This is a genomic window from Novosphingopyxis sp. YJ-S2-01, from assembly GCF_016093175.1.
Classification (GTDB): Bacteria; Pseudomonadota; Alphaproteobacteria; order Sphingomonadales; family Sphingomonadaceae; genus Novosphingopyxis; species Novosphingopyxis iocasae.
Genome location: NZ_JAEDAI010000001.1, coordinates 1453295 through 1562233 on the forward strand (window position 1 = coordinate 1453295; position 108939 = coordinate 1562233).

The window sequence follows — 108939 nt, forward strand, 5'->3', positions numbered from 1 at the left end:
CGGGTTTCTGGACGCGGTTCGAGACGATTATCAGGCGGCTCATCGATATTCGCTCCAGGGTTTGCTGAGCAGGACGGCGCAGTTGATGATGCCGACGAGCGAATAGGTTTGCGGGTAATTGCCCCAGAGCTCGCCCGACACCGGATCGATATCCTCCGATAGCAGACCGGCCGGCGTGCGACGACCCAGCATGTCGGCAAACAAATGTTTGGCCTCTTCCTCGCGGCCCGACTGGGCGAGCGCTTCGATCAGCCAGAAAGTGCACACGGTGAAGGCGGTTTCGGGCATGCCGAAATCATCCTCGCTGTCGTAACGCAGCATATGATCGCCGCGCCGCAGCGCCTTTTCCAGTGCCGTCAGCGTACTCTGGAACCGCTCGTCACTGCCGTCCAGAAAGCGCAGGTCCAGAAGCTGCAGCAGGCTGGCATCGCGCATGTCGCCCTGGAAGGTCGCGGAGAGGGCGCGGCTATCTTCACGCCAGGCAGCCTCCAGAATATGCGCCTTCATGCTATCGGCCCGCTCACGCCAATGGTCGGCGCGGTCGGGCAGACCCAGTTCGCGCGCGGCATTCGCCAGCCGGTCGCACGCCGCCCAGCACATCACAGCGCTATAGGTGTGGACGTGCGATTTGGTGCGCAGCTCCCACAGCCCGGCATCCGGCTGGTCATAAAGCTCGAACGCGCGATCGCCCACCTTTTCGAGGGATTCGAAATCCTCGATGCCTGACATGCGCATCAGCCGCCGGTCGATGAACGCCTGGACAGAGCTGAGCACGATCTGGCCATAGGCGTCATGCTGGTTCTGGCTGTAAGCGGCGTTGCCCACGCGCACCGGACCCATGCCGCGATAGCCGGACAGGCCGTCCGCCTCGCCCTCCTCCAGCCGGGCATTGCCGCGCACGTCGTAGAGCGGCTGGACGTTGCCGCCCTCGCTCGCGTCCACGATATTACGCAGATATTCGAGATAGGATTCCAGCACGTCCAGCGCGCCGATCCGGTTCAGCGCCTCGACCGTGTAATAGGCGTCGCGAACCCAGCAATAGCGATAGTCCCAGTTGCGGCCACTGTCCGCATGTTCGGGGATCGAGGTGGTGAGCGCGGCCACGATCGCCCCGGTATCTTCATGCTGGCAGAGCTTCAGCGTGATGGCGGCGCGGATCACCGCCTCCTGATATTCGGGCGGGGTGGCCAGGCCGCGCACCCAGCCGCGCCATTCGTTCAGTGTGTCATCGAGCATCTTCTCCAGCTCTGGCTCGATCGCGGTGGAAAAGCTCTCGTCCGGCCCCAGGAAGAAATAAAGGTCGCGCTCCACGCGGAACGGGTTTTCCTGATTGACGAGGCCGATCGGCGCGTTGGTGGACAGGCGCATCGGCATCGCCTCGATGTCGTAGCTGATATGGTTGGAACCGTAGCTGCGGGCCACCTTGTCGAGCGTCCAGCCCGATGCGGGGCGCAGGCGCACGCGGATGCGCGGGCTTCCGGTCACCGCGCGCACGATGCGCACGAAAGCGTTGGGACGATAGGTCCGGCCCGATCGGCGATAGCGCGGTGCAAAATCGATAATGTCGATCGCGCTGCCCGACGCATCGATCTTGCGCGTGATCAGCACCGGCGCGTTGCGCATGTAGCGCTGCGATATGCTCGTGCAGTTTTCCAGGTCGATCGCCCAGAAACCGCCCGCCTTTTGCTCGTCATCGAAGGGGGTATTGTCCACCAGCGCAGGAAAGATGGGATCGCCGTCGACGCGCGGAATACACGCCCAGACGAAGCGGGCATTGTCGTCCACCAGCGCGCTGGCCTGGCAATTGCCGATCGGCCAGAGGTTCAGGTTGCGCTTGTCGCCGGATGCGTTGCTCACTGCGGAATTCCTTGTTCGAGCCAGTGGTGAACGGCGGCAACGTCCGCCAGACGATATTGTGCCGCGGTTTCGCGTTCCTCGCCGATCAGGATGCCGTGGCCTCCCAGATCGCGGACCGCTTCGAACCCATCCTCGTCGGTCACGTCGTCGCCCAGGAAGACGGGCGTGCCGCCGCCGAAAGGATCGCGCTGCATCAACGCGCGGATGGCGCTGCCCTTGTGGTCGTCGCCCGCGCGCAGCTCCGCCATCATCTTGCCGTCCTGCAAGTGGAGGCCGTGCATCTGCGCCAGCTCGCCCGCCAGCCGGCGGCAATCGGCCTCGCGTTCCGGCGCGCGGCGATAATGTAGGCACACGCCCAGCGGCTTGCGCTCGACCAGCAGGCCATCGTCGGTTGCGGCAAGCGCGTCGAACGCGCGGCCCGCGACGATGAGAGTTTCCGGCGCTTCGGGCCGGCCGATGGTGCCGGGCTCCAGGCTGACTTCGCTGCCGTGGCTGCCCGCGATCGGCACCGTGGCCAACCCGAAGCGCCCGCGCAGCGTATCGACATCGCGCCCGCTGACGATCGCCAGCCGCCCGTCCAGCATGTCGCCGAGCCGTTCCAGCAACGGATGCAGTCCATCGGGCACCTCCACCGCCTCCGGCCGGTCGGCCAGCGTCACCAAGGTGCCGTCGAAATCCAGAAACAGGCTCGCGCCGACCAACAGGTCGCGCGGCGGGGCGGGCAGGGGGGAAGAGCCGGTCACACCGACACTCTATGGCTTTTGCTGCACTGCGCAAGGACAGCCGGTCCGGCGGGTGCGATCGGGCAGTCTGGGTAGGTCCGTTTCCGAGTAAACACGGAGCGGGTTGTCACTGTGAGCCTCGCATTCTTCTGCCACAGTGATGCCGCCGTTTTCTGGATAGCGGCCAAAGGAGGACGAGATCATGAAGTTGAAGTCGAAGTTTGCGAAGCTTGTGCTGGCAGCGGTCGGTATTACGGCAGCCAGCGCCGTCTACGCCGCAGGTCCATACACGGACTATTACAAGAAAACGACCTACTATTCCGACGCCAGTTACCAGACTGTGGTCGGCGAGCGGGTTTTGACTTGCATGTCGATCTGGGAAGAATGGGGCGAGGTGACAGATTTCAGGAAAGGCAAAATCGGTAATTGCCCACCGCTCTAAAGACTGGTTGCGCGGTCCGGCCTGCTCTGCCGGACCGCGTTTTTCCACTGCGCTACTGTGTCACCTGAGCCAGAAACGCCATCACCTTGGCGCGGTTCGCTTCGGCGCCCTGCGGGTTTTTGGCAGCGATCAGGGTTGAGGAGCCGTGGGCGCCATGTTGCGGTACGATCGGTTCGTTCGTCTCCCGCGGGACGGCGGAGAGAATCGCCATGGCGGCATTGGCCTCGTTCCGGTCGGCGGCCATGGTGAAGATGGGAACGGAGACTTTGCTAGCGGCTTGGCGCACTGCCTGCTTATCCTTCAGATATTCGCCCGGTGAAAAGGCGAGCAGCGCGGCGATCTCGCCGGGATGCTGCGCGGTGAGGAGGAAGGCGAGGGCGGCGGAATAGCTGCTGCCCCAGACGATCACCGGCTCCCCCTTGGTACGCGCCCAGGCCAGCGCGGCGTCCATGTCCGCCAGCGCCGCCTCGTAATCGGGCGCGCTGCCGCCGATCCCCGCCACCGTCTCGTTCGTTCTGCCGAACATGTCGCCGCCCGAGCGCTGATCGATCGCCAGCGCATTATATCCCGCCTTGGCGAGCATGGGTGCGATAGTGGCATATTCCGCCTTGTTGGCCCCGGCCTGATGAAACAACAGGATGGTCGCCGCTGGCTCCTTGGCTGGATACCAGGCGCCATGAACGGTGACGCCATCGGACGCTTCGAACTGCACGGGCTGCGCTTCGCCTGGTGCGAGAGCGGCGACGGTCGGATCGCCGCTGGCGGGGGTGGCGTTGGCATTCTCGCCCACGGGCCCGCCGTCGGAGCCGCAGGCGGCAAGGATCAACGGGAACGCCAGCAGCGCGGACGAGGTGCGAACGAAGGGAAACGGCATCGGGTATCCTCGGCTTGTGTTTCCGCCATCGGGTGCGCGGGCGGCATTACAGCAGGAACGTCTGGGCCGAGGCTATGGCTTCGCCTGTGCTTTTCGGGCGGACGGAGGGACCGGGGAAACGGGCCATGCGAGGATATGGGGTGTAGGAAAGGGCGCGGACGGCAAGCGTCCTGACAGGGGCGTGGCGGTGTTGCGAGCAATGTCGAGAAGCGTTCGCAATTCGGAATTGCTAGTGATTATCACTTTTAAGTAACTGAATTTATTTGACTTTTTTAAGTTCGCCAGCTACAAGCCCATCATATCGACGAGACCGACGGACAAGGAGCACGAACCATGAATTGCCAGAACTGCAAATTCTTCCAGACCAACCAGAGCGAATGCCGCCGCTATGCCCCGTCGCCCGAGGGTGACAAGAAGGCGCATTGGCCGACCGTGTCGTCCGACGATTGGTGCGGCGAGTTCGTGAAGAGCGAAGGCGAGCGTAAGGCCGCCTGATCGAACCGGGCCGCGCGGATCGCAGCGGCCGGATCGAACATACAATCGCGTGAGGGCCTGGCCCCATGCGAACAACTAGGAAAGCGGCTTCGGCCGCTTTCTTTTTGCCTGGAGTTTGCGGCTTCTCGGGCTGGCCATCGGCAGTGCCCCCAAGCTCTAGAGCAAAGAACCGCGATTGCCTCTTGACGAAGCTTCTCTTGCGTATCATTCTCAATAGCAGAGACGCAATCGAGGAGCCGTCATGATCGATCATTTCCGCGCCCGCTGGTTCGGTGAAGACGAACGCGCGCTGGGCCGCTCGGCCGATGCCCTGATGAACAGTCCCGGCCGTGCGCAAGGGCGCGTTGCCGACTGGTCGCTCTGCCGCATGGCTGCCGTTCTCCAGCGCGGCGCGCGCCGCCCGCTCGACATCGCCCCCGTCGGCACAGCGCAGCTGACCGCGAACGAGCGTTCGCTGCTTGCCATTCTGGATGCGCTGTCCGAAGGCGACGATTCGCTGGCTGCCCGCCATGCCGAATGGCTGGTCGCGCCGTCCGCGCTGCGCGCGTTCCTCAGCGCCACGGCGCCGCTGGCCGACATCTATCCCAAGCTGTCCCGCGCCGCCTGAAGCGCGGCTATTCCCGCTCCGCAATCTCCATCGCCTCTGCGGGGAATGGCTGGGCGAGGGCTTGCGCCTCGCCGCCCTCCATCCACGCCGCATAGCGGTCCGGCCCAAGGATCACCGGCATGGATTTGGGATGGACGGGCCGCACCAGATCGTTCGGCTCGGTCGTCAGAAAGGCGAAACGCGGGCCTTCCGTGCCGCCGCACATCAGCCCGGCAAAGGCGAACAAAGGGGTGTCCTTCAGCCCGAACCAGACCTTGCGCTTCGATCCCGCCTCGCCCTCCCATTCGCAAAAGGCGGTGACGGGCACGAGGCAGCGGTTGCCCGGACCCGCCAGCAGATTGCGCCAATATCCGCTGTCCAGATTGCGCACATTGGTGATCGGCCGCATCCCTTCGCGCCAGCCGGACAGGCCCCATTGCGCCTCGATCAGCGCGGCGCGATTGTCCTGCGAGACGATCAGCGGTGCGGTCTGCGCGGGATAGATCGCATCGAACGCGGGCAGGTTCGCGCGCGCCTCGGCCAGGTCGAACAGCGCCGCCATCTCGCTGATCCCGCTGCGCATGCGATAGAGATTGCACATAGCGGAGAGATTAGAGCGCGCAGACCAGGGCGGCAAGGCGGGTGCGGATTGCATTAACCTCAGCCCCGAAGATTGTCCGCGCGCTCAGCCCGCGCTGAAAACGAGTTCGCCGTCCGCGCCCGCCGTCACCTCGCCGCCTACGCCGATGGCATTGCGTTCCATCGACGTCAGCAGCGGCATCGTCACGCCGTCCTCCGCCGGAACGCGCGCCATCAGGCGCTTGCCCTCCGGCGTGCGCGCAATGACGACGCCCTGTAACGGCGCGCCGTCCCGCGCAAAGGGCACGGTGTAGGTTTCGATGACGGCGGGCCCGCGATAGTCCTCGATCAATTCGGGCACCGGGCCGCGCGCTGCCTCCGCCGCGGCCTGCACGCTATAATCCGCGTCCAGCGTGGTGCCGGGCGGCGCAGAGCCCAGGATCAGCGCATGATGCTTGGTGAGATATCCGCCCTGACCGTAGAGCAGGCCCAACCCCCCGGCATCGCCGTCGCGCAGGCGGCGGACCATCGCGGCGGCGGCATGGGTCATATAATTGTTCAGCGGGCCGCCGAAAAAGGTGAGTCCGCCGGTCACCGTGGGGCTGGTGCTATCGGGATCGAGCCCCAGCGTGCGCAGCGCCATCTTCGGCACGACGGGGAAGCAGCTGTAAAGCTCCAGATGGTCGAAACGCTCCACGCCGCCTGCGATCGCGCAGATTCGGTCCAGCACGGCGGTCTGCGCGGTGGCATGGGCATAGCTGTCGCGGGCGAGATAATCCTCGCTCTCCTCGGCGCTGGCCCCGCCGTGCAGATAAATCATCCGGTCCGCCGGAATGCCGCATTCTTTCGCCTTTCGCTCGCTCATCACGATCACGGCGGCGGCCTGATTGACGATCGGATTGGCCGTCATCAGCTTAGGGTAGGGCCAGCAGATCATGCGATTGCCGGGCGCTATCTGCCCGATCTCCTCGCTGTTCGGCGCGCTGTCGATCCAGGCATGGGGATTGTGCGCGGCGGCCGCGGCATAAGCGGCCCACAGATCGGCCGAGCGCCGATGCGCCTGTGCAGGGCTTTGCCCCCAGGCGGCTTGCGTCGCCATTTCGTAGAAGGGATAGATCCGCGCCGGGTCCAGCATGTCCAGCGCGCGGGCGGGGCGGGCGGTCCGGTAACTGCTGCCGGGAAAGCGCACCGTCTCTTCGCGGGAGGGCGGCGGGGTCCAATCCAGCTCCACGCCTTCCTTCTGCGCCCGCCGCCGGCTGCTCATCGCCTCGCCGCCCAGGATCAGCGCGGCCTCGATCCGGCCGCTTTCGATGGCGATGGCGGCATCGTGGATCAATCGCAGCGGCGTTTCGCCGCCCATGCTGGCATTTGTGGCGCGCCCCGGCGCGATGCCGAGCCGCGCGCACAGCTCCCGCGCAGGATCGCGATAGCGCCAGCTGATCAGCCCGATCAGATCGAGCGTATCGACCTGGCCGAGCACGCCCGGCGCCCCCGCATCCTCCGCCGCCGCCTGCGCCGCCCGCGCCATCAATTCCAAAGGCTCCAACGCGTCGGCTGCCGTCCGCGGCCGATCGGACCATTCGCCAACCCCCACGATCACCGCCTGATCCACCATCCGCCCGCGCTCCTCTCCGCCGATGAGGGCAAGATTGGCGGGGGTGCAGGGGCAAGTCCAGCGTTCAGCATGACGCGACGTGGTCTTCGACCAGCCATCTCCTAATTGGCAAGGCAACGCTTTCGCCGGGTATGGCGATCCGTTTCCAGAAGGCGTTCGGTATTCCGGCGGCAACCTTGCTGCGCATGCAGCCGGCCTATGATCTGGCGAAAGCCGAGGCGATGGCGGACGCGATCGACGTGGAGCGCGTGCCGGAACCGATGTAGGTGTGTTTACTCCGCAAGCATCGATTGCAGGCGTTCGATGATGGCCGTCCTGTGCTTGTAGATTTCGACGACATTCTGGACGGGATGCTTGGTTTCCACCTTGTCCTCATCGAATGTGCCGACATAGCGCGCGGTTTCGGAATTGAACCACATGCGGGCGAGCGGCTTGCGGTTGTTGTCGTCCAGCAGAATTGCACAATAGGATTTTGCATCGCGCATGTGGATGCGTGATGGGTCCACGATGTCCGAACAGATGGCGCGAACCAGCTGAAAGCCTTCCAGTTCGTCGGGCGTCGTTTCGATTTCGGAGCTGCTGGCCGGTTCTTCGTCGCCCCCTTCGTCGATTGCGGATGAGAGGCGGTCGTTCAGCCGATCCCGCAGGATTGCGCGAAACGCATTGGGAATGTGCCGCGAAATGGCCGACTTGGAACCTGGTGTCAGGCGTCCATCGACGACTTTCGAAGCAATCAGCCTTACGAAATCGGCGGACGGTTCGGTCAATTCCGCTTCGAGAGCTTTGATGACCGCGCCTTCCATCTGGAGGGATTCCGCTGTCTCGACGATCGCATCGACGTCGAACCCGACCTTCTGGAATTTCGCCAGATTGCGGTAATCGGTCTTGCGCAGTTTGCAGAGATCGAACTCGTAAAACGGCTTCTGATCCATCCGGTTGGAGGCTTCCAGATCGGAATAGAATTTGAACTGCGCGCCGTTGGTCAGGATGGCGAACTTCGCGTCGGTTACGCTGAAATATCGATAGAGCTGCGACGCGTGCTTAAGGGACAGCTCCTGATTGACCGGCTTGCACTCGATCAGCATGGCGATCTCGCCTTCCACGCAGATCGCGTAATCGACCTTTTCGCCCTTTTTGGTGCCGACATCGGCCGTAAATTCCGGAATCACTTCGGCGGGATTGAATACATCGTAACCCAGTGCCTGCAAAAACGGCATGACCAGTGCGTTCTTGGCGGCCTCTTCGGTCGCAAGCGCTTCGCGATGCGTCCGTGCTTTCTCGGACAGTGCTTCCAGCCGCGATTCCAGTTCCATATCTGATCTCCCCCCTTCGATTTGCTTTGGATAAGAGACGGTCGCGTCGAAGGCAATCACATCCATGCAGGTACTTGAGAGCAGAGCATCAATTAACGCTGTCCTACACTGTGCCCTTTCCAGTATAGAAAAGCCTGCTCTTTCTACTGTCGATCCAGCGTCTTTGTGCGCCGCTTTTCGCCCCCGCGGGTTTTCCGCTCTGGACAGTGTGAAGCGGTGTGAACCTGGCCCCTCGCGGGCGCTTTCCACAGCTTTCGCCGTTCGCGGTCTGTCCCTTCGGCTCCCACGCTGCTATCGCGCGGCGCCATGAGCGAGGACAGCACGACCGATAGCCCCATGGACGAGTTCGACCAGATCGTCGACGCGCCGTTCGATGCCGCGCTGTCGGAGCGCTATCTGGTCTATGCCATGTCCACCATCACCGCGCGCTCGCTGCCCGATCTGCGCGATGGGCTGAAGCCGGTGCACCGCCGCCTCCTTTGGGCGATGCGGCTGCTGCGGCTCGATCCGGCGCAGGGGTACAAGAAGTGCGCGCGCGTGGTGGGCGATGTCATCGGCAAGTACCACCCGCATGGCGACCAGTCGGTCTACGACGCGATGGTGCGCCTCGCGCAGACCTTCTCGCTGCGCTATCCGCTCGTCGACGGGCAGGGCAATTTCGGCAATATCGACGGCGATAACGCCGCGGCGTACCGGTACACCGAGGCGCGGCTGACCAAGACGGCCATGCAGCTGATGGCGGGCCTGAACGAGAACGGCACCGACTTCCGCCCGACCTATAACGGGGAGGATGAGGAGCCGGAGGTGATGCCCGGCCTGTTCCCCAACCTGCTGGCGAACGGCGCGGCGGGCATCGCGGTGGGCATGGCGACGTCCATCCCCAGCCACAACGTCCACGAGATCATCGACGCCGCGACGCTGCTGATCGATCAGCCGGACGCGGGCCATGACCAGCTGATGGAGATTGTGAAGGGCCCCGACTTCGCGACCGGCGGTGTGCTTGTCGACAGCGCGGCGAGCATCGCGGCGGCATACGAGACGGGCCGCGGCTCCTTCCGGGTGCGGGCGCGCTTCGAGATCGAGAAGCTGGAGCGCGGCGCCTGGCAGGCGGTGGTGACCGAGATCCCCTATCAGGTGCAGAAGGGCAAGCTGATCGAGGGGGTCGCGAACCTGATCGCGGACCGCAAGCTGCCGATCCTGGCCGATGTGCGCGACGAGAGCGACGAGGCAATCCGCATCGTGCTGGAGCCCAAGAACCGCACGGTCGATCCCGATCAGCTGATGAACGCGCTCTTCCGCCTGACCGATCTGGAGAACCGCTTTTCGCTCAACATGAACGTGCTGGATGCCAACCACACGCCGATGGTGATGGGGCTGGGCGAGGTGCTGCGGCACTGGCTGGCGCATCAGATCGAGGTGCTGGTGCGCCGATCGCGCCACCGGCTGGAGCAGATCGACGCGCGGCTGGAACTGCTGGAAGGCTACATCATCGCCTTCCTGAACCTCGATCGGGTGATCGAAATCATCCGCACCGAGGATGAGCCCAAGGCGGTGATGATGGAGGAGTTCCAGCTCTCCGACCGGCAGGCCGAGGCGATCCTGAACATGCGCCTGCGATCTCTGCGCAAGCTGGAGGAGATGGAGCTGAAGCGGGAGCGGGACCAGCTCGCCAAGGAGCGCGAGGGGCTGGTGAAGCTGATCGACAGCCCGGCCCGCCAGCGCACGCGGCTGAAGAAGGACCTGGCCGAACTGCGCAAGGACTATGCCGAGGACACCGCGCTGGGTGCGCGGCGGACGGGACTGGAAGAGGCGGCGGCGACAGTCGAAGTGCCGCTCGAAGCGATGATCGAGCGCGAGCCGCTGACGGTGATCGTCTCCCGGCGGGGCTGGATCCGGGCGATGAAGGGCCATGGCAACGACGTGTCCGGCGTCAAGTTCAAGGAAGGCGACGAACTCGCCTTCGCCTTCGAGGCGCAGACGACGGACAAGCTGCTCGTCGCCACCGCCAGCGGGCGCTTCTACACGCTTGGCGCGGACAAGCTGCCCGGCGCGCGCGGGTTCGGCGAGCCGATCGGATCGATGGTCGACATCGACGGTGGCAACGCGATTGTGAAGGTGCTGGCGGCGCGTGAGAGCGGGCGGCTGCTGCTCGCCGCATCTGGCGGACGTGGCTTCGTCGCCAATATGGACGATCTGATCGCAGAGACCCGCAAGGGCCGCCAGGTGGTGAACCCCAAGGGCAAGGCGGTGCTGAGCGTGGTGCGCGAGATCGATGCGAGCCACGATCAGGTCGCCGCGGTGGGCGAGAACCGCAAGCTCGTCGTCTTCGCGCTGTCCGAGATGCCGGAGATGACGCGGGGGCAGGGCGTTATGCTGCAGCGCTACAAGGATGGCGGCCTGTCCGATGCCACCACCTTCCGGCTGGAGGACGGCCTCAGCTGGACGATGGGCGGCGAGACCGAACGCACGCGCACCGTGGACAAGGACGATCTGCTGCCGTGGCGTGTGGCGCGGGGGGCCGCCGGCCGGCTGCCGCCCAACGGCTTCCCCAAGGACAACCGCTTCGATTGAACGGAGCGGCCAACGATGGAAGGGCTCAGAGCTGCTCCGCCACCAGCGCATCGAGGCGGTCCGCATCGGGGAAGCCTTCCTCAATCCAGCGGGCTTCGATCGCGCGGAGCCGCTGCCCCAGCTCGGGGCCGGGGTTGAGGCCGCGGGCGATGAGATCGGCTCCCTTCAGCGGGAAGCGTGGCGGGGTCCAGCCCTCCAGCGCTGCCAGCCGCTCGCCAAGCTCGTCATCGCCGGCATAAAGCAGCGCCGCGTCGCGGGCGGCATCGAGGCCGTGATCATAGGCGGCGCGGCGCGGATCGGCGACGCCGCGCACCGCAATCGCGCTCTGTAGCGCAGCGCGCTGGCGCTTCGACAGCTTGAGTCGAGCCGCGACCGTGGCTGCGACCTCCGGATCGGCGGGTAGCAGCGCGAGCAGGCGGCGCATCGGATCCGGGGCAATGCCGTGCTCATGCTCGCGCGCCACCAGACGATCGAACGGCGCGGGACCCTCTACCTCCGGCAGGATCGGCGCGAAGATGCCGCCCTGCGCCATCGCGTTCACTGCGAAGCGGGGATCGTCCAGCGATAGCAGCTTGGTGAGCTCGTCCGCAATGCGTTCGCGCGACAGGCCCTTCAGGCTGTTCGCACCGGCTTTGCATGCCGCATAGGCCTCTGCGTCCAGTTCGCTGCGGCCGAAGCGCGCGAGAAAGCGGAAGTAGCGCAGGATGCGCAGATGATCCTCCGCGATCCGCCGGTCCGCATCGCCGATAAAGCGCAGACGCTGCGCATCGAGATCGTCCAGTCCGCCGAAATAGTCGCTAATCGTGCCGTTTTGCGGATCGGCATAGAGCGCGTTGATTGTGAAGTCCCGGCGCGCTGCGTCCTCGCGCCAGTAGGTCGAGAAGGCGACGGTCGCGCGGCGGCCATCGGTGGAAACATCGCGCCGCAAGGTGGTCACTTCGAACGGACGACCATCGGCCACCGCTGTGACGGTGCCGTGGTCGATCCCGGTCGGCACCGCCTTCAGGCCAGCCGCTTTCAACCGCTGCATTACGTCTTCGGGCAGCAGCGGCGTGGCGAGATCGATGTCCTTTACTTCGCGGCCCAACAGGCTGTCGCGCACGGCGCCGCCGACGATGCGCGGACGCCCGCCGCCATCGCTCAGCGCTTCGACAACCGCCAGCAGAGCAGGATCGCGGCGCCAAGGCGCGTCGGGAAGGGTGCGCTCCGTCATCGCAGGCTGCGCGCGATATTGGCGATGATGCCGGCGGTGACGCCCCAAATGCGGCGGCCCTGCCAATCCATGTCGTAATAGGTACGCGGGACCCCGCGCCAGATCCCGGTCTTGCGTTCAGCATTCGCTGGGTCCAGCAGCCAGGCGAGCGGCACCTCGAACCAGTCCGCCACCTCGTCAGCGCAGGGCACGAGATCGAGATCAGGGGGGACGAGGCCGATCACGGGCACGATGCGAAAGCCGCTGCCCGAATGATAGGCCGGGGCGGTGCCGATCACGTCGACTTGGCGAGCCGGAATGGCAAGCTCTTCCTCAGCCTCGCGCAAGGCAGCGACAATCGGATCGCCGCCATCTTCGGGCTCCAGCTTGCCGCCGGGAAAGGCGACCTGTCCGGCGTGGCTGCGCAGCCATTTGGGCCGCTGGGTCAGGATCACGCCGGGCTCCTCCCGCCGCGTCACCGGCACGAGCACCGCGGCTTCGCGGTAGCCGCCGTCCGGTGCGCCGAACTCAGCCTCATCTTCATGCGCCGTTTCAGTCCCGAGCGCGCGTTTCAGCATTGCTGCAAGGCTCATGCGGCAGCCGTCAACGGGAAGAACTCACCCTTACTCCATATGCCGGGGCGGTCCGGGTTCTGGGCCAGCGCCATTTCGGCCAGTTCGTAATAGACCGAGCGGCCGATGCGCGCTTCCAGCCCGTGGCGTACGTGAAGGTATAGCCGCGGATCGTCCGCGCTGCCACCCGCGCGGATCCCGTGATCCGGCCCCGCCACCACGATGTCGTCGGTGTTCAGGCGGAAGCCAAGGCTCGCTGCTTCGCCTTCGCCGTCAGCGCGCAGCTCGACTGCCTGGAAGGGCGCATCCTCCACCTCGATCCACTGCTTTTCATAAGGCAGTATCAACGCGAACCGCCCGTCAGCTTCCTTGCGCAACAGGCGTGAGAAAGCGCGAACCATCGCCGGTCTGCCGATCAGCCCGCCGTCATGATGCCAGCGTCCTTCGGCATCGATCCGCATCAGGCTGTCGGACGTGGCATCGGGATGCCAGTCCTGCACGGGCGGCAGGCCTTCGCCGTCGGCAAGCCGGGCGATATCCTGCGGGCTCAGGCTGGCAAGGTCGGGCGCTTCATAGGGCATGGCGTCCAGATAGAGCTCCACAAGCCGCTTGCCAATGCAGCGGCGGTGGCGGACAAGCGCGCGGGCCGGTGCAACCGCTGCCCCGTAAGCGGCGTTTAGTGTTGGAACAGGGACGAACAGAGGGGACAGGGCCGATGGCCGACGATTTCAACGATCCGAAAACGACGGAGCATGTGGCGACCGCCACCGCTGACACGAGTCCAGGCGACACGGGCACAGCCGGCCATGACAAGCCGATGCTGATCAAGCGCGATCCTTTCGGTCTGATCGTGCTGATCCTGGGCGCGGGCGCGGGGTTTTGGGGTCTGCTCGCCTCATTCGGTTCGGGTTGGGGCTTTTGGGATTACACTGTCGGTCTCACCTGGATTCGCTACGCCTTCTTCCTGGCGCTGTTTACGCTGGTGCTCGCCATCGGCGTCTTCATCTGGAGACGCCGAAAGGGAATGCGCACCAAGATGCCGCGCCTGCTGATCGGTGCGGTGAGTGCCGCGATCTTTGCAGGCTATATCGGCTATCAGCTTAGCGTGGCGATGTCGGTGCCGGCGATCCACGACATCTCCACCGATCTCGCCGATCCGCCGCAGTTCACCACGCTGACGCTGCGCGCCGACAATTGGGACGCCATTCCCGGCGCGGACGACAAGGATATGCGCGGGCTTTCGCCCCGTCAGCGCTGGGCACTGCTTCATCAAAAAGCCTATCCCGATATCCGTTCGGTCCGCATCGATATGCCGGTGCCGCAGGTAATCGAGGCAGCAGAACGGCTCGCCACGGATCGCGGCTGGGACATCGTGGCCGCCGATCCCGCGCGCGGTCATATGGAAGCCGTCGCGACGGTATCCGCCTTCCGTTTCAAGGACGATGTCGTGCTTCGCGTGCGGCCCGCCGGGGCGGGGCAGGGATCGATTATCGACATGCGCTCGGTCAGCGAGGTCGGTCAGAGCGATCTGGGTGTGAATGCCGAGCGCGTGCGCAGTTTCCTGTCGGATCTTTCGGGCACCACGACCGCTGCCAGCCGCTGAACCGATGCTGCGGACCGCGAAAGCCATCGTCCGCAGTCTCGTCGTTCTGGCCATTTTGGCGGCGCTCGCCGTGGCCGGTTTCGTTTTCGTGCGGGATCGGCCGCAGGATGTTCCGTGGACACCGCTTGATCTCGGGCAGCCGATCGGTGCCTTTACCCGCCAGAAACTCGTGGCTCTCGGCGATGATTTTCCGCGATGCCGTGCGCTGCTTGACCGTGCGGGGGTAGATTATGCGGTCAAGCCGCCGCGCGGAGAGGGGCAGTGCGTTCAGGAGGACGGCCTGATCCCGGAACCCGGCGGCGCCACCACGGTGCGGTTGCGCCCGGCCTCTGTCGCGCCGAGCTGCCCTGTGGTGAGTGCGCTCGCCATGTGGGAATGGCAGGTGGTGCAGCCTGCCGCGCGCAAATATCTCGGATCGCCGATCGCAGACATCGGGCACTACGGTTCCTATAGCTGCCGCCGGATGTATGGTGCGTCAGAGGGCAAATGGAGCGAGCACGCCACCGGCAACGCGATCGATATCGCCAGCTTCACTACCGAGGATGGGAAGACGGTGAGCGTCCTAGATGACTGGAACGGCGGCACGGAGGATCAGCAGGCTTTCCTGCGCGCCGTACGTGATAGCGCGTGCGATCTGTTCGCCACGGTACTTTCGCCCGATTACAACAGCGCGCACGCGAACCATTTCCATTTCGATCAAGCGAACCGCGGCGGCATGGGGTGGGGTGCCTGCCGTTGAGAGGCCGAACAATACCGCGCGCTATTGCTTGTCACCGCGCAGGTGCGCGGCTATTGGAAGCGGCGTTGCGGGCGTGATGTAGTGGTAGCCTGTCAGCTTCCCATGCTGATCGTGCGGGTTCGATTCCCGCCGCCCGCTCCAGCTTTTTCCGCCAGTTTCACACGCTCCTCAGCTCTCGCCATGCCCGTGATCGATCGGCGTCAGCTTGATCAGCCGTCCGTTCGATCCGTCTTCGAGCACCCAGACCGCACCCTGCGGCCCCTGTGCGAGCGCGCGGACGCGGAATCCCATGTCCCACTGGTCCGCCTTCGACACATCCTGATCGTCCACCTTCAGCCGGATCAGCGTTTCGCCCGATAGCCCGCCCAGCAACAACGAGTCCTGCCATTCCGGAAACAGGCTGCCGGTATAGTAGATCAGGTTTGCGGGCGAGATGGACGGCGTCCAGAATGCTTCCGGCGGTTCATAGCCATCGCCGGGCTTGTGATCTGGGATGTTCGATCCATCATAGTTGACGCCGTTCGACGCATTCGGCCAGCCGTAATTCTTGCCGCGCTTGATGAGGTTGACCTCGTCGCCGCCCTTGGGACCCATCTCGCTTTCCCAGAGGTTGCCGTTGGGCGCAAAGGCCAGGCCTAGGATATTGCGGTGGCCGTAGGACCATATCTGTGCGGACACGCCGCCACGTTCGGCGAAAGGATTGTCTTCCGGAACGGTGCCGTCGGGGTTCAGGCGAAGCACCGAACCAAGATTGTTGGACAGGTCCTGTGCCGGATCCTTCTTCTGGCGCTCACCGGACGAGACGAACATATATTGGCCGTCGGGTGAAAAGGCGATGCGGTGCGAATAATGGCCGCGGCCCGTAACCTTCGGGTCCTGCCGCCAGATCACGCTCAGCCCGTCCAGCGAGCAGGCAAGCGGCTGTGTGCAATTCAGCCTGCCGCGACCGACAACCGCACCGCGGGTATCTCCTTTGCCGGCCTCGATCCAGCTGAGATAGATCATCTTGTCGGCCCGGAAGTTCGGCCCGGTCACGACATCGCCAAGGCCGCCCTGGCCGCCATAATCCACGGTTGGCGCGCCGCTGACGGTCCCGATTTTGCCGGTAAGCACGTCGACGATTTTCAATACGCCCCGTTTCTCGGTCACCAGCAGACGATCATCGGGCAAAAAGCTCATCGCCCAGGGTTCATCGAACTTTGCGACCCCGGTTTCCTCGAACGGGCGTCCCATGCTCTGGCTATTCAGCGGGTCTGCGCTTTGCGTGGCGCTATCGTTCGCCACCGCCTTGTCGTTCGATCCGTTGCAGCCGGCGAGCGACAGGGCGAGCGTGAAGGGAAGGGCGGCGCCAATCATGGAAGCTTTCATCGGAATACCCTGGTCTATTCGAAGGCTTGTAAAAAGCCCGTGGAGTTGGAGACACTAACGCCCCGCGCGCTTTCGCGGTTGCATCGCGCCCGGCACCGATCTATATCCTTGTCCGTTCCCGACATTGCGAAGACGATTGCGGGGCCGCCTCTCCCGGAGAGCGCGGCGGCGACCGGCTTTGCCTGTTCGAACGGAACCATGGAATTATTAGGAGCCGCATGCCCGATCTCGAAGCCCTGACTGCCCTCATCGCCCCCGAAGCCGAAGCTCTGGGATTCGATCTGGTCCGCGTTGCCTGGCTCGGCGGTGACGAGCGCACGCTGCAGGTGATGGCCGAACGGCCCGATACGCGCCAACTCGGCATCGACGATTGCGCCGATCTTTCGCGCCGCCTGTCAGAAAAGTTCGACGCGCTGGAAGAGCAGGGCAAGGACCCGATCGACGGGGCTTACCGGCTCGAGGTCAGCTCGCCCGGGATCGACCGGCCGCTCACCCGCCTCAAGGATTTTTCCGACTGGGCCGGGCATGAGGCGCGGGTGAATCTCACTGTCGGCGTCGATGGCCGCAAGCAGCTGCGCGGCGATCTGATCGGCGTGGAAGACGGCATGGTGGCGATCGAGGACCGCAAGTCCGGAAAGCTGCTGTTCGATCCCGCGCATCTGCACTCGGCCAAGCTAATCCTGACGGACCGGCTGATCGATGCGACGCAGCCGATCGAAACGGACGGCGCGGATGAGATCGTCGAGATCGAGGGCGAGAGCGAAAACTGAGTTTATAATCCGTGCGCCGATGCGCGCGGGATGATAGAACGAAAAGAAAGTCGAAGAGAGAAGACCATGGCCAGCCCGATTTCCGCCAACAAGGCAGAACTGCTCGCGATCGCCAATTCGGTGGCGCAGGAGAAGATGATCGACAAGGCGATCGTCGTCGAAGCGCTCGAGGAAGCGATTCAGCGCGCCGCGCGCTCGCGTTACGGCGCTGAAAACGACATCCGTGCCAAGCTGGATACTAACACCGGCGATCTGCAGCTGTGGCGCGTCGTTGAGGTGGTCGAGGATGTCGAGGACTATTTCAAGGAAGTCGACCTGAAGCAGGCCCAGAAGCTGCAGAAGGATGCTAGCGTCGGCGATTTCATCGTCGATCCGCTGCCGCCGGTCGATCTCGGCCGTATCGATGCGCAGTCGGCCAAGCAGGTGATCTTCCAGAAGGTCCGCGATGCCGAGCGCGAGCGGCAGTATGAAGAGTTCAAGGACCGTGCGGGCGAGATCATTACCGGCGTCGTGAAGTCCGTGGAGTTCGGCCATATCGTGGTCGATCTCGGCCGCGCCGAGGGCGTCATCCGCCGCGATCAGCAGATCCCGCGCGAAATGGTGCGCACCGGCGATCGCATCCGTTCGCTGATCCTGAAGGTGCAGCGCGAAAATCGCGGGCCGCAGATCCTGCTCAGCCGCGCGCATCCCGACTTCATGAAGAAGCTGTTCGCGCAGGAAGTGCCCGAAATCTACGACGGCATCATCGAGATCAAGGCCGCCGCACGCGATCCGGGCAGCCGCGCCAAGATCGGCGTGATCAGCTATGACGGATCGATCGATCCGGTCGGTGCCTGCGTGGGCATGAAGGGCAGCCGCGTGCAGGCTGTCGTGCAGGAAATGCAGGGCGAAAAGATCGACATCATCCCCTGGTCCGAAGACACCGCGACCTTCGTAGTCAATGCGCTGCAGCCGGCCACGGTCAGCCGCGTGGTGATCGACGAAGAAGAGACTCGTATCGAGGTCGTCGTGCCTGACGATCAGCTGTCGCTCGCCATCGGTCGTCGCGGCCAGAATGTGCGCCTTGCCAGCCAGCTGACCGGCCACGGCATCGACATCATGACCGAAGAGGAAAGCTCGGAGAAGCGGCAGAAGGAATTCGCCGAACGCACCGAGATGTTCCAGGAAGAGCTGGACGTCGACGAGACCCTTTCGCAGCTGCTGGTGGCCGAAGGCTTCAGCGAGCTGGAAGAAGTGGCCTATGTCGCGCTGGAAGAAATCTCCGGCATCGGAGGCTTCGACGAAGAGCTGGCCGAGGAGCTGCAAAGCCGCGCGCTGGAAGCGCTGGAGCGCCGCGAGGAAACCGCGCGCGCCGAACGCCGCGAACTGGGCGTCGAGGACGATCTGGCCGAACTGCCGATCCTGACCGAAGGCATGCTGGTGACGCTGGGCAAGGCGGGCATCAAGACGCTCGACGATCTGGCGGACCTCGCCACCGATGAGCTGATCTTCAAGCCGCGCCAGGAACCGCGCCGTTCCAACAGCGATCGCCGCCGCACTGAGGTGAAGCCGGGCATCCTCGCCAGCTACAGCCTCACCGAAGAGCAGGGCAATGAGATCATCATGGCCGCCCGTGCCCATTGGTTCGAGGATGAAGATGAGGGTGTGGCCGCAAACGCCGCGCCCGCAGAAGAAGCGGAGGCCGCCGATGCGGAAGCCTCCCAATGATACGGGCGATGAACGCCTAGATACCGAAGGCACGGGGAAAGGGCGGGGCGCGCATGTTCCCGTCCGCCGCTGCATCCTTTCGGGTGATCGCGCGCCGCAGCATCTGCTGATCCGGCTCGCGGTTTCGCCCGACGGGGAGCTGGCGCCCGATATTCACGCCAAGGCCCCCGGTCGCGGCGCGTGGATCGGCGTGTCCCGCGCCGAGTTGGAGCAAGCGATCGAAAAGGGCCGCATGAAGGGTGCGCTCGCCCGCGCCTTCAAGACCGGCGGTATTACAGTGCCGGACAATCTGCCCGAGTGGATCGATACGCAGCTGCGCCAGGCGACGCTCGATCGGCTCGGCCTGGAGGCGCGTGCGTCCAACCTGCTGACGGGCTCCGAAAAGATTGCCGAGCGCGCGCGCGGCGGCCTTGTCTCTTTGTTGCTCCACAGCTCGGACGCGAAGCCCGATGGAAAGCGCAAGCTGGACCAGGCCTGGCGCGTGGGAATGGACCGTGAGGGAAGCGGTGAAGGCGGAATCGCCTTGCCGGTGGACCGAGAGGCCCTATCTATGGCATTGGGGCGTGAAAATGCGGTCCATGCCGCGATTTTGGGGGAGAAGGCCGCAGCACGCGTCCTGCAACATCTCGCCCGCTGGCTAAATTATACCGGATGCAGTATCGGTGCCGGCCCCGTTGCCGGGACGGACGATGCTGTGACAGATGACGAAGACCTTAGGAAGACTGCTGTTCGATGAGTGAAGAAACCCAAGACAAGCCGAAACTGAGCCGCAAGCCGCTGACCCTGAAGAGGTCGGTCGATGCGGGCCAGGTCGAGCAGCGCTTCAGCCATGGCCGCACGCACAAGGTCGAGGTGGAGGTCAAGCGCAAGAAGCTGGTTGGCAAGCCCGGCCAGGCTGCCGCTGCCGACAAGGCGAAGGAAGAGGCGCTTAATCCGCCGCCCCCGCCGCCGCCCGCCCCCGCTGCGCCCAAGGCTGCTCCGAAGCCCGCGCCGACTCCGGCCCCTGCGCCGCGTCCGGCTCCGATGGACAATCTGACCCGTCAGGAGCGGCAGGCAAAGCTGCTGCGCGAGGCCGAGGAAGCCCGCCTTGCGCAGGCTGAAGAAGCACGCCGCCGTGAGGAAGAGGCCAAGGCCAAGGCGCTGGAAGAAGAACGCCGCCGCGCCGAGGAAAACCGCCTCGCCGAGGAAAAGGCTGCCGCCGAGCCGGCGCCTGCTCCCGAACCGGAGCAGAAAGCGCCGGAAGCCGCTGCGCAGCCTGAGGCCGCGCAGGCCGAAGAAGCGCCCGCCGCCGAAGCGAAGCCCGCTGTGGTTAAAACCACCAGCGACGCCCCGCCGCCGCGCCGGTTCACCCCGGTCGAACGGCCCGAGCGCGCGCCGCGTGTCGAGAAGGAAAAGAAGCCTGCGCGCGGTGCCAAGACCCCGCAGGACGATCGTCGCCGTTCGGGCAAGCTATCGGTCAAGACCGCGCTGAACGAGGACGATGGTGCCCGTGCCCGCTCGCTCGCCGCGCTGAAGCGTGCCCGCGAGAAGGAAAAGCGTGCCCAGATGACGGGCCGCAAGCGCGAGGCTCAGCCCAAGCAGAGCCGTGAAGTCGTGGTGCCGGAAGCGATCACCGTGCAGGAACTCGCCAACCGCATGGCCGAGAAGGGCGCGGATCTGGTGAAGGCGCTGTTCACGATGGACCTGATGGTGACGGTCAATCAGACCATCGATCAGGACACCGCCGAGCTGCTGGTCGAAGAGTTCGGCCACAAGATCAAGCGCGTGTCCGAATCCGATGTCGAGATCGACACCGAGACCGATATCGATCCGGAAGAGACGCTGAAGCCGCGTTCGCCGGTCGTCACGGTCATGGGCCATGTCGATCACGGCAAGACCAGTCTGCTCGACGCCATCCGCGGCGCAAGTGTCGCATCCGGCGAGGCCGGTGGCATTACGCAGCACATCGGCGCCTATCAGGTGAAGACCAAGGGTGGTGACGTGATCACCTTCCTCGATACGCCGGGCCATGAAGCGTTCACCGAAATGCGTGCCCGCGGCGCGAACGTCACCGACATCGTGATCCTGGTGGTCGCGGCGGATGACGGGCTGATGCCGCAGACGATCGAGGCGATCAATCACGCCAAATCGGCCGAAGTGCCGATGATCGTGGCGATCAACAAGGTCGATAAGGAAGGCGCCAACCCCCAGAAGGTGCGCGAGCGCCTGCTGGAGCACGAGGTAATCGTCGAAGATATGGGCGGCGAAGTGCAGGACGTCGAAGTGTCTGCGCTGAAGAAGACCGGTCTCGACGATCTGCTCGAAAAGCTGGCGCTGCAGGCCGAACTGCTCGAACTGAAGGCCCGTCCGGACCGCGATGCCGAGGGCGTCGTGGTGGAAGCCAAGCTCGACAAGGGTCGCGGTGCCGTTGCCACCGTGCTGGTGAAGCGCGGAACGCTGAAGCGTGGCGATACCTTCGTGGTCGGCGGCGAGAGCGGCAAAGTCCGTGCGCTGATCAACGATCAGGGCAAGCAGGTGAAGGAGGCCGGTCCGTCGGTGCCGGTCGAGGTGCTCGGCCTGTCCGGTGTGCCCAATGCAGGCGACATGCTTACCGTGGTCGAGAACGAGCAGCGTGCGCGTGAAGTCGCCACCTATCGTTCCGAACAGGCCCGCAAGCAGCGCACCACGCAGGCGCCGACCTCGCTGGAGAACATGTTCTCGGCCATGGGTGCTGACGCCGCGATCGAATATCCGGTGGTGGTGAAGGCGGACGTGCAGGGCACCGCGCAAGCGATCGTCCAGGCGCTCAACAAGATCTCCACCGACGACATCAAGGTGCGTATCCTGCATCAGGGCGTCGGCGGGATTACGGAGAGCGACGTGACGCTGGCGGCTGCATCGGGTGCGCCGATCATCGGCTTCCATGTCCGGCCAAACGCTAAGGCACGTCAGATTGCCGAACGCGAGAAGATCCGGTTCAAATATTTCGACGTGATCTACGATCTCACCGACGATATCCGCAAGGAAATGGCCGGCGAACTGGGTCCGGAGATCATCGAAACCGTGGTGGGCCGCGCCGAGGTGAAGGAAGTCTTCCCCGCGGGCAAGCGCGACAAGGCGGCGGGTCTGCTCGTCACCGACGGATTCCTGCGCAAGGGTCTGCGTTCGCGCCTTACCCGTCAGGACGTCATTGTATCGAAGACCGTCATCGCCTCGCTGCGCCGCTTCAAGGACGACGTCGCGGAGGTCCGTGCGGGTCTCGAATGCGGCGTGGTGCTGGAAGATACCAACGACATCAAGGCGGGCGACACGCTCGAGGTGTTCGAGGTCGAAGAGCGCGAACGCACGCTTTAAGCTACTCCCTCCCGCCCCGTGCGGGAGGGGGCAGGAGCTTGTTTCATGGCAAAATATAACGACACCAGTCCCGAAGGCCGCTCGATCCGCACGTTGCGGGTCGGTGAGCAGGTGCGTCACATTCTGAGCGAGCTGCTGCAGCGCGGCGATGTGCACGATCCCCGGCTGGACGGCCTCACCATCTCGATTACCGAGGTGCGCATGTCGCCCGATCTGCGCCACGCCACTGTGTTCTTCAAACCGCTGCTCGGCCAGCATGAGGAAGACGTGCACAAGGCGCTGCGCGAACATGCGGGCTATCTCAAGGGCGAAGTCGCCAAGCGTGTGCGCATGAAATATGCCGCAGACCTGAAATTCCTGCCGGACGAAAGCTTCGACGAGGGCGATCATATCGATTCGCTACTGCGCGATCCCAAGGTGGCGCAGGATCTGGACGAGGACGAACCTTCGGAAGATTGAAGGTCCCTTCGCGGACGGCGCAAATTGCGATAGGCCAGTACGCCATGGCCAAGCTTTATTTTTACTACGCCTCGATGAATGCGGGCAAATCCACCACGCTTCTGCAGACTGCGTTCAACTATCAGGAGCGCGGCATGGCGGTGATGCTGTGGACCGCCGCGATCGACGATCGGCCAGGCTTCGGCGCAATCAGCAGCCGGATCGGGCTTTCCAGCGATGCGCATCGCTTCCATGGGGGCACCAATATGTACGACGCGGTGATGCGTCAGCACGGAGAGGAGCGGATTGCCTGCCTCCTGATCGACGAGGCACAGTTCCTGACGGAAGATCAGGTATTTCAATGCGCGCGGCTGGCGGACGAGGAGAATATTCCCGTGCTTTGCTATGGCCTGCGCACTGATTTCCAGGCGCAGCTGTTTCCCGGCGCCGCCGCGCTTCTCGGCATTGCCGATGCGCTCATCGAACTAAAAGCGGTCTGCGAATGCGGGCGCAAGGCGACGATGAACCTGCGCGTGGATGCCGTGGGCAAGGCGGTTCGCGAGGGCGCGCAGACCGAAATCGGCGGTGAGGAGCGCTATGTCGCGCTTTGCCGCCGCCATTTTATGCAACGGCTGCGTGACCCCGTCAGCGCCGGTTCAGCGGTGGCGGGCTAAAGTTCTGTCATGTTCACCCGTTCGATCCCGCTTATCTTTCCCGCCGCGCTCGCCTTGGGCGCGCCGCTTGCCGCTCAATCGCTTCCAGGCGTTTCCGACGAGGAGACGGTGATCGACGTCGGTGCGCGCGGCCTTTCGCAAGTGCTGTTCGGCAAGGGCGACGTCATGTTCGTGCGAAACAACAATCGCTGGTTTCGCGTGGCGCTCAACCATGGGTGCACCAAAGGCAACTTCACCCGGCAGGACCCGGTATCGTTCGACACGTTGCCGAACAACCGCATCGACAAGCTGACGGTCATACGCTTTCCGCGTACGAGCCGCAGTTGCAGCATCGAAAGCATCCGCGCGAGCGAGGCACCGCCGATGATCGACAGCAAATCGCGCGTGCCGATCGATTGATCCGCCGCGCCCGCTGGCCTAGGCGGGCGGTGTGAATGGCTGGCTGATCCTCGACAAACCTTTGGGACTGGGTTCCACGCAAGGCGTGAGCGCGGTGAAACGCGCGCTGACGGCAGGGGGCTATGCCAAGTGCAAGGTGGGCCATGGAGGCACGCTCGATCCGCTGGCGACCGGCGTGCTGCCGATCGCGCTGGGCGAGGCGACCAAGCTGGCTGGACGTATGCTGGATGCCAGCAAGGTCTACGCCTTCACCATCGGTTTCGGCTCAGAGACCGAGACGCTGGATGCGGAAGGGGAGGTGAGCGCGACCAGTGACGTGCGCCCGACTTTTGCCGAGATCGAGGCGGTGCTGCCGCGGTTCACCGGGCCGATCGAGCAGATTCCACCGAAATATTCCGCGCTGAAGATCGACGGAAAACGCGCTTATGATCTGGCGCGCGCGGGTGTCGAGGTGGAGATGAAGACGCGGCGCGTGACCATCGAATCTTTGACCGTAAGTCCTGAGCCTGTCGATGGACGTCTTTCGGACGAGAACCGGGCTTCGACAAGCTCAGCCCTCACGGAGGATGGATCGAGCGAGGATAGGAGAGTGCTGGAATCGATCACCCTCCTCGCCCACGTTTCCAAGGGCACCTACATTCGCTCGCTCGCCCGCGATATCGCGCGCGCCCTTGATACGGTGGGCCACGTCACCATGTTAAGGAGGCTGCGCGCAGGTCCCTTCGCGCTGGATTCCGCGATTTCACTGGACAGGCTGGCCGAACTCGGCCAAGGGGCCGCGCTTGAGGAAGCACTCTTGCCGATCGAGGCGGGGCTGGACGACATCCCGGCTCTCACCCTCACCCCCGGAGAGGCAGAGGCGGTCCGCCAGGGCCGTTTTCTATCCGGGATCGCCGCAGACGACGGTTTGACATGGGCGCGGGGGCCGGATGGCATTCCCGTTGCGCTGGTACAGATCGAAGGCGGAGAGCTCCGCATCGTCCGCGGTTTCAATCTATGATGTTCGAAGGAAGAAAATACACATGTCGATCTCTGCAGAACGCAAGCAGGAAGTCATCAAGGACAACGCCCGCGAAAAGGGCGATACCGGTTCCCCCGAAGTGCAGATCGCGATCCTGACGGAGCGCATCAACAATCTGACCGATCACTTCAAGAGCAACCACAAGGACAACCATTCGCGTCGCGGCCTTCTGGCCATGGTCAACAAGCGTCGCAGCCTGCTGGACTATCTCCGCAAGAAGGACGACCAGCGCTACGCCGATCTGATCAAGAAGCTCGGTCTGCGTAAGTAAGACTACAAGACGGCTCCGCGATGCGGGGCCGTTTTCGTTTATTCCCGAACGAATGGGATGAACGGGGCTCTCCGCAATGAGGCGGATGGCCAAATAGGGGCGTATCAAGGCCCCGATCCGATCCGTACCGGACCCGTGCGGAACAAGAGGCCCCTTCGCGCAATAGGGCGGAAGGGTTCATAAGGAAAATTTATGTTCGATACGAAAAAAGTAGAGCTGGAATGGGGCGGAAAGACCCTCACTCTGGAAACCGGCCGCATCGCCCGTCAGGCAGACGGCGCCGTGCTGGCAACTTACGGCGATACCGTGGTGCTGTGCGCCGTGACCGCCGCCAAGTCGGTGCGCGAAGGGCAGGACTTCTTCCCGCTCACCGTCCACTATCAGGAAAAGTTCTCGGCAGCCGGTCGCATCCCGGGCGGCTTTTTCAAGCGCGAAGGCCGCGCCACGGAAAAGGAGACGCTGACCAGCCGTCTCATCGACCGTCCGGTGCGCCCGCTGTTCCCCGAAGGTTTCTACAACGAAATCAACGTGATCTGTCAGGTCCTGTCTTATGATGGCGAGACCGAGCCCGATATCCTGGCGATGATCGCTTCCTCGGCTGCGCTGACCATTTCCGGCGTGCCTTTCATGGGCCCGATCGGCGGCGCGCGCGTCGGCTATCAGGACGGCGAATATCAGCTGAACCCGAGCATCGCGTCCACCAAGGAAGAAGGCGAACTGGACCTCGTTGTTGCCGCCACCGGCGATGCCGTGATGATGGTGGAATCCGAAGCCAAGGAGCTTTCGGAAGACATCATGCTTGGCGCCGTCATGTTCGCGCATGAGAACATCAAACCGGTCATCAACGCGATCATCGACCTGGCCGAGAAGGCTGCGAAGGAGCCTTGGGAGCTGAAGAGCACCGATGGCAATGACGCGATCAAGGAAGAGCTGCGCGGCATCGTCGGCGACGATATCGCCGCTGCCTACAAGCTGACCGACAAGTCGGAGCGCTCCGCCGCCCTCAATACGGCGCGCGACAAGGCGAAGGCGCATTATGCGGAGGCCGACGGCCAGACGCAGATGACCGCCGGCAAGATGGTCAAGAAGCTGGAAGCCGAGATCGTTCGCGGCGCCATCCTGAAGGACGGCAGCCGTATCGACGGCCGCAAGACCACCGAGATCCGTCCGATCGAGGCGATGGTGCACTTCCTGCCCCGCGCGCATGGTTCGGCGCTGTTCACCCGCGGTGAAACGCAGGCGATCTGCACCACCACGCTGGGCACGAAGGATGCCGAGCAGATGATCGACGGTCTGGAAGGGCTCAGCTATGAGCGCTTCATGCTGCACTATAACTTCCCGCCCTATTCGGTCGGCGAAGTGGGCCGCTTCGGCTTCACCAGCCGCCGCGAGACCGGCCACGGCAAGCTTGCCTGGCGCGCGCTGCACCCGGTGCTGCCGAGCATGGACGAGTTCCCCTACACGATCCGCGTTCTCTCGGACATCACCGAGTCCAACGGTTCGTCCTCGATGGCGACCGTTTGCGGCGGCTCGCTGGCCATGATGGACGCGGGCGTGCCGCTGAAGCGCCCCGTTTCCGGCATCGCCATGGGCCTCATCCTGGAAGGCGAGGACTTCACTGTCCTGTCCGACATCCTGGGTGACGAGGACCATCTGGGTGACATGGACTTCAAGGTGGCCGGTACGGAAGAGGGCATCACCTCGCTCCAGATGGACATCAAGGTCGCCGGCATTACCGAGGAGATCATGAAAACCGCCCTCGCGCAGGCGAAGGACGGCCGTGCCCATATCCTCGGCAAGATGAACGAAGCACTTGGCGGCACCCGTCAGGAACTGTCAGATTACGCTCCGCGGATCGAGACGATGCAGATCGACAAGACCAAGATCCGCGACGTCATCGGCACCGGCGGTAAGGTGATCCGCGAAATCGTGGCGGAAACCGGCGCGAAGGTGGACATCGATGACGACGGCGTCATCAAGATCTCGTCCTCCGACATCAGCCAGATCGAAGCCGCGAAGAAGTGGATCGAAGGCATCGTAGAAGAAGCCGAAGTCGGCAAGATCTACACCGGCAAGGTCGTCAACCTCGTTGATTTCGGTGCGTTCGTGAACTTCATGGGCGGCAAGGACGGTCTCGTCCACGTCTCCGAGATCAAGAACGAGCGCGTGGAAAAGGTCTCCGACGAGCTGTCCGAAGGGCAGGAAGTCAAGGTCAAGGTGCTCGAGATCGATCAGCGCGGCAAGGTTCGCCTGTCGATGCGCGTCGTCGATCAGGAAACCGGCGAAGAGTTGGAAGATACCCGTCCGGCGCGCGAACCGCGCGGCGACCGGGGTGATCGCAAGCCGCGCGGAGACCGTGACGGCGGCGGACGCGGCGAAGGTGGTCGCGGCCGGGGCCGTGGACGCGGTCGCGGTGGACGCGACGGCGGCAAGGACGATGGCGACAAGGGTGATGCCGCTGGCCTTCCCGACTTCATCACCAACGACTGATCGTCGTCCGATCATGAAGTAACGAAGGGGTGCCGGAGCGATCCGGCGCCCTTTTCTTTTGGCCGCAAGCAAGCGCGTGGCGCTCTATCCGCCTTATACCCTTAATCCGCGATACAGGCGCGCGCGCTTACGGCTTGGCGCGGGAAGCTCGGCAGGCTAGGGAACAGCGCCATGACACGCATCATTCTTCGTACCGGCGCGATCGCGCTTTCGACCGTCCTTCTGGCTGGTTGCTCCACGCTGGGCATCGGCGGAAACAAGACGGGCGCGGACACCGCTTATGTCGCGCGCGATGTGGGCACGCTGTACAACGCCGCGAAGGACCGGCTCGACAAGCGCCAGTACAAGGTTGCCGCCGCCCTGTTCGATGAGGTGGAGCGCCAGCATCCCTATTCGCCCTGGGCCCGCCGCGCGCAGCTGATGAGCGCGTTCAGCTATTATATGGATGCCGACTATCCCAAAGCGATCGAGAGCGCGCAGCGCTTCCTTGCGATCCATCCGGGCAACAAAGACGCGGCCTATGCCTATTATCTGATCGGCGTCAGCCACTATGAGCAGATCGCCGATGTCCGCCGCGACCAGAGCACGACCGAGCAGGCTCTCGCCGCGCTGGGCGAAGTGCAGCGCCGCTATCCGAACACGCGCTATGCCGCCGATGCCGCGCTGAAGATCGATCTGGTGAACGATCACCTGGCCGGCAAGGAAATGGAGATCGGCCGCTTCTATGAGCGCCGCAACCAGTGGCTTGCTGCCACGCTGCGCTTCCGCGAAGTGGTCGACAATTATCAGACGACCACGCACGCGCCCGAAGCGCTGTACCGCCTAGTCGAATCCTATCTGTCGCTCGGTATTCCGGAGGAGGCGAAGAAGGCCGCCGCCGTGCTCGGCGCGAACTATCCGGGCAGCAAATGGTATAGCCGCGCCTATGATCTGATGCAGGACAAGGCGCCCAATTACGTCTGATCGGAACGGGAATGCGGACGGATCGCACGGCATTCGTTCGCCTTCTATTCCCCTTGCGCCGCTAAGCCGTTAGAGGCGGGCTTATGCTCACCGGGCTTTCCATCCGCGACGTCGTGCTGATCGAGGCACTCGACCTGGAGTTCGCAGGCGGCCTCAGCGTGCTCACCGGAGAGACCGGCGCAGGTAAGTCCATCCTGCTCGATTCGCTGGGCCTCGCGCTCGGTGCCCGTGCCGACAGCGGCTTGGTGCGCCAGGGGGCCGAACGCGCCAAGGTTACTGCCAGCTTCGCCGCCCCGGAAGCCGGATCGCCGCTCGCCCTGCTGCTGGCAGAGAACGAGATCGAGCATGAGCCGGGCGAACCGCTGGTCATCCGGCGCACGGTGAAGGCCGACGGCGGCAGCCGTGCGCATCTTGCCGATCAACCGGTGAGCGCCGCGCTGCTGCGCGAGGTCGGGCGCTATCTCGTCGAAATCCACGGCCAGCATGACGACCGCGGTTTGCTCAATCCAAAAGGCCACCGCGCGCTGCTCGACGCTTTTGGGCGGTGCGACGGCGGCGCGGTGGCTGCGGCTTGGCGGGACTGGCGCGTGGCGCGCGACCGGCTGGAACAGGCGCGCGCCGAACGCGACGAGGCCGAGCGGGACCGCGAATGGCTCGACCATGCGGTGAGCGAACTGGAAGCGCTCTCGCCCGAAGCGGGTGAGGAACAATCACTGGCCGAAGAACGCGCCTCGATGCAGGCGGGCGAACGCATTGCCGAGGATCTGGACGCAATCCGTGCCGTGTTCGAGGGATCTGACGGCGGCATGGCGCAGCTGCGCGGCGCGGCGCGGCGGCTCGACCGGGTGGCGGAGGGCCACGCGCTGCTCGGGGAAGCGCTGGAATCGCTCGACCGCGCGCTGGCCGAGGCTACCGAGGCGGAAGACAAGTTGAACGATGCGGCCGAAGCGCTGGCGTTCGATCCTGCCCGGCTGGACGCGGTGGAGACGCGGCTGTTCGATCTGCGCGCCATCGCCCGCAAGCATCAGGTGGAGCCGGATGCGCTCCCTGCGCTGCTCGAACAGCTTGCCGCCCGGCTCGATGCGCTGGAGGGCGGGGCGGACAGCATCGCGAAGCTGGAGGCGGCGGAGACGGCCGCGGCGGCTACCTATTCAGAAGCTGCCGACGCGCTGAGCACCCGTCGCTGCGAGGCGGGCGAGCGGCTCGATGCCGCGGTGGCGGGCGAGCTTGCGCCTCTGAAGCTGGATGCCGCGCGTTTTCGGACATCGGTCGAGGACCTGCCGGAAGAGCAATGGGGCGGGCGCGGCAAGGACCGCATCGAATTTCTCATCAGCACCAACCCCGGCGCGCCCTTCGCGCCGCTCGCCAAGATCGCTTCCGGCGGCGAGCTGTCGCGCTTCATTCTGGCGCTGAAGGTGGCGCTTGCCGAAGAGGGCGGGGCGGAGACGATCATTTTCGACGAAATCGACCGCGGCGTGGGCGGCGCGGTGGCCTCCGCGATCGGCGAGCGTCTGAGCCGCCTGTCCGCCAGCCGCCAACTCCTTGCCGTCACCCACAGCCCGCAGGTCGCCGCGACCGGCGCGCACCATTTCTTCATCGCCAAGTCCTCCGACGGCACCGTGACGCGCACGGGCGTGCACCAGCTGGACAGTTCTGAACGCCGCCAGGAAATCGCCCGCATGCTCTCCGGCGCCGAAGTGACGGACGAGGCGAGGGCGCAGGCGGATCGATTGCTGGAAGTCTAGTCCGACAGCGGCAATTTTCCTGTCCTATCGGCAACTGCATGGGCTAATCTTGGCGGCATGACCTTCGCTATTTTTTCGCGCGCCCCTACCCAGCATTCGCCATCGCTTGCGGAAGCCAAAGGGCCCCCCCCGTATGCGGACCCTTGCGACCTTTCAGCAAGATTGTTGCGCGATGGCGCCAAGTCGAATGGGGCGAAGGCATGAGCGATCTGCCCGAATCGGAAGCCGAGGCCGCCAACGAGCTGATGCGGCTGGCGAAGGAGATCGCGAAGCATAACCGGCTCTATCACGCCGAGGATTCGCCGGAGATTTCGGACGCGGACTATGATGCGCTGGTGAAGCGCAACAACGCCATTGAGGCGGCGTTTCCGAATCTGGTGCGGCCGGATAGCCCGAACAGGCAGGTCGGTGCCGCGGTGGCGGGATCTCCGCTGAGCAAGGTGCGGCACGAGGTGCGGCTCTATTCGCTGGACAACGGATTTTCCGATGAGGACATCGCGGACTTTGTAGCGCGGGTGCGTCGGTTTCTCAGCCTATCGGAAGACGAGCCGCTCTGCCTGACGGCGGAGGACAAGATCGACGGGCTGTCGCTCTCGATCCGTTATGAAGACCGCAAGCTCGTCCGCGCCGCCACGCGAGGGGACGGGCAGGTCGGCGAGGATGTGACGCCCAATGCGCTGACGATCGCGGACATTCCGCAGGCGCTCCCAAACGATGCGCCCGAATTGTTCGAGGTGCGCGGCGAAGTTTACATGTCCAAGGACGCCTTTGCCGATCTCAACGCCGCGCAGGAAGCGGCGGGCGAAAAGATCTTCGCCAACCCGCGCAACGCCGCCGCCGGATCGCTGCGGCAGAAGGATGCGCGCGTTACCGAGGCGCGGCCGCTGCGCTTTCTGGCCCATGGCTGGGGCGATCACAGCGCGGTGCCGGGCGACACGCAGACCGATGTGATGAATGCCATCGCCAGTTGGGGCTTTCCGCTTTCCGAACATCTCAAACGCTTCGCCGATGTCTCGGAGCTTCTCGAACATTATCGCAGCATCGAGGCGCAACGCGCTGATATGCCTTATGATATCGACGGCGTGGTCTACAAGGTGGACCGGCTGGACTGGCAGCAACGTCTGGGCTTCGTCGCCAAAGCGCCACGCTGGGCCATCGCGCACAAATTCCCCGCCGAGAAGGCGGAAACGACGCTGGAGGCGATCGACATCCAGGTCGGGCGCACCGGAAAGCTGACGCCGGTCGGGCGGTTGAAGCCAGTGACGGTCGGCGGTGTGGTCGTCTCCAACGTCACGCTGCATAATCGGGACGAGATCGAGCGGCTGGGCGTGCGCCCCGGCGACCGCGTGCGCATCCAGCGCGCGGGCGATGTCATCCCGCAGGTTGTCGAGAACCTGACGCGCGAGGAGCAGCGTCCCGTCTTTCACTTCCCCGAAACTTGCCCCGAATGCGGGTCCGAGGCGGTGGCCGAGGAAGGCGAGGTCGATGTGCGCTGCACGGGCGGGCTGATCTGCCCGGCGCAGCGCTATCAGCGGCTCATCCACTTCGTCTCGCGCGGCGCGCTCGACATCGACGGGCTGGGCGAAAAGAGCATCGCGGAATTTCTGGAAGCCGGGCTGATCCACAGCCCCGCCGATATCTTTCGCCTGAGCAAACACCGCGCTGACATATTGGCGCGCGAGGGCTGGCAGGAGAAGTCGGTCGACAATCTGGTCGCCGCGATCGAGGCGAAGAGGAAGCCCGATGCTGCGCGGCTGCTATTCGGACTCGGCATCCGCCATGTCGGCTCGGTCACCGCGCGCGACCTGCTGAAAGGTCTCGGGAAGCTCGAAAGACTGCCGGGTAAGGCGCTGGAAATATACGACTACCGTGAGGCCAACCCCCAGATGGAGGCCGAGAGCGACGGCAAATACAAGTCGCGCATGGACGAAAAAGTGAAAAGCATTCTTGAGGTGCAGACAGACGGGATCGGTGTCGCCGTCGGCTTCGCGCTGGCCGACTTCTTCCATGAGAAGCACAATCGCGACGCGTGGGACGATTTGATGCGAGAGGTCGATCCCGAACCCTTCGTGGTGGAAACCCGCGAAAGCGAGGTCGCAGGCAAAACGGTGGTGTTCACCGGCAAACTGGAGACGATGAGCCGCGACGAAGCCAAAGCGCAGGCTGAACGGCTGGGCGCCAAGGCGGCAGGTTCGGTCAGCGCCAAGACCGATCTGCTGGTGGCAGGGCCGGGCGCGGGATCGAAGATGAAGAAGGCGCAGGAGCTCGGAATCGAAGTGATCGACGAGGCCGGATGGGCGGCGATCGTCGAGCGGGCGGGGTGAGTCATAATCGACGTCATTGCGAGCGCAGCGAAGCAATCCAGGGCGGCTTCAGTGCTGCGGCCGCTCTGGATTGCCGCGTCGCCTCCGGCTCCTCGCAATGACGTAGGATTGTCCGTTCGGCCGGAGCCCGTCAAACGGTCGTCCTACCGCTGCAAAACCATTAAAAAACAATGCGGTGCTTCGAAAAGTTCTGCAAGGGCGGGCTTCAGTTCCTTGGTGGAAACCAGCGCATGACGCCGCCCGCGATCGGCGTCCAGATGCCCACCCGAACGCCCGCCTCTCGCAGCATGCGGCCAGTCCAGCTGTTGCAGCTATTGAGCGCGCTGTAGCGCCCGTGCGCGGCGTAGAAGGCGTCGGCGGGGCCATAACCGAAACTGGGGACCGCGCGGCCGTCCGGACCGGTTTCAAATTGCGCGCGGACCGCTGCGGCGAGACGAAAATATTGCTCGTCGGTTAGCGTCACGCGGCGGCGATAAGGCTGCGGACCCGGCCGATAGAGGAAATCGACATGCATCAGCGTCTCGTCCGATCCCGTGGCTGCGTTCCAGGCGATGGCGGGGGTCAAGTCCGCCCAGGTCTCGGTCTCCCGGTAGAAGCGCGCCTCGCCCCAGGCGATCAGGACATGGGTGCTGTAATAGCGCGGATCGCGAATGTCGGAGGGGCGCAGCAGATCGCGCCAGTCGGCGACGTCGTTTGCCATCGGCATGATGATGCCGGTGTGGACGCCGTTCGTCTCCACCCAGATGGTGATGCCGTTTTCGGGCTCCCGCCAGCCCGGATTGGCGGCGACGAGCGATCCGGCCAGCGCGGCAGCGAAATAGAGACCGATTGCCAGCAGCAGCCAGCCGATCAGGGCCCTGATCGCGCGCCCGGGAGCCGAACGCGTGCCTGTTTCGTTTTTCGGGCTCATCATGCTAGGATCGTCGCATGAACGCAGAAAGTCACGTCTTCGAAACGCCGCCCGAGGGCGCCGCGCCCGATTGGACCATTCCGCAGGGCTGGGATGCCTATACGGCGGAAGAGCATGCCACCTGGGACAAGCTGTTCGCTCGCCAGCGCGAAATGCTGCCGGGGCGCGCCTCGGCCGAGTTTCTGAAAGGGCTCGACGTGCTGCAGCTTTCGAAGCCTGGCATTCCCGATTTCGACGAGCTGAACGAGCGTCTGATGAACGCCACAGGCTGGAAAGTGGTGGCGGTGCCCGGCCTGGTGCCGGACGATGTGTTCTTCGATCATCTCGCCAACCGCCGCTTCGTTTCGGGCAATTTCATCCGCCGGCCGGATCAGCTCGATTATCTGCAAGAGCCAGATATTTTTCATGACGTGTTCGGGCATGTCCCGATGCTCGCCGATCCCACCTTTGCCGACTATATGGCGGCCTATGGCCGGGGCGGGAAGCGCGCGCTGGAACTGGGCGCGCTGGAGAAGCTGGCGCGGCTCTATTGGTATACGGTGGAGTTCGGGCTGGTGCGCGAAGATGACGGCCTGCGCATTTATGGCGCTGGCATCGTCTCCAGCTATGGCGAGAGCGAGTTCGCGCTGGACAGCGACAGCCCGAACCGCATCGGTTTCGATCTGGAGCGGGTGATGCGGACCAAATATCGCATTGACGATTATCAGCAGAATTATTTCGTGATCGATAGCTTCGAGAGTTTGCTGAAAACCACCGTCGAGACCGATTTCGCGCCGGTGTACGAACGGCTGGCGGACAAGCCGACGATCGAGGTGGCCGAGCTGGTGGAGGGCGACGACGTTCTCACCAACGGCACGCAGTCCTACGCCATGGCGAAGGAGCTGGAAGCCGCGCGCGACGCCTGATCTACCACTCGCCGGTGCCGGTAGGCGCCTCCCGCGCGCCGCGGGCCTTGCGGCGGAAACCGTGGCGACGGCGTTTTTTCAGAACGAGCGTGGGCCAGTTTTCACGCTCGCGTCGTTCCGCCAGCCTGTAGCCCTGACGGCGATAGGCGGCAGCCACGCGGTCCGCCTGATCGCTCATCAGTCCGGCGAGGACCAGCGTGCCGCCCTCCGCCTGGATCGCAGCGAGATCGGGGGCGAGCGCGATCAGCGGGCCGGCAAGGATGTTGGCAATCACGAGATCATAGGGCGCACGCCGCCGGATCAGCGGATGATCGGCGCCCGGCGCGGTAAGCAGCGTCATGTCGCCGGCAGCGCGGCCGGTGGCAATGCCGTTAAGTTCAGCGAATTCGGCAGCAAGTTCGACCGCGACCGGATCGATATCGCTCGCCACGATCCGCGCGCGCGGCCAGAGATGCGCGGCGGCGAAAGCGAGCAGGCCTGTGCCGGTTCCGATATCGGCGACGCGCGAAAAACGTGCGCCGGAGCTGCACAGATCGTCGAGTGCGGACAGGCAGCCGAAGGTGGTCGGGTGATGCCCGGTCCCGAACGCGCGGCTGGCGTCGATACGAAGGTCGATCAGCGAAGGATCGTCCGGCGGCGCCTCACCGCTCAAGCGCACATAGAAGCGCCCCACGGTGAACGGATCGAGGCCGGACTGGCTGGCGGTGACCCAGTCTTCATCGCCCAGTTGCTCGATCTCGGCCTCGGCATCTCCTGCGCTGGGGATCAGCGCGCGGATCGCATCGGCGGCGTGCGCGTCCGGCTCTTCCTCAAAATAGGCCTCCACGATCCACTCGCTGCTGTCTTCCGCGCGCTCGCGCGTCACCAGCACCGGCGAGGGATCGACATCGAGGAACGCCGCGACATCGCCCTCCAGCGCTTCCGCTTCGGCGCGGGTACAGGGCAGGGATAGCTTATAACTGGCCATGATCGGATCAGCGAACGAAGCTTGCGCCGTTCGCGTCGATGACCGCGCCGGTCATGGACGGCGGCGCGTCGACAGCGCAGAATTTCACGATTTCGGCAATTTCTGATGTTTCGGCGACGCGGCCGAGCGGGATGTCCTTCAGAAGCTCCGGCCCGCCACGACTGGCGAGATAGTCCTGGGCCATGCCGGTCATGGTGAAACCGGGGCAGATGGAAAAGGCAAGAATTCCATCGGTACCATAGCCCCGCGCGATCGATTTGGTCATCGCCACCATTCCGGCCTTAGACGCGGCATAATGCCAATGGGCCGGGCTGTCGCCGCGATAGGCCGCGCGGCTGGCGACATTGACGATGCGCCCGCCACGCCCGGTTTCCTGCCAATGGCGAACGGCATAGCGGCACAGCTCCGCGGAGGCGGTGAGGTTGATCCGCATTGTCTGCTCCCATCCGTCGAGCCATTCAATGTCAGAACGATCGATCGGATTGGGTTCAAAGATACCGGCGTTGTTGACGAGGACGTCGATGCGCCCGTCTAGCCTCTCCAGCGCAGCGTTCCAGAGAGCCTCGGCGGCGCCGGGCAGGGAAAGGTCCGCGCCGATCAGGTTGCCGCGCGCGCTGCTGGCGTGACCGACGATGCGCGTGCCTGCGATATCGAGGGTCTCGAAGATCGCTTTGCCGATGCCGCGGCTCGCGCCGGTGAGAAGGATGTGTGACTGCTTTTCCATGTCCGCCACTTAGGCGGGCCGGACGAGAAGGAAAAGGGCGCGGCGGATTTAGGCCACAGCACTGTCCCGCGCGGTTCAGCCCTGTGCGAAACGCATCACGAAATCGTCTGCGGCCCCATCGAGCTGCGAAAGGTGGCGATCCATTTCGGAGAAGGCCTGGCTCACCCGGTCAATCTCATCAGTCACATTTTCGCTGTCCCGGCGGATCGAAGCGATGGTGCTGGACATCGAATCGGCGGCCAGCGCGGTCTCGTCGACGGCGCTGGTGATCATAGTCACCGTCTGCGCCTGCATTTCCATGGCCTGACGGATGCGCTCTGCCGAGGATTTTACCTCGCCCACCGTTGAGCGGATCGAACCGTTCATTTCGACGGTGCGCGAGGTGGCGGTCTGGATAGCGCTGATTTTCTTGTCGATCTCATCGGTGGCCTTGGCGGTCTGGTTGGCCAGGCTCTTCACCTCTTGCGCTACCACCGCGAAACCGCGTCCAGCCTCGCCCGCACGTGCTGCCTCGATGGTGGCGTTGAGCGCAAGGAGATTGGTCTGCCCGGCAATATCGCGGATCAGGCCGAGGATCGATTCGATCGATTGTGTATGGGCCGAAAGCTCGGCACTGACATTCACAGCATCTTCGGATTGCTGGGCAGCGCGCGAGGTAATCTCCACGGATTGTTCCACCTCTTCGCGCGCCTCTTCGATCGCCCGGATCAGGCCGGCGGCGGTCTGTGCCGCTTCGCGCATCGCGACGGCAGACTGTTCGGACGCCGCAGCTACTTCGGACGATTTACCGAGCATGGAATGGGCCGAGTTCTTTGCTTGAGAAGCGGTGCCGATCACATTCTTGCTATAATCACCTGCCTGCCGCACGGTCGATTCGACCTGTTCCCGGAACAGGGACAGCATTCGGGCCTGTTCGTTGTTTTGTTCGATCGTCCGCGCGGCATGGCCGAAGCTGGCAACAACCTCAAACTCCATGCTGCTCAACAGATAAAGGGTATAAGCCGCCCGGGAAAAGCGGTCTATGTCTCCTCCGCAGCCATTTTTCACAACGTCGAGCACGCAGCGATGAGCTGCCGTCATTCCCGCAGAAATTCTGATCGGGTCGATGGAACTACTGACAGCGTGGACCACATATTGGCGCAGAAAGCCAACCCAACCGGGCTCAAACGGGCCACTATATTTTGACCTGATGTGGCCGATGATGAAAGAAATCAGCTCGTCCTTCCGCTCCTCGGAAAGCCCGGCTGCTACCGGATTGTCGAGCCGGAATTCTTCCCAGAACGCCGCGGCGGCGGCGCGTTCGTGCCCTTGGATCAGGCTCCAGATATCCTTCGCGTCCTCAGCAAGCCGGGCGTCCGATCCCAGCCTTACCAATCTGGAAACCAAAGAATTCTGCAGCTCGTCGAGATGAACATTACCAGTGTTTTTCAACAATTTTCAATCCTTCGGAGCAGCCGGCCGATCGCTCGGCATTCGCGTGATGCGGCCATATCTCTATATTGGTAAACATGCCGCTAACGGTGCCAAAACCGCGCGCGCCAGGTTGCATCGGCCTGCGGTTCGGCTAGAAGGCGGGCCAAATTACAGCTTGTCTCTTGAAGGAGCCTTTATGGCCGGGGCCAATCGTCCGCTCTCTCCGCATCTACAGATTTGGAAATGGGGACCGCACATGGCGGCCTCGATCGCGCATCGCGCGACGGGGACGATCCTCGCGCTCGTCGGCATTCCCACCCTGGTATGGTGGCTGCTGGCTGCCTCGTCCGGTCCGGAAGCCTATCAGACCTTCAGCACCTGGGTGATCGACGCGGGCGATGCCGGCGGCCTGGCCGCGGTCACCACTTTCCTGTTCAAGCTGGCGGCGATCCTGGTCGCCTGGGCGTTCTTTCAGCACATGCTTTCGGGCCTGCGCCATCTGGTGATGGATCTGGGCGCGGGATATGAGTTGAAGGCGAACCGCACCGCCGCGATCCTGACCTTTGTCGGATCGATCCTTCTGACATTGTTGCTCATCGTATTCGTTGCGATGCGCGGGCTGGGGAGCTGAACCATGGGAAATGGTACCGAACTTGGCCGGGTCCGCGGGCTCGGCTCCGCCAAAGAAGGCGCGCATCACTGGATCGGCCAGCGCCTTACCGCGCTTGCCAACCTGCTTCTTCTGCTCTGGTTCGTGGGATCGCTGCTGGCACTTCCTTCGCTCGGCTATCAGACGGTGGCGACATGGCTGTCCTCACCGCTGGTCGCGGTGCCGATGATCCTTCTGGTCATCAGCACCTGCTGGCACCTGCGCCTGGGCCTGCAGGTCTTCATCGAGGATTATGCGCATGAGCCGAGCGCCAAGCTGCCGCTCCTCATCATCCTCAACTTCTACGCGATCGCTGCCGCAGCGCTCGGCACCTTCGCCGTCCTGAAACTAGCCTTTACCGGAGCCGCCGCATAATGGCCGACGACCAGACGACCACCCAGCCTGCCTATCAGATCATCGACCACAGCTATGACGCGGTGGTGGTCGGCGCCGGCGGATCGGGCCTGCGCGCCACCATGGGCAGCGCCGAAGCGGGGCTTCGCACCGCCTGCATCACCAAGGTTTTTCCCACCCGCTCGCACACCGTGGCGGCGCAGGGCGGGATCGCCGCCAGCCTCGGCAATATGGGGCCGGACCACTGGACCTGGCACATGTACGATACCGTGAAGGGATCGGACTGGCTGGGCGATCAGGACGCGATCGAATATCTCTGCCGCGAGGCGCCGGCCGCCGTGTACGAGCTGGAACATGCCGGCGTGCCTTTCAGCCGCACCGACGAGGGCAAGATCTATCAGCGCCCCTTCGGCGGCCACATGCAGAATATGGGCGCGGGCCCGCCGGTGCAGCGCACCTGCGCGGCGGCGGACCGGACCGGCCACGCCATGCTTCATGCGCTCTACCAGCAGAGCCTGAAATATGATGCGGACTTCTTCATCGAATATTTCGCGATCGATCTGATCATGGAAAATGGCGAGTGCCGCGGCGTGATTGCGCTGTGCCTCGAGGATGGATCGATCCACCGTTTCCGCAGCCATGCCGTGGTGCTGGCGACAGGCGGCTGCGGCCGCGTGTTCCAGAGCGCGACGAGCGCGCACACCTGCACCGGCGATGGCGGCGGCATGGTAATGCGTGCCGGCCTGCCGCTGCAGGACATGGAGTTCGTGCAGTTCCATCCCACCGGCATTTACGGCGCGGGCGTGCTCATCACCGAGGGCGCGCGCGGCGAGGGCGGATACCTCACCAATTCCGAGGGCGAGCGCTTCATGGAGCGCTACGCGCCGAGCGCGAAGGACTTGGCCAGCCGCGATGTCGTGTCGCGTTCCATGGCGATGGAAATTCGCGAAGGCCGCGGCGTCGGCAAGGAAGCGGACCACATCTTCCTGCATCTCGACCATATCGATCCCGCCATCCTGGCCGAGCGTCTTCCTGGCATCACCGAAACCGGCAAGATCTTCGCCGGGGTGGACCTGACCAAGAAGCCGCTGCCGGTGGTGCCGACCGTGCACTATAATATGGGCGGCATCCCGACCAATTATCATGGCGAGGTGCTGAACCCGACGGCCGACAACCCCGATCAGATCGTGAAGGGCCTGTATGCGGCGGGCGAGGCGGGCTGCGTTTCGGTGCACGGCGCCAACCGCCTGGGTTCCAACAGCCTCATCGATCTCGTGGTGTTCGGCCGCGCGATCGGCAAGCGTCTTGCCGCGACGATCGAGCTGGGTTCCTCGCACAAACCGCTGCCCAAGGGTTCGGAAGAGTTCGCGTTGGAGCGTCTGGACCATTTCCGCCACGCCAAGGGCGGCTCGCCCACCGCCGATGTGCGCCGCGATATGCAGAAGACCATGCAGACGCATTGCGCCGTGTTCCGCGATACCGAGCTTCTGAACGAAGGGCTCGGCCAGATGGCCAAGGTCAACGCGCGGATGCAGGACATCCATGTGTCGGATCGCTCGCTCATCTGGAACACCGACCTCGTTGAGACGATGGAACTCGACAATCTGATGGCGCAGGCGATGGTGACCATCAAGAGCGCCGCGAACCGCAAGGAAAGCCGCGGCGCGCATAGCCATGAAGATTATCCGGATCGCAACGATGCGGAATGGATGAAGCACACCGTCAGCTGGTATGACGGCTGGGGCGGCAAGCCCAATGGCGCTAACGAAGGCGTCCGCCTCGATTACCGACCGGTCCACGAATATACGCTGACCGACGAGATCGATTATATCGAACCGAAAAAGCGGGTATATTGAGACAACAAGCTGCCGGGCCTGATGGTCCGGCAGTTTTTGTTTGCGCTAGTTCGATCCGCTGTCGTTCAGGCGGAGACACTCACTTGATCGGCGAAGGCGCTGGCAGCGATCGACAGGCTCTTCTTGCGCGCTTCATGATCGAAGATCGAGCTGGTGAGGATCAGTTCGTCCGCCTGCGTGCGATCGGTGAACTTCGCCATCTTTTCGCCCACCTGCTGCGCGGTGCCGGTTGCTGTGGCAGACAGAACCCCATCCAGCATTTGGCGATACTGCGGCGGCAGGCTGTCGCGATAGCCTGCGACCGGCGGCTTCAGGCGGCCTGGATTGCCGGAGCGTAGCGCCACGAAGCTTTGCTGCATGGAGCTTGCCAGCAGCTCCGCCTCAGCCTCACTATCGGCGGCGAAGACGTTGAAGCCGCACATCGCATAGGGCTTGTCGAGCACGGCGGAAGGCTCGAACCGGTGGCGATAGATCTCGAGTGCTTCGTCCAGCGCGGCCGGCGCGAAGTGACTGGCAAAGGCATAAGGCAGGCCGAGCGCGGCGGCGAGCTGCGCGCCGAAAAGGCTGGAGCCGAGAATGTAAATCTGCACATCGGCACCTGCGCCCGGCGTGGCGCGAATGCCGGTCTGGCCGTCATCGGCGAAATAGCTTTGAAGCTCCAGCACATCGCGCGGGAAGGCGTTGGGATCGCTGTCCAGCGTGCGGCGCAGCGCGGCGGCAACCCGTCCGTCCGATCCCGGCGCGCGGCCCAGGCCCAGGTCGATCCGCCCCGGATAAAGGGCATCGAGGGTTCCGAACTGCTCGGCAATCACCATCGGTGCGTGGTTGGGCAGCATGATCCCGCCCGCGCCCACGCGAATGGTCTTGGTAGCGGCCGCGACATGGCCCAGGACGATGCTGGTCGCGGCGCTCGCGATACCTTCCATGCCGTGATGCTCAGCCACCCAGTAGCGGGTAAAGCCAAGGCTTTCGGCATGGGCTGCAAGGTCGGCCGCATTGGCCAGCGACTGCGAAACGCTGCCGCCCTCGGTGACGGGGACGAGATCGAGTAGGGAGAGTTTTGTCATGCCACTGATGTGAGAAGCGCAGCGATTGATTGCAACGCCATCCGGAACCGGCTTGCGCGCGCTCCGTTGCGCCCGCCATGACCGATACCCAGCAATATCCGCTTCTCGCCAATCCTCATGTCCGGCTGACGGGGGCTGTCGACCAGAACATGTACAATCAGTTCCGCAACGCGCTGGAAAATGCGCCTGCCGATGGCAGCATCGTGATCGCGCTGACCACGCTGGGCGGCGATCCGGAAGTGGCGCGCACGATGGGCGACGATATTCGCATGCTGCGCGAATATGACGGGCGCGAACTCCTCTTTCTCGGTCGACAGGCGGTCTATTCCGCCGGCGCGACCTTCATGAGCTATTTCCCGCGCGAACATCGCTTTCTGACGCGCCAAACGCGCCTGATGGTTCACGAGCGGCAGATGAACGCCAGCGTCAATCTGAACGGACCTCTCCGCATGTGCATCGCGCAGCTGAAAGCGAAGCTGCACGAGATCGAACATTCGATCGAGATCGAGGAAGAGGGCTTTCGCGCACTCGCCGAGCAGTCCGACGTCAGTTTCGAGGATATCCGCGAAAAGGCGCCGGAAAACTGGTATATCGAAGCACAGGAAGCCAAACGGCTGGGGCTGGTGCTCGACATTGTCTGATCGTCAGCGTCGGCGCAGCTGATTGCGCCCCAGTTCGTCGATTCCGCTCACGCCCATCAGGCGCATGTCGCGTTCGATTTCGTCCCGCAGCTTGCCGAGGATGCGCTCGACGCCCGGCTGGCCGGCGGCGGCTAGCGCGTAGAGATAGAGCCGTCCGCCCGAGCAGGCATTCGCGCCCGCGGCGATGGCTTTCAGCACATGGGTGCCGCGCCGCACGCCGCCGTCGCAGATGATCTCGATCTTACCCCCCACCGCGTCGGTGATCTCCGCAATTTGGTCGAAGGGCGACCGGCTGCCGTCGAGCTGCCGCCCGCCATGGTTGGACACCATGATCGCATCCGCGCCCATCGCCACGGCCCGCTTGGCATCCGCGACCGACATGATGCCCTTCAGGCAGAAGGTGCCGCCCCATTCGTCGCGGATTTTCTCCGCGGCGCGCCAGTCCATCGTCCGGTCCAGCATGGTGTTGAAATAGTCGGCAACTGAGACCGCAACATTGCTGCCCGCATCGACATGGGTGTCGAGATTGGGGAGGTGGAATTTCTCGCGGAAGACGTAGTTCATCGTCCAGGCGGGGTGCGCGGCGAAGCTGATCGCGCTGCGCGGCGTCAGCTTGGGCGGTGAGGTGAAGCCGGTGCGCAGGCACCGCTCCCGGTTGCCTGCCACGATGGTGTCGACGGTGAGCGCCAGCGCATCGAACTTCGCCGCCTTGCAGCGCTCGATCATCGAACGGTTCAGTCCTTCGTCCTTGTGAACGTAGAGCTGGAACATTTTCGGCGTGGAGACGAGGGCGCCGATCTCCTCGATGCTCACCGTGGCGAGCGAGCTGATGCCGAACCAAGTGCCGAACTTTTCCGCGGCGCGGGCGACGGCGCGCTCGCCTTCCCAATGGAACAACCGCTGCAGGGCAGTGGGCGAGAGGAACAGCGGCATCGCGATGCGCCGGCCCATGAGGGTGATCCCCATGTCGATCTCTTCGCTGCCGGCCAGCACATTGGGGACAAGGTCCACATCGTCGAAGGCGGCGGTGTTGCGCGCTTTGGTGCCCTCATCGTCCGCCGCGCCGTCGATATAATGGAAGACGGGATAGGGAAGGCGGCGTTTGGCGAGCCGCCGGAAGTCCGCGACATTATGGCAATCGGAAAACTTCATGATGTTGCCTCGCTATCCGATCGCGCCGGGCGACGACAATGTCGTCACAGCGACCGCGCGGCAAAGGTATCGCATTGCTGCGGATCGCCGGACTGGAGGCCGCGCTGCAACCAGCGCATGCGTTGTTCGCTCGTCCCGTGCGTGAACATGCTCTCCACCGGGCGGCGGCCCGCCTCCTTCATCAGCGTGTCGTCTCCAATGGCGTGCGCCGCGGTCATGCCTTCCTCGATATCGCCCGGCTCCAGCCTGTCTCGGTTCTGGCCGGCCCAAACGCCCGCATAGCAATCCGCCTGTAGTTCCATGCGCACCTGCAGCGCATTGCCTTCCTCCTGGCTCGCCCGCGCCTGACGCTGTCGTACCTCGTCTGCGACGCCGGTCAGCTTTTGAATGTGATGGCCCATTTCATGCGCGATGACGTAGCGACGCGCGAAGTCTCCGCCTGCGCCCATTTGCTGGTCGAGCTGACGAAAGAAGTCCGTGTCCAGATAGATGCCTTGATCGGTCGGGCAATAGAACGGTCCCATGGCGGACTGCGCGGCGCCGCAGCCGGATTGGCCGCGTTGCGAGTAGAAGACCAGCGTGGGTTGGCGGAAGCCGGGCAGAACCTGTTCCCATGTGTTGTCGAGCGACGACAATGTGTTGCAGGCCTCTTTGCTTACGGCATCGATGTTGCAGGAGCTCTCCAGAGAGGTGCCGCCCCGCTGCGCGCTGCCTGCCGAGCCGCCACCACCGCCGCCCAATTGCAGCCCGCCGCTTGAAAAGATGAAGAAGCCGACAATGGCGATCAGCACGATCGTGCCGCAGCCCAATTTGCGACCCATAAGCAGCGGTAGAAAGCCGAGCAGGCCGCCCAAGCCACCGCCGCCCCCGAAACTCTGTCCGCGCTGGTCACTGACCTGAATGTCGTTGTCGTAATCATCGAGACGCATGACAGAAATCCTTGGGCAGAGGGCCGGATGACGAAGGCTAGCAGATTGTTTCGCGGTGGGAACCATCACACGCCGCCACCGGTTCCTCTATCAAAGGTTTGAAGGTTGGACATGGCGGATATTGAAGCGCAAACGGAACGCAGCAAACGTAGCGCGGGACCGGCGATGCCGCTGCCCGATCAGACGGTATTGCTGCTGCAGGGCGGAGGCGCCCTGGGTAGTTTTCAAGCCGGTGTGTTTCAGGGGTTGAGCGAGCTTTCCATTCCGCTCACCTGCGTTGCGGGCATCTCCATCGGGGCCGTCAACGCCGCGTTGATCGCGGGCAACCCGCCGGAAAAGCGCCTCGAAGCGCTCACCACATTCTGGAACATGGTGTCCGGCGGCATGCCGAATTTCGTGCTGCCCGAGGACAACCGGGTGCGCGAAGGCGCGCACATCGCCGCCGCGGCGACGGTGGCCAGCTTCGGTGTACCCGGCTTCTTCCGCCCGCACTGGGTGCCGCCGGGCTGGTCCCCGGCGGGCAGCGAAGCTTCCATCAGCTATTATGACAGTGCGCCGCTGGCCGAAACGCTCAACAAGCTGGTCGACTGGGATCTGTTGAACGACGGGCCGATGCGCGTTGCTGTGGGCGCGGTGGATATCGAAACCGGCAATTTCCAGTATTTCGATACGCGGAGCGATGACGATCCGGTCCGCATCGATGCGCGGCACATCATGGCGTCCGGCGCGCTGCCGCCGGGCCTGCCGCCGGTGGAAATCGACGGTCGGCATTATTGGGATGGCGGCCTCGTTTCCAACACACCGCTGGGGTACATTCTGGACACGCAGGGCAATGAAGATACGTTGATCTTTCAGGTCGATTTGTTCCCGGCCCGCGGCCAGCTGCCGCGCCGCATGACCGATGTCTGGGCGCGCGAAAAGGATATCCGCTTTTCCAGCCGGACCCGCGCGGTGACCGACCAGTATCTGCGCCTGCGCCAGGATCACGAAGCGATGCGCAAGCTGCTCGACCGACTGCCCGAGGACATGCAGGACGAGCCGGAGGTGAAGGCGCTGCGTGAGCGCGTGGCGGAAAGCGCGGTCAATGTCGTTCAGCTCGTCTATCGGACGCGTGCCTGGGAAACCGGCGCAAAGGATTTTGAATTTTCGCGCAGCACCATGCTCGATCACTGGCACCAAGGGCACGACGCCCTGTGCAGATCGATCGATAAGGGGGACATCCTGGCGCACAATATCGCGGACGGTAAAACCGACGCGTTCGATCTGGTGGATTGAGCGGAGGCGGGCGTTCTTTCCGCATGTCCCGCAATTTGAGTCATAAGAGAAGAAAGGAAATCTCCCATGTTCCTCAAAGGTAAGACCGCTCTCGTCACCGGTTCCACCAGCGGCATTGGCCTCGCTTATGCCAAGGCGCTCGCTGCGGAAGGCGCGAATATCGTCATCAACGGCTTCGGCGATGCCGACGATATCGAGGCGGAGCGCAAGGCGCTGGAAACGCTGAACGGTGCCAAGGCGATCTATTCCGACGCGGACCTGACCAAGCCGGAAAAGATCGAAGAGATGATGAAGCAGGCGGCCGATGAATTCGGCGGCGTCGATATCCTCATCAACAATGCCGGTACGCAGCATGTCGATCCGGTGGAGGAATTTCCGGTCGAAAAGTGGGATCTGATCATCGCGCTCAATCTCAGCGCGGCGTTTCACACCACGCGCCTTGCCGTGCCTTATATGAAGGAGAAGGGCTGGGGCCGCATCATCGCCACCGCGAGTGCGCACAGCAAGGCGGCCTCTCCGTTCAAGACGGCCTATGTCACCGCCAAGCACGGCATCGCCGGTTTCACCAAGACGATCGCCCTAGAACTGGCCCAGCACGGCATCACCGCCAACGCGATCAGCCCCGGCTATGTCTGGACGCCGCTCGTGGAAAACCAGATCCCCGATACGATGAAGGCGCGCAACATGAGCCGCGAGGACGTGATCGAGAAGGTGCTGCTCGAAGGCCAGCCGACCAAGGAGTTCGTCACCCCCGAACAGGTCGCCGCGATCGCGCTGTTCCTGTGCCGGGACGAAGCCGCGCAGGTGACCGGCGCCAACTGGTCCGTCGACGGCGGCTGGACGGCGGAGTGATCGATATCAATCGATCCGATCACTCTGTCTGACAAAGCCATATCGTTTCATTCGATCAATGGCGCGACCTATAAAGGATCATAACTGAGCGAAAAGCAGAGAGGAATATTCCCATGGATATGAAGACAGGCGAGATGAGCGGCGGCGGATGCCCCTTTCACGGTGATGGCGGCGTTCGCGGGCTGCTGGGACGGCAGAACCGCGATTGGTGGCCGGACGCGCTGCAGCTGGAAATCCTGCATCAGGGCGGCAAGTCGCCCGATCCGATGGGTGAAGACTTCGATTATGTCGAAGCTTTCAAGCAGCTCGATTATGATGCGCTGAAGAAGGACCTCCATGCACTGATGACCGACAGCCAGCCCTGGTGGCCGGCCGATTACGGCCATTACGGTCCGTTCTTCATCCGCATGGCCTGGCACGCTGCGGGCACTTATCGCACCGCGGACGGCCGCGGCGGCTCCAACAGCGGTCAGCAGCGCTTTGCGCCGCTCAACAGCTGGCCGGACAACGCCAATCTGGACAAGGCGCGCCGCCTGCTGTGGCCGATCAAGCAGAAATACGGCAAGCATATCAGCTGGGCCGATCTGCTGATCCTGACCGGCAATGTCGCGATCGAATCCATGGGCGGCCCGGTGTTCGGCTTCGGCGGCGGCCGCAAGGACGTGTTCGAGCCCGAGACGGACGTCTATTGGGGCACCGAGGAAGAGTGGGTTAACACAGGCGCCGAAACGCGCATCCAGCCCGACAAGGAAATGGCGCTGGAGAATCCGCTCGCGGCGATCCAGATGGGTCTTATCTACGTCAATCCCGAAGGCCCGGGCGGTGAGCCCGATCCGATGGGTTCTGCCCGCGATATCCGCGAAACCTTTGCCCGCATGGCGATGAACGACGAGGAAACCGTCGCGCTGACCGCAGGCGGCCACACCTTCGGCAAATGCCACGGCGCGGGCGATGCCAGCCTGGTCGGCGCGGAGCCGGAGGGTGCGGACGTCGCATTCCAGGGCCTCGGCTGGACCAGCGGCTTCGAGAGCGGCATGGGTGAGCACACCATCACCTCCGGCCTCGAAGGTGCGTGGACGCCGACGCCGATCCAGTGGGACATGGGCTATTTCGACAATCTGCTCGATCACGAATATGAGCTGGTGAAGAGCCCCGCCGGTGCGCAGCAGTGGCAGCCCAAGGGCAATCCGGAAGAAACGCAGGCCCCCGATGCCCACCGCGAGGGCAAAAAGGTGCCGACCATGATGACCACCGCCGACATGGCGATGAAGGTCGATCCGGAATATCGCAAGATCATGGAGAAATTCCGGGCCGATCCGGACTATTTCGCCGATGCCTTTGCCCGCGCATGGTTCAAGCTGACCCACCGCGATATGGGGCCGAAGGTCCGCTATCATGGGCCGGAAGTGCCGTCGGAAGATCTGATCTGGCAGGATCCGATTCCCGCCGGCAGCACGCCCGCGGACGGCGATGTCTCGGACTTCAAATCGAAGATTCTGAATAGCGGCCTTTCGGTATCCGAGCTCGTTCGCGCCGCTTGGGCGTCTGCCTCCACCTATCGCAAGTCGGACCATCGCGGCGGTGCCAATGGTGCCCGCGTCCGGCTGGCTCCGCAGAAGGACTGGGCGGTCAACGATCCGAGCGAGCTGTCGAAGACGCTCGCCAAGATCGATGAGCTGCGCGGCAGCCTTTCCATGGCCGATGCCATCGTGCTGGCCGGCACCGCGGCGGTGGAGAAGGCGGCGAAGGATGCCGGTTTCGACGTCACCGTGCCGTTCCTCGGTGGCCGCGGCGATGCGACCGACGAGCAGACCGATGCCGAAAGCTTCGAGCCGCTCGAGCCCAAGGCGGACGGTTTCCGCAATTATCTGTCGACCAAGATGAGCGTGAAGACCGAAGAGTTGATGCTCGACCGGGCTCAGTTGCTCGGTCTGTCGGCGCCGGAAATGACGGTGCTGCTCGGCGGCCTGCGCGTCCTTGGCGCGAACCAGGGCGGCAGCAAGCACGGCGTGTTCACGGACCGTGTAGGCCAGCTGACCAACGACTTCTTCGTCAACCTGCTCGACATGAAGACCGCCTGGAAGGTGGTCGACGAGAGCGGCGATGAGGAGTTCATCGGCTCCGATCGCGAAACCGACAAGGAGAAGTGGCGCGCCACGCGCACCGATCTGATCTTCGGTTCGAACTCGCAGCTGCGCGCGATCGCGGAAGTCTATGCGGAGAACGGCAACGAACAGAAGTTCGTGAACGACTTCATCAAAGCATGGACCAAGGTGATGAACGCGGACCGGTTCGATCTGAACTGATCGCCGGAGATTTCCCTCAGACTGGCCCGCTCTCCACATCGGGGGGCGGGCCTTTTTGCAGGTGAGTTAGAGCCCCTCGATGGTCAGATAGACCACGGCCTGAGTGAGCAGAACATAGGCGATCTCCCCGAAAGACATCGGTCCGGTGATCCCGGCGGTGTGGCGGCCCTCCAGATCGGCATAGTTGTAATTCAGGATGCAGTTGCAGCTGAAACTGGGCGGGCGGTCCATCTTCGCCACCTTTTCCGCGAACAGCGCCGGATAATCGCCGATCGGCTTGGCGAAGCGATAGGTAATGCCAGGGAAGACGGGCGCGAAAAATTCCAGCTTGCCCTCTTCTTCGACGATCCGCGCGGTCGCGACGTTGATTTTGGCGCCGTTATAGTCCGCGACCAGCGGTAGGCGCGTATCGATGCCATGTTCTTCGATATAGTCGATCAGGCGGCGTTTCTGCCCGTTGATCCGGGCCTCCCCGGCAGTGAAGCCAAGCGTGTCGAAATGGATCGCATCGCCATCCCCCTGTTCGAACAGATTGACGGTGTCCACCGCAGCCCATGCGTGATCCGGCAAAGCGATGTGCATCACCGCCGCATGCGTATCGGATTTTGTGCCGCTTGCGCCGTCATAGACCTTTGCGGTGTCCAGTCCGACGCGGTCCAGCGCGGTTCCGGCGACCCAGCCCACCACCGGACGATCGAACAGGCCGGGCCAGGTCTGACCGTGCAAGGCGAACATCCCATGCACGTCGCTCTGTGAAGGAAGGTAAAGAAGGGTGAAGCCATTGTCCGGCCCCGATTGCGCGAAGGAAGGCAGGGCCTCGCCGTCCATCAGTTCTTGCCGATGGACGCGCGCCTGCTCTGGCAGGCGGGTCACGAAAATGCGTTCGTGATCCTCCACGCCGCCTTGTTCGGCGCTCATGAAATAGGGGATGGTCCCCGCGATCCAGTTGCCGCGCGGCAGCTGATCGAGCAGCGCTTCTTCAGCCGCCAGGAGCAGCGTGGCCCCGCTTTCGATCATGCGCGCCACCGCCTCCACGCCGAACAGCGATCGATCGGCTTTCAAGGCGTTCATGCGCGTTCTCCATGGAAGATGGTCTGATAATCGGCTGCTGCAAAGCGGATGTTCTTTGTGAAAAACTGGTGCAGCTCGGCCGCCAGATCGTCGATCGAGCCTTCATCCTGCTGATAATCGCTGCGCAGGCGGATCATCAGGATCCGCAAAGCAAGGCATTCATATTTGGGCATCAGGCCACCGCGGATGAGCTGTCTCCAGCGATCATCCGTCGGAGAAACAATGGTGATTGTTGCGCAATCCATCTCGGCTTCCTCTCTTGCTGGGCCCCTTAGCCCAGTCTCCCTAACGAAAGATGCTGCCTCAGCTCGGCGTGGACCGATCGACCTTGGGTCCAGGCTTCGGCGGATCAATTTGCGGCGGCGGGGCGCTATCGCCTCTCGCAGCACTTGCTGCCGGTGGTGGGGGCGGGGGGCCCATCACGGGGCCGGGTGCAGGGGAGGGTGAGGGCGACAGCGCTGGCGCAGAGCTTAGCTGGCTTCCGATCGGTGAACCGTCGATGCCGGTCGGTTCGCCGAACGTGCCATTGTTGTTCATCGTGAAATCGGTCGGCATTTCGGCTGTCATGCGAACCGTGGGCTGAGCGGGCGCAGCGGCTGGAGCGGGTGGAGCACTCGTTACGGCAGGGGCCGGATCTGGTGCCGCGTCCTCGCCCGATGGCAAGGCCAGCGCTACGATCATCGCAAATCCGATCACTCCGCCAAGCAGTTTGATATTTCGGTTCATGCGCGTCTGCTTAGCGCGCTCCGCTTAAGGATCGGTTGAGGCCCGCAAGCCGAGGGACTGGTGGCGGTCGTTTCACCTGCGGAACCTTTATGCTGATTCGTCAGTTTGGCAGGCTGGATTAATGGTCGAGAGGGTTTCGATTATGACTACCGAAGAACGTCGTACCGAGCGGTTTGAAGACGGTTCCACCCACACCACTACCGTGATCGAGCGTGACGGGGCCGAGCCGCGGCGAGGCGGTGGCAGCGGCATCCTGATCGGCGCGATCTTGCTTATCGCGCTCGTCGTGGGCGGTTATTTCCTGATGCAGATGAGCAATAGCGAAACCGCCAAGAATGATGCCATCAGCTCGGCCGCCAGCGATGTAAGCGATGCGGCCAAGAATGTCGGCGATGCGGCGAAGGACGCGGCAGACAATCTCAACAATTAAAATCGCGTTGGGGCGGGTTCTCTGCCCGCCCCAACAGCTGTCGGAATGCGTGACAGACCTGTAAAGTTAACCGACATTTTACTTACCCCCACTGGAATTGCTAGTGTTTTTTGCACTGTTTTCTAAATCGTTTCCTCTTCCGCGTTTGTTCTCGAACTTGAAAATAGCCGCATCGCCAAGCCGCGCTTGGTCGACCTGGCGCGCATAGTGCTCGACAACCTTGTAGGTCTGCCCCGTTATGCTGGCGACCTCGGCAATGGTGCACCCGGCTTCCAAGAGGCTGATAACGGCGTTCTTGCGCAGGCCATGCGGGACAAGATCGGGGCGACCGAACTCCGCAGTAAACTCCTTCAGTTCCTTGCGCGGGCGTTGGGGTGAAAGTGGGCCCCCCCGATAGTTTGTCAGGATGGTGAGGCCCGTCTTAGGGGTGCGGTCCAGCTCGGCGCGTAAGGCGGCCATCAACGGGATGCGCAGTTTCTTGGAAGTCTTTTGCTGGACGACGTAGACTGCATCGTCGCGGATATCAGTCCACCGCATCTTGCAAACATCGCCGATCCGCTGCCCGGTATAGTAGAGCAACGTGATAGCGAGCCGGGTGCGGGCTTTCTTGGCTATTAACCCGGCTTCCAAAATATGCTCAGGCCAGCTTTCATATTCGCCAGTCTTGCGTTTGGCAAAGTCCTTGGTCGGTTCGAGGTTCGTCTTGCCGCGCTTACGAGCGAAGGTGTAAATCACCCCCAGTACCGCCAGAAATCCGTTGTGCGACGCCGCGCCCATAACGGTGTTGTCGATTACCACCTGCACATCGCTGCGCTTCAGGTCGTCGACTACGAACTCGCCAAGCTCCTTGTTCACGCGCTTGAGATTTGCCCGGTAGGCTTTTTGCGTGCCGACAGACAGATCCGAAAAGACGCCGCTGGCCTCGTAATCGTCTATAAGCTCGGCGATGGTGTATCGAGCCGTGGCGCGTTTTGTCCGCCCACCTTTCAGCGCGGCGTAGCTGTCGAAAAAGCCCGCCGCAGACGGGTGCGGCATTGGCGCGTAGATCGTCTTGCCGCGGGAGTTCTTCTTGCCGGTGTTGAAATAGGCGTAGACCTTGCCCTTCGAATGGACATACTTCACCCATTGAAGGCTAGGCAGTTTACGCTTGGGCATGGCGTTCGTACAGCTTGCGACGATAGTCCGGCATGGTGTCGACTCCGGCGATACGGTTGATTGCGGCATCAAGCGCGTGCTGGTCCCAATGCTCTCGCCCGCCTACCAGAACAGACCCAGGCAGGCGGCCGATCGTCACTTCTTTGACGAAAGCAGACTCGCTCATGTCGCAATATTCTGCGGCGGTCTTGCACTTCATCAAGCGAGGCCAGCGCGCAGTCACTCTGCATTCTCCGCAAGAGCGCGAAGGGCGATGGAGGCTTGGCGCGCGAGGTCGCAGACGCGATGCCAGTCAGCGGGCCGCACCTTCACGCTATCCTTCGCCGGCAGCGTTCCGGCGCCCTCCTCTCCGGTGTGAACCGCACGTGCCACCGCATCAGCCAGCGCCAGCAGTTCGGCTTTCGATGCTGTGGTCATGGCTGCACCTGTAGGGCTGTTGATGATGCAGGGCGGACGCGATATTCAGCGAATGTGCGAGGGCCGTGCTGGGTAGTTACGCCGGACCCTCCACAGGCCGGGCACTGATAGAAGTGCAATAAGCGCTCCATTAGCGTGCCGCTGCCTCGACATAATCGACAAAGCATCACGCCCTCCCCGCAGTCTTGCTAGACCGGACATAGAACAGCGGACGCACAGGCTGGGCAGCGACCTCGGCAAGAGGCATGGCATGGCCGCAGGTGGCGCACTCCGCTGTTGATCGTCCGATATGCCAGTGCGTCGATCCGCAGCCGTCACAGTGCCGACGATCGCCAGCGTGATAGGTCGGGCTGTAGCGGTTCATGGCGGTGGCGAGGGCGGTCATGATTGTTCGCCCCGTGCTTTGGCGATGAACCGCTCGAGCATTTGCAGCCCGCCCGGCGGGTAAATGAACGACTTGCCGGAACGCGCGAAATCCAGAAACATCTCAGCCACCTCATATCCATCGGGCGCGGCGGCGATTAGGTGGGCATTGGCGATACGCGTCGCTTCAGGCCAGCCAGTCATGTCGTTAGGAAAGGTCGTCGCGGCTACTGCGGTGCCGAGATCGTTGTCGCAGTAGACGTAAGAAGAGATTCCTCCCCCTTTGCCTCCGCCTACCTCCCACGGTCCCGGCGTGAACTTCGTTTCCTGTGTCATCGTAAACCTTTCTCCACAGGCGTTGCCGTGCCTACCTGTGGAATATCTTGCGCGGAGAGGGGAAGTTCAGCGGGAGGGCTTGCCGCCGTGGTCGCTGTTCCTAAGGTGCTCACAACTTTTCGGAAGTTTGCCGCACCAGCCACAAACCTTGTCGTGGTCGTGGTGATTGAAATCGTCTCTCGGGTCGGTTTTTACATCAGTCATGGTATTTCCTTTCGAGGTGTGGAGGGGGCCGGTTATTGGCGAGACCCGCCTCCCTGGGGTGAGGGGTTAGCCAATGCCGAGCGCGGCCTTGTACATCTCAATCAGCGCTTCCATTTCCTTGCGCTCATCGGGTTTCAGCCGCCGCAAGCGCACGATCTGACGCATGATTTTCACGTCATAGCCCTGCGACTTCGCCTCGCTGTAGACATCGCGAATGTCGTCGCTGATGCCCTTCTTCTCTTCTTCAAGACGTTCAACGCGCTCGATAAACAGCCGCAGTTGCTGGTCGGTGGTGGTGGCTTCTTCTGTCATGGGGTGTCCTTTCAGGCTGCTTCGGGTTCACGCGCACGGTAGCGCGCTTGGTATTTGGCTAGTTCGGGATCCGGATCGGTCAGGCGGATGCCGCGCTGCAGGCTTTCGCGCTGCACGGTGTCCAGAAACCGCACCATCTGCCGGACCTTCATTTCGCTGGTCACCGGGATGAACCGCATTGCTTCCAGCTTATGTTCGTAGGGCAAGGGCTTGAGCGCGCGATCGTAAACCTCGCGAAATTCCGCGCTGTCTTCCCGCAAGATCGGCACGCCGTGATGCAGCTTCCATTCCTGCTGCTGTTCGTCGGCTGTTAGATCGCCGCGTTGGCCAGCAGCTTCGGTTGCCCATAGCCACATGAGCGCGTTCTGATCGCGGCTGCGGTCCCGACCCTGCACCCATTCCACCGTGACAGGCAGTTTAAGGCCGGACAGGAGCGTAACAAACGCTTCCAAGTCCGCCGGGCTTTGAATGATCCTATGCGCCACGGCTTGCCTGCTCCCGGCGAATATCGACCGCCTTAGGACTGCATCGCGCGAACTCCTGCGCCAGCGCGTGACGGTTGATCCTGGCTTCGGCGTCGAACGCATCCTCTCCGATCATGTGCTGGCGAGAGTGGCAGTCGTGGCAGAGGCTGATCGTGTGCCAATCGTCCGGCTTCGTGCCCATGCCGCAGGGCGTGCCCTTGCGGTTGTGAGCGACCTCGATCGCCGCGCGGCAACCGCAGGCACAGCACGCATGATTGCGAACAAAATCGCAGTGGGCATGCGAGCGCCAGCGCTTCGTGCGGTTGGTGCGCTTTTCGCGGGGTGGGCGGATGCGTTCAGGCAGCATCACCGCACCCGGCGCTCAAGCGCGAAGTCGGGCGAAATGAAGGGCACGTCGTCGTCGAGGTCGTCTGGCTCATTCCATGCCCCGCCGCTGCCAGTCTCCGGCCCGCCCCATTGGTTGCCGCGGTCATTTACATGGCGCGGGCCGTCGTTCTGCGAGCCGCCACCCTGCGGGCCGTCCAGCATGATAAGCTTACTGCCCATGGGCGGGAGGACGCATTCCGTCGAATAGCGGTCGTTACCCTGCTGGTCGGTCCATTTACGGGTGCGCCATTGCCCCTGAACCAGAATGCGGCTGCCCTTGCGCAGAAACCGCTCGGCGACACCAATCAGGCTATCGCTCTGAATCGTGACGCTAATCCATTCTGTGCGCTCCTTGCGCTCACCGCTCTGTTTGTCCTTCCATGCCTCACTAACTGCGATGCGCAGGTTGCAGATGCGACCGCCGTTCTGGAAAGACTTCACTTCAGGATCAGCACCAAGCCGCCCCGTAAAGGTACACTGATTAAGGTCGGTCATGCGGCTTCCTTCATGCTGTAGCGGGTGGAGAGGTCGGCTACCGTCTCATCAAGTTCGGTCAGGAAGGCGCGCACTTCGGCTTCCATTTCGGCAATCATGTCGTCGTCACGGTCCACGCGCTGGACGTAGAGCTGCATCTCGACCGGAAGCCGGGGATCATAGCTGGCGAAGTCGCACCACTGGCGACCGGTGCAGGCCATTTGCCACTGCATCTGTTTGATGTAGCGGCCGTCGATATTGCCGCCGCGCAACGTCTCGATATGAGTAGCAGTGTTCGGACACTTGATCTCGACCAAGCCGTCATCACCGACCAGCCCATCTGGGGACGCACCAGCGTTCGGAATGTCTGGGTGAATGACGAACCCGATTTCCGCGACCGTCACGCCGCGCTCAAACTCATAGGCTTCGCGAGCGGATGCTTCCTGATCAACGCCCCACTGCATCGCGGCGTTCATGTAGCTTTGCTCAACGTTGCCAGTCAGCCGCTCGGCCACCAGTTGAGCCATGTAATTCTTGCGGTCTGCTCCGGGCTTACCATCACGCAGCTTTGCCATGACAGCAGCGAGCTTGGAGGCTGTGACTTTCCCGCACCGGATCGAAAACCAATCGTCGGTGCGCTGTTCGATTTCCTGCGTCATGCGGCTTCCTTTTCCGGCTGAATTTTCTTGAGAAGCGCGGCTTTCGCGTGGCCGAAGGCATTGGCGGGAAGTTCGGGGAGGCTATCGACGCGATAGTAAGAGCAGAACTTTTTCATATCCGACTTGCTGTCCCGAACGAGCTGATCCAGCTCGGCAACTTGATCGTCGCTGATGGTCGGCACCTGCTGCGCTTTCTGGCGGGCTTGCTGGCCAGCGCTGGCGGCGTTGCCGTCGTCATCCTCCGGACAGATGCCGACTGCGGCCCCGAGGGCATAGCGCCGCGCATAAGTGGTGGCGGAACCGTAGGCTTGCGCATCGGTCTTGCTAAGCGGGATGCTGAGCGATGTTGCGATGAACTGCCCGCTTTCGTGCATGACGATTTGTTCCATCGCCATAGTGCGTTCCTGCGCATCGTATGCGCCGGGGAATTGCATGATCGAGAAGCCAGCTTTCGGGCCTACAGCCTGCCAGGCTTCCCAAACTGCGCTGAGGTCGGCATACTTGCTCTTGAAGTGCGGGTTAGTGCTGCTCTTGACGGCACCGCCGATAGTTGCCTGAACCCCAGCCATAGCTTTCGCAAAGGCGTCGATTGTTTCAGAACGTTCCATTGATAGCTCCCACAATAACCGGCATGCACGGGACAGCGCAGCCGAGGGTGATGATGAACCCTGCCAGACGCCACAGAGGGGCAGGGCAGGTGCGGAGGATGGTGAGGGGGCGGGTCATGCGCGCACCCGCTTCGGTGCACAGCGCTTGATCAGCGTCTTGAACTCGGCCTCGCAGGGTTCCGCATCGGGGCGGATTTTGCGGAAGCGGGTTGGGCAATAATCGCCTTCTGGGTTGTCTGACCGTATTTCTTCCAGCTTTAGTCCGAACAGAAAATTACCGGAGGACCAGAGACCCGGAGCGGTCAGGCCTGCAACGCGATAGACTTGGCCTTGCTTTGGTTGTTGGAGATGCCGGCCAAACTTGTCTCCGGCATCGACACACAGCGCCAGATCGCCAACTTGCCAGTCAGTCACGCCACACCCCCATTCCGCTTGGCATCGCCAGCTTGTGCGCGGTGGCGGGATATGGCGGCATCAATCAGCGCATTGGCGCGCTTGTAGTGCGCTTCTTTTGCGCGCTCGATCCGTTCCCGTTCAGCCGGGTCGTTCCAGTAGCGCTGCAAGCCTTCGAAGCTGCTATGCGCTTGCATATGGTGGTCACGCAGGGCCATCGGGTGGCCAAAGATGCGCCCGCATTCTAGGCATTGCATCTGGCGAGCGATCTGTGCGGTATCAGGCATAGCCATATCCTCAGATGGGGTTGGTGAGAGCGCGGCGGCGGGCGCGTTCTTGGCGCTCGGCAACTGCCTCAAAAAGATCGAAGCCAGTCATCATGCCGGTGAAGCCGCGGCAGTGGTTTTCGTCGCATTCACGCTGAGCGCGCTCAATCTCCCGCTCCAGCTCCGCGTCTGTCAGCTTGCGCAGGTCAGTCATGGGGCTGATCCTTGCGGGCTGCGAGCATGGCGTCGGCAATGCCGTATGCTTCTTCGGCAACGCCATCTGGCCCCTCAAACACAGCGCCACTTGCAAGACAGCCGGCCACCCATTGCCCCGCAAACCAGTCGCGAAGGGTCATGCCATCATATCCGCCCTGTTCGGGGTTCCCCATTGGGAAAGCCGGCGGGTTCTCCTGCGCACTCACGCCACGCACTCCCGCTTAGCGGCGAGGTCAACGTAGTGATCGCGCATGATCTCACCCGCGCTGGCAAACTCCTGCCTTACGCCAAACTCGTCCTCGCACTCGGCCTGAAGGTTGCTGACAGCATCAGACATGCAGGCCACGGCGTCTGCGATTTGGACAACGCCGGGAAGGTTCAGCGCCAGCGAGCGCAGTTCTTTCAGGATCGCTTCGGCGCGGTCGCGCTGTTCGAGCGCTGCGGTGGGGGTGGTGTGGGCGTTCATGCTACCATCTCCACCGGGAAAATGGCGTCGCGATTTACGTGGCGAAGATACGCACCATAAAGGTCAGTAACGGCCCCGTTGATGCTGTCTGAAACGTCGCGGATCAGCGCGCGGTCGCCAGAAGCATGTAGCGCCCACCCGCTTACGCCATCGGGGCCGGTCCACGCCGCACCGATTTTGCGGTCGCCAGCATAGAGAACGACGGTCCGTCCTGCGTCGGTGGTTTTTTGGGTAAGCTGCAACATGTTTCGTCTCCAAGGCTGTGTGCCTGATGGAGACGGTATGGGGGAGATTTCCCCCGCTGTCAATCGCTAATTGGGGAAATTTCCCCTAGTCGTAATCCGCGTCGTTTTCGCCAGACGCAAAATGCCGAATGCCGTGCAGATATTCGGTGTGACGCTCTTGTCGGTTTTCCATTTGCTCAAGCTGCCAACGCAGCCCCTTGATCTCTTGCAAGAGCTTATCGAAGCGTTCGACTATGGCGTAGAGAAGGAAGGCGATGACGGCGATAATAACACCAAGGACCCAGATTTGCGCCGGGGTCAGCATTACATCATCCCTTGTGGCATCACGAACAGCACCGGCGATGCCCAGACGACTTCCACATTTTCCATGTCCGGGGCGTTGAGCGATCGGAGCGTGTAACGCCCTGGCTCTGTGCCTGGCGAAAGGATTTTTAGGTAGGTGCCGCCCTCAACGGTTCGGACGGCGCAGTAGCGGTTCAGGTAATCCGGAAGCACGCCGTCATGATCGCGGCGGACGTATATAATCTCGCCTGCTTCGTACTTCGGAAGCATGGAGGAACCAGTAACCTCTAGCGCCATAAGTTTCCCTACGCTCAAAGGCGGCCTAGGGACATAACGCGCAACCTCGCCATACAGCTCGGCGTCGGGATCGATAGAAAACAGAACCTCACCACCGGCGCCAATCTGCCCGAGAACCGGGACCATGGCAACAGCTCCGGTCAGTCTATCGACAGGCAGTTCGAGAGCATCCGCGATCTTCCGCAATGTGCCAATGCCGGGGTTGTCGGTCCGGGTGAGAAGGTCCCGCACCGCGCTCTCAGATAGCTCAGCGGCGGCACTTAACCCACGGCGGCTCAGCTTTTTAGCCTTCATCTCGCTTTCAATGAGGCGGCGGATTTCATCAATGTCAGCCATGTGGGAAATATCGCACGGCGCTCGCCCATCGCGCGACTCACGAAATATCCCCCATTCGCGCTTGACACTGGGGGAGATTTCCCCCATCAAAGTCATATGGATGACCTCAAGAGCGAAATCGCAGCCTTCTGCCGCCGGCATGAACTGAGCGAAAGCCAGTTCGGCATTCTTGCCCTGAACGACAAGAACTTCGTTCCGCAGTTCAATGACGGTCGCGATATCCGGTTCAGCACAGCCGATCGGGTCCGCGCCTTCATGGCCGAATACAAGCCCCAAGGGGCGGCGGCATGAGCGACTGGTGGAACCGCCCGCACACGCCGCTTGACCATGGCGAACTGCAGATTCCGCTGCGTAAGCGGATGGGCAACATTGATGCTCAGCTTGATCGTTACAAGGCTGAGCAAGCGCGCAAGGATGCTAGCGAGCATCGGCGCATACGCACCGAAACGCGCGTCACGAAAGACCGTGTTCGCGATTTGCTCGCCTCCCTTTCTGATGAACGGGTCATGCAGCTGGCAAAACCTTTTGGTTGCCGTAAGCCTCATACCGCACGGGCCGAACTTTTGCGCATTTCGCTAGGTAATCTCGCGAGCTTTGTTCGCGCTCTAGAGCGCGAGGTGGCGGCATGAAGCCCGTTCGCACACGTAGCGGCTCGATCCTGCGAACTCCGGCAGAACTGGCGGAATGGGCGTTCAATTACGTCCGCGTGCCTGGCGGCACCGTTTGGTTTGAACTCGGCAGGGATCACCAGAAGCACCTCGCAGAAATGGCAGAAGCAATCGCCGAGCGAGTTTCAGCATGACCTGCATCGACGATCCCGACAACAACGGTTCCGATCCCGGCAGCTGGGCTGATGCTCTGCTGTTCGTACCTAAACAGAATCCCGGTCCTTTCACCGCCGGGACAGGGGGCGTCGTGCCCGCAGGCCACGCACACGGCGTCCCCGAACCTATTCCCGGTGCCTCTTTCAGCGGCAACGACCAACCCGCCGGGAACGACGGCGCGGCCATCCCCCCTCTGGGTCGCGCCGTCACACCTTCCGCAGACGCGAACGGGGAGGGCTGAGCGATGGCTAAGTTTGCTTTCGTTCTGGCGCTTGTTTGGTTTGTCGCTGCCGCTGCAGCCGCGCTTCTCGGTGGCCCGTTTTATGCGCAGGTCGGGCTCGGAATGGGCTGGGCGGCTTTGGGGGTGCTGCAGGAAATCCTCGACCAATTGCGGGGACGCTAAATGCCCGTCCCCGTCTGCCATAACCACTATCCCCACAGCGACCGCACGAAGGTCCGCTGCACCGTGCGCCGGTACGAGTTCATCCCGGTCCACGCGCCAGCGAAAATTGCGGCTTTGTTTGTCGAGAAAGACGGCTGCTATTACGGCTTGCCAAACGTCGATCCTTGGGATCGCGAGCGTGATGCACGGACGTTCAGCGGCGGCGGCCCCGTAATCGCCCACCCACCGTGCGAGCGCTGGGGCGCGATGGCCGCAGTCAACTATGCGCGCTGGGGGGGGGAGCACAACCGTCCTGGCAATGATGGGGGTTGCTTCAAGTCCGCTTTGCAAAGCGTTCGCCGTTGCGGGGGCGTTCTCGAACACCCTGCCAAGAGCCGAGCTTTCAAAGCTTTCGGAATCCCAAAGCCGGTGGCCAAGGGATGGAACGAAACCGCAGACGGATGGGTCTGCGAAGTGTGGCAATCGGCTTACGGCCACCGCGCGAACAAAGCTACTTGGCTTTACTATGTCGGCAAAAACCCGCCCTTCGAACTTGATTGGTCCCGCCCGAAAGGAACGCACCAAGTAGGGTTTCACGACCAACGCGGGAAATCTCGCAACAAGCCGACGCTGCCGCGCTCCGAAGCGCGAGCAACTCCGCTGCCCTTCAGAGATACCCTTATTGCGCTCGCGGCCCACGCGCTCCGCCAATCGATCGACAACCGCACGCACCAGCTCCCCGATGGGCCGGGCTTCCAGTGCGGTGTCGATGCTTCCTTTCATGACCACAGCAATAGCCTGGAGGCGCAATAGCATCATGGCTCACGAAGACATCATCCTGCACCGGACCAAAGACCTGCAACGCCGCATGTTTCGGGTCGCTACCGACCCGCTGCGCTACAGCTTGCCGCTCAAGGTCATCGCGGCCGACAGCGGCATTCCATACTCCACCTTGCGCACCTATGCCGAGGGTAGTGCGGCAATGCCGTTCTATGCGTTCGCCAAGCTGCTGGCCGTTCTGCCGGATGCCGTCACTTCGATCATGGTGGGCGGCGCTGGGAAGGCGATCATCACCTGCACCGATGAAGGCGACCACGATACGCTAGCCGCTACGTGCATCGACTTTGCCGCAGAACACGCGCGCGCACGGCATCCGGAAAGCGAGTGCGGTGTCGATATTGGGCCGGGTGAGGAAGAAAGGCTGCGCGGCAAGAGTGCGCGCTTGAAGGCGGCATGACCGAGAAAGAAAAGAAGGCCCGCCAAGCGCGCCAACAAGCCCTTTCCGCTCACCTCGCAGCGACTGACGCAACCCCCGATCCCGAAAGCCTGTCGCGCTCTTACGGGCTGGAAATCACCGAAGTGCGACGCCTCATAAAGCTAAGGAATTCGTAATGGATAGCCCTGCTTATCTGATGGATCAATTCGCCGCCCGCTGCGGGCTTACGCCGATGATGGCGAAGCGTGGGCTTTTGCTTCAGGCTTATGCGGACGATGGGCGGACGCTTAAAGCCAGCGCGCGCTTGCTCAGCATATCGGATGCGTCCTGCAAGGAGCTGGCGCGAAAGCTGTTGATCGACTTCCCTGATTATCGCCCATATCAAAGGCTGGAAAAGAAGGGCCTCCCACGCCCCATTCCGGCAACGCGGGACATCGCCTTGCCCGCTAGCGAACTGCCGATGTTCGCATGAACCTCCCCAGCTTCCTCCGCCCGAAAACAATCGTTCGCGAACCCACGCCTAGCGAAGCCGGGCGCATCATGGCTCTGCAAGCCCAAAGCCCAGACAGCTACAAGCGCAAGCGTCGCCCGATCTGGAACAAGGCCAGCAAGATGCGCGCCCGCATGGGGATGGCTCCTGTCGATTGGGAGGGGCTATGACGGACAGACAGCCGAGCTATTGGCAGATGCAGAACGAACGCCTGGCAGAAGAAATCCAGCGCTTTCGTCCTGTTCGGATGCCAGTGAGTGGGGGCGAAAGGCGAGGTCGCGGGCGGTCACTTACCGACGCCGAAAAGCGCGAAGCTCGCCGTGTTTATCAAGAAGGACTTGCCGTAATCGCTAAGCGTGTTCCGCTGCGCGTTTTAGCTGATCGATATGGCGTCTCAATCAGCACCATTTTTAAAGCGGTGAACGGTCTGTGAGCGCTTACCCGTTCCACTACGATATGCCGCGCGAAGCCCCAAAGGGTGCCAGCGAAGTGGAAATCCAGGCGAGCTGTAAGAAGCGCGTCGAGGCATCATTCGACGCCATCATGGTAGCGGTGCCCAACGGCGGCAAACGATCCCGCTGGGCGGCTGCTCAGGCGAAGCGCGAGGGGATGCGCAAGGGCTTCCCCGATACCGTCATTATCGGCGGGCTGCGCAACCGCGGCAAGGTCGCGTTCGTCGAGTTTAAAGCCAGTTCGTCGCTTTCGACCGAGCAGCGCGATCTACTCACCACGCTTCACGAAGCCGGCCACCAGTGCGGCGTTTTCCGTTCGCAGGACACCCTTGCCGACAAGCTGGTCGATTGGGGGTGGCTGTGAAACTTGGGGATAACTGCCGGGGCCTTGAAACATCAGGCTATAACGGTGCTACAGTCAATTGGCTGGGCCGAGAATTGCAGTCCCGACCCAGCCTGAACACATGGCTTGGAGGCTCAATATGCTCGTAACGTCCAATAGGGCGGATGCACCCGCACGTCCACATCCGAAAGACACATCACCGGAAACGGAAGCCGCTTGGGAGATCAAGCGCGCGCTGAAGCTGCACGAAGTCCTGCAGCCCTCGATCCGCGATAACGCGCACTGGCAGGAAGCCGTGCAGAGCGCCCACGCGATCTATGCCGCCCTTGTCGAAAGGGACGCCTGATGGCCGGCCTATCGAACGTCGAAGCGGAAGCCGCGATCATCGGCGCGATGCTGCAGGACAATCGCCTCATCGACCGCGCTGCCGATCGTCTTAGCGGGGACGACTTCAGCGAACCTGCCTATGCCGGCTTGTTCCCGATCATTGCCGGGGAAGCTGCGCAGGGCAAGAACGTCAATCCCATCACGCTCCGCCCGTGGTTTGACGACACCGCTCACCTGATGGAGCTTACCGGGCGTAGCGGTTTGGCGATCGGGTTCGGGAGCTTTGTCGATCAGGTTTCCGATTTGTCGAAGCGCCGCCGCATCGCCGAAGGTCTGCAGGACGCTATCGGTCTAGCCAATGATGGCGCGTCATCGGTTGATGAGGTTGTCGAGTGCGCCGATGCTGCTTGCATGCCTCACGAGGCTCAGGAAGGCGTTCTGCAGCTATCAGGTGCCGACGCCGCGGGTCGCTTGCTGCGAAGCTATGACGAACCACGCTACGGCGTCACCTGCAGCACGATCAAGCAATTCGACGACGTGGCTGGCAAGCTGCGGCCGAAAGAGCTTGTGATCCTTGCCGGGCGCCCTGGCATGGGCAAGACCGCGGTGGCGCTGTCCTACGCGCTCGGCGCTGCCCAAGGCGGCCACGGGGTGCTCTACACTTCGCTCGAAATGGGCGCGGATCAACTCGCCGGTCGGATGCTGGCAGACATGTGCTTCGATGGGCAGCGCGGGATATTTTATTCCAAGATCCGCGATGGCGATGTCGGCCGCGATGAAATCAGCCGCCTGCGTGATGCCGAAGCGATGATGCAGGACATGCCGCTGCGCATCCTGGACGCTGGCAAGCTCACCACGGGCCGTCTGTCCATGATCGTTCGTCGCACAAAGCGCCGCATGGAGGCGAAAGGCGAGAAGCTGGATCTGGTTATCGTCGACTACCTGCAGCTGCTCCATCCCGACCACAAGGCCGGTTCGGTCTATGAGAAGGTCAGCGAGATCAGCATGGCGTTGAAGGCCATCGCCAAGACGCATGACGTTGCAGTTCTGGCGCTGGCTCAGCTCAGCCGCGGCGTGGAAAGCCGAGAGGGCAAGCGCCCGCAATTGTCTGATCTTCGCGACAGTGGGCAGATCGAACAGGACGCCGACGCGGTGATCTTCCTCCTGCGCCAGGAGTATTATCTGAAGCAAGAGGAACCGGAAGCGGGCAGCAAGGACTATCTCGACTGGAAGGCTGAGTTCGAGAAGTCGCAGGGCAAGATCGAGTTCATTTGCGCCAAGCGCCGCAATGGCACCACAGGCAGCGCCTTTGGGACCTTTTACGGTGCCTATCAGGCGGTCAGGAGCGCTGGATGAGCGTTCGCGTCATGTCGAAGGTATGGGAGATCGATCTCCCTGACAGCGAAAAGATAGTGCTGCTTGCGCTCGCAGATGCTGCGAACGACGAAGGCACGTGCTGGCCTTCGATGAAAACACTCGCAACCAAGTGCAGCAAGTCAGATCGTACCGTGCAGGGCGCGATCCAGACGCTTTGCAAGAAGGGCTTGTTGAACCGGAAAGAGCGCCTTGGCAAAGGGTGCCTTTATACGGTCCTGCCGGACACGCCGGATGCTGCTAATACCCCCGAAGCCGCTTCACCCCCGAAGCCGCTTCACCCCCGAAGTGAAGGGGGGGAGACCCCCGAAGCCGCTTCGGACAAACCATCAAGAACCATCATTGAACCTAAAGGTTCTGTGTCGGAAGCGGATGAGGCAATCCAGATTTACCTGGAAGCCGCAAAGCGCTGTCGCTGGCCTGGCATGCGCAAGGTTTCTCAATCGCGCCGGAAGAAGCTCGCGCTGAGACTTGGCGAAGTAGGTTTGGACGGATGGCGGGAGGCAATCGCTAGGGCCGAAAAGTCAGGATTGCTCGGTGCTGGCGATCCGCCACGCTGGTTCGACTTCGATTTCCTTGTTCGAAACGAGGACGACATCATCAAGCTCTTGGAAGGCAAATATGACCGCGCCTTCGGTGCGAGCGCCAAGCCACGATCGAATGAACCTGAACCGCTGTGGAAGCAGCTGAGAGCGGCCAATGGCCCGTGAAACCCAATTCCCCGCCACAGACCTGATCTGCCGGCTGATGGAGGCGAAACCTCTCAGCCGAAAAGAGGCGGAACGGTTCATCGAGCGGGGGCTGACTGAGCAAGAGATACGCTGGCGAATGAAGCAAGCGCAGCGATGATCGAATGGGTGCCACCGGACGTGGCGAGAGAACGGAAGGAAGCGAACGATGGATAGCTATTTTCACGGCATCAAGACTGAGCCCCGCACCGAACGGCCGGAGGGTCTGAAGGAGCGCGTTGCCGAAGCAATCCGTCCTTTCGCGGAGTTCGCTTTCCGCAATGTCGATGATGAAGGCTGGACCGAATATGCGCCTTCGTCCGATCGCATCCGTGACTGGTTTGGCCCATCCGACTTTCGGGCCGCAAACAAGCTCCTAGCCGAACTAGAGCCGAAGCCCGATCCTGACCTGGAACTGGCGCGAGAGGTGGCTGGCGAGTGGGCAAGGGATATGGTCGACCAGGAATTGATCGCATCGGCCTGCCTAGCCGCAATCAAGCGCGTTCGGGAGGCGTCATGACCGACATTCAATCCACCGAACTATGGCGCTTAGCCCTAGCAGGAACACAGACACACAGCCCCGGTGCGAAGGTGCCGAGTAAGACCGCGCTGGCGTTTGCGGAGGCGGTTGTGGAGGCGATGAAGCCGGATTGGGAGAGCGCGCCCTCGCTGCCGGATCGAATCCAATGGGCCAACCGCGCTCAATGGTGCGACACCATCCTATCCGAATACCACAGCGCACAGGAAGGGGAGGGGTAGCATGGCAGCAGTCCTCAAAAAGCATTCGGGAGAAACCGAGACGCAGTTCCGCTCTCGCCTCGCGCGGGTCAAGGATCTGGAAGCCCAGCGCGGCCGCGATCTGGTGAACCCGTTTCAGGAGAAGCAAGGCGATTACCGGAGCCGTTTCGTGCACCACGACGAAACCGGCACCAAAACGCAGACGAAGGTGAACCGCGGCGGATCAAGCCTGGAGCGTTGGATAGCATCGGGCAAGTTCGAACAGGGCGAGCAGAAGGCAATTCGCCACTGCCAGGGCCTATGGGAGCGCGCCAAGCCTACCGACCACGACCCGAGCCGCATGCGTGTGGATGGGCAGGGTCCGGAAGGGTTGTCGCAGCAGGAGGCGCTGGACACGCTTAGCGATTACAAGCGGCGCATCCCGTCGGTTTATTGGAGCGTGTTCGAGGACGTGGCCAGGCATGAAGTGGCCGGCGATCGGGCGGGACTACCGTTGGCTGGCAACAGGCGCAGCGCGATCGATGCGGCTAGGTTGGCTACCGGGTTCTGTGCCGGGATGATTGCGGTGTGGGAGGGGTTCTGATGGGGATGATCTATAAGCACACCTTCCGGCTTGAGATGTCGGTCGGCCAAGACATTCGTGAGATTGAGGCAGACAGTGTGCGAACCGAAGGTGACTGGCTAATCTTCTCCCGGCTACCAGCGACGGGTGGTTCCGCTAAGGAATACTGGCGTGCCGCGCTTCAGCACGTCGTCTCGATGGAGACAAAGAACTAGTTCTTGACAAATGCGCAGCTATGTGAAAGAGATATCCCAACATCAGCATTGCGCCTAGAAAGCGCAGAGCCGCAAAGGAGGTGATCTCATATCTCCCGCGCGGCGCACAACGGGCCGAGCCTTCGCGGGTATCGGCCCTTTCTCGTTTTGGCCAGACACAGGGTTCTAGGGCACTGGCCAACCCGCCGCCTCTATCTGGCGCAACTTATATCAGCGCAAGCATTGAAGAACGCGGTCCAGCACTGGACGCGCGGCGGGTGAACTATGGCAGAGCCAAGCTGGCGTCACGACAAGCGCAAGACCGCCGAGCGAGGTTATGGCGGGAAGTGGCAGCGCGAGAGGCTGAAGTTTCTCGCGGCGCATCCGACCTGCGAACGCTGCGAGGCAGAGGGGCGGCAAGAGCCCGCAACCGTAGTCAACCACCGCACGCCGCATAAGGGCGACTGGAAGCTGTTCTGGGATAGGAAGAACTGGGAGCCAACCTGCAAGCGGCACCATGACAGCGACATTCAGAGGGAAGAACGGTCAGGGTTGGGCAAGGGTGTGAATAAGGCTGGGAGACCAGTCGATCCGTCCCATCCTTGGAACAGACACCCCCCGGCCTAAAAGTCTGAGATGGGCGCGCTGGATGACCGGTGCATCTCCTCCGTGCGCACCAAAAGCAGTTCTGAAACAAAAAGTTCGGGGCACCCCGAAGGGGTGAGGCGCTATGAACGCAGTCGAGAACACTGGCGGCATCGCTGAAGAGCCCGCTTGGGATATGTTGCTGTCTGACGTGCTGGAGCAGCAGGCGGCTGCGGGGCACTGGCGCCGGATTACGACCGAGATGCGGGAGCGCGATACGCTTGCACCGTCCAACGCCCATGCGGTCCAGCGCCTTGTTCTGGCTTACGTGGTTTATGATCGTTGTTCGCGAGAAGTTGCGGAGAACGGCCACGTCACGAAACCGAAGCGCGGCAATCCGAAAGCGATCATGCGGCTGAGCCCGCACTTTCAGGCCATGCGAGAAATGGGTGTCGACGCGGAGCGGATTGAAGCTGAACTGGGGATCAGCCCGCGGCGCCGTAGCAGCGTGACGAAGGTCCAGAAGCGCACTGAGCGCAAGACGGCTTCAGCGAACTATTTGAAGCCCGTTGCACAATAAATACCTGGCGTTGCCAGACCCGACGACAGCCTGGGCGCAAGATGCGGTCAAAGGGAAGTTTGTCTGTGGCGAGCTGGTCAAACACGCCGCCGAACGTCATCTGCGCGATCTGAAGGACGGTGAAAGCCGGGGAATCTACTGGAGACCGGAGGCGGCGGCGCATGCGCTGGGTTTCTTGCCAGCGGTATTCAGCGTCACCGATGGCCCGCGCGCTGGCGAGCCCTTCCACCCGCTAAGCTGGCACACCTTCGTGATCGGATCGCACTTCGGATGGTTGACGGCAGCGGGGCGGTGGAGATTCCGAACAGGCTGGTGGGAGACCGGGAAGGGGCAAGCCAAGTCGCCTTTGATGGGCGCGATCGGCGTTTACATCATGGGCTGGTGCGGCATCCCGCGCGCGCAATGCTTCCTCATCGGACAGGACAAGGCGACTGCCAGCGTCCCGTTCCGCGATGCTGTGGCGATGTGCCGCGCGGACATACCTGGTGAAGAGCCCGGCGATAGCTTGGAAACGCGCGGCGAGGTCATCATCCGCGGCGAAGGCGATAACGCTTGGAAGCTGGAGCATCCGGATACGGGCGGGTTCTTCCGCACGCTAGCCGGTGGGGACAGTCAATCAGGCCCGCGCCCGGCGTTCGTCGGAGCGGATGAGATCCACGAATTTAAATCCGACCACTCTATCGAGACCTGGAAGCGGGCCATCGACAAGGTGGCCGGCAATGCGCTGATGGTGCTGGGGACGAACACCCCGGCTACGTCTCAGCTGGTCGGTGCCAGCTACTCAGAAATGTACCAAGCGATTGCGCGCGGTGAAGCGCGGGACGACAGTTCGTTCGCTTTCATCGCGCGTGTCGACAAGGAAGACCGCGAGAACATATTCGAGAATGAGACGGCTTGGGCGAAAGCACTGCCCGCGCTCGGCGAGACGTTCCCGATTGAGAACCTGCGGGAAACCGTCGCCTCTGCAGTGTTGCGGCCTGCCACGAAGAGCAGCGTGAAGCGTCTATATTTCGGCATCGATATCGGTGCCGCAGATTTCTGGATCGATGAAGAGAAATGGGCGGCGGTTCAGGGCGCGGTGGATAGCCGGGCAATGCGCGGCCGCAAGTGCTGGCTGTCGCTCGATCTTTCGCGGAAGAACGATCTAACCGCGCTGAGCGCGACATGGGAAGCAGACGGCAACCGCCCAATGGCTTCGAAGACCTGGTACTGGACGGCGCGCGAAGGGCTGGAGGACAGGTCGGAAGAAGACAGGGCGCCGTATCTCGAATGGGTCGAGGACGGATATCTGACAGCGACGCCCGGCGCGACGATCGACTATACGTTCGTGGCTCAGCGTGTCGCGGAAATTGAAGCCGAACAGGATGTGGTCGAACTGGTTGTCGACATCGCGTTTGTCACCGCGTTCCGAGAAGCGTGCACCGAAGTTGGGCTTGAGACGTGGCTCTACGAGGGCCCGGGCAAACCAGAGGGCCGCGGGCTGCGGATCGTGAAGCACGCCCAAGGCAAGAAAGTCATGTTTGAAGACCGGCAGCTCTGCATGCCGCATTCGATTACACGCACCGAAGACGCGATTCTCGAAGAAGCAGTCATCATTGACAGCTCGCCTGTCACTTACGCCTGCGCAGGCAACGTGCACATGGATGAAGACGGTCAGGGCAACAGGGCTTTCGATAAAGCTCGCAGCCGCGGACGCATCGACGGAATGGTGACGGTGGCGATGGGCATCGGCGCTGCCACGGCATCGCAGAAACCGAAGAAGCAATCGGTCTATGCGCGCCGCGGCGTGATCAGGATTTAGGAGGGCGGATGTGGTGATTTCGCCCGATGATTACAGGCGGCAGGCCGGGTTCAAGCGGTCTGTTGCGTCCCGGATTGGCCGGATCGGCTCGCCGCCGCTGTCCGGTCCGATCACGGCCTATCAAACTTACGATCTTTCCGACCCCGCGCTCGTCGAGATGATGCGCGGTGGCAGGATCGGGGTGGCCGGCGTCGCGGTCAATGAGAAGCAGGCATTTCGCAACAGCACGTTTTTTCGCGCGATGTCACTTATTGCTGGCTCGCTTGGGATGTTGCCGATCCACCTAATGCGGCGCAAGGCCGATGGCACGACCGAAAAGGCCAAGGATCACCCGCTTTTCAACGTCCTGCACCGCAAGGCGAACAGTTATCAGACTGCGGGCCAGTTTCGCAGCCATATGCAGCTGGCCGCCCTGCTCGACGGCAACGCCTTCGCTCTGAAGATCCGGTCGCGCGGCGCGGTCCGGCAAATCGTTCCGCTGCCGCGAGGCCGGGTTACGCCGAAGCTGTCAGAATCTTGGCAGCTCACGTTCGAATATGACCGGATGAACGGTGGCAAGGTGACGCTACCGGCCAGCGATGTTTTTCATTTTCGGGCACCGGTATCGCTTGACGGCCTGAACGGGATTAAACTGCTGGACGTGGCTGCCGATACGCTCGGTCTTGCGCTAACCGCGCAACAGGCAGCGGCTCGCCTGCTGACTAAGGGCTCTATGGCGCGCGGCGCGCTGGAAACTGAGCAGACCCTCGGCGACGAAGCGATTGAGCATCTGAAGGCCAGTCTGCGGGACGATTACTCTGGCGCGAATGCCTCCGATGACTGGATGATCTTGGAAGAGGGGTTGAAGGCCAAGCTGTTCGCGTCATCCGCTCGCGATTCTCAGCTGCGCGAACTGATGCAGGGTGAGGCGGAAGAGGTTTCCCGCTTTTCCGGCGTTCCCCGCCCGCTGCTGATGTTCGACGAAACCAGCTGGGGCAGCGGTATTGAGCAGCTGGGGCTGTTCTTCGTGACCTACTGCCTGATGCCGTGGTTTGTCATCTGGGAAGAGGCAATTTGGATGTGTCTGCTAAGCGAAACCGAGCAGGACACGATGTACGCCAAGGTCAACGAGGGCGCGCTGCTTCGCGGTTCGCTGAAAGACCAGGCTGAGTTTTTCAAGGCCGCGCTTGGCCCGAACACCGGATATCTGTCGCAAAATGAAGTGCGCGAGGCTTTCGACCGGAACCCACGCCCGGAAGGCGATGACCTGCCTCGCGCCGGCACGACCGCCGCGGCCGTCCAGCAAGAGGATATCGAAGATGCAGCGTAACGGATTGATCGGCGTTCGCGCTCAGCGGCCGCCTGAGATTAGCGGTGTCGGCGCTGGCGAAAACTGGAAGTTTGAAACCACCGCGCTCGCTGCCGATTTCAAGCATTTCGAAATCCGCGCGGCCGCCGAAGGGCAGAACCCGACGATCAGCATTTTCGACTATATCGGCGACGATGGCGACGGTGGCGGCGTAACCGACAAGCGGATCGCCGCGGCTCTGCGGCAGATCGGAAACCGCGACGTCGACATCGAGATCAATTCGCCCGGTGGAAATTATTTTCAAGGCGTTGCGATCTACAATTTGCTGCGCCGGCATCCCAAGGCGGTGAACGTCCAGATTCTCGGCATCGCGGCATCCGCTGCGTCGGTGATTGCCATGGCCGGCGACAGCATCGCGATTGCGCACAATGCCGAGATCATGATCCACGAGGCGACCGGAATCTTCATCGGCACGAAGTCGGAGATGGCAGCGGCAGTCGACACGCTGACTCATATCGACGATGCCATGGTCGCGACGTATGCCGCGCGTTCGGGGCGTCCCGCCGAAGATTTCTCTTCCATGATCGCAGGCAAGGATGTGTTCTTCCGCGGTCAGGAGGCGATTGATGCTGGCCTCGCCGATATCCTGATGGAGCGCGAGGCCGAAATGCCGGTCTATGCGGAATCCGATTTCCCGAGTGACAAAGCGTCGCTCGACCGTTTTCTCGCGAAACAGGACATGCCGCGCGCTGCGCGCCGTGAACTGTACCGCGCGATTGGCACGCAGAACGCTGCCGAACCTGCCACGCAGAACGCTGGCGACGAACCGCAGCCCGACTTCTCGGCGCTGCTCAAAGCCCTCACCGTCTAAAAGGAAAACGACGATGAATATGATGACCAACCTGCGCGGCACTGCCGCGACGGGCCGGGGCCTCGTTGCCGTGCGCGCCGAAGCTCCTGCCACCCCGAAGGCTCCCGCCTCGATTCCTGAACTCGCCACCGCGTTCGAAGCCTTCAAGGCGACGCACACGCAGCAGCTGGAAGAGATCAAGTCCGGTAAAACCGATGTTCTGACCACCGACAAGCTGGAAACGATCAACGCCGCGCTTACCGAGCTGCAAACCGCAGTCGATGAGCAGGCTGCGATTACGGCCGCGGCGAAGCTCGGCGATGGTGCCGTTATCGGCGATATCAAGGCTGATCCGGAATATACCGCAGCGTTCAAGGCTCACATGCGCCGCGGCGATAATACCACGCCGGAAGTCCAGGCTGCCATGCAGAAGGGCACCGACGCCGATGGCGGTTATCTTGCTCCGATCGAGTGGGATCGCACCATTGGCGAGAAGCTGAAGCGCATCAGCCCGATGCGGGCGGAAAGCCGAGTCATCGCCATCTCGACCGCCGGCTTCAAGAAGTTCTTCAGCGATCGCAACGTCGGTTCGGGCTGGGTCGGCGAAACTGCAAGCCGTCCTGCCACCTCGACGCCGCAGATCGGAACGGTCAGCTTTGAACCCGGCGAACTGTACGCCAACCCGGCGATTTCGCAGGGTTTGCTCGATGATGCTGCTGTGGATCTCGAACAGTGGCTGGCCAGCGAGGTCGAAACCGAATTTGCGCGGCAGGAGGGCATCGCATTCCTGTCTGGAGACGGTTCGAACAAGCCGCATGGCATCCTGACCTATGTCGAGGGCGGGGCGAATGCTGCCCGCCACCCCTACGGCGCGATCAAGACGCTGAACAGCGGTGCGGCTGCAGCCTTTACCGGCGACGGCTTCCTCGACCTGATGTACGACCTTCCCAGCGAGTTCGCTGCGAATGCCAAGCTGTACATCAACCGCCTCGCAATGGGTGCGGCCCGCAAGCTGAAGGACGGCCAAGGTAATTATCTGTGGCAACCGTCCTACGTGTCGGGTCAGCCGCAGAGCCTGGGCGGTGCTCCGGTGGTCGAGATGACCGACATGCCTGCAGTAGCGGCCGGCAACATTGCCGCGCTCTACGGCGACATGGAGGCCACTTATCTGGTGGTCGACCGCATCGGCATCCGCGTGCTGCGCGATCCCTACACCAACAAGCCGTTCGTGCACTTCTACACGACCAAGCGCGTTGGCGGCGGCGTCCACAACCCCGAACCGATGCGCGCGCTGAAGATCGCCGCGAACGCTTAACCAGCGCGGGCCGGTCTTCGGATCGGCCCGGCTGTCCCTTACTCAATCGAATAGGAGGCCCGAATGGCCACGAAGAAAACCGACGACGTCACCGACAACGGCGTAGATGCCGCCGAGGCCGTGGATACCTCCGGTGCGCCGCAGCAAATTGTTCCCGATGTCGACATGAAGCACCCCGCAGTCGACGCGGACCCGCGCGCCGGCACGTCCGCCGAGCAGAACAAGATCGATTTTAACGATCCGACGCTGACCAGTTCGGAGGCGGTCGAGAAGAACCTGAAGGAGCAGGCGAAGGGCTGAGCCCGGCGCTCTGAAAGGAACACGATATGGCGCTCCCGGTCACTCTTGAAGATGCAAAAAAACAGCTTCGAGTGATCGGGAACGACGAAGACGACACGATCTCCGGGTTCATCCCCGACGCTGCCGCCTGGGTGGAGGCCTATACCGGCCACCTTCTTGAACCGCGCGAGGTCGTTGAGCGTTTCTCTGGCCACGATCTGAATCTGCGGTATTGGCCCGTTGCTGAAACGGGCATTTCTGTCGCGGTCGGCGGCGTACCCATCGAAGGCGCGCGGCTATATCAGACCGTGCGGCCCGCCGCGGTTCTCAACCCGATCGGCACAGCATGGCCTTATCTCGAAACCGGTTCGGTGGTCGAGGTGACTTATACCGCTGGCTACGCGAGCCCCGACGACGTGCCTCGCAATATGGTTCGCGCGATGCTGATACTGATCAGCGCCTATGATGCCGATCGCGAAGGCGGTGAAATATTCCAGCGCGCGGAGGCCACGGCGAAGAATCTATGCCGGCAGTTCAAGGCCTGGCGCGCATGAAAGCCGGCCCTCGCGACGACCTCATCACTTTCCAGCGCTACAAACAGACCGAGAATAGTTTCGGAGAGCCGGAGGACGCTGACGAGCCTACCGCGATCGGCGAGGCCTACGCCGAGGTTATCTACGGTAAAGGCAGCGAGCGGCGCGAGGCGGCGAAGGAAAGCGCCAAGGTTCCAGCGACATTCCGTGTGCGCGCAAATACTTTGACGCGAAGCATCAGAACTGGCGACCAGATCGCGTTCGATGGCGCCGTTTGGGATATTGAAAGCAACGTGCCGCTCGACCGTGACGGGCGCGAGATTACCGCGACCCGGCTGTCATGAAGTTTGAACTGAAGGGCATTGAACAAGCGCTGAAGAACATCGCTGCGGTCGGCCAGTCAGTAAGCGATGAAGATCTACAGCAAGATGCTCTGGCGGCGCTCGAACCAGTAGCGAAGGACGCGCAATCGCTGGCTCCGGTGGACGAAGGTGACCTGCGAAACAGCATTGAGCCGAGAATCTTGGAAGACGGAACCGTGGGCGTCGTCATCGGCGACTGGAAGGGCCATTTTTTTGAGTTCGGGACCGTCAACATGCGGGCTCAGCCGATGCTTGGCCCGGCATGGCACGAAAACGAAGATGCGGTGATTCAATCATTCGGCGGCCGTGTGGGTGCGCGAATAGAGGGGGCGGTGTGAGCGATGGAAGAGGCCCTTATCGCCCGTCTCCGCGCGAGCACCGCAATCGCCGAAATCGCAGGGACATTCAAGAGCCGCCCTGCGATCGACCTGCACGAACGCAAGTCGAACGAAAAGACCGCGTTCCCGGCGGTGGTGGTGACGATCAATTCGCCGGGGAAGACCTACAGCCAAGCCGGTCCTGACCCGGTTCAACAGCGCCTTGTTCGTTTTGAGAGCTTCGGGCTGTCGGTGGGCTCGGCCATCCTACTCGACCGCGCCGTTATCGCCGAACTCGAACAAGCCAAGCTCGTGCAGGGTGTCCAATTCTCGCGCGCTCAGCTGCGATTCCAACGCGATTTCGATCCTGAAGACCTCGGCAACCTGCGGATATTCCGTCGGCTGTCCGACCTCGTAATTCCTACCAACCGCTGATCAAAAGGAACCTCTCATGGCAGACGAATATGTAGAAGGCGTGGTGGCCGATGGCGAAGAGCTGTGGCTGACCAGTTCGACCGGCACGTTGACCAAGGTGATGGGCCTGAAGTCGATCAAGGAGCCAAGCTTCATGGTCGAGGAGCAGGAAGATACCGACATGGGAAGCGGCGGAGTGAAGCAGTATCTGCCCGGCCTGGGTGACTGGACCACGTTCCAGGCGACGTTGAAGCATCGCCCCGGCAGCGCCACACATCTGCTGATCGAAGAGCATCTGATGAGCAAGGAGCGACGGCCCATGAAGGTGGTGCTGCGCGGCGCAAATGACGGTTCGACGGTCGAAGGGACTGGCGAAATCATCCTGCTGGGCTACGACAAGCCGAGCCGCAACGTTGGCACTGTCAACGACGCCACCATCACGGGCCGCGTTCGCCGGTACGATGAAGGCGACCTGACTTCCCCGGCGGCCGCATAATGGGCAACGCTTACGAAGGCACCAGTAGCTTCGAATACGGCGGGGAAACTTACCGTATGACGCTAAACAACCGCATCCTTATCGATATGGAGGACGTGCTCGGCTATTCCTCCCTGGATGCGATCGAGGAAACGAAGCAGGCCATTGCGCAGGGTATGAATCCCAAGCTGAAGGTCATGATCGCTATCCTCTACGCCTCTCTGGTGCGCAATCATCCGGGGATCACGGAAGATTTCGTGATCGACATGGCTATGAGCGGCGATCCCGAGGTCAAGAAGGGCATTTCCGCCGCGATGAAGGCGACGGATATTCCGGTGGGAAACGCAAAGGCGGCGGCCGAGACGCCGGAGCCGGAGAGCAAGAGCGGTGGTGCTGGCAAAGCATCTACCAAGCCTGGCGCAAAGCGGGGCTCTCGCACGAAGAGTTCTTCGTAAGCACGCCTTATGCGGTGATGCTGTCGCTGGCCGGTGCGGCGGAGCAGCAGGAGCTGGCGAACAAGCGCATGATCACCGGCGCATGGCTCGCGGGGCGGCTCGGTGGGATGGCCGACCCGAAAACCTACCCCACACTGGAGAGCCTACTTGGCGATATGCCGGAGCCTGAACCCGAAGAGTTAGAGCCCGAAGAACGGCATGTCGGTGCGAAGCTTTGGGTAATGCTCTTGAACCGACGCTCTTAGAATCAACTTGTGCTGTAGAGTGACACGACATATCCCCGCCCAACTTAAGGGGAGGCGTTATGAACGAACAGTTGTTGATCAAAGACGGGGTTCACTGTCGTGAATGCGGTTCCAACATCGCCCGAACGGCTTCGACCTGTCCACATTGCGGGGGGCGGCAGTCGGTCGGAAAATCCTCCGGGTTTAAGAGCAAAACGACCGCCATCCTGCTGGCGCTTTTCCTAGGAGGAATTGGAGCACATCGCTTCTATCTGGGCAACGTTGGGCTGGGACTGCTTTATCTTGTGTTTTGTTGGACCTTCATTCCAGCAATCGTCGCTTTCGGCGAAATGATCTATTTCTTGACAATTAGCGAAGAGGACTTCGCGGAGCGATACTCTTAGCTTGAATATTAAAAGTTAGCGCAAGGGCGGTTCCTTTTGGAGCCGCCCTTTTTTTTTGGGGGGAAACCTATGGCTGGCGGACCAATTGCAAATCTGTCGGCCACCCTGCGTTGGGATTTGGACGACTTCGAACGCGGCACCGCTCGCGTATCGAACGTGTTCAAGAACATCATCGGCCTAGCTGGAGACGTTGCAGAGGCGGTCGGCAACATGGGCAAGCGATTGACGGCAAGTCTGACGCTGCCGCTCGGCGCAATCGCCGTGCTAACCACAAAAGCCTCGAGCGATGCTGCCGAACTTCAGTCTGCGTTCGATGTAACGTTTGGCAGTCTCTCGGCAGGTATGAACAAATGGGCCGAGGATACCGGCGACGCATTGGGCCGATCTACGCAACAGATGCAGCAGGGCGCGATCGCGTTCGGTCAACTGTTTAACGCGGCAGCCCCTACCGAGCAGGCCGCGGCACGCCTCTCGCAAAAATTCACCAAACTTGCTGTAGATGCCGGTTCGTTTTTCAACGTTCCGTTCGAAACCGCGATGCAGAAAATCCGCTCTGGGTTAGCGGGTGAAAGCGAGCCGCTGCGCGATTTCGGCGTGTTCATCAATGAAGCGGCAGTCAAGACCAAGGCGCTGGAACTTGGCCTTATTTCGAGTGGTCAAGAGTTAGATGAGTACGGCAAGATCATGGCTCGACAGGCTCTGATCGTAGAGGGACTGGCCAACGCGAATGACGACGCAACACGGACGTGGGGAAGTCTTGCCAATCAGATCGAGCGCATAAAGGCAAACTTCAAAGAACTTTCGATCGAGATCGGCAACTTGCTCGCTCCGTACGCGCAGAAGTTGGCTACTATCATCGAGCGGCTGATTGGCTGGTTTAAGAGCCTCCCGGAAAGCGTGAAAAGTGCTGCGGTCGGTTTCGGTGTCTTTCTTGCCGCGCTGGGTCCGCTATCGGTCATTTTGTCGGCCATCGTAGTCACTTTGCTGCCTGCCTTCCTTGTCGGTTTAGGCGGGGTGTTTCCCATTATCAGCTTGATAATCAATCCGCTGGGCACGCTGATCGTTTATGCTGGGAAGCTGTTTGTCGGGCTAGGTGGTTTGTCCAGTGTGCTCGGCAAACTCGCGCCCATGTTCTTGCGTCTTACGGGACCAGTCGGCCTCGTCATATCGCTCCTGCTGATGTTCAAGGATGAAATCCTTGCGGGCGTTCGCACGCAGATGAGCGCCATTGCTGAACGCGTCGGTCCAACCCTCCAGCGTTTTTTCGAGACGCTGCGCGAGGCCTCCGACCGCATCACTGCGGCGTTCGACGAGCTGGCGAAAAGCCCGCTGGGCGAAGCGTTGGAGTGGATCAGTCAGAAGGTTGGCGAACTAATCCAGATCACCGCCGAAATGGGCGGGCAACTGATCGGGACCGTTCTGTCTGCTGTCATCGAACTGGCAACCGGGCTGATTGACTATCTTGGCGGCGCAATCGAGACAGTTGTGCGCCTGCTCTCGGCCGATTGGTCGGGCGCTTGGGAAGCCGCTGTCGATACCGTCAGCAGCGCCGTCATTCGCATTGGCCAGTGGATCGAAGGCCTGTTCCCCGTTCTCGGCCGCGCGCTTCAGATGGTGGGCGCGCTGAGCCGTGCCAAGCTTGGTGGCCCTAAGGCTGAGGGCGGCTACGAAAACGACGAAATAAGCCCAGAAGACCGCAAGTTTCTCGATAACCTAGCGGATTGGACGGACGGCAAAGGCGGCGGTCGGAATTACGCAGTCGCTAAGCCGGGGCCGAAGCCTAAGACTTCGCGAGCACGTAAAGGTCCGACCGGGCCGAGCGCTGAAGAGCTTGCCGATCGACGCGAAGATCTGCGGTTGCAGCAAGCCCTCGCCGTGGCGCGAGAAAAGGACGACCGCGAAGCCGAGCGCGCGTTGCAGCGGCAGATCGACCTTCGCAGCCGGATCGATGCCTATAAGCGCGCCGGACTGACTAAGGCTCAGGCTGCGACGGCGGCCGAGAAAGACATGCTGGAGCTGGATCAGGCGCGGGCAGAGGCGCAGGCGAAGGCGCGGGGGCTGCAGCAAGACCGCCTCGACATGCAGCTCGCCGAACTGCGCGGCGACTTTAAGGCGATCCAGGTTCTTGAAGACAAAGCTTTTGTCGAAAAGCGCATTGCTGAAATGCGCGCCGAAGGCGTGGATTTGGCTGCTGCCGAAGAAGAGGCCCAGCTGAACCTGCTTCACTTGGAAGAGGCGCGGTTAGAGCGCGCGCAAGCTCGTGCCACAGCGGAAGCCGAAGCTCACCAGATTGAGCTTGCACGGCTGCGTGGTGATGACGCGGCGACCATTCGGCGGATGGAAGAGCGCCAGCGGATTGCCGATCGCGTTTTCGATCTGCGTTCTGATCGCGACAACCCGATGGAAGCCGAAGACGCAATGGCACAGGCCACGCGCGAGGCTATGGACCGGGAACGCGCGCATATGCAGGGCACGTTCCGGGGGGCGTTCCGCGATGGCCTGCAAGCCGCAATGGACGGCAATCTCGGCCAGTTCTTCGAAAACTGGATGAAGCAGCATAGCTTCAACGCGTTGGCAAAAGTGCTGGACCGCCTTGCTGATCGCTTGGCCGACCTAGCGTTTGGTGGCGGCGAAAGCGGGAGTGGAGGACTCGGCGGTATCTTTGGGGGCCTCGCCGGTTTGTTCGGCGGCGGCGGCGGTGCAAGCGGTTCCGGAACCGGCGGATGGATGGGTGGCTTTGCAAAAGGCGCTGCCGTTTTCGGAGGTGGCAACCAAGGGCAGGCCGGCGGTGTTCTCTCGCTGAGCGGCGGCCTGCCGAAGTGGGCGAATGGCGGTTCCGGTATCATTCGCGGTCATCCGGGTATCGATAAGAACCTGTTGAGCCTCAACGGCAATCCGATCGCTCGCGTAAGCAGCGGCGAATTGCTGAACGTCCAGCGCAATCCGGCGAACGACGGTGGGGGGAGGAGTGGCCCAAGCCGCCTGGAAGTTGTTCCTTCTCCCTATTTCGATGTGGTAGTCGATGGGCGTGTAATGCGTTCGGCCCCAGGGATTGCGTCAGCCGGTGCCCAAGTTGCGCAAAGCAACGCTGCATTTCGCCAGTCGCGTCGGGTGCCGGGCCGATGACAGTTCAGCTTCCCGCCGACATGCACCCTGTCGATGCAGTGCCCGCTTTGCTCGACTATGGCATGACGCTATCTTCTCCGCTTGGTACAGCCGATCTGCGCGTTGATCGCCCTGGTAGCCGGTTCCGCATCGCTTTGCAGTTCCCGCCTATGGTTCCAGAGCGGTCCCGTATAATTGTTTCACGTTTGTTGCGCGCGAAGGCAGAAGGCTTGCGCGTGCCCTATCCTCTGTTCGTGTCGCAGGGCCTTCCCAACGCTCCGGTGGTTGACGGGGCGGGGCAGGCCGGAACGACGCTGGCTGTTCGCGGCCTCACACCAAATTACAGCTTCCGCGAAGGGTGGTGGCTGTCGATTGAGAGCGCGACGGGGCAGCATTTTCTCCACAATGTTGCCGCTGGCGGCATCGCGAGCAGCGGCGGATCGGCACAGCTTAGCATTTGGCCTCCGCTGCGGCGTCCGTTTGCGGATGGCGACAAGGTGCATCTCGGGAAACCCATGATTGAGGGCTTGCCAGAAGGTGACGAAACCAGCTGGCAAATTCCGGTCAACGGGCTGGTGGCTGTGGCCGTGACGATAAGGGAGCAGGCGTGATGAAAATTGCGGATCGTTACGAAATTGATCGCCATCCTGGTGCTGGGCAAAAAACCCCAAACGCATGGAGGGCGAGCGGATACGAAGGGGGTAAGCTTATCGGGCATGGGTGCGGGGATACGCCCGAATTGGCACTTGCTAACTATAAAAGCTTGTTCTGCTGATGCAGCATATCGCTCTGACCGGCATCCTCAAAATCGAGCTGCCAGAATACACGGCGCGCCTCTGCGACGGCGGCTTCATCACGGTCGACGGCGATGGCACCTATCTCAGCGAAGATCCGAAGTTCGGCGCCATTGCGAGCGTGGAGAGCTTAGGAGAAGGCCGCGGCGATGAAATCCCAGCGCTGCAGCTCGAACTATATCCGCCCGATGCAACGCCGGTAGGAGAGCTTTCGCGGCCCGGTTATCAGCGCAGCCGGGTGACGTTCGCCATTGTCGAATATGACGTTGCAACCGGACTACCGATAGCCCCGCCGGATCAGCAGTTTATCGGGCAGATCGATCAGACCAGCCTTCGTGTCGGCAAGGCACGCACGCTGTCCATGACGATCGTGTCTGAAATGGAGCGGCTGTTCGAGCTGGACATCGGCAATTCGCTGAGCCCGACTTTCCATCAATCCGTGTGGCCGGGGGAGCTTGGGCAGAACAACGCCGCGGGCATCAAGCGTTCCGTGGCTTGGGGCACGGAAAGCGTTGTGAGCGGATCGGGTTATGGGGGCGGGGGGCCCTATGGCGGAGGCGCGCGGAACTTCATGCCGAGGATGGTTTCCTACTGATGCCCGCCGCAGTGCCGGAACTGGAACGTCGCCGCGTCGCGACGGAGAAGACGCTCGCCAAATTTCGGGAGAGCGCGTTCGATTGGCGTAAGCGTCGGACCTGCGCGCACCTCGCCAAGTATCAGGCACGCATGATGGGCCGAAAGCTGCCGAGCGTGCCGGACTTCCGCAGTCCGTTGGGAGCGAAGCGCGCTCTTACCGGCATGGGGCACGACAGCATGATCGCGCTGCTCGACAGCCATCTTGAGCGCATCGCGCCGGCCATGATGCGCCTTGGTGATTTGGCAGCGGTCCAAGGCACCGAGGGCATGGATTCGGTCATGGTGTCGGCAGGCAACGGCAAGCTGTTCGGTTGGCGTGAGGACGCCGAGCAAATGGTGATGCTCGCTGTCACGCTAGACGAGATCGATGCGGCGTGGAGGCTTTGAATGGCTAAAGCGGTCAAGACGATCGGTATCATTGCGGGTGCTGCTGCTCTGATCGGCACGGCAGTGCTTACTGCGGGCGGCACAGCGTTCGCCGCAACGGCGTTAGGAGGCGCGCTAGGAGGAACGGGCGGTATCGTGGCGGTGGCCGGGTTGGTCTCCGGCGTTGCGGCAATCGCATCGCGCGCTCTGACTAAGCCGCCACCAGCGCGCGGTAGCGTAACCGAAACAGTTATTGAGGTCGATCCGCCGTCACCTTACGCAATGGGGGAGGGCTACTTCGCTGGTGTCCTGCGCCATCGTGTCGGTTACGGCCCAACGCTGAAGAAGGTGCCGAACCCGTACCTGCTAGAAATCATGGTCTACTCGGTGGCGGGGCCGATCGCGGCCGCGATGGTGCCGCAGTTCGAGTTCGCGCCGGTCGGTGCCTACTATAACGACTTCTTTGCCTACGATGCGCAGCTCGGCCTATCGCCGGAGCCGGATGCTTTGGTGCCTCCTTATGGCACGGCACCGGGATGGACCGCGCAGCACAAGCTATCCGGCATGGCCGCGATGGCGCGGAACTATAAGTTCGACAAGGACGGGAAACGATACGCCAGCGGTCTGCCACAAGGCGGCGCGGTGGCGAAATGGGTGCGTGCCTACGATCCGCGCAAGGATGACACGTTCCCCGGCGGCTCTGGATCGCACCGGCTCGGTGATGAGACAACTTACGAATGGACTGAAACCCCCGCGCTTCATGCAGGCATGTATGCCTATGGCCGCTACCAGAACGGCAAGCGCGTGATGGGCATGGGGCTGCCGGCCCAAGCGATAGACTGGCAGGCGGTGGCAGCGTGGGCGAACGACTGCGAAGCGAATAACTGGACGATGTTCGGCGTGGTGTTCGAGCCGGGCGACCGTTGGGGGAACTTGCGCGATATCTGCATCGCGGGCGGCGGGGAGCCGCTGCCTCTTACCAGCGGGTTGAGCTTCCATTGGGACCGCCCGCGCGTGGTGCTGGACACGATTACAGAAGCCGATGTGTTCGGTGATATCGAAGCGACCGGGATGCAGTCTTACCGAGATCGGATCAATACGGTCATCCCGCAGGTGCTGATACCGGATCAAAACTGGTCGCTGTTGCCGTGCGACCCGATTGTTGGGCAGACCTATCGCGATGAAGACGGCGAACCGCGCACCGAAACTTGGCCTTTCAACTTCGTCAAAAAGGTAAAGCAGGGCGGTCAGCTCGCGACGTACAAAATGGCGAACAGCCGCGAGCTGTGGCCGATTACAATTCCCGTAGGCCCGCGCCTTCGCCACTACCGGCCCGGCGATTGCCTGGCGCTCGATCTACCGCAGGCCGGTCTTGATACAGATGCGGTAATCCTCCGCCGCGATATCGACCCGGCCACGATGGTGACGACGCTAACCCTGATTGGCGAGACCGCGGCGAAACATGCGTATGCCCTTGGCGAAACCGCCGTGCCGCCGACGACGCCTTATCTTGGACAGACAGCAGAGGAGCGCGACGCCGTAGCCGCGAGCGTATCGCAGCCCGATACTGCGGCGCGCCAGATCGTCAGTCAGACGGTGGCCTTCCCGGTCACAACCGACACCACCAGCGCGACGATCGCAGCGTTCACCGCCACGCTTGACGACGGGCGCAAGATTGATCTGCCAGCGGGCAGCGTGACGGGCCTTAACGAAGCGACCTCTTACGTCATTTTGTGGAGCTTGGCGGGCCAGTCTTACAGCGCTGCTTTGCTGCCTGCCTTGGACGAACTGGCAGACAGCGGCAACGTCATCATTCGCTACGCGGTCACGCAGGTGGCGGATGGCACCTATCCTCCGACGACCACGCCCCCCGGCGGTGATGGTGGAGGAGGTTATGGTGGCGGCGGAAGGTATCAGGAAAGCGAGGTGCAGTAGTGAGCGAGTTTCTGCCCACCAACCGCCGGATCTTTGGCATCATTCAGGAAGGCGCGGCGGGGCAGACAATCTTGCGGCTGACAGCACGCGAGCCCAGCGCGCCAGAGGACGCAATGGCTGTGCTGTTGCTGCGCGGACAGATACCCGAAGGCCTCGAAAAAGACGTGCCGATCTTTAGCGACCCATCGCTGAATCCAGATCTTCGTGGCTTGCCCGGTGATGAGGGCCCGAACGGATGGACGCCGAAGCTGCGCGCGGTGAGCGATGGCACGCGCACGCTCATGGAAGTAGCAGGCTGGGTACAGTCCAGCGGAAAGCCTGCGACTGGGTTCCTGACTTCGACCGGCGAGTTGGCAACGGACAAGGCGCAGGCGTTCAACTTCAACGCGGTGAAGCGTGTACGCGCATTCTCGGCACAGACCAATTCCAGCGGCATCGCAACGATCCCGTTCACAATGGCTGGCGAACCGGGCTTTGCACAAACGCCGCAGGTGATCGTTCTAGCACCCAACCCGAACATCGCGATCGGGCGTTACGAATGGAGCGAAGTGGCGGGCAGCCGCACGAAAGACAGCGTTCAGGTGCTTGTGCGCGGGAGCGCCCTCACATCCGGCCTTTTGGGGCCTCTCGCGGGCGCCACCGCGAACGTGATCGCGATCGAACTCTAACCCTTCCGGGAGCATAATATGGCACAATCAGCCCGCTTGGCGCTTAGCGCCAGGCGCTTCGAACTGCGCACGTTTACAATCCGCGTGGTCGGCATCAATCTGACCGGCGTTGCGATGACGATGGCAGTCCGCCTCTATCCTGACACCCCCGGTGCCGCGATCGTCAATCTTGCTACTGTGACGACTGCTGCGGCCGAGGGGTTGAAGCTCGAAAGCGTTACTACCGAAAAAGGCGTGCCGATTAGCACGATAACGGTTCGGATTAACAAGAGCACCATGTCCGATCCGAACGGGCTGGGCCGTGTAGGCGAGCCGGGCGTTGCGCTGGCCTATGCCTATGGTCTGCGTCTTGGAGACACGACGCGGCTTCACGGTGCGTTTTGGGCGCTTCCGGGGACCGTGGATTCGGATAGCGCGGCTCCAACTGGAAACTATGGCGGTAATACCAACGCGCCGGAACCTGCAGACAGTGTATCTTTCACCGTCGCGGCGAATGAAATTGTCGAACTGCACATCGACGGCATTGAAGCCGTCGGTGCGCTTGCGGCAAAAGCGACGACCGAAGCAGACCGGGCGGAAACCGCTGCGATTAACGCCGCCAACGACGTGCGCGACGAGCTGGAAACTTTCAGTACCATTGCACAGGATGGCGCGGATCGTGCCGAATTTGCAGCGAATGAAATCGAGAAAGATTATGACGCCGGTGCCGATCTTGAAAAGGCGGTGGACGCAGACGGCAACACATATCGCCGAACCGATGAAAACGGGCGGCTTTTCCTTTCCGACTTGGATGAATCTGTTCAGACGGAATTTGAGCGGCGGCAAAGCGTTGCTGGTTATTCGCGACCCGGCGATGATTTAGAGCAGGCGTGGGACGCTAAGCGCGGAATCTATCGGCGCATTGATGCGCGCGGGGCATTTTATCCGGTGGGTGGTGGTTCGGTCCAGCATCATGCTCGCATGGCGCTGAGTAACAATCCAGCACGGTTTGAAGCGCCGGAAAAGACAGCGCGCGATGAATACTCCGCCGAAACGCGGGCCATGGTGACGAATATTCAATCCGAATGCTTGCCCTATGTCGAGCCTCCAGCCTTGCACGTTCCGAACAATTACGACGTGCCAGACAGCGTCCTGACACAAATTGCGCTCACCGATGAAAACCCAGTCGCCCAGCTGCCATTTCCCTACGCCACCGGCGGTGCGGTCCATCCATACATCCTGCCGATGCGGCAACCGTTTCTCGGCTATCGCTATCTTCTGACAGACAGCCACCACGCCGCTGCAAGTGAAGGACAGGAAACGCCCTGCCTGTTCGGGACGAATGATCTGGTGACATTCGACCTCATTCCCGAAGCGCCGCAACCACTCCATCACGGCAAGCCGGGGACCGGTTCGCGCGCATACGACAGCCATTGCAGCGACCCGTTCCTTGCTTACGATCCGACCGATGGCGGGATGATCTGGTGTACGCGAGAGACGCAGGTTTTCCCGTCCACATCGACGCCTGACACCTACCACGCCAGCAAAACGTATGACGGTGTGCACTGGACACCGAAACAGGTCATTGGTCCTCCGGGTGGGTCTGGCTTGTCGCCATCCATGCTCTACGATCCCGTCGCAGGCCATTGGAACCTGTTTTTCAATCTCGGCGCGGTTTTCAAGCGGTACACGGGGCCGTCTTGGACCGGCCCGTGGACGCTCGCATCTGAAACCGATTTTCTAGCCGTCCACAACATCGACCTCTGGCATTCCGAGGTCAAATACATGGGCGGTCGGTTCGCGCTTTGCTGCAATCGGCGCGATCAAAACACCGACACCGCCAACGTATTCTTCGGGTTCAGCGCGGACGGTAATAGCTGGACGATGAGTAGTGAACTCGTCGCAGAGCCGACGCAGGACATCTACAAGCCAACCTTCTTCCCCGAATTCGACAAAAACGGCCCCAACGGAGCCGAGCGCGTCCGCTTTACCTTCATCTGGTCCCATTGGGATTGGGTAGCGCAACAACCCGGCCCGCAAGGAATGCAACTCTACGTCCAGCGCAGCGCGTGGATCAATATCTAAGAGGATCGACAATATGACACTCATCACCAAGTCCGACGCCAGGCTGGTTAATCCTGCCGCTGCAATCGGCAACATTCACGGTTTTTACGGGGCGCAAGACTATCGCGCGATGCTCGACTTCTCGCACCAGATCTATCGCGTTGACGGCGAGGAGAAGAGTTTCAGTGACATTGTGAATTTGGTGCGTGGGGGCTCCGACGCACAATACTTGGATAGCCTCGGTCGCTATCGCACTGTGTCGGGCAACGCACCGCGCTACCACATGATACCCGAGAAGAACGAAGTCGGTTTGCTGCTGGAAAAAGAGACCCGAAACTTTCTTGAGTCCGATGCTGATGGTGCATCGTTCACCGCCACGGACGCAGGCGAGGACATTCTTGTTTCGTGGCGCGGCTCTGGCACCGTAACACCAAACGCGAGCGATCTTGCTCTACGGCGTGAGGTCAAAGCAGGCCAACGGACTGCTCGGTTCTACACGCGCTCTGGTCTCAAAACCGGAACGGTCACCGTATCGGGAGAAGCGCGTGACATCATGGTCACCAATAGCAATTCGGCGCGAACCTTTGTCCCGCACTTGGCTACGCGCAGCAAAGACGATTTTGCGCTGAGAGGCGTGCCGTTCGATATCGTGAAGTCTGGCGCCGCCACGCTACTGATGCGCTTCGCGTTCATGCCTGACAATGGCAATACGCGGCGAACTGTGTTTTTGCTTTTGCGAAATGACAATGCGCCGAACGGCCTCATTCGCATCCTATCTCAATACAATAGGACCGGGCTAGACGAAGGTTCAATTTCGGTTGTGCAAGACGGTGGACCGTCTCTGGCGGAAGCGACGCCCCCTCTTATCGCTCGCAATCTTGGCAACTTCAACGGCAACCCCATTGTCGGCGCATACTTCAGCGGCTTCGGCGCACGGGCGGGGATCATATCGCATGGCCAAGCCGGTCAGAACACCGCAGCGTCTGTTTCTCGCACTCCACCGACGGCAATAACGTCTATGTTTTTGGACGCACCCGACGCCATTCTGACCCATGCCGTCATTTACGACCGCATGGTGAGCGACGATGAGGCGTTCGATCTGGCGGTGTTCGGGTCGTGACCGTGCCCTTCAACGGCACCTATCCGCAGATGGAGCGCAGTTGACCCCCTCCGCGCAATCTCGCGCATGACAAGGAGAATATAATGGGCGACGAATGGCATCCCAATCCCGGTGACGCTGTGCAGGTGGAAAGGCTTGTCCAGCGCGTCGCTCACCAAGCGATCGCGGCCTACGAACAATCGCACCCCAGAGACGATGCGAAGGAGCTTGATATACCAGCACAGTGGAAATGGGTCGGCGGCTTGATCACCGCGCTAGTAAGCGCCGGGCTAATCGGCGTTTGTTTCTGGGTGGTGACCACGCTGAGCGGCCTGCAACAAAATGTGACGCGGATGAGCGCGCTGTTGGAGGCGCAAGGCAGTGGGTCGTTTTCCGAAATCAAAGCCGACCAAGACCGGCAGGATGAGCGGATTGACCGACTGGAAGCTTACCACAGGCAGGGAGGGGCGCGATGAGCAAGAGTGACCGAGCCGCGCTGTTCGCTGCGATGCGCGAATATGCTCCGAACAATCAGATCCCCGCGAACGATGTTCCGGTCATCGATGGCATTGCCGATCGCTGGGGGATGGCGCGGGTCGCCTCCGCGCACACCCTAGCCAACCCCGCCGCCTTCTATGCCGAGGTCCGCAAGATCACCGGCGCGCTCGATCAGGTGCAGGTCAACACGATCGAGGCGCTACTTCACAAGGGCGCGCATTGGCCTATCGCATGGCTGGCTTATGGGCTGGCGACCGCATGGCATGAAGCGCGGATGAAGCCGATCGCCGAATGGGGAAAAGGTGGCAACCGGCCTTACGCCAAGCCGGGTAAATACGGACAGCCACAATATGGCCGGGGTCTGGTGCAGCTCACCTGGGACCGGAACTATGAATGGGCAGACAAGGCGCTAGGCCTCAACGGTTCTCTCCTGAAGGACTTCGACCGCGCGTTAGAGCCAGACATTGCCAGCGATATTCTGGTGAAGGGCATGGAGACGGGTGCGTTCACGGGCAAGGCGCTTCGGGACTATCTGCCGACCGAGCGCGGCGGGTTCGACCAATTCCGAAACGCACGTCGCATCATCAACGGCACGGATAAAGCGACGGCAATCGCCAGCCACGCCCTGGCGTTCCAGAACGCGCTTAGCGCTGGAGGGTGGGCATGAAAACCCTGTCCGGCGAACAGCGCTTCTGGGTCGCGATCCTAGTGATCGGCGGCTTCCTCCTTTTCGGTGCGGCCGCCACGTTCATCCCGTCCGCAGATGGCACCACGATTTTCGTCAACACGGTCCTGTCGACCATGGGGCCGCTCGTAGGCTGGGTGGTGAAGGGCCTGTTCGATGGCGCCGATGCGACGGGCAAGGCGGACGATCCGCTTTATACGAAGGAGACGGAATAGTGCTCACCACCATCATGCGCGCCACCGGCCTAAGCAAGCTGTCGGTGGGCCTAATCGCCGCGGCTGTCGTCATCATCGCTGTAGGCCTGATTTACGCCCTCTCAGCGCGTTCGCAGGACATGCGGGTGTCGGAGGGCGTCGAGCGGGGGAAGGCAATTCAGGAGGCCGCATCTGGGGCAGAACAGGCCAAACGAACCCGACGCGCCAACAAGGCATCCGCCGAGGTCACCACCGACCCGACATCACGCGAGGTCCAGTGCGATCCCTACAACCGTTCGCGTCCTGCGGAGTGCGACCAGTGAAGCGGGCGCTACTCGCATCGCCGGCTCTACTCCTGTGCCTGACAGCGGGCACCTGCAAGACCATCGAATACCGCACCGTGGACACGTCCTGCACGTCGTTTCGTCCGGTGACGTTCGCAGCGCTGCCAGTGGGGCAGGTGGACGATCCGGGGAATACTTATGATACGGCGCAAACGATCGCAGAGATACGCCGCAATCTGAACGCGCCTTGGGAGGAGCTTTGCGGGGATAAGTAGCCCGGCGAGACAGGAATTGCACCTGCTATCACTAATGCGCGCCGCGTGATCAATGCGGCGGTTTTCGCACTAGCTGACTTCGCTGTCAGTCCGCTAGCCGGATAAGCTACCCCGCGGCTCGTCCACTACTCACTGCTACCGTGCGCACGTCGCAGCTTTTGCTCAAATTGTGTCCTGCCTCGGCGCGGGGCGAGCCGGTGAAATTTTTCTACGCCTCACTAGCGCGCAATTCTTCTACCACAAAACGCCCACCGCGCCTAGCAAAAACGCTTGCTTTTCTGCGGAGATTCGCGCATTGTTCCGGGGCTGCGTTATACAAGACCCGCATCCGTTTACGGCGGCTGCAATGGGGAAGGGCACAAGGCCGTAAACCAGTGCCGCTCGATCATACCGAGTTCGCGCAGCCACCTGCGGGCACACTAGTTGGCGAGGGCGGAGCAAACACCGCTGTCATTCGAGCCATAAGGCCCGCAGCTAATCCACCCTATCCGGCGTCACCTCAACCTCAATTCCCCACGGGTTCAGCGCACCGTCTGCCACTGTCTCGCCACGCACAAGCCGGGTTAGCAGATAGGACAGGCTCGATGGATTATACGGCGCTGCTTTTACGGTATCGGGATCGAAGGTCAGCTTGATGGTTTGCTGTGTCATGGCGCTAATCTAGCACCACGGCTCCCGCCTGCTAGTCCATTCTCTGGCCAGCCCCTCGACCACCAGCACGCGGCCGACGTCCACCCCATCGACCGTTATCCGCGCAAGGGTGCGTCCATAACGGTCCGTGCCGGTGCGGTGGATCTGGAAGCCGGGCCGGAGCAAGGTCGCCAGCCTGTTGCGGGCTGCGATGGCGAGGGCGCGTTCGGAACTGCACTTTCCCCGGATTTCGGGCGCATCTATGTTGGCGAGGCGGATCTTCTCGCCGTTAACCCAGGCAGTGTCACCATCGACCACGCATGTTACGCGCTTAGCCGGCGGAGGTGGGCATAGGGACAGGGCTAGGGCTGCGAGCATCATCCGATTGGCATAGGGGGTGGCGCGCGGCGCTCGCGCTCTTCAAGCCATTCTTCAAATTCAAGAGGCTTCCCGCCGCGGCGCGTCATGGCTTTCAGAGCTTGTTGCCGGCCAGCGTTGAAAGCCTCTTCCATTTCGCGCCGATGGCTTACGACAAAAACGCCCATCACTTCACCTCGCTAGGTTCAAGAGCGGCGCGGATCACAGCTTGAAGCGAGCGTCAGTTCTGCGCGCTCCCCTTCTAATGCTGTCGGTTCGTTCCGCAACGTAAGCGCCCGCCTCCCGCAATCGCTCAATCTCGGCGGCTTGTGCGGTGAGGGCAACAGAATTGCTCATCAACAGATTTACATAGGCGTCACTGAATACCGGATCGGCGCGCATAATGCTCGCTACCATCTCGCTGTTTTGTTCCACAAGCCCCGCCACATCGCTTTTCTCGGCCACGTTCTTTCTCCTGTAAGATATGGGATCGGGCCTTGCGAATAACCGCACGGGCGTTCTCAAGCTGCGCGGGGACAAGTTCCATTACGCCACGCGGCCCCGGCGTAGCATCGAGAGCGTTGGCTAAACCTTGCAACGCTTCAAGCAGTTCGGTCGCGATCTCCGCTACCTTCGCATCGTCCATCAGCTTTCTCCCTGCGATGCGAGGTAGGCGTTAAGGCGGTCCAGCATTGCCGAGGCATAGTCTCGCGACGCTCCGTATTTTTGCGTAAAATCGCGGATTTCCTTGGCGAACTCCACCGCCTCATCGTTACGGGATGCGGCGGATAGGGCGGCGGTGATATGTTGACGCAGTTCGCCGGGCCTGCTCCAATCAATCAGATCGCTATCCTCCCACGATCCGGTAATGTCTTCGTAGATTCCAAGCGGGTCGAGACCTGAAACTTCAACGCCTTCGCCAACCGCAGCGTCTACAAAATCGGCGGCATCGCACAACGCTGATATGAGCGCATCCTCCACCATCGCCTCGCTCGGCTCATTCGGCTGGGCGCGGAGGGCGGCGTGCGTAGCGTCCACCATCGCTTTGCTGCACGCAGGACAAGTGACTTCGGACGCTCTCCAGCCATTGCCGCGCAAAGGATATACGAAGTCCACGCCGCACGCAGTGACATTCTGATCGCGCCCGGCGGCACTGGCAAAATGCACCACTTCCAGCCCATCCGCCAGCGCGGCACCGTCGTTCTGTTCAGTCTGCATGGGGGTGGTCCTCTAGTTTGGTGGCGATGCGCTCAAGGCGTTCGCAATCCGCTTGGTCTATGCCCATCGCGGGCGTTGCGTTCTTGAAGAGAGTCATGGTCAAGGCTTTGAGAAAGGCCGCGTCACTCTGCTCTTCCGGCTCCCCGCCTTCATCTTCATCACCGTAACCTTCGGCGCTGCAATCCGGGCAAAGCGGTCTGCCTTTTGGCGTCATGGCAATTGCGAACTGTCCGCATTCACAGTGTGGCTTGATAAACCGTCTCACTTCGCTCCTCCATCGGCATCGGTCTGATCCTTTCCAGTGATAGAGGCGAGGGCTGCGGACAGGGCTACGCTCGCGTCTCTCAAGGACGTTGAGCTCAACCGGCCTTTGTAATTCGCGCCCTCGATCGCCCGCGCGGCAACCTCCACAACCTCATCACTGGTCAGCCGTGATAGGTTCTGTTCTGTGGCAATGCGGTGGCGGGCGAAGGCGTCCGCCAACAATCGAATGGCAGCAGGCCGATCTTGCTTAGCGCAAAGGTGCTGGGCGGCACTTGTCGCCCAGCCTATGTCCGCCTGCGTCACCTTCACATCATCGGTCATATCATCGTCCTTCCAGTTTCGCCGCGGCTTCTCGAATAAGCTCGCAGGGGTTGGCATCGCGCTCCTGCAGCATCGCAGACGCGGGCCTGTGTTTGAGGCGGCCGATCGCAGCGCGCTCTTGGGGACCGAGCATTGCCAGCGCATCGGTGATGGTGGCGCCGGCCTCGATCGCTTCCGCTGCTGCCAGGAGCGTGGATGCGTCGGTGGGGTCTTGGTGGTTGGTGTAGGTCATGCGGGCCTACTCCGGCGCCGCAGCCAATCCCCAAACGACAGATCACAGTCGGCATCAAGATAGGCACGATATCGCTTTTGCCCCGCTGTCAGCTTGGGCGGTGCCGGGCTTTCGCGAGTAATAAACTCGTCGCCTTCGTCAGTGACTGCGAAAAAATCCATTCCGCCGAACCCATCTGGCGCGGCCCGCCGCCACATCAGGCCGCGCTCCACGGCCTCCATGCAAAGCGGGTGGTCGTCAGTCTCAGGCCCGGTGAAGAAGCTGTTTCGATAACGCTCACCTTGGCCGTATTGGTCTACGCCGCGCGAGTGCTGCAAAATATGTAGAAGATCGCTCATTGGTCGCTGTCCGAAGGGGTGGGGGAGAGGCGGGCGCGAACGATATCGAACAGCGCCCAAGCCATCACAAAGGGCCAGAGCAGGTTGACCAGTGTGGCACCCAACACCTCGCCTTTCGAGCGAGGCGCGCCTGTCATCAGCACACAGCCAAATCCGGTTGCCAGATACCAAGCGATAAAGGCCGCCATGCTACTTCCTCTCCTGCTGAGAGAGGGCGCGAATGAACCGGCCAGCCAACTTATGAGTGGCGAACTGCGCCAGCGTCTGCCAGTCAACTGACACGCTCCACGCCAACGCCGCGCCCTCGCGATAAGTGATTGTCGCCTCGCTCACGACCTCTCTCCTTCATGCTGTGAGAGATGGGCGCGGAGTGTTTCGGTGCGCTTTATTATCTCCCGTTCGCGGCATTTGATCTGCACGCTGGGCGTGGCGATGGAGTACCAGCCTCGCCAATAGTCAACTTGGATTGATCGACCGTTCGCCGCTTTGTAGGCGACTTCGTAATCAGCGATGATCGCCAGACGACGTGCGTCTTTAAGCTTCGCGCCCTTCGGCCTAGATATGGTGTCAGCCATCAGAACCCTCCTACGGTTCGGTGGTGGGCCTCGCTCGGTTGCCGCCGGGCGGGGCCTTTTTGGTTTTCCATCGAAGCGCGGTTTCCCTCGGTGGGATTATCCAAAGTTTTCCGCATTGGTTCGCAGAAAACTAAGGATTTGCGCGCATTCGTCTTAACCGACATTTCACGCCTGCGCCTGTAGGGTGCACGAACCATAAAAGGGTTCGTCGCTTTCCGTGATCAGGCTGTTCAAACATTATGTGCCCCATGCAGTCCTGTTCCTGGGGCTGATCGATTTTCTGCTGCTGATCGCCGCGGCGGAGGTAGGCTGGATGATCCGTGCACAGCAGATCGGTATGGAGCTGAGCCATATCGGCGACCGGGTCGATTCGCTTATCAGCTTCGGCGTGGCGCTGGAACTCGCGGCGGTTTCGGTCGGCGTATACAGTCCGCAGGCGCTGCAATCTGTCCGCTTCGCCACCGCACGCTGGCTAGTCGCGGTGTCACTTGGCATCATTCTTCTGGCGCTGCTTGCCTTTGCCTTTCCGGGCATCACATTGTGGCGATCGATCTCGCTCTACGCGATGGTCATTTCCTTTCTCTTCATATTTGTCAGCCGCGTCGCGCTCGGTAGCCTTATCGGCGGAGAGGCGTTCAAGCGGCGCATGATCGTGCTGGGTGCGGGCAAGCGCGCAGACCGTATCCGCATGCTGGAAGAGCGGCCCGGAAGCGGCTTCACCGTCGTCAGCTATATCGCGATGAGCGAGGGCGAGCAGATGGTGGAGGAGGCCATCGCCCGCGGCGCGATCCGCAACCTCAAGAAATTCGTGGTCCGCATGAACGCGAGCGAAGTGGTGCTGGCGCTGGAGGAGCGCCGCAACGCGCTGCCGCTCGACGATCTGCTGCGTATCAAGACCACCGGCGTGCACGTGAATGACCTCTCCACCTTTCTGGAGCGGGAGACCGGGCGTGTCGATCTCGACAGCGTGAACCCCAGCTGGCTCATCTTCTCCGACGGCTTTTCCGCCGGGCGGCGCATTTCCACGATCGCCAAGCGCTGCTTCGATATGCTGGCGAGCGGTCTTTTGCTGCTGCTGACCGGGCCGATCATCCTGTTCTTCGCGCTGCTCGTGAGGCTGGAAAGCAGGGGGCCTGCCTTCTTCCGTCAGACGCGTGTCGGCCGTTTTGGAGAGGACTTCCAGATCCTGAAACTCCGCTCGATGCGGACCGATGCCGAAGCGGGCGGTAAAGCCATCTGGGCCAGCGAGAACGATCCGCGCATCACTCGTGTGGGCCGCTTCATCCGCAAGGTCCGGATCGACGAACTTCCCCAGGCCTGGAGCGTGCTGAAAGGGGAAATGAGCTTCGTCGGTCCGCGGCCCGAGCGCCCCGAATTCGTCTCCGATCTGGAGAAGGAGATGCCTTATTATGCGGAGCGCCACATGGTGAAGCCCGGCATCACCGGCTGGGCGCAGATCAACTATCCTTATGGCGCCAGCGTGGAAGATGCGCGGCACAAGCTGGAATATGATCTTTACTACGCCAAGAATTACACGCCCTTCCTCGATCTCTTGATCCTGTTGCAGACGCTGCGGGTGGTGCTCTGGCCGGACGGTGCGCGATGAGGATGCCGTCGCGCCCATCGCCGCGATGAACGATTTCGGTTTCTGGAGCGCCGGTCTTTGCGCCTTTGCCTTTTTCGCGCTGGCGATCTGGCTGGTGCGCCGTACCGCCATCAGGCGCACCGCGGACAAGACGCTGGTTGCAGCGCTTCTGCTGACGGCGGCATGGGGCGTGGCGGCGGCGCTGGCCGGCCCCGCATCGGTCGCCGCATCGCTTGCAGAAACGCTGCGCAATGCGGGCTGGCTGGCCTTTCTTTACGCCATCTTCCGCCGCACCGGCAAAGGCCCCGCCACGGTGGGAGCGCTGATGGGTGTGCTGCTCTACATCCTGATGGGCCTCGGTATCTGGGACGCGCTACGTGATGAGCCGATCGGCCCGGTCGAGGCATCGCTTCGCATGCTGTTCGCGATCGGCGCGCTCGTGCTGGTCCACAACCTCTATCATCTGGCCGAGGCGCGGCGGCAGGAGGGCATGGCGCTGGCGCTGGCCACGCTTGCGGCGATGTGGACCTATGATCTGGGGCTGTATTTCTTCGCAGTGCTGCCCGATTACGGTCCAGGCCTGTTGCTGCCTGCGCGCGGTATGGCGATTGCGCTGATGGCGCCGGTTCTGGCGCTCGCACTGCGCGACAGCCGGCGATGGCGCTTTGCCCTTTCGCACCAGGCTGCCTTTCGCTTTGCATCGATCGGGCTGATCGCGCTTTATCTCGGGGTTGTCGTGATCGTGGCCCTTGCGGTCGATCGCAGTTCGGGCGCCGCGGCGGCGGTGATGCTGTTCCTGCTCTCGCTGGCGGCGCTGCCCTCCATCCCCTCGGATCGCTTGCGCGCAACGCTGAAAGTGGTGCTGGCCAAGCATTTTTTCCGCCATCGTTATGATTATCGCGAGCAGTGGGTGCGGTTCGCCGACACCGTGGGCAGGCCGGACGGAGAAGGCATGACCCTCGGCGCGCGGGTCGCCAAGGCGCTGGCCGACGTGCTGGGCGCATCGGGCGGCATGGTTTTACTGCGCACCGGCACGGCCTCGTTCCGCATCGGCGGGCGTTGGAAATGCGAAGAGGAAATGACCGGGTCCTGGGCGGAAGACGCGCTCGATCTGTTCGAACAGCGCGGGTTTATCGCCGATTGCGATGCGGTCCGCGATGGCAGTGATGCGCTGTTTCCCGCCAGCTGGTTGCCGCCTGGCCTGTCGGAATCGGCATGGCTCTTCGCAATCGTGCCGCTCGTCCATCTTGATCGGCTGGTCGGGCTCGCTCTGCTCGGGCGGCCACCGATCGCACGTTCGCTGGATTGGGAGGATTTCGATATTCTGCGCGTCGCAGGTCGTCAGGCGGCGAGCTATCTGGCTGAAGCGGAGGGGCAGGCGCGGCTGGTCGAGGCGCGCCAGTTCGAGGAGTTCAACCGCCGCTTCGCCTTCGTCATGCACGATATCAAGAATGTGGTCAGCCAGCTTGCGCTGCTGGCCCGCAATGCCGAGCGGCATGCGGAAAACCCGGATTTTCGCGCGGATATGATCGCGACGCTGAAGGGCTCCTCCGCCAAGATGCAGGAACTGCTCGCGCGCCTGGACGGCAAGGGCGCGCTCGCCCCAGCCGCGCGGCGGCCCGTGCTGCTGAGCGATGTAGTGCGTGACGTCGTGCCAGCCGCGGGCGGGCGCAATCCGGTGGAGTTAGACGAGGTCGAGCGCGGTCTCGCTGTTTCGGCCGATCCCGATCGACTGCGCACGATCCTTATTCACCTTCTTGCCAATGCAGTCGAGGCGAGCCGCCCGGGCGCGCCGATCCGCTTTTGCAGCCGCAGTGATGGCGAAACCGTGCGGCTCGATCTGATCGATCAGGGATGCGGGATGGATGAGGCATTCCTGACCGACTCCCTGTTCGGCCCCTTCCAGTCCAGCAAGCAGGACGGTTTCGGCATCGGCGTCTATGAGGCGCGCACCCTGGCCCGCGCCATGGGCGGCGATGTTACTGCCACCAGCCGCGCCGGCGAGGGATCGGTCTTCACCGTCAGCCTGCCCGCCGCGCCGGGCCAAATCCGAAAGGAAGCCGCGTAATGGCCGAAACGAAACCCAAGCTGCTCGTGATCGAGGACGATGAGGGCCTCCAGCGGCAGCTGAAATGGGCCTATGAGGATTGGGACGTGCTGGCCGCGGGCAACCGCGCCGAAGCGATTGCGCTGCTGCGTTCCGAAGAGCCGCCCGTGGCGACGCTGGACCTGGGCCTGCCGCCCGATCCGGACGGCACCAGCGAAGGTTTCGCGACGCTGGCCGAGATGCTGCGACTGAAACCCGATCTCAAGGTGGTCGTCGCCTCCGGCCATGGCCGCCGCGAAAGCGCGCAGTCCGCCATCGCGGGCGGGGCGTGGGACTTCTATCAGAAGCCCGTCGATATCGAGGAGCTGCAGCTGATCGTGGCCCGCGCCTTTCATGTCGGCGCGCTGGAGCGCGAAAATCGCCGGTTGAGCGAAGCCGGACCGCAAGGTGCGGGAGCGTTCTCCAGCATCATCACCGCCGCGCCCGAAATGGCCAAGACGTTGCGCACGCTGGAGCGCGTGGCGGCGACGCAGGTGTCCGTTATGCTGCAAGGTGCCAGCGGAACGGGCAAGGAACTGCTCGCCAAAGGCATTCATGCCGCGAGCGACCGCGCGGATGGACCGTTTGTCGCAATCAACTGCGCCGCGATCCCCGAAACGCTGCTCGAGGCGGAATTGTTCGGCCATGAAAAGGGGGCGTTTACCGGGGCACTGAAGACAGTCGAGGGCAAGATCGAGCTGGCCGAGGGCGGAACGCTGTTCCTGGACGAGGTCGGCGATATTCCGCTGCCTCTGCAGGTGAAACTGCTCCGCTTCGTGCAGGAGCGGGTGATCGAGCGGGTCGGCGGACGCCGCGCGATCCCGGTCGACGTGCGCATCCTCACCGCCACGCACCGCGATCTGGCGGCGATGATCGCGGAGGAGACGTTCCGCGAGGACCTTTATTACCGCCTCGCCGAGATCGTGGTGCCGATCCCCGCTCTGTCCGAGCGGACCGGCGACGCCGCGCTCCTCGCCAAGCATTTCCTTGGCCGGTTCGCCGCCGAGATGAACGCGCGCGTCAGCGGCTTTGCGCCCGATGCCATCGCCGCGCTGGAGGCGCATGGCTGGCCGGGCAATGTTCGTGAGCTGGAAAACCGCATGAAACGCGCGGTCATCATGGCGGATGGCAAGAACATCCGTGCTGTCGATCTCGATCTCGATGCCCCCGAGGATGTTGACGACCGGGAGGCGATCAATCTGAAAGCCGTGCGAGAGATTGCCGACCGCAAGGCGATACGCCGCGCCATTGCCCGCACCGGTGGCAATATTTCGGGCGCGGCGAAGCTGCTCGGCATCAGCCGTCCCACGCTCTATGATCTGCTGAAGCAATATGAATTGCAGACCTGAGCGGAGGGTTCTTCGACGCTGGGCCACGGCACTGTGCGCCGCGTCGCTGCTGGCGATCGGTTTGCCGTTGGCGGCGCAGGACGAAGACTCACCCGCGCAAAACTCTCTGGCTGCGGCAGAACGCTTCGCTGCCGCGCAAAATGATCGCGCGGCGCGGGTGGAACTGCTCAACGCGGTGCAGAAGGATCCGGACTGGGCACCCGCGCGCGTAGCGCTTGCCGCAATAAGCCTGCGTCTGGCGGACCCGGACAGCGCCGATGCCGCGCTGCGTAAGGCGATCGATCTTGGCGCCAGCCCCGCACAACTCCGGCATTTGCTGGGCGAGACCTATCGGCAGCAACGCCGCTATGATGAGGCGCTAAATCAGCTGGAGGCCGCCGACATCGCGCCCGAACATGGCGCGGAGGCGGCCCGCTACGCCGGTCGCACCTATCAGGACCTTGGGAATGCAGACGCCGCGCGTGCCGCGTTCGACCGGGCTCTGGCGCTGGGCGATGCAAGCGCCGAATTGTGGACCGATATCGGCCGCTTCCGGCTGGCGCGGCACGACATAGCGGGGGCGGCGGATGCGGCGGAGCGCGCGGTTGCCATCGATGGCCGTGATGCCGGCGCGCTGGGCCTGCGCGGCGAAACCGTGCGCGCGCAGTTCGGTCTGGCCGCAGCGCTGCCCTGGTTCGAACAGGGTTTGCGCGCAAGTCCGGACGATATCGCGCTGCTGGAAGCTTATGGCGCGACGCTCGGCGATCTGGGTCGGCACCGCGAGATGCTGGCCGTGGCGCGCCGTATCGTGGCGCTGCAGCCGGACAATCCGAACGGCTATTTCATGCAGGCAGTGATCGCGGCGCGCGCGCATGAATTCGGGCTTGCAAAGCGCCTGATCGGGCTGACCGACGGGCAGATGAACACCGTCCCGGCGATGCTGCTGCTGAGCGGCAGCGTGGAATATGGCCTCGGCAACGATCTGCTGGCCGCAGAATATTGGGGGCGACTGGCCGAGATTCAGCCACTCAATCGAACCGCGGCAGCGTTGGCGGCGCGCGCGCTCTATCGCGCCGGCGATGCGGCCGGGGCGGCGCAGATGCTGCCCGTCGATGCCGCGAGCGATACCGGCAGCTATGGCGAATGGGTGCTCGCGCGCAGCTTCGAAGCGCTGGGGAATCGCGATGCGGCCATGGAAATGCTGAACCGCGCGCAGGTGCCGGGTTCGGGCGCGGCGGTACTGCCCGGGTTCGGCGCAGGACCGGCGGCGGATGTCAGAGCGCGGATCGCGGCAGGCGACGATGCTGGCGCACGATCGGTTGCCCAGGCACTCGCCGAGCGCAATCCGGGGGTGGCGGACGCGCAGATCTTGCTGGCTGATGTCTTGGCGGAGCAAGGCGATGCGCGCGGTGCGATGGCCGCTTATGGCCGCGCCGCCGCGTTGGATTTCAGTACATCGCTGATGCAGCGCATGGTTTCCATGGCCCGCGCAGTGGGGAACGAAGACGCCGCGCTGAGGGTGCTCGTGCGCTTCCTGCAAGCCAATCCCGCCAGCCTTCCGGCGCGCCGCCTTCTGGCAGAGACCTATCTAGCGGCAGGCGCAAACGAAGCTGCCGCTGCGCTCTATCGCGATCTGATTGCCGTGATCGGCCCCAATGATGCCATGCTGCACGCGGGATATGCGCGTGCCTTATCGGGCGCAGGGCGAGCGGACGCGGCGCTGAACCAGGCCCGCCGGGCCTATCGCGTGCAGCCGGGCAATCCCGAAGTCGTACACATCTACGGCTATGTGGCGCTGCAGACGGGCGAGCACGAGGAAGCGCGCGAGATTCTGGAAAAAGCGGTGGCGATGTTGCCGGACAATCCGCTCGCCCGCCGCCATCTGGCAATGGCCGAAGTGGCGCTGCGGAAGGACTAGGCGTTTTCGCTGAGGTCCGCGAAATCTATGTCGAGCAGGTCCATCTGCGCTTTCACCGGTGGCCAGGTTTCACTGAGGAACCGTGCCCGCTCAATCTGCCGCAGCTTTTCGCGCGCGCCATCCGCCACGAACAGGCCGATCCCACGCTTCACCTCGACCAGATCCTGGTCCTGAAACGTCTGATAGGCCTTCGCGACAGTCAGCGGATTGGCGCCTTGGTCCGCGGCGAAGCTGCGCACGGAGGGAAGGGCATCGCCGTCCCGGTAGGTACCATCGAGAATTGATGCGGCAATCACATCGCGCAGGCGAAGATAGACGGGTTTCTGGGAATCGGGCATGACTGGATCAGTGCCATAAGACAGTAGGGCGGGTCAAGGGCGCGGGTGATGCAGCCCGCGCATTACAGCGGTCTATAGAAGCCCGAACGGTCGTCCGTTCCGGCTGAACCTGTCGAAGCCCCGCTCTTTCTTCTCCATCGCGCGCCGAGAAGAACAGTATTTAGACAGGCTCTGTATGAACGGTGCTGCTGTTGAAGAGGGACTTATCCCTCCCAGACGCTCACCACATCGTCCAATGCGGGCCGCGGCCGTTCTTCCATTTCCGCGCCAAGCGACCCCAAGAACAGGATTCCCGCGATCTTTCCGCCCTGGGGCGCGAAGGCTTCGGTTACCAGCGGATCGGTGCTCGCCCAGCCGGTGATCCAGCCGCTGACATAGCCGCTGGCATTGGCGGCGTGGCACAGGTTCATCACCGCCGCGCCGCAGCTCAGTTCCTGTTCCCAGCGCGGGATTTTGGCGCTTTCGACCGGCGCGAAGCTGGCAACCATGATCGCCGCGTCGTAATCGGCCATCTGGCAAGCCGCCTCAACGGAGGCATCGCGCGCGTCCGGATTGGCGGCGCGGAAGGCGCGGTCCAGCAGCGCGCGAAAGGCGGGGCGAGCCTCGTCCGGCACGATCGCGAAGCGCCAGGGTGCCAGCTTGCCATGATCGGGCGAGCGCGCGGCGATCGCTGCAAATTCGCGCATTTCGGCAGTGTCCGGACGCTTGCCCGCCATCTCGCGTGGCTTGGCCGAGCGGCGCGTGGTCAAGTATTTGAGCGGGCTGGAAAGATCGTTGAAGGTCATGGGCCCAAGGTGGGCGCGCGGTAACGTTTCGGCAACAATGTTCTTCACAGCCGCAATTTTTGCGTTAGGTTGCGCCGCCATATGGCCCGCGCGCAGACGGGTGTGTTTGATTGGAAGAGGGGTTCGGAGTGGGTTTCAAAGCTGTCGGATTGTGGAACGAGGGTGACTGGATCGCCGCTGCTGGTTCCGTCGCGCTGATATTCTTCCTGTGTCTGGGCGCTTATGCGGTTCTGCAGCCCAAGAAGGAATTCGCCGGCCATCCCAAGGGACTTTACGTCCTGTTCTTCGCCGAAATGTGGGAGCGCTTCTCCTATTACGGCATGCGGGCGCTGCTGACGCTCTATCTCGTCAAGCACTGGCTCTATTCCGATGGGCAAGCGAATTTCATTTACGGTGCCTACACCTCGCTCGTCTACATCACGCCGGTGCTAGGCGGATGGCTGGCAGACCGCTATCTGGGGCAGCGCAAAGCGGTGCTGTTCGGTGCGGTGCTGCTGACGATCGGCCACTTTTTCATGGCGTTCGAGGGCGATGCGGCCGCGGGCTATGAGAACAATCCTGCGATCAATGTTTTCTGGTTGGCACTGGCCTTCATCATCGTCGGTTCGGGCTTCCTGAAGGCCAATATCTCGGTGATCGTCGGGCAGCTTTACCCGCGCACGGACATCCGCCGCGACGGCGCCTACACCATCTTCTACATGGGCATTAACGTCGGTGCCGCCGTTGGCACGATCATCGCGGGTTATCTGGGCGAGACGCTCGGCTGGTCCTACGGCTTCGGTGCCGCAGGCATCGGCATGCTGCTCGGTCTCGTCGTGTTCGTGATTGGCAAGCCGCTGCTTCTGGGCCAGGGCGAGCCGCCGGTTCCGGCCAAGCTGCGCGAAAGCGTGATGGGCCTGAAGCTGGAATGGTTTCTCTACGTGCTCGGCTTCGTCGGCGTTGCCATCATCTGGGCGCTGATTCAGTACCAGTCGGTAGTCGGCTGGCTGATGCTGGTGTCGGGCGTGCTGCTGCTGCTCTATGTGCTGAAGGAGGCGTTCAAGCTGGACAAGGACGCACGCGACCGTGTGTTCGCAATGATCTTCCTCATCCTGCTGCAGCCGGTCTTCTGGGGCCTGTTCGAGCAGGCCGGCGGATCAATCAACCTGTTCACCGATCGCTTCGTTGACCGGGCGGGCGTGCCGACCTCGCTGTTCCAGTCGATCAACCCGATCTACATCATCCTGATGGGCCCGATCTTCGGTGCGCTCTGGCCGTTCCTGGCCAAGCGTGGCTGGGAGCCGTCGACGCCTGCCAAGATGGGCCTGGGCATCGTGCAGATGGGCTTTGCCTTCGTGGTGCTGGTACTCGGCGCGAACTCGATCGGTGCGGCCGCGCTGGTGCCGGTGCTGTTCATCTTCCTGTTCTACTTCTTCTCGACCACCGGCGAGCTTTGCCTCAGCCCGGTGGGCCTCTCGGCCATGAACCGCCTGTCGGTGACGCATATGGCCAGCCTGATGATGGCCGGCTGGTTCTTCGGCACGGCGGGCGGCAACTTTGTTGCCGGGTTCATCGGATCGGTGATGGGCGAGGGCGAAGGCGGCGAGATGACGCGCGAGGGCGCGCTGTCGATCTACTGGTCGATCGGCCTTGTCGCTATCGGTGTGGGCGTGTTTGTCGTGCTTGTATCCCCGCTGGTGAAGAAGCTGATGCATCTCGACACGCTGCGTGACGACGATGTTGGCGATGATCTGGAGGGCCAGCGCGAGGCGGCAGAGCCGCAGGCCGCGGGTATCCATCCGACCACACGCGATTGATAAGGGGTAAGCAGGGGTGAAAAATTGGGGGCTCGCGGGCACGTTGCTGCTCGCTCTGGGGGGCTGCGCCGCGGCCGGTAACGGCCCGGCAACGGCATCGGGCACAAGCGCGGAGCAGCGGCCATCCGCGCTTGCCGAAGGGGAGGCGCCCTTCGCCTCCACCTACCGCGCATACCCGTCCTCGCCGACAGTGGTGCGAAACGTCACGCTATTCGACGGTGAGGGCGCGCGCATCGACAACGCCTCCATCGTCATGAGCGGCGGAGAGATCGTTGGCGTCGGCGCAGGCGATATGGCCGCGCCTGCCGGGGCGATCGAGATCGACGGGACCGGCAAGTTCGTGACGCCGGGCATCATCGACGTGCACAGCCATCTCGGCGTCTATCCTAGTCCCAGCGTCGAGGCGCATTCGGACGGCAATGAGGCGACCGATCCGCTCACTCCCGATGTGTGGGCTGAACATAGCGTCTGGCCGCAGGACCCCGGTTTCAGCCGGGCCATGGCCAATGGCGGCATCACCTCGCTGCAGATCCTGCCCGGTTCGGCGAACCTGGTCGGCGGACGCTCGGTGACGCTGAAGAACGTCTATTCGCGCACCGTGCAGGGCATGAAGTTCCCGGGCGCGCCCTATGGCTTCAAGATGGCCTGCGGGGAAAACCCCAAGCGCGTCTACGGCAGCCGCGGGCGCAAGCCCTCCACCCGCATGGGCAATCTGGCGGTGGACCGGCAGATGTGGGCCGATGCGCGCGGATATCGCGCCAACAAGGACCATAAATATGATCTCGCCAAGGAAACGCTGACCGGCGTTCTCGACGGCGAGATCCTGGTGCACAATCACTGCTACCGCGCCGATGAGATGGCCCAGGTGATCGATATGGCCAAGGAAGCGGGCTACAAGGTCACCGCCTTTCATCACGCCGTGGAAAGCTACAAGATCGCCGATATCCTGCGCGATAACGACATTTGCTCCGCGGTCTGGGCGGATTGGTGGGGCTTCAAGATGGAAGCCTATGACGCGATCCCCGAGAACGCGGCGCTGCTGCAGAATTCGAACGCTTGCGTCATCATTCATTCGGACGATGAAAACGGCATTCAGCGCCTGAACCAGGAGGCGGCCAAGGCGCTTGCCGACGGACGGCGGATGGGCATCGACATTTCGGACGCCACCGCGATCCGCTGGCTCACCTACAACGCGGCCAAGGCGCTGGGGATCGAGGAGATGACCGGCAGTCTGAAGCCCGGCAAGATGGCCGATGTAGTGCTGTGGAACGGCAACCCCCTCAGCGTCTATTCGCGCCCGGAAAAGGTGTGGGTCGACGGCGCGCTCCTCTACGATGCTGACGATCCGTCGCGCCGCCCGGTGAGCGATTTCGAACTCGGCCAGCCCGGATCGGGAGACGTGAAATGAGCCGCCCGTTCATGGCTAAGGCGGCCGCGATCGCTGCCGCGCTGCTCGCTACCGCATCGCCGCTTGCTGCCCAGACTTATGCCATCACCAACGCGAAGATGGTGGCCGGGGACGGCAGCGCGCCGGTCGATGGCGCCACCGTCGTGATCCGCGACGGGCGCATCGTGGCGGCAGGCACCGGCGTCGCCGTGCCTGCGGGCGCGGAGACGATCGATGCGGGCGGCAAATATGTGACGCCGGGCCTGTTCGCGGGCTTCAGCCGCGTCGGCTTGTCGGAGGTGGATGCGGTCTCTTCCACCAACGATACCCGCGCCAATGATTCGCCGTTCAATGCCTCGATCGACGTTGCGCCGGCGATCAACCCGACGAGCACCGCTTTCGGTGTCAGCCGCGCCGCCGGGGTCACCCGAGCGGTCGTCTCGCCCGCCAGCGCCACCAGCATCTTTGCCGGACAGGGCGCGCTCGTGGACCTGGGCGACGATTATGACGCGGTCACCGTGCCGCGCGCCTTCCAGTTCGCCGAGATGGGCGAGGCCGGTGCGCGCGAGGCCGGCGGCAGCCGCGCAGCGACGCATGCGCTGTTCCGCAACGCGCTGCGCGAGGCGCGCGATTTCGGTAACCGCGCGAACATTCATGGCGGCGGCAGCGCCCCTGTGGAAGGACAATCGCTGTCCAGCGTCTCGCCTGACCTGCGCATGCTGGAAAGCAATGCCGAGCGGCCGCAGGACGTACTGCTCACCCGCTTCGATGCTGCGGCGCTGGTGCCGGTGGTGCGCGGCACGCAGCCGCTGCTGGTGCATGTCGAAAGCGCCAACGACATCCTGCGAGTGCTGGACCTGAAGCGCGAATTTCCGAACCTGAAGCTCGTGCTCGTGGGCGCGAGCGAGGGCTGGCGCGTGGCGGATCGCATTGCCGCATCGGGCGTGCCCGTTATCGCCTCGGCGCTCAACGATCTGCCCGCTTCGTTCGAGAAGCTGGCGGCGACCCAGTCCAATGTCGGGCGGATGCGCGATGCCGGCGTGAAAGTAGCGATCGGCATGATCGATGATGAGGATGCGCATCAGCTGCGCTATGCCCCGCAATATGCGGGCAACCTCGTCGGCCTGCAAAAGGTGCCGGGCGCCACGGGCCTGACCTGGGATGAAGCGTTCGCGGCCATCAGCGGCGATGTTGCCGATATCATGGGCGTGGGCGAACGGATGGGTCATCTGCGCGCCGGTGCTGCGGGCGATGTCGTCCTTTGGTCCGGCGATCCGCTGGAGCTGAGTTCGACGCCCGAGCGCGTCTGGATCGACGGCGTCGAACAGTCGCTCGACAACCGTCAGGCGCGTCTGCGCGAACGCTATCGGAACCCGCAGGAAGGCGTGTTGCCCAAGGCTTACGACCACTGATCGAAGGATAAATGCGATGAGGAGACTGCCACAATGACCACGCTCCTCATCGCCGCCATCGCCTTCGTCGGCACCCATTTCCTGATGAGCCATCCGCTGCGCGCGCCGATGGTGCGGCTGCTCGGCAACTTCTTCTTCCTCGGCGCCTATTCGGCGGTCTCGATCGTCACGCTGATCTGGATGATCCAGGCCTATAATGCCGTGCCGCCGGGCGAGGCGGCGTGGGCGGTGGGCGATCCGCTCTGGGCGGTCGCGACCGTGCTGATGTGGTTCGGATCGGTGCTGTTCGTCGGCTCGCTGCTCGGCAATCCGGCTTTCCCCTATGTGATCGCAGGCGAGGCGGGGGCGCGGGGGCCCAAGGGCGTCTTCGCCATCACGCGCCACCCGATGATGTGGGGCATCGCCTTGTGGGGGATCGTCCACATCCTGATCGCGCCGCGGCCCGCGAACTTCGTGCTGAACGGCGCGATCATCATTCTCGCGCTCGTCGGCTCGGCGCTGCAGGACGGCAAGAAAAAGCGGCTGCTGGGCGAGGCCTGGCGCGGCTGGGTCGCGCGCACGAGCTACTTCCCCTTTGCGCGTGGTTTCGCGATGCCCGGCGCGACGGCGCTGATCGGCGGCACGCTGCTATGGCTGCTGGCGATGTACGGCCATCGCTGGTTCGGGATCATGGGCGCGGGGGTTTTTCGGTGGGTATGAGCCCGCCCGCCGCCCGTTTCCGCCAGCCCTGAGCCTGTCGGATGGCCATTTTTTTGGAGCGCCCGGGCCTATCCAATCCCGTAGTCCTGAGCTTGTCGAAGGACGCTTCTCCGACACGGTCGTGCTATCCGGACAGACGCCCTTCGACAGGCTCAGGGCTCACGGATTTTTGGGGTGAGCGTTACCGCCGCACCATGCTCATCATCCGCTCGCCATAGCGCGGGCCGGCGGTGCCGCCGACGGGGGCGGCGGCGTCGAGGTCGTCCAGATCCTCGCGCGTCAGCTTGAGCTCAGCGGCGGCCATCGAATCCTCCAGCGTGGCACGGCGTTTCGAGCCCGGGATCGGCACGATGAAATCACCCTGATGCAGAAGCCAGGCCAGCGCGACCTGCGCGGCGGAGCGCTTGTGGCGGCGCGCCACTGTTTCAACCACCTCGACCATCTCCAGGTTCTTCTGAAAATTCTCGCCCTGATAGCGCGGATCGTTGCGGCGATAATCGCCCTCCGGCAAATCCTCGAACCGCTTGATCTGGCCCGTCAGGAAACCGCGCCCGAGCGGGCTGTAGGGTACGAACCCGATGCCGAGGTCCTGGACCAGCGGCAGGATTTCCTCCTCGATCGTGCGCTCCCACAGCGAATATTCGCTTTGCAGCGCGGTGATCGGGTGCGTGGCGTGCGCGCGGCGGATGGTGTCCGCGCCCGCTTCGGACAGGCCGAGATGGCGAACCTTGCCCTCTTCAATCAGCCGCGCCATCGCGCCCACCGTATCCTCGATCGGCACATTGGGATCGACGCGGTGCTGGTAGAACAGGTCGATCGTCTCGATACCGAGGCGCTTCAGGCAGCCTTCGCACGCGGCCCGCACATTTTCGGGGCGGCTATCGGTGCCCTTGGTCTCACCGTCCTGAATATCGAACCCGAATTTGGTGGCGATCACCAGCCGCTCGCGCCGCCCCCGGATTGCCTCGCCCAGCAGTTCTTCGTTCTTGTAGGGACCGTAGACTTCCGCCGTGTCGAAGAAGGTTACGCCCAGCTCGATCGCGCGGTCGATCGTGGCGAAGCTCTCCTTGCGGTCCGCCTCGCCATACATGTTCCGTCCCACGCCCGCCATCGGCATGCAGCCGAGGCCGAGGGCGGACACCTCAAGCGGGTTGTTCTGCGGTCCGAGCGTGCGCGTCTTCATGATGCTGTCCTTTCCTGCGCGCGAGATAGCCTTTCACCTCACGCCTGATTTCTGGTGCGAACAGATACAACGCAAGAATGTTCGGAAGGGCCATCAGAATGAACGCGCTGTCGATCAGCTTCACCACTTGCCCCAGGTCCAGCACCGCGCCGACGGGCAGTGCGGCGATGTAGATGAACTTGTAGATGCGCCGCGCTGCGGCGGAATGGCCGAACAGATATCCCCAGGCCTGCTGCCCGTAGAAACCCCAGGAGCAGAGCGTGGAATAGCCGAACAGGAACACCGCGACCGCGAGCAGATAGACCAGCCAGGGCGCGACGGTGGCAAAGGCGGCGACGGTCACCTGAATGCCTTCCAGATCCTGCGTGTAGGTGCCCGCCACCACCATGGCGAGCGCGCCGAGCGAGCAGATGACCACGGTGTCGATGAACGGTTCGATCAGCGCCACCAGGCCTTCGGACGCGGGCTCCTTCGTGCGGGCCTGTGCGTGCGCCATCACCGCGCTGCCGATGCCGGCCTCCGACGAATAGACCGCGCGGCGCATGCCGATGACGAACGCGCCGATGGCGCCGCCTGCCGCGGCCTGCCCGGTAAAGGCATCGCCGACGATCAGCGCCAGCGCTTCGGGGATGCGCTCATATCCCATGATCAGGATCGCGAAGACGCCGAGCAGATAGACGCCGCCCATGGCCGGCACCACGAGCGAGGTGACGCGGCTGAGCCAGCCGACGCCGCCAGCCACCACCAGGCCCACCATCGCGGCCATGATAATGCCGTAGATCCAGGCGTTGCCGTCGGTCTGCGCGAAACCGAAAACGTCGGCCACCGCCACGAAGCTCTGGTTCACCTGAATGAGCGGGATCGCGCCCATCAGCGCGCAGACCGCGTAGACGCCGCCCATGACAAGGCCGGTCTTGCCCCAGCCGCGGCCCTTCAGCCCGTTCTTCATCGAATACATCGGCCCGCCGCGCACCTCTCCGTTCGCATCCACCTCGCGGTAGATGAGGCCCAGCGTCACTTCGGCGCATTTCAGCGTCATGGCGAACCAGCCGATGCAGAACATCCAGAACACCGCGCCGGGGCCGCCCACCGTCAAAGCTATGGCGACGCCTGCGATATTGCCGAGGCCCACGGTGGCGGACAGCGCGGTGGTGAGCGCGGAGAACTGGCTGATCTGCCCGGGCTCGTCCGGCGCGCCCAGCCGTCCCCGGATGATCGCGAACCCGGTGCCCAGGTGGCGCAGGTTCACGAAGCCGAGATAGGCGGTGAAGAACAACATCGGCACCGCCAGCCACAGCACCACGATCTCGATCGAGATGCCGAAGAGCGAAACCTGCGTGAACACGATGTCCGACAGGCCGTTGATGCCCTGGTTGAGATATTGGATCATGCGCTGTCTTCGGCTCCCTGCTGAACCGGTGGTGATAGGCGCGGTTGCGCCCAAGTCCAAGCAGCGCTGCTTGAGGGCGGGTAAAGCGTGGGTTGGGCAAGCCCTCTCGCAATTCCGGCGGCGTGAGGGTAAGAGCGCGCCGACCAGCCAAGGGAGAGTTTATGCCAGGCAGTTATTTCGGCACCGACGGCATCCGTGGCCGCGCCAACAGCGCGCCGATGACGCCGGAAATC

132 protein-coding genes and 1 tRNA gene (2 of these 133 only partly in view) are annotated in these 108939 nt (G+C 62.6%); 80 read left to right on the forward strand and 53 right to left on the reverse strand.

The genetic code is table 11. The features are described from left to right. The 3 genes in view from otsA to otsB are tightly spaced (at most 41 nt apart) and all read right to left on the reverse strand, a layout consistent with a single transcriptional unit that may run on beyond the window. A protein-coding gene (gene otsA, locus I6A82_RS06995; protein ID WP_198094273.1) for an alpha,alpha-trehalose-phosphate synthase (UDP-forming) crosses the window boundary here: on the reverse strand, positions 1 to 43 show its 5' portion. Its footprint begins 1376 nt before the window's first position; the window shows 43 of its 1419 coding nt (coding positions 1–43); it begins with the start codon at positions 41 to 43; its stop codon lies beyond the left edge, outside the window. Further along, positions 40 to 1812, reverse strand: coding sequence for a glycoside hydrolase family 15 protein (locus I6A82_RS07000; protein WP_332310983.1), 1773 nt, complete (start codon positions 1810 to 1812; stop codon positions 40 to 42). Before I6A82_RS07000 ends, otsA begins: the two co-directional genes overlap by 4 nt. Positions 1813 to 1853: 41 nt before the next feature. After that, entirely contained in the window at positions 1854 to 2600 is a 747-nt protein-coding gene (gene otsB / locus I6A82_RS07005) for a trehalose-phosphatase (RefSeq protein WP_332310942.1), read from the reverse strand. 181 nt (positions 2601 to 2781) lie between these two features. Here otsB and I6A82_RS07010 point away from each other — a divergent pair, with 181 nt between their 5' ends. Further along, entirely contained in the window at positions 2782 to 3021 is a 240-nt protein-coding gene (locus tag I6A82_RS07010) for a DUF6289 family protein (RefSeq protein WP_198094275.1), read from the forward strand. A gap of 52 nt (positions 3022 to 3073) precedes the next feature. Here the strand turns inward: I6A82_RS07010 and I6A82_RS07015 are convergent, their stop codons facing one another. Then, the gene (locus I6A82_RS07015) at positions 3074 to 3895 is read right to left on the reverse strand and encodes an alpha/beta hydrolase (protein WP_198094276.1); all 822 of its coding nucleotides are present in this window, start codon (positions 3893 to 3895) and stop codon (positions 3074 to 3076) included. Between the two features lie 333 nt (positions 3896 to 4228). Between I6A82_RS07015 and I6A82_RS07020 the strand changes: the two genes are divergently transcribed. Both I6A82_RS07020 and I6A82_RS07025 read left to right on the forward strand, forming a co-directional pair. Then, positions 4229 to 4390 (forward strand): hypothetical protein, encoded by a 162-nt coding sequence (locus tag I6A82_RS07020; protein ID WP_198094277.1) that lies wholly within the window; start codon positions 4229 to 4231, stop codon positions 4388 to 4390. Positions 4391 to 4631: 241 nt separating this feature from the next. Then, a complete protein-coding gene (locus I6A82_RS07025; RefSeq protein ID WP_198094278.1) occupies positions 4632 to 4997 on the forward strand; it encodes a hypothetical protein in 366 nt (121 codons plus the stop codon). 7 nt (positions 4998 to 5004) lie between these two features. Here the strand turns inward: I6A82_RS07025 and I6A82_RS07030 are convergent, their stop codons facing one another. Beyond that, positions 5005 to 5631, reverse strand: a complete 627-nt coding sequence (locus I6A82_RS07030; protein WP_232343337.1) for an SOS response-associated peptidase — start codon at positions 5629 to 5631, stop codon at positions 5005 to 5007. Between the two features lie 30 nt (positions 5632 to 5661). Further along, on the reverse strand, positions 5662 to 7170 hold the full coding sequence (locus tag I6A82_RS07035; protein WP_198094279.1) for an acetyl-CoA acetyltransferase: 1509 nt from the start codon (positions 7168 to 7170) through the stop codon (positions 5662 to 5664). A 131-nt stretch (positions 7171 to 7301) separates the two neighbouring features. Here I6A82_RS07035 and I6A82_RS14635 point away from each other — a divergent pair, with 131 nt between their 5' ends. Then, entirely contained in the window at positions 7302 to 7436 is a 135-nt protein-coding gene (locus I6A82_RS14635; protein ID WP_269750371.1) for a hypothetical protein, read from the forward strand. Positions 7437 to 7442: 6 nt separating this feature from the next. Here the strand turns inward: I6A82_RS14635 and I6A82_RS07040 are convergent, their stop codons facing one another. Further along, positions 7443 to 8483, reverse strand: coding sequence for a type I restriction endonuclease (locus tag I6A82_RS07040; protein WP_198094280.1), 1041 nt, complete (start codon positions 8481 to 8483; stop codon positions 7443 to 7445). A gap of 306 nt (positions 8484 to 8789) precedes the next feature. Between I6A82_RS07040 and parC the strand changes: the two genes are divergently transcribed. Next, complete coding sequence (gene parC, locus I6A82_RS07045) at positions 8790 to 11054, forward strand: DNA topoisomerase IV subunit A (RefSeq protein WP_232343338.1); 2265 nt, start codon at positions 8790 to 8792, stop codon at positions 11052 to 11054. Positions 11055 to 11079: 25 nt separating this feature from the next. On the opposite strand, the gene I6A82_RS07050 is transcribed toward parC, so the two are convergent. Genes I6A82_RS07050 through I6A82_RS07060 form a run of 3 tightly spaced genes read right to left on the reverse strand, consistent with a single transcriptional unit; the run spans position 11080 to position 13399 of the window. Continuing rightward, complete coding sequence (locus I6A82_RS07050; protein WP_198094281.1) at positions 11080 to 12267, reverse strand: CCA tRNA nucleotidyltransferase; 1188 nt, start codon at positions 12265 to 12267, stop codon at positions 11080 to 11082. Next, positions 12264 to 12839: a CoA pyrophosphatase gene (locus I6A82_RS07055; protein WP_198094282.1), complete on the reverse strand. Its 576-nt coding sequence runs from the start codon at positions 12837 to 12839 to the stop codon at positions 12264 to 12266. The genes I6A82_RS07050 and I6A82_RS07055 overlap by 4 nt, the downstream gene beginning before the upstream one ends. After that, positions 12836 to 13399, reverse strand: coding sequence for a DUF1285 domain-containing protein (locus I6A82_RS07060; RefSeq protein WP_198095533.1), 564 nt, complete (start codon positions 13397 to 13399; stop codon positions 12836 to 12838). Before I6A82_RS07060 ends, I6A82_RS07055 begins: the two co-directional genes overlap by 4 nt. Positions 13400 to 13533: 134 nt before the next feature. On the opposite strand from I6A82_RS07060, the gene I6A82_RS07065 reads away from it, so the two are divergent. The 3 genes from I6A82_RS07065 (at position 13534) to I6A82_RS07075 (ending at position 15301) form a co-directional block, all read left to right on the forward strand. After that, positions 13534 to 14421, forward strand: coding sequence for a DUF1499 domain-containing protein (locus tag I6A82_RS07065; RefSeq protein WP_198094283.1), 888 nt, complete (start codon positions 13534 to 13536; stop codon positions 14419 to 14421). Between the two features lie 7 nt (positions 14422 to 14428). Beyond that, a complete protein-coding gene (locus tag I6A82_RS07070; protein ID WP_442945121.1) occupies positions 14429 to 15160 on the forward strand; it encodes an extensin-like domain-containing protein in 732 nt (243 codons plus the stop codon). 67 nt (positions 15161 to 15227) lie between these two features. Further along, positions 15228 to 15301 (forward strand) — tRNA-Gly (locus I6A82_RS07075). A gap of 27 nt (positions 15302 to 15328) precedes the next feature. On the opposite strand, the gene I6A82_RS07080 is transcribed toward I6A82_RS07075, so the two are convergent. Beyond that, entirely contained in the window at positions 15329 to 16528 is a 1200-nt protein-coding gene (locus I6A82_RS07080; protein WP_198094285.1) for a PQQ-dependent sugar dehydrogenase, read from the reverse strand. 218 nt (positions 16529 to 16746) lie between these two features. Between I6A82_RS07080 and rimP the strand changes: the two genes are divergently transcribed. From rimP to ligA, 13 genes are all read left to right on the forward strand, one after another. Further along, on the forward strand, positions 16747 to 17298 hold the full coding sequence (gene rimP / locus I6A82_RS07085; protein WP_198094286.1) for a ribosome maturation protein RimP: 552 nt from the start codon (positions 16747 to 16749) through the stop codon (positions 17296 to 17298). Positions 17299 to 17364: 66 nt separating this feature from the next. Next, on the forward strand, positions 17365 to 19005 hold the full coding sequence (nusA, locus tag I6A82_RS07090; RefSeq protein WP_198094287.1) for a transcription termination factor NusA: 1641 nt from the start codon (positions 17365 to 17367) through the stop codon (positions 19003 to 19005). Then, positions 18986 to 19741 (forward strand): DUF448 domain-containing protein, encoded by a 756-nt coding sequence (locus I6A82_RS07095; protein WP_198094288.1) that lies wholly within the window; start codon positions 18986 to 18988, stop codon positions 19739 to 19741. Before nusA ends, I6A82_RS07095 begins: the two co-directional genes overlap by 20 nt. Then, a complete protein-coding gene (gene infB, locus I6A82_RS07100; RefSeq protein ID WP_198094289.1) occupies positions 19738 to 22338 on the forward strand; it encodes a translation initiation factor IF-2 in 2601 nt (866 codons plus the stop codon). Before I6A82_RS07095 ends, infB begins: the two co-directional genes overlap by 4 nt. Positions 22339 to 22383: 45 nt before the next feature. Beyond that, on the forward strand, positions 22384 to 22797 hold the full coding sequence (gene rbfA, locus I6A82_RS07105) for a 30S ribosome-binding factor RbfA (RefSeq protein WP_187335740.1): 414 nt from the start codon (positions 22384 to 22386) through the stop codon (positions 22795 to 22797). Positions 22798 to 22841: 44 nt separating this feature from the next. After that, positions 22842 to 23450, forward strand: a complete 609-nt coding sequence (locus I6A82_RS07110) for a thymidine kinase (RefSeq protein WP_198094290.1) — start codon at positions 22842 to 22844, stop codon at positions 23448 to 23450. A gap of 9 nt (positions 23451 to 23459) precedes the next feature. Further along, positions 23460 to 23849 (forward strand): hypothetical protein, encoded by a 390-nt coding sequence (locus tag I6A82_RS07115; protein ID WP_198094291.1) that lies wholly within the window; start codon positions 23460 to 23462, stop codon positions 23847 to 23849. A gap of 31 nt (positions 23850 to 23880) precedes the next feature. Next, a complete protein-coding gene (gene truB, locus I6A82_RS07120) occupies positions 23881 to 24849 on the forward strand; it encodes a tRNA pseudouridine(55) synthase TruB (RefSeq protein WP_198094292.1) in 969 nt (322 codons plus the stop codon). Positions 24850 to 24871: 22 nt separating this feature from the next. After that, positions 24872 to 25141, forward strand: a complete 270-nt coding sequence (gene rpsO / locus I6A82_RS07125; RefSeq protein WP_187335744.1) for a 30S ribosomal protein S15 — start codon at positions 24872 to 24874, stop codon at positions 25139 to 25141. A 192-nt stretch (positions 25142 to 25333) separates the two neighbouring features. Then, positions 25334 to 27631 carry a polyribonucleotide nucleotidyltransferase gene (gene pnp, locus I6A82_RS07130; RefSeq protein WP_187335745.1) on the forward strand — a complete coding sequence of 766 codons (2298 nt, stop codon included), beginning with the start codon at positions 25334 to 25336 and terminating at the stop codon, positions 27629 to 27631. 171 nt (positions 27632 to 27802) lie between these two features. Further along, on the forward strand, positions 27803 to 28594 hold the full coding sequence (locus tag I6A82_RS07135; protein ID WP_187335746.1) for an outer membrane protein assembly factor BamD: 792 nt from the start codon (positions 27803 to 27805) through the stop codon (positions 28592 to 28594). Between the two features lie 83 nt (positions 28595 to 28677). Continuing rightward, the gene (gene recN / locus I6A82_RS07140) at positions 28678 to 30339 is read left to right on the forward strand and encodes a DNA repair protein RecN (RefSeq protein WP_198094293.1); all 1662 of its coding nucleotides are present in this window, start codon (positions 28678 to 28680) and stop codon (positions 30337 to 30339) included. Positions 30340 to 30539: 200 nt separating this feature from the next. Then, positions 30540 to 32663, forward strand: a complete 2124-nt coding sequence (gene ligA, locus I6A82_RS07145; protein WP_198094294.1) for an NAD-dependent DNA ligase LigA — start codon at positions 30540 to 30542, stop codon at positions 32661 to 32663. A gap of 205 nt (positions 32664 to 32868) precedes the next feature. On the opposite strand, the gene I6A82_RS07150 is transcribed toward ligA, so the two are convergent. Beyond that, positions 32869 to 33576 (reverse strand): TIGR02117 family protein, encoded by a 708-nt coding sequence (locus tag I6A82_RS07150; RefSeq protein WP_232343339.1) that lies wholly within the window; start codon positions 33574 to 33576, stop codon positions 32869 to 32871. A 14-nt stretch (positions 33577 to 33590) separates the two neighbouring features. Between I6A82_RS07150 and phhA the strand changes: the two genes are divergently transcribed. After that, complete coding sequence (phhA, locus tag I6A82_RS07155; protein ID WP_198094295.1) at positions 33591 to 34478, forward strand: phenylalanine 4-monooxygenase; 888 nt, start codon at positions 33591 to 33593, stop codon at positions 34476 to 34478. Between the two features lies 1 nt (position 34479). Here phhA and I6A82_RS07160 read toward each other — a convergent pair whose 3' ends face one another. From I6A82_RS07160 to I6A82_RS07170, 3 genes are all read right to left on the reverse strand, one after another. Beyond that, complete coding sequence (locus I6A82_RS07160; RefSeq protein WP_198094296.1) at positions 34480 to 35445, reverse strand: 50S ribosomal protein L11 methyltransferase; 966 nt, start codon at positions 35443 to 35445, stop codon at positions 34480 to 34482. A 7-nt stretch (positions 35446 to 35452) separates the two neighbouring features. Continuing rightward, positions 35453 to 36169 (reverse strand): SDR family NAD(P)-dependent oxidoreductase, encoded by a 717-nt coding sequence (locus I6A82_RS07165; protein ID WP_198094297.1) that lies wholly within the window; start codon positions 36167 to 36169, stop codon positions 35453 to 35455. A gap of 75 nt (positions 36170 to 36244) precedes the next feature. Beyond that, positions 36245 to 37600 (reverse strand): methyl-accepting chemotaxis protein, encoded by a 1356-nt coding sequence (locus I6A82_RS07170; RefSeq protein WP_232343340.1) that lies wholly within the window; start codon positions 37598 to 37600, stop codon positions 36245 to 36247. Positions 37601 to 37778: 178 nt separating this feature from the next. Between I6A82_RS07170 and sdhC the strand changes: the two genes are divergently transcribed. Genes sdhC through sdhA form a run of 3 tightly spaced genes read left to right on the forward strand, consistent with a single transcriptional unit; the run spans position 37779 to position 40441 of the window. Further along, positions 37779 to 38213, forward strand: coding sequence for a succinate dehydrogenase, cytochrome b556 subunit (sdhC, locus tag I6A82_RS07175; protein ID WP_187335752.1), 435 nt, complete (start codon positions 37779 to 37781; stop codon positions 38211 to 38213). Between the two features lie 3 nt (positions 38214 to 38216). After that, a complete protein-coding gene (gene sdhD / locus I6A82_RS07180; RefSeq protein ID WP_198094298.1) occupies positions 38217 to 38606 on the forward strand; it encodes a succinate dehydrogenase, hydrophobic membrane anchor protein in 390 nt (129 codons plus the stop codon). Next, a complete protein-coding gene (gene sdhA, locus I6A82_RS07185) occupies positions 38606 to 40441 on the forward strand; it encodes a succinate dehydrogenase flavoprotein subunit (protein ID WP_198094299.1) in 1836 nt (611 codons plus the stop codon). Before sdhD ends, sdhA begins: the two co-directional genes overlap by 1 nt. A gap of 65 nt (positions 40442 to 40506) precedes the next feature. Here sdhA and I6A82_RS07190 read toward each other — a convergent pair whose 3' ends face one another. Continuing rightward, complete coding sequence (locus I6A82_RS07190; protein WP_198094300.1) at positions 40507 to 41508, reverse strand: LLM class flavin-dependent oxidoreductase; 1002 nt, start codon at positions 41506 to 41508, stop codon at positions 40507 to 40509. 77 nt (positions 41509 to 41585) lie between these two features. Here I6A82_RS07190 and I6A82_RS07195 point away from each other — a divergent pair, with 77 nt between their 5' ends. Then, a complete protein-coding gene (locus I6A82_RS07195) occupies positions 41586 to 42149 on the forward strand; it encodes an ATP-dependent Clp protease proteolytic subunit (RefSeq protein ID WP_198094301.1) in 564 nt (187 codons plus the stop codon). A gap of 3 nt (positions 42150 to 42152) precedes the next feature. Here the strand turns inward: I6A82_RS07195 and I6A82_RS07200 are convergent, their stop codons facing one another. Beyond that, a complete protein-coding gene (locus I6A82_RS07200) occupies positions 42153 to 43301 on the reverse strand; it encodes an alpha-hydroxy acid oxidase (protein WP_198094302.1) in 1149 nt (382 codons plus the stop codon). Between the two features lie 44 nt (positions 43302 to 43345). Then, on the reverse strand, positions 43346 to 44230 hold the full coding sequence (gene ypfJ / locus I6A82_RS07205; protein ID WP_198094303.1) for a KPN_02809 family neutral zinc metallopeptidase: 885 nt from the start codon (positions 44228 to 44230) through the stop codon (positions 43346 to 43348). Between the two features lie 111 nt (positions 44231 to 44341). Here ypfJ and I6A82_RS07210 point away from each other — a divergent pair, with 111 nt between their 5' ends. From I6A82_RS07210 to katG, 3 genes are all read left to right on the forward strand, one after another. Then, on the forward strand, positions 44342 to 45505 hold the full coding sequence (locus I6A82_RS07210) for a DUF3734 domain-containing protein (protein ID WP_198094304.1): 1164 nt from the start codon (positions 44342 to 44344) through the stop codon (positions 45503 to 45505). Between the two features lie 66 nt (positions 45506 to 45571). Next, positions 45572 to 46357, forward strand: coding sequence for a 3-hydroxybutyrate dehydrogenase (locus I6A82_RS07215; protein ID WP_198094305.1), 786 nt, complete (start codon positions 45572 to 45574; stop codon positions 46355 to 46357). 113 nt (positions 46358 to 46470) lie between these two features. After that, positions 46471 to 48663, forward strand: coding sequence for a catalase/peroxidase HPI (katG, locus tag I6A82_RS07220; protein ID WP_198094306.1), 2193 nt, complete (start codon positions 46471 to 46473; stop codon positions 48661 to 48663). A 66-nt stretch (positions 48664 to 48729) separates the two neighbouring features. Here katG and I6A82_RS07225 read toward each other — a convergent pair whose 3' ends face one another. Genes I6A82_RS07225 through I6A82_RS07235 form a run of 3 tightly spaced genes read right to left on the reverse strand, consistent with a single transcriptional unit; the run spans position 48730 to position 50460 of the window. Continuing rightward, positions 48730 to 49734 carry a DUF6976 family protein gene (locus I6A82_RS07225; RefSeq protein WP_198094307.1) on the reverse strand — a complete coding sequence of 335 codons (1005 nt, stop codon included), beginning with the start codon at positions 49732 to 49734 and terminating at the stop codon, positions 48730 to 48732. Then, positions 49731 to 49979, reverse strand: coding sequence for a hypothetical protein (locus I6A82_RS07230; protein ID WP_198094308.1), 249 nt, complete (start codon positions 49977 to 49979; stop codon positions 49731 to 49733). Before I6A82_RS07230 ends, I6A82_RS07225 begins: the two co-directional genes overlap by 4 nt. Before the next feature lie 58 nt (positions 49980 to 50037). Continuing rightward, complete coding sequence (locus tag I6A82_RS07235; protein ID WP_198094309.1) at positions 50038 to 50460, reverse strand: hypothetical protein; 423 nt, start codon at positions 50458 to 50460, stop codon at positions 50038 to 50040. Between the two features lie 142 nt (positions 50461 to 50602). Between I6A82_RS07235 and I6A82_RS07240 the strand changes: the two genes are divergently transcribed. Next, a complete protein-coding gene (locus I6A82_RS07240; protein ID WP_187335765.1) occupies positions 50603 to 50890 on the forward strand; it encodes a hypothetical protein in 288 nt (95 codons plus the stop codon). A gap of 78 nt (positions 50891 to 50968) precedes the next feature. On the opposite strand, the gene I6A82_RS07245 is transcribed toward I6A82_RS07240, so the two are convergent. The 18 genes from I6A82_RS07245 to I6A82_RS07330 all read right to left on the reverse strand — a co-directional run bounded on the left by I6A82_RS07245 (position 50969) and on the right by I6A82_RS07330 (position 59046). Continuing rightward, on the reverse strand, positions 50969 to 52045 hold the full coding sequence (locus tag I6A82_RS07245) for a tyrosine-type recombinase/integrase (RefSeq protein WP_198094310.1): 1077 nt from the start codon (positions 52043 to 52045) through the stop codon (positions 50969 to 50971). Then, positions 52032 to 52244, reverse strand: a complete 213-nt coding sequence (locus tag I6A82_RS07250) for a hypothetical protein (protein WP_198094311.1) — start codon at positions 52242 to 52244, stop codon at positions 52032 to 52034. Before I6A82_RS07250 ends, I6A82_RS07245 begins: the two co-directional genes overlap by 14 nt. A gap of 20 nt (positions 52245 to 52264) precedes the next feature. Then, positions 52265 to 52462, reverse strand: a complete 198-nt coding sequence (locus I6A82_RS07255) for a hypothetical protein (protein ID WP_198094312.1) — start codon at positions 52460 to 52462, stop codon at positions 52265 to 52267. A gap of 381 nt (positions 52463 to 52843) precedes the next feature. Then, a complete protein-coding gene (locus I6A82_RS07260) occupies positions 52844 to 53161 on the reverse strand; it encodes a hypothetical protein (RefSeq protein ID WP_198094313.1) in 318 nt (105 codons plus the stop codon). Positions 53162 to 53431: 270 nt separating this feature from the next. Then, complete coding sequence (locus I6A82_RS07265; RefSeq protein ID WP_198094314.1) at positions 53432 to 53677, reverse strand: DUF2312 domain-containing protein; 246 nt, start codon at positions 53675 to 53677, stop codon at positions 53432 to 53434. Between the two features lie 11 nt (positions 53678 to 53688). Continuing rightward, positions 53689 to 54129 carry a hypothetical protein gene (locus I6A82_RS07270; protein WP_198094315.1) on the reverse strand — a complete coding sequence of 147 codons (441 nt, stop codon included), beginning with the start codon at positions 54127 to 54129 and terminating at the stop codon, positions 53689 to 53691. 22 nt (positions 54130 to 54151) lie between these two features. Then, entirely contained in the window at positions 54152 to 54508 is a 357-nt protein-coding gene (locus I6A82_RS07275; protein WP_198094316.1) for a DUF968 domain-containing protein, read from the reverse strand. Then, the gene (gene ssb, locus I6A82_RS07280) at positions 54508 to 55023 is read right to left on the reverse strand and encodes a single-stranded DNA-binding protein (RefSeq protein ID WP_198094317.1); all 516 of its coding nucleotides are present in this window, start codon (positions 55021 to 55023) and stop codon (positions 54508 to 54510) included. The genes I6A82_RS07275 and ssb overlap by 1 nt, the downstream gene beginning before the upstream one ends. Next, positions 55020 to 55661 (reverse strand): lambda exonuclease family protein, encoded by a 642-nt coding sequence (locus tag I6A82_RS07285; protein ID WP_198094318.1) that lies wholly within the window; start codon positions 55659 to 55661, stop codon positions 55020 to 55022. Before I6A82_RS07285 ends, ssb begins: the two co-directional genes overlap by 4 nt. Next, the gene (locus I6A82_RS07290) at positions 55658 to 56284 is read right to left on the reverse strand and encodes an ERF family protein (protein WP_198094319.1); all 627 of its coding nucleotides are present in this window, start codon (positions 56282 to 56284) and stop codon (positions 55658 to 55660) included. Before I6A82_RS07290 ends, I6A82_RS07285 begins: the two co-directional genes overlap by 4 nt. A gap of 99 nt (positions 56285 to 56383) precedes the next feature. Beyond that, a complete protein-coding gene (locus I6A82_RS07295) occupies positions 56384 to 56683 on the reverse strand; it encodes a hypothetical protein (RefSeq protein ID WP_198094320.1) in 300 nt (99 codons plus the stop codon). Beyond that, complete coding sequence (locus I6A82_RS07300; RefSeq protein ID WP_198094321.1) at positions 56680 to 56949, reverse strand: hypothetical protein; 270 nt, start codon at positions 56947 to 56949, stop codon at positions 56680 to 56682. Before I6A82_RS07300 ends, I6A82_RS07295 begins: the two co-directional genes overlap by 4 nt. 10 nt (positions 56950 to 56959) lie before the next feature. Then, on the reverse strand, positions 56960 to 57142 hold the full coding sequence (locus I6A82_RS07305; RefSeq protein ID WP_198094322.1) for a hypothetical protein: 183 nt from the start codon (positions 57140 to 57142) through the stop codon (positions 56960 to 56962). Next, the gene (locus I6A82_RS07310) at positions 57135 to 57284 is read right to left on the reverse strand and encodes a hypothetical protein (protein WP_198094323.1); all 150 of its coding nucleotides are present in this window, start codon (positions 57282 to 57284) and stop codon (positions 57135 to 57137) included. The genes I6A82_RS07305 and I6A82_RS07310 overlap by 8 nt, the downstream gene beginning before the upstream one ends. A 62-nt stretch (positions 57285 to 57346) precedes the next feature. Further along, positions 57347 to 57610: a hypothetical protein gene (locus tag I6A82_RS07315; protein WP_198094324.1), complete on the reverse strand. Its 264-nt coding sequence runs from the start codon at positions 57608 to 57610 to the stop codon at positions 57347 to 57349. Next, entirely contained in the window at positions 57607 to 57855 is a 249-nt protein-coding gene (locus I6A82_RS07320) for a hypothetical protein (RefSeq protein ID WP_198094325.1), read from the reverse strand. The genes I6A82_RS07315 and I6A82_RS07320 overlap by 4 nt, the downstream gene beginning before the upstream one ends. Before the next feature lie 85 nt (positions 57856 to 57940). Then, on the reverse strand, positions 57941 to 58159 hold the full coding sequence (locus I6A82_RS07325) for a hypothetical protein (protein WP_198094326.1): 219 nt from the start codon (positions 58157 to 58159) through the stop codon (positions 57941 to 57943). Further along, positions 58159 to 59046: an XRE family transcriptional regulator gene (locus I6A82_RS07330; RefSeq protein WP_232343343.1), complete on the reverse strand. Its 888-nt coding sequence runs from the start codon at positions 59044 to 59046 to the stop codon at positions 58159 to 58161. Before I6A82_RS07330 ends, I6A82_RS07325 begins: the two co-directional genes overlap by 1 nt. 11 nt (positions 59047 to 59057) lie before the next feature. On the opposite strand from I6A82_RS07330, the gene I6A82_RS07335 reads away from it, so the two are divergent. The 41 genes from I6A82_RS07335 to I6A82_RS07535 all read left to right on the forward strand — a co-directional run bounded on the left by I6A82_RS07335 (position 59058) and on the right by I6A82_RS07535 (position 88628). Beyond that, the gene (locus I6A82_RS07335) at positions 59058 to 59399 is read left to right on the forward strand and encodes a hypothetical protein (RefSeq protein WP_198094327.1); all 342 of its coding nucleotides are present in this window, start codon (positions 59058 to 59060) and stop codon (positions 59397 to 59399) included. After that, on the forward strand, positions 59396 to 59572 hold the full coding sequence (locus I6A82_RS07340; protein ID WP_198094328.1) for a hypothetical protein: 177 nt from the start codon (positions 59396 to 59398) through the stop codon (positions 59570 to 59572). Before I6A82_RS07335 ends, I6A82_RS07340 begins: the two co-directional genes overlap by 4 nt. A 266-nt stretch (positions 59573 to 59838) precedes the next feature. Beyond that, the gene (locus I6A82_RS07345) at positions 59839 to 59997 is read left to right on the forward strand and encodes a hypothetical protein (RefSeq protein WP_198094329.1); all 159 of its coding nucleotides are present in this window, start codon (positions 59839 to 59841) and stop codon (positions 59995 to 59997) included. Then, the gene (locus I6A82_RS07350; protein ID WP_198094330.1) at positions 59998 to 60789 is read left to right on the forward strand and encodes a hypothetical protein; all 792 of its coding nucleotides are present in this window, start codon (positions 59998 to 60000) and stop codon (positions 60787 to 60789) included. It abuts the gene before it with no gap. Positions 60790 to 60793: 4 nt separating this feature from the next. Further along, positions 60794 to 61213, forward strand: a complete 420-nt coding sequence (locus tag I6A82_RS07355) for a hypothetical protein (protein ID WP_198094331.1) — start codon at positions 60794 to 60796, stop codon at positions 61211 to 61213. Beyond that, a complete protein-coding gene (locus tag I6A82_RS07360; protein ID WP_198094332.1) occupies positions 61210 to 61368 on the forward strand; it encodes a hypothetical protein in 159 nt (52 codons plus the stop codon). Before I6A82_RS07355 ends, I6A82_RS07360 begins: the two co-directional genes overlap by 4 nt. Then, positions 61368 to 61664: a hypothetical protein gene (locus I6A82_RS07365; RefSeq protein ID WP_198094333.1), complete on the forward strand. Its 297-nt coding sequence runs from the start codon at positions 61368 to 61370 to the stop codon at positions 61662 to 61664. The genes I6A82_RS07360 and I6A82_RS07365 overlap by 1 nt, the downstream gene beginning before the upstream one ends. A 184-nt stretch (positions 61665 to 61848) precedes the next feature. Next, positions 61849 to 62115, forward strand: a complete 267-nt coding sequence (locus tag I6A82_RS07370; RefSeq protein WP_198094334.1) for a hypothetical protein — start codon at positions 61849 to 61851, stop codon at positions 62113 to 62115. Positions 62116 to 62171: 56 nt separating this feature from the next. After that, positions 62172 to 62498 carry a VRR-NUC domain-containing protein gene (locus I6A82_RS14560; RefSeq protein ID WP_198094335.1) on the forward strand — a complete coding sequence of 109 codons (327 nt, stop codon included), beginning with the start codon at positions 62172 to 62174 and terminating at the stop codon, positions 62496 to 62498. 100 nt (positions 62499 to 62598) lie between these two features. Beyond that, a complete protein-coding gene (locus tag I6A82_RS07380) occupies positions 62599 to 62823 on the forward strand; it encodes a hypothetical protein (protein ID WP_198094336.1) in 225 nt (74 codons plus the stop codon). After that, positions 62823 to 64160, forward strand: coding sequence for a replicative DNA helicase (locus tag I6A82_RS07385; RefSeq protein WP_198094337.1), 1338 nt, complete (start codon positions 62823 to 62825; stop codon positions 64158 to 64160). The genes I6A82_RS07380 and I6A82_RS07385 overlap by 1 nt, the downstream gene beginning before the upstream one ends. Continuing rightward, on the forward strand, positions 64157 to 64888 hold the full coding sequence (locus tag I6A82_RS07390) for a helix-turn-helix domain-containing protein (protein WP_198094338.1): 732 nt from the start codon (positions 64157 to 64159) through the stop codon (positions 64886 to 64888). Before I6A82_RS07385 ends, I6A82_RS07390 begins: the two co-directional genes overlap by 4 nt. Before the next feature lie 187 nt (positions 64889 to 65075). After that, positions 65076 to 65426 carry a hypothetical protein gene (locus I6A82_RS07395; RefSeq protein WP_198094339.1) on the forward strand — a complete coding sequence of 117 codons (351 nt, stop codon included), beginning with the start codon at positions 65076 to 65078 and terminating at the stop codon, positions 65424 to 65426. After that, entirely contained in the window at positions 65423 to 65665 is a 243-nt protein-coding gene (locus I6A82_RS07400; RefSeq protein ID WP_198094340.1) for a hypothetical protein, read from the forward strand. Before I6A82_RS07395 ends, I6A82_RS07400 begins: the two co-directional genes overlap by 4 nt. A gap of 1 nt (position 65666) precedes the next feature. Next, a complete protein-coding gene (locus tag I6A82_RS07405) occupies positions 65667 to 66227 on the forward strand; it encodes a hypothetical protein (protein ID WP_198094341.1) in 561 nt (186 codons plus the stop codon). A 903-nt stretch (positions 66228 to 67130) separates the two neighbouring features. Continuing rightward, positions 67131 to 67565, forward strand: coding sequence for a P27 family phage terminase small subunit (locus I6A82_RS07410; protein WP_198094342.1), 435 nt, complete (start codon positions 67131 to 67133; stop codon positions 67563 to 67565). Between the two features lie 10 nt (positions 67566 to 67575). Then, positions 67576 to 69366 carry a terminase large subunit gene (locus I6A82_RS07415; protein WP_232343344.1) on the forward strand — a complete coding sequence of 597 codons (1791 nt, stop codon included), beginning with the start codon at positions 67576 to 67578 and terminating at the stop codon, positions 69364 to 69366. Between the two features lie 10 nt (positions 69367 to 69376). Next, on the forward strand, positions 69377 to 70675 hold the full coding sequence (locus tag I6A82_RS07420; RefSeq protein WP_198094344.1) for a phage portal protein: 1299 nt from the start codon (positions 69377 to 69379) through the stop codon (positions 70673 to 70675). Beyond that, entirely contained in the window at positions 70665 to 71525 is an 861-nt protein-coding gene (locus I6A82_RS07425) for a head maturation protease, ClpP-related (RefSeq protein WP_198094345.1), read from the forward strand. Before I6A82_RS07420 ends, I6A82_RS07425 begins: the two co-directional genes overlap by 11 nt. A gap of 13 nt (positions 71526 to 71538) precedes the next feature. Then, entirely contained in the window at positions 71539 to 72819 is a 1281-nt protein-coding gene (locus tag I6A82_RS07430; RefSeq protein ID WP_198094346.1) for a phage major capsid protein, read from the forward strand. A gap of 63 nt (positions 72820 to 72882) precedes the next feature. After that, a complete protein-coding gene (locus I6A82_RS07435) occupies positions 72883 to 73119 on the forward strand; it encodes a hypothetical protein (RefSeq protein WP_198094347.1) in 237 nt (78 codons plus the stop codon). A gap of 26 nt (positions 73120 to 73145) precedes the next feature. Beyond that, positions 73146 to 73652 carry a head-tail connector protein gene (locus I6A82_RS07440; RefSeq protein ID WP_198094348.1) on the forward strand — a complete coding sequence of 169 codons (507 nt, stop codon included), beginning with the start codon at positions 73146 to 73148 and terminating at the stop codon, positions 73650 to 73652. Next, on the forward strand, positions 73649 to 73975 hold the full coding sequence (locus tag I6A82_RS07445; RefSeq protein WP_198094349.1) for a head-tail adaptor protein: 327 nt from the start codon (positions 73649 to 73651) through the stop codon (positions 73973 to 73975). Before I6A82_RS07440 ends, I6A82_RS07445 begins: the two co-directional genes overlap by 4 nt. Then, positions 73972 to 74331, forward strand: coding sequence for an HK97-gp10 family putative phage morphogenesis protein (locus tag I6A82_RS07450; protein WP_198094350.1), 360 nt, complete (start codon positions 73972 to 73974; stop codon positions 74329 to 74331). The genes I6A82_RS07445 and I6A82_RS07450 overlap by 4 nt, the downstream gene beginning before the upstream one ends. 3 nt (positions 74332 to 74334) lie before the next feature. Beyond that, positions 74335 to 74745: a hypothetical protein gene (locus I6A82_RS07455; RefSeq protein ID WP_198094351.1), complete on the forward strand. Its 411-nt coding sequence runs from the start codon at positions 74335 to 74337 to the stop codon at positions 74743 to 74745. Between the two features lie 16 nt (positions 74746 to 74761). Next, complete coding sequence (locus I6A82_RS07460; RefSeq protein ID WP_198094352.1) at positions 74762 to 75220, forward strand: hypothetical protein; 459 nt, start codon at positions 74762 to 74764, stop codon at positions 75218 to 75220. After that, positions 75220 to 75654 carry a hypothetical protein gene (locus I6A82_RS07465; RefSeq protein ID WP_198094353.1) on the forward strand — a complete coding sequence of 145 codons (435 nt, stop codon included), beginning with the start codon at positions 75220 to 75222 and terminating at the stop codon, positions 75652 to 75654. The genes I6A82_RS07460 and I6A82_RS07465 overlap by 1 nt, the downstream gene beginning before the upstream one ends. 14 nt (positions 75655 to 75668) lie before the next feature. Beyond that, entirely contained in the window at positions 75669 to 75899 is a 231-nt protein-coding gene (locus I6A82_RS07470; RefSeq protein WP_198094354.1) for a hypothetical protein, read from the forward strand. Between the two features lie 59 nt (positions 75900 to 75958). Further along, on the forward strand, positions 75959 to 76282 hold the full coding sequence (locus tag I6A82_RS07475) for a TM2 domain-containing protein (RefSeq protein WP_198094355.1): 324 nt from the start codon (positions 75959 to 75961) through the stop codon (positions 76280 to 76282). Positions 76283 to 76351: 69 nt separating this feature from the next. Beyond that, on the forward strand, positions 76352 to 79408 hold the full coding sequence (locus I6A82_RS07480) for a hypothetical protein (protein WP_198094356.1): 3057 nt from the start codon (positions 76352 to 76354) through the stop codon (positions 79406 to 79408). Then, positions 79405 to 79998, forward strand: coding sequence for a hypothetical protein (locus I6A82_RS07485; RefSeq protein WP_198094357.1), 594 nt, complete (start codon positions 79405 to 79407; stop codon positions 79996 to 79998). The genes I6A82_RS07480 and I6A82_RS07485 overlap by 4 nt, the downstream gene beginning before the upstream one ends. Positions 79999 to 80161: 163 nt before the next feature. Further along, a complete protein-coding gene (locus tag I6A82_RS07490; protein ID WP_198094358.1) occupies positions 80162 to 80776 on the forward strand; it encodes a hypothetical protein in 615 nt (204 codons plus the stop codon). Then, on the forward strand, positions 80776 to 81204 hold the full coding sequence (locus I6A82_RS07495) for a DUF6950 family protein (protein WP_198094359.1): 429 nt from the start codon (positions 80776 to 80778) through the stop codon (positions 81202 to 81204). Before I6A82_RS07490 ends, I6A82_RS07495 begins: the two co-directional genes overlap by 1 nt. Positions 81205 to 81354: 150 nt before the next feature. Beyond that, positions 81355 to 83118 (forward strand): hypothetical protein, encoded by a 1764-nt coding sequence (locus I6A82_RS07500; RefSeq protein WP_198094360.1) that lies wholly within the window; start codon positions 81355 to 81357, stop codon positions 83116 to 83118. Next, positions 83118 to 83786, forward strand: coding sequence for a hypothetical protein (locus I6A82_RS07505; protein ID WP_198094361.1), 669 nt, complete (start codon positions 83118 to 83120; stop codon positions 83784 to 83786). The genes I6A82_RS07500 and I6A82_RS07505 overlap by 1 nt, the downstream gene beginning before the upstream one ends. A gap of 18 nt (positions 83787 to 83804) precedes the next feature. Beyond that, positions 83805 to 85850 carry a hypothetical protein gene (locus tag I6A82_RS07510; protein WP_198094362.1) on the forward strand — a complete coding sequence of 682 codons (2046 nt, stop codon included), beginning with the start codon at positions 83805 to 83807 and terminating at the stop codon, positions 85848 to 85850. Positions 85851 to 85863: 13 nt separating this feature from the next. Beyond that, the gene (locus tag I6A82_RS07515) at positions 85864 to 86949 is read left to right on the forward strand and encodes a hypothetical protein (protein ID WP_198094363.1); all 1086 of its coding nucleotides are present in this window, start codon (positions 85864 to 85866) and stop codon (positions 86947 to 86949) included. A gap of 83 nt (positions 86950 to 87032) precedes the next feature. Beyond that, a complete protein-coding gene (locus I6A82_RS07520; RefSeq protein WP_198094364.1) occupies positions 87033 to 87404 on the forward strand; it encodes a hypothetical protein in 372 nt (123 codons plus the stop codon). Then, a complete protein-coding gene (locus I6A82_RS07525) occupies positions 87401 to 88093 on the forward strand; it encodes a hypothetical protein (RefSeq protein ID WP_198094365.1) in 693 nt (230 codons plus the stop codon). Before I6A82_RS07520 ends, I6A82_RS07525 begins: the two co-directional genes overlap by 4 nt. Then, positions 88090 to 88326: a hypothetical protein gene (locus tag I6A82_RS07530; RefSeq protein WP_198094366.1), complete on the forward strand. Its 237-nt coding sequence runs from the start codon at positions 88090 to 88092 to the stop codon at positions 88324 to 88326. Before I6A82_RS07525 ends, I6A82_RS07530 begins: the two co-directional genes overlap by 4 nt. Beyond that, positions 88326 to 88628 (forward strand): hypothetical protein, encoded by a 303-nt coding sequence (locus tag I6A82_RS07535; RefSeq protein WP_198094367.1) that lies wholly within the window; start codon positions 88326 to 88328, stop codon positions 88626 to 88628. Before I6A82_RS07530 ends, I6A82_RS07535 begins: the two co-directional genes overlap by 1 nt. A 710-nt stretch (positions 88629 to 89338) precedes the next feature. On the opposite strand, the gene I6A82_RS07540 is transcribed toward I6A82_RS07535, so the two are convergent. The 10 genes from I6A82_RS07540 to I6A82_RS07585 form a co-directional block, all read right to left on the reverse strand. Beyond that, a complete protein-coding gene (locus tag I6A82_RS07540; protein WP_198094368.1) occupies positions 89339 to 89515 on the reverse strand; it encodes a hypothetical protein in 177 nt (58 codons plus the stop codon). A gap of 9 nt (positions 89516 to 89524) precedes the next feature. After that, positions 89525 to 89812: a thermonuclease family protein gene (locus tag I6A82_RS07545; protein ID WP_332310943.1), complete on the reverse strand. Its 288-nt coding sequence runs from the start codon at positions 89810 to 89812 to the stop codon at positions 89525 to 89527. Positions 89813 to 90073: 261 nt separating this feature from the next. Next, positions 90074 to 90316: a hypothetical protein gene (locus I6A82_RS07550; protein WP_198094369.1), complete on the reverse strand. Its 243-nt coding sequence runs from the start codon at positions 90314 to 90316 to the stop codon at positions 90074 to 90076. 180 nt (positions 90317 to 90496) lie between these two features. Continuing rightward, positions 90497 to 91069, reverse strand: coding sequence for a hypothetical protein (locus tag I6A82_RS07555; RefSeq protein ID WP_198094370.1), 573 nt, complete (start codon positions 91067 to 91069; stop codon positions 90497 to 90499). Continuing rightward, complete coding sequence (locus I6A82_RS07560) at positions 91059 to 91334, reverse strand: hypothetical protein (RefSeq protein WP_198094371.1); 276 nt, start codon at positions 91332 to 91334, stop codon at positions 91059 to 91061. Before I6A82_RS07560 ends, I6A82_RS07555 begins: the two co-directional genes overlap by 11 nt. Then, positions 91331 to 91654: a hypothetical protein gene (locus tag I6A82_RS07565; protein ID WP_198094372.1), complete on the reverse strand. Its 324-nt coding sequence runs from the start codon at positions 91652 to 91654 to the stop codon at positions 91331 to 91333. The genes I6A82_RS07560 and I6A82_RS07565 overlap by 4 nt, the downstream gene beginning before the upstream one ends. A 1-nt stretch (position 91655) precedes the next feature. After that, entirely contained in the window at positions 91656 to 91886 is a 231-nt protein-coding gene (locus I6A82_RS07570) for a hypothetical protein (protein WP_198094373.1), read from the reverse strand. Continuing rightward, positions 91883 to 92224 carry a hypothetical protein gene (locus I6A82_RS07575; protein ID WP_198094374.1) on the reverse strand — a complete coding sequence of 114 codons (342 nt, stop codon included), beginning with the start codon at positions 92222 to 92224 and terminating at the stop codon, positions 91883 to 91885. The genes I6A82_RS07570 and I6A82_RS07575 overlap by 4 nt, the downstream gene beginning before the upstream one ends. After that, positions 92221 to 92412: a hypothetical protein gene (locus I6A82_RS07580; RefSeq protein ID WP_198094375.1), complete on the reverse strand. Its 192-nt coding sequence runs from the start codon at positions 92410 to 92412 to the stop codon at positions 92221 to 92223. The genes I6A82_RS07575 and I6A82_RS07580 overlap by 4 nt, the downstream gene beginning before the upstream one ends. A gap of 141 nt (positions 92413 to 92553) precedes the next feature. Next, on the reverse strand, positions 92554 to 92799 hold the full coding sequence (locus I6A82_RS07585; protein ID WP_198094376.1) for a hypothetical protein: 246 nt from the start codon (positions 92797 to 92799) through the stop codon (positions 92554 to 92556). 217 nt (positions 92800 to 93016) lie between these two features. Here I6A82_RS07585 and I6A82_RS07590 point away from each other — a divergent pair, with 217 nt between their 5' ends. The 4 genes from I6A82_RS07590 to I6A82_RS07605 are packed head-to-tail and all read left to right on the forward strand — an operon-like array spanning position 93017 to position 99716. Beyond that, positions 93017 to 94405: a TIGR03013 family XrtA/PEP-CTERM system glycosyltransferase gene (locus tag I6A82_RS07590; RefSeq protein ID WP_198094377.1), complete on the forward strand. Its 1389-nt coding sequence runs from the start codon at positions 93017 to 93019 to the stop codon at positions 94403 to 94405. Continuing rightward, positions 94395 to 96452 (forward strand): XrtA/PEP-CTERM system histidine kinase PrsK, encoded by a 2058-nt coding sequence (gene prsK, locus I6A82_RS07595; RefSeq protein WP_198094378.1) that lies wholly within the window; start codon positions 94395 to 94397, stop codon positions 96450 to 96452. The genes I6A82_RS07590 and prsK overlap by 11 nt, the downstream gene beginning before the upstream one ends. Continuing rightward, positions 96452 to 97819, forward strand: a complete 1368-nt coding sequence (gene prsR / locus I6A82_RS07600) for a PEP-CTERM-box response regulator transcription factor (RefSeq protein WP_198094379.1) — start codon at positions 96452 to 96454, stop codon at positions 97817 to 97819. The genes prsK and prsR overlap by 1 nt, the downstream gene beginning before the upstream one ends. Next, on the forward strand, positions 97803 to 99716 hold the full coding sequence (locus I6A82_RS07605) for a tetratricopeptide repeat protein (RefSeq protein ID WP_198094380.1): 1914 nt from the start codon (positions 97803 to 97805) through the stop codon (positions 99714 to 99716). Before prsR ends, I6A82_RS07605 begins: the two co-directional genes overlap by 17 nt. On the opposite strand, the gene I6A82_RS07610 is transcribed toward I6A82_RS07605, so the two are convergent. Continuing rightward, positions 99713 to 100054 carry a GntR family transcriptional regulator gene (locus I6A82_RS07610; protein ID WP_187335770.1) on the reverse strand — a complete coding sequence of 114 codons (342 nt, stop codon included), beginning with the start codon at positions 100052 to 100054 and terminating at the stop codon, positions 99713 to 99715. The two genes, I6A82_RS07605 and I6A82_RS07610, sit on opposite strands and share 4 nt — an antisense overlap. Positions 100055 to 100257: 203 nt before the next feature. Further along, positions 100258 to 100839 (reverse strand): nitroreductase family protein, encoded by a 582-nt coding sequence (locus tag I6A82_RS07615; protein ID WP_198094381.1) that lies wholly within the window; start codon positions 100837 to 100839, stop codon positions 100258 to 100260. 128 nt (positions 100840 to 100967) lie between these two features. On the opposite strand from I6A82_RS07615, the gene I6A82_RS07620 reads away from it, so the two are divergent. Genes I6A82_RS07620 through I6A82_RS07635 form a run of 4 tightly spaced genes read left to right on the forward strand, consistent with a single transcriptional unit; the run spans position 100968 to position 106133 of the window. Beyond that, the gene (locus I6A82_RS07620) at positions 100968 to 102635 is read left to right on the forward strand and encodes a peptide MFS transporter (protein ID WP_332310944.1); all 1668 of its coding nucleotides are present in this window, start codon (positions 100968 to 100970) and stop codon (positions 102633 to 102635) included. Between the two features lie 16 nt (positions 102636 to 102651). Further along, a complete protein-coding gene (locus I6A82_RS07625) occupies positions 102652 to 104043 on the forward strand; it encodes an amidohydrolase (protein ID WP_198094382.1) in 1392 nt (463 codons plus the stop codon). Further along, a complete protein-coding gene (locus I6A82_RS07630) occupies positions 104040 to 105434 on the forward strand; it encodes an amidohydrolase family protein (RefSeq protein WP_232343345.1) in 1395 nt (464 codons plus the stop codon). The genes I6A82_RS07625 and I6A82_RS07630 overlap by 4 nt, the downstream gene beginning before the upstream one ends. Before the next feature lie 33 nt (positions 105435 to 105467). Further along, the gene (locus I6A82_RS07635; RefSeq protein WP_198094383.1) at positions 105468 to 106133 is read left to right on the forward strand and encodes an NnrU family protein; all 666 of its coding nucleotides are present in this window, start codon (positions 105468 to 105470) and stop codon (positions 106131 to 106133) included. Between the two features lie 181 nt (positions 106134 to 106314). Here the strand turns inward: I6A82_RS07635 and I6A82_RS07640 are convergent, their stop codons facing one another. After that, positions 106315 to 107316 (reverse strand): aldo/keto reductase, encoded by a 1002-nt coding sequence (locus I6A82_RS07640; protein WP_198094384.1) that lies wholly within the window; start codon positions 107314 to 107316, stop codon positions 106315 to 106317. Continuing rightward, complete coding sequence (locus I6A82_RS07645; protein WP_198094385.1) at positions 107276 to 108706, reverse strand: alanine/glycine:cation symporter family protein; 1431 nt, start codon at positions 108704 to 108706, stop codon at positions 107276 to 107278. The genes I6A82_RS07640 and I6A82_RS07645 overlap by 41 nt, the downstream gene beginning before the upstream one ends. Positions 108707 to 108867: 161 nt before the next feature. On the opposite strand from I6A82_RS07645, the gene glmM reads away from it, so the two are divergent. Then, on the forward strand, positions 108868 to 108939 hold the start of the coding sequence (gene glmM / locus I6A82_RS07650) for a phosphoglucosamine mutase (RefSeq protein ID WP_198094386.1). 1272 nt of this gene lie beyond the right edge of the window; only the first 72 of its 1344 coding nucleotides appear in the window; its start codon is at positions 108868 to 108870; its stop codon lies beyond the right edge, outside the window.

Bases quoted from the DNA above. Each gene is read 5' to 3' on its own strand.
- I6A82_RS07010 (WP_198094275.1), top strand. From the start codon at position 2,782: ATGAAGTTGAAGTCGAAGTTTGCGAAGCTTGTGCTGGCAGCGGTCGGT.
- I6A82_RS07015 (WP_198094276.1), bottom strand. From the start codon at position 3,895: ATGCCGTTTCCCTTCGTTCGCACCTCGTCCGCGCTGCTGGCGTTCCCG.
- I6A82_RS07020 (WP_198094277.1), top strand. From the start codon at position 4,229: ATGAATTGCCAGAACTGCAAATTCTTCCAGACCAACCAGAGCGAATGC.
- I6A82_RS07025 (WP_198094278.1), top strand. From the start codon at position 4,632: ATGATCGATCATTTCCGCGCCCGCTGGTTCGGTGAAGACGAACGCGCG.
- I6A82_RS07030 (WP_232343337.1), bottom strand. From the start codon at position 5,631: ATGCAATCCGCACCCGCCTTGCCGCCCTGGTCTGCGCGCTCTAATCTC.
- I6A82_RS07035 (WP_198094279.1), bottom strand. From the start codon at position 7,170: ATGGTGGATCAGGCGGTGATCGTGGGGGTTGGCGAATGGTCCGATCGG.
- I6A82_RS14635 (WP_269750371.1), top strand. From the start codon at position 7,302: ATGGCGATCCGTTTCCAGAAGGCGTTCGGTATTCCGGCGGCAACCTTG.
- I6A82_RS07040 (WP_198094280.1), bottom strand. From the start codon at position 8,483: ATGGAACTGGAATCGCGGCTGGAAGCACTGTCCGAGAAAGCACGGACG.
- parC (WP_232343338.1), top strand. From the start codon at position 8,790: ATGAGCGAGGACAGCACGACCGATAGCCCCATGGACGAGTTCGACCAG.
- I6A82_RS07050 (WP_198094281.1), bottom strand. From the start codon at position 12,267: ATGACGGAGCGCACCCTTCCCGACGCGCCTTGGCGCCGCGATCCTGCT.
- I6A82_RS07055 (WP_198094282.1), bottom strand. From the start codon at position 12,839: ATGAGCCTTGCAGCAATGCTGAAACGCGCGCTCGGGACTGAAACGGCG.
- I6A82_RS07060 (WP_198095533.1), bottom strand. From the start codon at position 13,399: ATGCCCTATGAAGCGCCCGACCTTGCCAGCCTGAGCCCGCAGGATATC.
- I6A82_RS07065 (WP_198094283.1), top strand. From the start codon at position 13,534: ATGGCCGACGATTTCAACGATCCGAAAACGACGGAGCATGTGGCGACC.
- I6A82_RS07080 (WP_198094285.1), bottom strand. From the start codon at position 16,528: ATGAAAGCTTCCATGATTGGCGCCGCCCTTCCCTTCACGCTCGCCCTG.
- rimP (WP_198094286.1), top strand. From the start codon at position 16,747: ATGCCCGATCTCGAAGCCCTGACTGCCCTCATCGCCCCCGAAGCCGAA.
- nusA (WP_198094287.1), top strand. From the start codon at position 17,365: ATGGCCAGCCCGATTTCCGCCAACAAGGCAGAACTGCTCGCGATCGCC.
- I6A82_RS07095 (WP_198094288.1), top strand. From the start codon at position 18,986: ATGCGGAAGCCTCCCAATGATACGGGCGATGAACGCCTAGATACCGAA.
- infB (WP_198094289.1), top strand. From the start codon at position 19,738: ATGAGTGAAGAAACCCAAGACAAGCCGAAACTGAGCCGCAAGCCGCTG.
- rbfA (WP_187335740.1), top strand. From the start codon at position 22,384: ATGGCAAAATATAACGACACCAGTCCCGAAGGCCGCTCGATCCGCACG.
- I6A82_RS07110 (WP_198094290.1), top strand. From the start codon at position 22,842: ATGGCCAAGCTTTATTTTTACTACGCCTCGATGAATGCGGGCAAATCC.
- I6A82_RS07115 (WP_198094291.1), top strand. From the start codon at position 23,460: ATGTTCACCCGTTCGATCCCGCTTATCTTTCCCGCCGCGCTCGCCTTG.
- rpsO (WP_187335744.1), top strand. From the start codon at position 24,872: ATGTCGATCTCTGCAGAACGCAAGCAGGAAGTCATCAAGGACAACGCC.
- pnp (WP_187335745.1), top strand. From the start codon at position 25,334: ATGTTCGATACGAAAAAAGTAGAGCTGGAATGGGGCGGAAAGACCCTC.
- I6A82_RS07135 (WP_187335746.1), top strand. From the start codon at position 27,803: ATGACACGCATCATTCTTCGTACCGGCGCGATCGCGCTTTCGACCGTC.
- recN (WP_198094293.1), top strand. From the start codon at position 28,678: ATGCTCACCGGGCTTTCCATCCGCGACGTCGTGCTGATCGAGGCACTC.
- ligA (WP_198094294.1), top strand. From the start codon at position 30,540: ATGAGCGATCTGCCCGAATCGGAAGCCGAGGCCGCCAACGAGCTGATG.
- I6A82_RS07150 (WP_232343339.1), bottom strand. From the start codon at position 33,576: ATGATGAGCCCGAAAAACGAAACAGGCACGCGTTCGGCTCCCGGGCGC.
- phhA (WP_198094295.1), top strand. From the start codon at position 33,591: ATGAACGCAGAAAGTCACGTCTTCGAAACGCCGCCCGAGGGCGCCGCG.
- I6A82_RS07160 (WP_198094296.1), bottom strand. From the start codon at position 35,445: ATGGCCAGTTATAAGCTATCCCTGCCCTGTACCCGCGCCGAAGCGGAA.
- I6A82_RS07165 (WP_198094297.1), bottom strand. From the start codon at position 36,169: ATGGAAAAGCAGTCACACATCCTTCTCACCGGCGCGAGCCGCGGCATC.
- sdhC (WP_187335752.1), top strand. From the start codon at position 37,779: ATGGCCGGGGCCAATCGTCCGCTCTCTCCGCATCTACAGATTTGGAAA.
- sdhD (WP_198094298.1), top strand. From the start codon at position 38,217: ATGGGAAATGGTACCGAACTTGGCCGGGTCCGCGGGCTCGGCTCCGCC.
- sdhA (WP_198094299.1), top strand. From the start codon at position 38,606: ATGGCCGACGACCAGACGACCACCCAGCCTGCCTATCAGATCATCGAC.
- I6A82_RS07190 (WP_198094300.1), bottom strand. From the start codon at position 41,508: ATGACAAAACTCTCCCTACTCGATCTCGTCCCCGTCACCGAGGGCGGC.
- I6A82_RS07195 (WP_198094301.1), top strand. From the start codon at position 41,586: ATGACCGATACCCAGCAATATCCGCTTCTCGCCAATCCTCATGTCCGG.
- I6A82_RS07200 (WP_198094302.1), bottom strand. From the start codon at position 43,301: ATGAAGTTTTCCGATTGCCATAATGTCGCGGACTTCCGGCGGCTCGCC.
- ypfJ (WP_198094303.1), bottom strand. From the start codon at position 44,230: ATGCGTCTCGATGATTACGACAACGACATTCAGGTCAGTGACCAGCGC.
- I6A82_RS07210 (WP_198094304.1), top strand. From the start codon at position 44,342: ATGGCGGATATTGAAGCGCAAACGGAACGCAGCAAACGTAGCGCGGGA.
- I6A82_RS07215 (WP_198094305.1), top strand. From the start codon at position 45,572: ATGTTCCTCAAAGGTAAGACCGCTCTCGTCACCGGTTCCACCAGCGGC.
- katG (WP_198094306.1), top strand. From the start codon at position 46,471: ATGGATATGAAGACAGGCGAGATGAGCGGCGGCGGATGCCCCTTTCAC.
- I6A82_RS07225 (WP_198094307.1), bottom strand. From the start codon at position 49,734: ATGAACGCCTTGAAAGCCGATCGATCGCTGTTCGGCGTGGAGGCGGTG.
- I6A82_RS07230 (WP_198094308.1), bottom strand. From the start codon at position 49,979: ATGGATTGCGCAACAATCACCATTGTTTCTCCGACGGATGATCGCTGG.
- I6A82_RS07235 (WP_198094309.1), bottom strand. From the start codon at position 50,460: ATGAACCGAAATATCAAACTGCTTGGCGGAGTGATCGGATTTGCGATG.
- I6A82_RS07240 (WP_187335765.1), top strand. From the start codon at position 50,603: ATGACTACCGAAGAACGTCGTACCGAGCGGTTTGAAGACGGTTCCACC.
- I6A82_RS07245 (WP_198094310.1), bottom strand. From the start codon at position 52,045: ATGCCCAAGCGTAAACTGCCTAGCCTTCAATGGGTGAAGTATGTCCAT.
- I6A82_RS07250 (WP_198094311.1), bottom strand. From the start codon at position 52,244: ATGAAGTGCAAGACCGCCGCAGAATATTGCGACATGAGCGAGTCTGCT.
- I6A82_RS07255 (WP_198094312.1), bottom strand. From the start codon at position 52,462: ATGACCACAGCATCGAAAGCCGAACTGCTGGCGCTGGCTGATGCGGTG.
- I6A82_RS07260 (WP_198094313.1), bottom strand. From the start codon at position 53,161: ATGACACAGGAAACGAAGTTCACGCCGGGACCGTGGGAGGTAGGCGGA.
- I6A82_RS07265 (WP_198094314.1), bottom strand. From the start codon at position 53,677: ATGACAGAAGAAGCCACCACCACCGACCAGCAACTGCGGCTGTTTATC.
- I6A82_RS07275 (WP_198094316.1), bottom strand. From the start codon at position 54,508: ATGCTGCCTGAACGCATCCGCCCACCCCGCGAAAAGCGCACCAACCGC.
- ssb (WP_198094317.1), bottom strand. From the start codon at position 55,023: ATGACCGACCTTAATCAGTGTACCTTTACGGGGCGGCTTGGTGCTGAT.
- I6A82_RS07285 (WP_198094318.1), bottom strand. From the start codon at position 55,661: ATGACGCAGGAAATCGAACAGCGCACCGACGATTGGTTTTCGATCCGG.
- I6A82_RS07300 (WP_198094321.1), bottom strand. From the start codon at position 56,949: ATGCCTGATACCGCACAGATCGCTCGCCAGATGCAATGCCTAGAATGC.
- I6A82_RS07305 (WP_198094322.1), bottom strand. From the start codon at position 57,142: ATGACTGACCTGCGCAAGCTGACAGACGCGGAGCTGGAGCGGGAGATT.
- I6A82_RS07310 (WP_198094323.1), bottom strand. From the start codon at position 57,284: ATGACCCTTCGCGACTGGTTTGCGGGGCAATGGGTGGCCGGCTGTCTT.
- I6A82_RS07315 (WP_198094324.1), bottom strand. From the start codon at position 57,610: ATGAACGCCCACACCACCCCCACCGCAGCGCTCGAACAGCGCGACCGC.
- I6A82_RS07320 (WP_198094325.1), bottom strand. From the start codon at position 57,855: ATGTTGCAGCTTACCCAAAAAACCACCGACGCAGGACGGACCGTCGTT.
- I6A82_RS07325 (WP_198094326.1), bottom strand. From the start codon at position 58,159: ATGCTGACCCCGGCGCAAATCTGGGTCCTTGGTGTTATTATCGCCGTC.
- I6A82_RS07335 (WP_198094327.1), top strand. From the start codon at position 59,058: ATGAGCGACTGGTGGAACCGCCCGCACACGCCGCTTGACCATGGCGAA.
- I6A82_RS07340 (WP_198094328.1), top strand. From the start codon at position 59,396: ATGAAGCCCGTTCGCACACGTAGCGGCTCGATCCTGCGAACTCCGGCA.
- I6A82_RS07345 (WP_198094329.1), top strand. From the start codon at position 59,839: ATGGCTAAGTTTGCTTTCGTTCTGGCGCTTGTTTGGTTTGTCGCTGCC.
- I6A82_RS07350 (WP_198094330.1), top strand. From the start codon at position 59,998: ATGCCCGTCCCCGTCTGCCATAACCACTATCCCCACAGCGACCGCACG.
- I6A82_RS07355 (WP_198094331.1), top strand. From the start codon at position 60,794: ATGGCTCACGAAGACATCATCCTGCACCGGACCAAAGACCTGCAACGC.
- I6A82_RS07360 (WP_198094332.1), top strand. From the start codon at position 61,210: ATGACCGAGAAAGAAAAGAAGGCCCGCCAAGCGCGCCAACAAGCCCTT.
- I6A82_RS07365 (WP_198094333.1), top strand. From the start codon at position 61,368: ATGGATAGCCCTGCTTATCTGATGGATCAATTCGCCGCCCGCTGCGGG.
- I6A82_RS07370 (WP_198094334.1), top strand. From the start codon at position 61,849: ATGACGGACAGACAGCCGAGCTATTGGCAGATGCAGAACGAACGCCTG.
- I6A82_RS07380 (WP_198094336.1), top strand. From the start codon at position 62,599: ATGGCTTGGAGGCTCAATATGCTCGTAACGTCCAATAGGGCGGATGCA.
- I6A82_RS07385 (WP_198094337.1), top strand. From the start codon at position 62,823: ATGGCCGGCCTATCGAACGTCGAAGCGGAAGCCGCGATCATCGGCGCG.
- I6A82_RS07390 (WP_198094338.1), top strand. From the start codon at position 64,157: ATGAGCGTTCGCGTCATGTCGAAGGTATGGGAGATCGATCTCCCTGAC.
- I6A82_RS07395 (WP_198094339.1), top strand. From the start codon at position 65,076: ATGGATAGCTATTTTCACGGCATCAAGACTGAGCCCCGCACCGAACGG.
- I6A82_RS07400 (WP_198094340.1), top strand. From the start codon at position 65,423: ATGACCGACATTCAATCCACCGAACTATGGCGCTTAGCCCTAGCAGGA.
- I6A82_RS07405 (WP_198094341.1), top strand. From the start codon at position 65,667: ATGGCAGCAGTCCTCAAAAAGCATTCGGGAGAAACCGAGACGCAGTTC.
- I6A82_RS07410 (WP_198094342.1), top strand. From the start codon at position 67,131: ATGAACGCAGTCGAGAACACTGGCGGCATCGCTGAAGAGCCCGCTTGG.
- I6A82_RS07425 (WP_198094345.1), top strand. From the start codon at position 70,665: ATGCAGCGTAACGGATTGATCGGCGTTCGCGCTCAGCGGCCGCCTGAG.
- I6A82_RS07430 (WP_198094346.1), top strand. From the start codon at position 71,539: ATGAATATGATGACCAACCTGCGCGGCACTGCCGCGACGGGCCGGGGC.
- I6A82_RS07435 (WP_198094347.1), top strand. From the start codon at position 72,883: ATGGCCACGAAGAAAACCGACGACGTCACCGACAACGGCGTAGATGCC.
- I6A82_RS07440 (WP_198094348.1), top strand. From the start codon at position 73,146: ATGGCGCTCCCGGTCACTCTTGAAGATGCAAAAAAACAGCTTCGAGTG.
- I6A82_RS07445 (WP_198094349.1), top strand. From the start codon at position 73,649: ATGAAAGCCGGCCCTCGCGACGACCTCATCACTTTCCAGCGCTACAAA.
- I6A82_RS07450 (WP_198094350.1), top strand. From the start codon at position 73,972: ATGAAGTTTGAACTGAAGGGCATTGAACAAGCGCTGAAGAACATCGCT.
- I6A82_RS07455 (WP_198094351.1), top strand. From the start codon at position 74,335: ATGGAAGAGGCCCTTATCGCCCGTCTCCGCGCGAGCACCGCAATCGCC.
- I6A82_RS07460 (WP_198094352.1), top strand. From the start codon at position 74,762: ATGGCAGACGAATATGTAGAAGGCGTGGTGGCCGATGGCGAAGAGCTG.
- I6A82_RS07465 (WP_198094353.1), top strand. From the start codon at position 75,220: ATGGGCAACGCTTACGAAGGCACCAGTAGCTTCGAATACGGCGGGGAA.
- I6A82_RS07475 (WP_198094355.1), top strand. From the start codon at position 75,959: ATGAACGAACAGTTGTTGATCAAAGACGGGGTTCACTGTCGTGAATGC.
- I6A82_RS07480 (WP_198094356.1), top strand. From the start codon at position 76,352: ATGGCTGGCGGACCAATTGCAAATCTGTCGGCCACCCTGCGTTGGGAT.
- I6A82_RS07485 (WP_198094357.1), top strand. From the start codon at position 79,405: ATGACAGTTCAGCTTCCCGCCGACATGCACCCTGTCGATGCAGTGCCC.
- I6A82_RS07490 (WP_198094358.1), top strand. From the start codon at position 80,162: ATGCAGCATATCGCTCTGACCGGCATCCTCAAAATCGAGCTGCCAGAA.
- I6A82_RS07495 (WP_198094359.1), top strand. From the start codon at position 80,776: ATGCCCGCCGCAGTGCCGGAACTGGAACGTCGCCGCGTCGCGACGGAG.
- I6A82_RS07510 (WP_198094362.1), top strand. From the start codon at position 83,805: ATGGCACAATCAGCCCGCTTGGCGCTTAGCGCCAGGCGCTTCGAACTG.
- I6A82_RS07515 (WP_198094363.1), top strand. From the start codon at position 85,864: ATGACACTCATCACCAAGTCCGACGCCAGGCTGGTTAATCCTGCCGCT.
- I6A82_RS07520 (WP_198094364.1), top strand. From the start codon at position 87,033: ATGGGCGACGAATGGCATCCCAATCCCGGTGACGCTGTGCAGGTGGAA.
- I6A82_RS07525 (WP_198094365.1), top strand. From the start codon at position 87,401: ATGAGCAAGAGTGACCGAGCCGCGCTGTTCGCTGCGATGCGCGAATAT.
- I6A82_RS07530 (WP_198094366.1), top strand. From the start codon at position 88,090: ATGAAAACCCTGTCCGGCGAACAGCGCTTCTGGGTCGCGATCCTAGTG.
- I6A82_RS07540 (WP_198094368.1), bottom strand. From the start codon at position 89,515: ATGACACAGCAAACCATCAAGCTGACCTTCGATCCCGATACCGTAAAA.
- I6A82_RS07555 (WP_198094370.1), bottom strand. From the start codon at position 91,069: ATGCAGACTGAACAGAACGACGGTGCCGCGCTGGCGGATGGGCTGGAA.
- I6A82_RS07565 (WP_198094372.1), bottom strand. From the start codon at position 91,654: ATGACCGATGATGTGAAGGTGACGCAGGCGGACATAGGCTGGGCGACA.
- I6A82_RS07570 (WP_198094373.1), bottom strand. From the start codon at position 91,886: ATGACCTACACCAACCACCAAGACCCCACCGACGCATCCACGCTCCTG.
- I6A82_RS07575 (WP_198094374.1), bottom strand. From the start codon at position 92,224: ATGAGCGATCTTCTACATATTTTGCAGCACTCGCGCGGCGTAGACCAA.
- I6A82_RS07580 (WP_198094375.1), bottom strand. From the start codon at position 92,412: ATGGCGGCCTTTATCGCTTGGTATCTGGCAACCGGATTTGGCTGTGTG.
- I6A82_RS07585 (WP_198094376.1), bottom strand. From the start codon at position 92,799: ATGGCTGACACCATATCTAGGCCGAAGGGCGCGAAGCTTAAAGACGCA.
- prsR (WP_198094379.1), top strand. From the start codon at position 96,452: ATGGCCGAAACGAAACCCAAGCTGCTCGTGATCGAGGACGATGAGGGC.
- I6A82_RS07605 (WP_198094380.1), top strand. From the start codon at position 97,803: ATGAATTGCAGACCTGAGCGGAGGGTTCTTCGACGCTGGGCCACGGCA.
- I6A82_RS07610 (WP_187335770.1), bottom strand. From the start codon at position 100,054: ATGCCCGATTCCCAGAAACCCGTCTATCTTCGCCTGCGCGATGTGATT.
- I6A82_RS07615 (WP_198094381.1), bottom strand. From the start codon at position 100,839: ATGACCTTCAACGATCTTTCCAGCCCGCTCAAATACTTGACCACGCGC.
- I6A82_RS07630 (WP_232343345.1), top strand. From the start codon at position 104,040: ATGAGCCGCCCGTTCATGGCTAAGGCGGCCGCGATCGCTGCCGCGCTG.
- I6A82_RS07635 (WP_198094383.1), top strand. From the start codon at position 105,468: ATGACCACGCTCCTCATCGCCGCCATCGCCTTCGTCGGCACCCATTTC.
- I6A82_RS07640 (WP_198094384.1), bottom strand. From the start codon at position 107,316: ATGAAGACGCGCACGCTCGGACCGCAGAACAACCCGCTTGAGGTGTCC.
- I6A82_RS07645 (WP_198094385.1), bottom strand. From the start codon at position 108,706: ATGATCCAATATCTCAACCAGGGCATCAACGGCCTGTCGGACATCGTG.